Annotated in this window: 106 protein-coding genes, 4 tRNA genes and 5 pseudogenes (2 of these 115 only partly in view); 43 read left to right on the forward strand and 72 right to left on the reverse strand. The window is 62.5% G+C overall.

Annotated elements, in window-relative coordinates; all coding sequences use genetic code 11:
- Positions 1-16 (forward strand): annotated as a pseudogene (locus tag V1273_RS19615) (ABC transporter permease) (it extends 1,023 nt beyond the left edge of the window).
- Positions 17-109: 93 nt separating this feature from the next.
- On the opposite strand, the gene V1273_RS19620 reads toward V1273_RS19615, so the two are convergent.
- From V1273_RS19620 to V1273_RS19635, 4 genes are all read right to left on the reverse strand, one after another.
- Positions 110-505: a (R)-mandelonitrile lyase gene (locus tag V1273_RS19620; RefSeq protein ID WP_334368916.1), complete on the reverse strand. Its 396-nt coding sequence runs from the start codon at positions 503-505 to the stop codon at positions 110-112.
- 331 nt (positions 506-836) lie between these two features.
- Positions 837-1,457 carry an Isoquinoline 1-oxidoreductase subunit gene (locus tag V1273_RS19625; protein WP_334410601.1) on the reverse strand — a complete coding sequence of 207 codons (621 nt, stop codon included), beginning with the start codon at positions 1,455-1,457 and terminating at the stop codon, positions 837-839.
- A complete protein-coding gene (locus V1273_RS19630; protein WP_334410603.1) occupies positions 1,454-3,637 on the reverse strand; it encodes a xanthine dehydrogenase family protein molybdopterin-binding subunit in 2,184 nt (727 codons plus the stop codon). The genes V1273_RS19625 and V1273_RS19630 overlap by 4 nt, the downstream gene beginning before the upstream one ends.
- Positions 3,638-3,640: 3 nt before the next feature.
- Positions 3,641-4,102 (reverse strand): (2Fe-2S)-binding protein, encoded by a 462-nt coding sequence (locus V1273_RS19635; RefSeq protein ID WP_275186306.1) that lies wholly within the window; start codon positions 4,100-4,102, stop codon positions 3,641-3,643.
- Positions 4,103-4,362: 260 nt separating this feature from the next.
- On the opposite strand from V1273_RS19635, the gene V1273_RS19640 reads away from it, so the two are divergent.
- Complete coding sequence (locus V1273_RS19640; RefSeq protein WP_334410605.1) at positions 4,363-5,256, forward strand: LysR family transcriptional regulator; 894 nt, start codon at positions 4,363-4,365, stop codon at positions 5,254-5,256.
- 31 nt (positions 5,257-5,287) lie between these two features.
- On the opposite strand, the gene V1273_RS19645 is transcribed toward V1273_RS19640, so the two are convergent.
- The 25 genes and pseudogenes from V1273_RS19645 to V1273_RS19765 all read right to left on the reverse strand — a co-directional run bounded on the left by V1273_RS19645 (position 5,288) and on the right by V1273_RS19765 (position 28,965).
- Entirely contained in the window at positions 5,288-5,680 is a 393-nt protein-coding gene (locus V1273_RS19645; RefSeq protein ID WP_334410606.1) for a putative quinol monooxygenase, read from the reverse strand.
- A gap of 14 nt (positions 5,681-5,694) precedes the next feature.
- Positions 5,695-6,486: a carboxymuconolactone decarboxylase family protein gene (locus V1273_RS19650; RefSeq protein WP_334362973.1), complete on the reverse strand. Its 792-nt coding sequence runs from the start codon at positions 6,484-6,486 to the stop codon at positions 5,695-5,697.
- Positions 6,487-6,782: 296 nt separating this feature from the next.
- Positions 6,783-7,265 (reverse strand): hypothetical protein, encoded by a 483-nt coding sequence (locus tag V1273_RS19655; RefSeq protein WP_334410607.1) that lies wholly within the window; start codon positions 7,263-7,265, stop codon positions 6,783-6,785.
- A gap of 245 nt (positions 7,266-7,510) precedes the next feature.
- A complete protein-coding gene (gene mtnK / locus V1273_RS19660) occupies positions 7,511-8,821 on the reverse strand; it encodes an S-methyl-5-thioribose kinase (RefSeq protein WP_334362975.1) in 1,311 nt (436 codons plus the stop codon).
- Between the two features lie 126 nt (positions 8,822-8,947).
- Positions 8,948-9,223: a DUF1467 family protein gene (locus tag V1273_RS19665; protein ID WP_028345796.1), complete on the reverse strand. Its 276-nt coding sequence runs from the start codon at positions 9,221-9,223 to the stop codon at positions 8,948-8,950.
- A 6-nt stretch (positions 9,224-9,229) separates the two neighbouring features.
- Entirely contained in the window at positions 9,230-9,634 is a 405-nt protein-coding gene (mce, locus tag V1273_RS19670; RefSeq protein ID WP_334362976.1) for a methylmalonyl-CoA epimerase, read from the reverse strand.
- Between the two features lie 67 nt (positions 9,635-9,701).
- Entirely contained in the window at positions 9,702-11,372 is a 1,671-nt protein-coding gene (locus tag V1273_RS19675; RefSeq protein ID WP_334410608.1) for a ribonuclease J, read from the reverse strand.
- Positions 11,372-12,184, reverse strand: coding sequence for a biotin--[acetyl-CoA-carboxylase] ligase (locus tag V1273_RS19680; RefSeq protein WP_334410610.1), 813 nt, complete (start codon positions 12,182-12,184; stop codon positions 11,372-11,374). The genes V1273_RS19675 and V1273_RS19680 overlap by 1 nt, the downstream gene beginning before the upstream one ends.
- A gap of 61 nt (positions 12,185-12,245) precedes the next feature.
- Positions 12,246-13,682 (reverse strand): NADH-quinone oxidoreductase subunit NuoN, encoded by a 1,437-nt coding sequence (gene nuoN, locus V1273_RS19685; protein ID WP_334410611.1) that lies wholly within the window; start codon positions 13,680-13,682, stop codon positions 12,246-12,248.
- Positions 13,683-13,748: 66 nt separating this feature from the next.
- Complete coding sequence (locus V1273_RS19690; protein ID WP_334362981.1) at positions 13,749-15,260, reverse strand: NADH-quinone oxidoreductase subunit M; 1,512 nt, start codon at positions 15,258-15,260, stop codon at positions 13,749-13,751.
- Complete coding sequence (nuoL, locus tag V1273_RS19695) at positions 15,260-17,332, reverse strand: NADH-quinone oxidoreductase subunit L (RefSeq protein ID WP_334410612.1); 2,073 nt, start codon at positions 17,330-17,332, stop codon at positions 15,260-15,262. The genes V1273_RS19690 and nuoL overlap by 1 nt, the downstream gene beginning before the upstream one ends.
- Before the next feature lie 9 nt (positions 17,333-17,341).
- Complete coding sequence (gene nuoK, locus V1273_RS19700; protein WP_028345789.1) at positions 17,342-17,650, reverse strand: NADH-quinone oxidoreductase subunit NuoK; 309 nt, start codon at positions 17,648-17,650, stop codon at positions 17,342-17,344.
- Entirely contained in the window at positions 17,647-18,285 is a 639-nt protein-coding gene (locus tag V1273_RS19705; RefSeq protein WP_334362983.1) for an NADH-quinone oxidoreductase subunit J, read from the reverse strand. Before V1273_RS19705 ends, nuoK begins: the two co-directional genes overlap by 4 nt.
- 9 nt (positions 18,286-18,294) lie before the next feature.
- Positions 18,295-18,789 carry an NADH-quinone oxidoreductase subunit NuoI gene (gene nuoI, locus V1273_RS19710; protein WP_028345787.1) on the reverse strand — a complete coding sequence of 165 codons (495 nt, stop codon included), beginning with the start codon at positions 18,787-18,789 and terminating at the stop codon, positions 18,295-18,297.
- A gap of 7 nt (positions 18,790-18,796) precedes the next feature.
- Positions 18,797-19,867: an NADH-quinone oxidoreductase subunit NuoH gene (gene nuoH, locus V1273_RS19715; RefSeq protein WP_334362985.1), complete on the reverse strand. Its 1,071-nt coding sequence runs from the start codon at positions 19,865-19,867 to the stop codon at positions 18,797-18,799.
- Positions 19,868-19,877: 10 nt separating this feature from the next.
- Positions 19,878-21,956, reverse strand: a complete 2,079-nt coding sequence (gene nuoG, locus V1273_RS19720) for an NADH-quinone oxidoreductase subunit NuoG (RefSeq protein ID WP_334410613.1) — start codon at positions 21,954-21,956, stop codon at positions 19,878-19,880.
- A 7-nt stretch (positions 21,957-21,963) separates the two neighbouring features.
- On the reverse strand, positions 21,964-22,320 hold the full coding sequence (locus tag V1273_RS19725; protein ID WP_334410614.1) for a hypothetical protein: 357 nt from the start codon (positions 22,318-22,320) through the stop codon (positions 21,964-21,966).
- Positions 22,321-22,458: 138 nt separating this feature from the next.
- Entirely contained in the window at positions 22,459-23,784 is a 1,326-nt protein-coding gene (gene nuoF / locus V1273_RS19730) for an NADH-quinone oxidoreductase subunit NuoF (protein ID WP_334362988.1), read from the reverse strand.
- A gap of 118 nt (positions 23,785-23,902) precedes the next feature.
- Entirely contained in the window at positions 23,903-24,514 is a 612-nt protein-coding gene (gene nuoE / locus V1273_RS19735; protein WP_334410615.1) for an NADH-quinone oxidoreductase subunit NuoE, read from the reverse strand.
- An 11-nt stretch (positions 24,515-24,525) separates the two neighbouring features.
- Complete coding sequence (locus V1273_RS19740; protein WP_334410616.1) at positions 24,526-25,485, reverse strand: FkbM family methyltransferase; 960 nt, start codon at positions 25,483-25,485, stop codon at positions 24,526-24,528.
- The gene (locus V1273_RS19745) at positions 25,485-26,678 is read right to left on the reverse strand and encodes an NADH-quinone oxidoreductase subunit D (protein ID WP_334410618.1); all 1,194 of its coding nucleotides are present in this window, start codon (positions 26,676-26,678) and stop codon (positions 25,485-25,487) included. The genes V1273_RS19740 and V1273_RS19745 overlap by 1 nt, the downstream gene beginning before the upstream one ends.
- A gap of 2 nt (positions 26,679-26,680) precedes the next feature.
- On the reverse strand, positions 26,681-27,292 hold the full coding sequence (locus tag V1273_RS19750) for an NADH-quinone oxidoreductase subunit C (protein WP_334410619.1): 612 nt from the start codon (positions 27,290-27,292) through the stop codon (positions 26,681-26,683).
- A gap of 11 nt (positions 27,293-27,303) precedes the next feature.
- Positions 27,304-27,895 (reverse strand): annotated as a pseudogene (locus tag V1273_RS19755) (NuoB/complex I 20 kDa subunit family protein).
- Positions 27,886-28,251: an NADH-quinone oxidoreductase subunit A gene (locus V1273_RS19760; protein WP_028345777.1), complete on the reverse strand. Its 366-nt coding sequence runs from the start codon at positions 28,249-28,251 to the stop codon at positions 27,886-27,888. The pseudogene V1273_RS19755 and the gene V1273_RS19760 overlap by 10 nt, the downstream one beginning before the upstream one ends.
- A 198-nt stretch (positions 28,252-28,449) precedes the next feature.
- Positions 28,450-28,965, reverse strand: coding sequence for a MarR family winged helix-turn-helix transcriptional regulator (locus V1273_RS19765; protein ID WP_334410620.1), 516 nt, complete (start codon positions 28,963-28,965; stop codon positions 28,450-28,452).
- Positions 28,966-29,152: 187 nt separating this feature from the next.
- Between V1273_RS19765 and V1273_RS19770 the strand changes: the two genes are divergently transcribed.
- From V1273_RS19770 to V1273_RS19780, 3 genes and pseudogenes are all read left to right on the forward strand, one after another.
- Entirely contained in the window at positions 29,153-30,343 is a 1,191-nt protein-coding gene (locus tag V1273_RS19770) for an aromatic ring-hydroxylating dioxygenase subunit alpha (protein ID WP_334410621.1), read from the forward strand.
- Between the two features lie 38 nt (positions 30,344-30,381).
- Positions 30,382-31,673 (forward strand): annotated as a pseudogene (locus V1273_RS19775) (spinster family MFS transporter).
- A gap of 251 nt (positions 31,674-31,924) precedes the next feature.
- On the forward strand, positions 31,925-32,119 hold the full coding sequence (locus V1273_RS19780; protein ID WP_028345774.1) for a hypothetical protein: 195 nt from the start codon (positions 31,925-31,927) through the stop codon (positions 32,117-32,119).
- A 94-nt stretch (positions 32,120-32,213) separates the two neighbouring features.
- Here V1273_RS19780 and V1273_RS19785 read toward each other — a convergent pair.
- Positions 32,214-32,290 (reverse strand) — tRNA-Asp (locus V1273_RS19785).
- Positions 32,291-32,612: 322 nt separating this feature from the next.
- Here V1273_RS19785 and V1273_RS19790 point away from each other — a divergent pair.
- Both V1273_RS19790 and pepT read left to right on the forward strand, forming a co-directional pair.
- A complete protein-coding gene (locus V1273_RS19790) occupies positions 32,613-32,912 on the forward strand; it encodes an HU family DNA-binding protein (protein ID WP_334410622.1) in 300 nt (99 codons plus the stop codon).
- A gap of 108 nt (positions 32,913-33,020) precedes the next feature.
- The gene (gene pepT, locus V1273_RS19795) at positions 33,021-34,277 is read left to right on the forward strand and encodes a peptidase T (protein WP_334410623.1); all 1,257 of its coding nucleotides are present in this window, start codon (positions 33,021-33,023) and stop codon (positions 34,275-34,277) included.
- A 130-nt stretch (positions 34,278-34,407) separates the two neighbouring features.
- On the opposite strand, the gene V1273_RS19800 is transcribed toward pepT, so the two are convergent.
- A complete protein-coding gene (locus V1273_RS19800; RefSeq protein ID WP_334410624.1) occupies positions 34,408-35,268 on the reverse strand; it encodes a class I SAM-dependent methyltransferase in 861 nt (286 codons plus the stop codon).
- A gap of 861 nt (positions 35,269-36,129) precedes the next feature.
- Here V1273_RS19800 and V1273_RS19805 point away from each other — a divergent pair.
- Positions 36,130-36,783: a hypothetical protein gene (locus V1273_RS19805; RefSeq protein ID WP_334410625.1), complete on the forward strand. Its 654-nt coding sequence runs from the start codon at positions 36,130-36,132 to the stop codon at positions 36,781-36,783.
- 272 nt (positions 36,784-37,055) lie between these two features.
- On the opposite strand, the gene V1273_RS19810 is transcribed toward V1273_RS19805, so the two are convergent.
- The 7 genes from V1273_RS19810 to V1273_RS19840 all read right to left on the reverse strand — a co-directional run bounded on the left by V1273_RS19810 (position 37,056) and on the right by V1273_RS19840 (position 44,705).
- A tRNA-Val gene (locus V1273_RS19810) sits at positions 37,056-37,132 on the reverse strand.
- Between the two features lie 65 nt (positions 37,133-37,197).
- Positions 37,198-37,599 (reverse strand): GFA family protein, encoded by a 402-nt coding sequence (locus V1273_RS19815; protein ID WP_334410626.1) that lies wholly within the window; start codon positions 37,597-37,599, stop codon positions 37,198-37,200.
- Between the two features lie 124 nt (positions 37,600-37,723).
- Entirely contained in the window at positions 37,724-40,150 is a 2,427-nt protein-coding gene (gene lon, locus V1273_RS19820) for an endopeptidase La (RefSeq protein WP_334410627.1), read from the reverse strand.
- Positions 40,151-40,463: 313 nt separating this feature from the next.
- Positions 40,464-41,738: an ATP-dependent Clp protease ATP-binding subunit ClpX gene (gene clpX / locus V1273_RS19825; RefSeq protein ID WP_028345767.1), complete on the reverse strand. Its 1,275-nt coding sequence runs from the start codon at positions 41,736-41,738 to the stop codon at positions 40,464-40,466.
- 428 nt (positions 41,739-42,166) lie between these two features.
- A complete protein-coding gene (locus V1273_RS19830) occupies positions 42,167-42,802 on the reverse strand; it encodes an ATP-dependent Clp protease proteolytic subunit (RefSeq protein ID WP_057844270.1) in 636 nt (211 codons plus the stop codon).
- A 284-nt stretch (positions 42,803-43,086) separates the two neighbouring features.
- On the reverse strand, positions 43,087-44,451 hold the full coding sequence (gene tig / locus V1273_RS19835; RefSeq protein ID WP_334382046.1) for a trigger factor: 1,365 nt from the start codon (positions 44,449-44,451) through the stop codon (positions 43,087-43,089).
- A 169-nt stretch (positions 44,452-44,620) separates the two neighbouring features.
- Positions 44,621-44,705, reverse strand: a tRNA-Leu gene (locus V1273_RS19840).
- Between the two features lie 136 nt (positions 44,706-44,841).
- Between V1273_RS19840 and V1273_RS19845 the strand changes: the two genes are divergently transcribed.
- Together V1273_RS19845 and V1273_RS19850 are read left to right on the forward strand one after the other, a co-directional pair.
- Positions 44,842-46,170: a multicopper oxidase family protein gene (locus tag V1273_RS19845; protein WP_334410628.1), complete on the forward strand. Its 1,329-nt coding sequence runs from the start codon at positions 44,842-44,844 to the stop codon at positions 46,168-46,170.
- Between the two features lie 10 nt (positions 46,171-46,180).
- Positions 46,181-47,266 carry an enolase C-terminal domain-like protein gene (locus V1273_RS19850; protein WP_334410629.1) on the forward strand — a complete coding sequence of 362 codons (1,086 nt, stop codon included), beginning with the start codon at positions 46,181-46,183 and terminating at the stop codon, positions 47,264-47,266.
- Between the two features lie 84 nt (positions 47,267-47,350).
- Here the strand turns inward: V1273_RS19850 and V1273_RS19855 are convergent, their stop codons facing one another.
- On the reverse strand, positions 47,351-48,850 hold the full coding sequence (locus V1273_RS19855; protein ID WP_334382043.1) for an NAD(P)H-hydrate dehydratase: 1,500 nt from the start codon (positions 48,848-48,850) through the stop codon (positions 47,351-47,353).
- Positions 48,851-48,965: 115 nt separating this feature from the next.
- Positions 48,966-49,142 (reverse strand): hypothetical protein, encoded by a 177-nt coding sequence (locus tag V1273_RS19860; RefSeq protein ID WP_334363009.1) that lies wholly within the window; start codon positions 49,140-49,142, stop codon positions 48,966-48,968.
- 119 nt (positions 49,143-49,261) lie between these two features.
- Between V1273_RS19860 and V1273_RS19865 the strand changes: the two genes are divergently transcribed.
- The 4 genes from V1273_RS19865 (at position 49,262) to V1273_RS19880 (ending at position 52,932) form a co-directional block, all read left to right on the forward strand.
- The gene (locus V1273_RS19865; RefSeq protein ID WP_027537227.1) at positions 49,262-49,600 is read left to right on the forward strand and encodes a P-II family nitrogen regulator; all 339 of its coding nucleotides are present in this window, start codon (positions 49,262-49,264) and stop codon (positions 49,598-49,600) included.
- Between the two features lie 134 nt (positions 49,601-49,734).
- Positions 49,735-51,144: a type I glutamate--ammonia ligase gene (gene glnA, locus V1273_RS19870; RefSeq protein ID WP_028345760.1), complete on the forward strand. Its 1,410-nt coding sequence runs from the start codon at positions 49,735-49,737 to the stop codon at positions 51,142-51,144.
- Between the two features lie 254 nt (positions 51,145-51,398).
- Complete coding sequence (locus V1273_RS19875) at positions 51,399-51,932, forward strand: DUF992 domain-containing protein (protein ID WP_334363012.1); 534 nt, start codon at positions 51,399-51,401, stop codon at positions 51,930-51,932.
- Positions 51,933-52,155: 223 nt separating this feature from the next.
- Positions 52,156-52,932 carry a hypothetical protein gene (locus V1273_RS19880; protein ID WP_334363013.1) on the forward strand — a complete coding sequence of 259 codons (777 nt, stop codon included), beginning with the start codon at positions 52,156-52,158 and terminating at the stop codon, positions 52,930-52,932.
- Between the two features lie 215 nt (positions 52,933-53,147).
- Here the strand turns inward: V1273_RS19880 and V1273_RS19885 are convergent, their stop codons facing one another.
- Positions 53,148-54,371 (reverse strand): glycosyltransferase family 87 protein, encoded by a 1,224-nt coding sequence (locus tag V1273_RS19885; RefSeq protein WP_334363015.1) that lies wholly within the window; start codon positions 54,369-54,371, stop codon positions 53,148-53,150.
- Between the two features lie 920 nt (positions 54,372-55,291).
- On the opposite strand from V1273_RS19885, the gene V1273_RS19890 reads away from it, so the two are divergent.
- Entirely contained in the window at positions 55,292-56,269 is a 978-nt protein-coding gene (locus V1273_RS19890) for an IS110 family transposase (protein ID WP_334408422.1), read from the forward strand.
- Positions 56,270-56,483: 214 nt separating this feature from the next.
- Here V1273_RS19890 and V1273_RS19895 read toward each other — a convergent pair whose 3' ends face one another.
- The 3 genes from V1273_RS19895 to V1273_RS19905 all read right to left on the reverse strand — a co-directional run bounded on the left by V1273_RS19895 (position 56,484) and on the right by V1273_RS19905 (position 60,083).
- On the reverse strand, positions 56,484-58,376 hold the full coding sequence (locus tag V1273_RS19895; protein WP_334382042.1) for a hybrid sensor histidine kinase/response regulator: 1,893 nt from the start codon (positions 58,374-58,376) through the stop codon (positions 56,484-56,486).
- A gap of 117 nt (positions 58,377-58,493) precedes the next feature.
- Complete coding sequence (locus tag V1273_RS19900; RefSeq protein WP_334382041.1) at positions 58,494-59,264, reverse strand: gamma-glutamyl-gamma-aminobutyrate hydrolase family protein; 771 nt, start codon at positions 59,262-59,264, stop codon at positions 58,494-58,496.
- 123 nt (positions 59,265-59,387) lie between these two features.
- Positions 59,388-60,083: a hypothetical protein gene (locus tag V1273_RS19905; RefSeq protein WP_334382040.1), complete on the reverse strand. Its 696-nt coding sequence runs from the start codon at positions 60,081-60,083 to the stop codon at positions 59,388-59,390.
- Between the two features lie 146 nt (positions 60,084-60,229).
- Between V1273_RS19905 and V1273_RS19910 the strand changes: the two genes are divergently transcribed.
- The gene (locus tag V1273_RS19910) at positions 60,230-61,357 is read left to right on the forward strand and encodes an AI-2E family transporter (protein ID WP_334382039.1); all 1,128 of its coding nucleotides are present in this window, start codon (positions 60,230-60,232) and stop codon (positions 61,355-61,357) included.
- A gap of 5 nt (positions 61,358-61,362) precedes the next feature.
- On the opposite strand, the gene V1273_RS19915 is transcribed toward V1273_RS19910, so the two are convergent.
- On the reverse strand, positions 61,363-61,665 hold the full coding sequence (locus V1273_RS19915; RefSeq protein WP_057839131.1) for an antibiotic biosynthesis monooxygenase family protein: 303 nt from the start codon (positions 61,663-61,665) through the stop codon (positions 61,363-61,365).
- A 214-nt stretch (positions 61,666-61,879) separates the two neighbouring features.
- On the opposite strand from V1273_RS19915, the gene V1273_RS19920 reads away from it, so the two are divergent.
- Positions 61,880-64,033: a carboxypeptidase regulatory-like domain-containing protein gene (locus V1273_RS19920; RefSeq protein ID WP_334410631.1), complete on the forward strand. Its 2,154-nt coding sequence runs from the start codon at positions 61,880-61,882 to the stop codon at positions 64,031-64,033.
- 10 nt (positions 64,034-64,043) lie between these two features.
- Here V1273_RS19920 and V1273_RS19925 read toward each other — a convergent pair whose 3' ends face one another.
- The 7 genes from V1273_RS19925 to V1273_RS19955 form a co-directional block, all read right to left on the reverse strand.
- Complete coding sequence (locus V1273_RS19925) at positions 64,044-64,280, reverse strand: hypothetical protein (protein ID WP_334384222.1); 237 nt, start codon at positions 64,278-64,280, stop codon at positions 64,044-64,046.
- Positions 64,281-64,417: 137 nt separating this feature from the next.
- On the reverse strand, positions 64,418-65,389 hold the full coding sequence (locus V1273_RS19930) for a Bug family tripartite tricarboxylate transporter substrate binding protein (RefSeq protein WP_334410632.1): 972 nt from the start codon (positions 65,387-65,389) through the stop codon (positions 64,418-64,420).
- Between the two features lie 57 nt (positions 65,390-65,446).
- Positions 65,447-66,577 (reverse strand): iron-containing alcohol dehydrogenase, encoded by a 1,131-nt coding sequence (locus tag V1273_RS19935; protein ID WP_334410633.1) that lies wholly within the window; start codon positions 66,575-66,577, stop codon positions 65,447-65,449.
- Positions 66,578-66,596: 19 nt separating this feature from the next.
- Entirely contained in the window at positions 66,597-67,628 is a 1,032-nt protein-coding gene (gene pdxA / locus V1273_RS19940; RefSeq protein WP_334382035.1) for a 4-hydroxythreonine-4-phosphate dehydrogenase PdxA, read from the reverse strand.
- Positions 67,625-68,737 (reverse strand): four-carbon acid sugar kinase family protein, encoded by a 1,113-nt coding sequence (locus V1273_RS19945; protein ID WP_334412243.1) that lies wholly within the window; start codon positions 68,735-68,737, stop codon positions 67,625-67,627. Before V1273_RS19945 ends, pdxA begins: the two co-directional genes overlap by 4 nt.
- A gap of 2 nt (positions 68,738-68,739) precedes the next feature.
- The gene (locus tag V1273_RS19950; protein WP_334410634.1) at positions 68,740-70,203 is read right to left on the reverse strand and encodes an FAD-binding oxidoreductase; all 1,464 of its coding nucleotides are present in this window, start codon (positions 70,201-70,203) and stop codon (positions 68,740-68,742) included.
- 25 nt (positions 70,204-70,228) lie between these two features.
- Positions 70,229-71,152, reverse strand: coding sequence for a dihydrodipicolinate synthase family protein (locus V1273_RS19955; protein WP_334382033.1), 924 nt, complete (start codon positions 71,150-71,152; stop codon positions 70,229-70,231).
- A 128-nt stretch (positions 71,153-71,280) separates the two neighbouring features.
- Between V1273_RS19955 and V1273_RS19960 the strand changes: the two genes are divergently transcribed.
- Positions 71,281-72,102 carry an IclR family transcriptional regulator gene (locus V1273_RS19960; protein WP_334382032.1) on the forward strand — a complete coding sequence of 274 codons (822 nt, stop codon included), beginning with the start codon at positions 71,281-71,283 and terminating at the stop codon, positions 72,100-72,102.
- A 41-nt stretch (positions 72,103-72,143) separates the two neighbouring features.
- Here V1273_RS19960 and V1273_RS19965 read toward each other — a convergent pair whose 3' ends face one another.
- The 4 genes from V1273_RS19965 to V1273_RS19980 all read right to left on the reverse strand — a co-directional run bounded on the left by V1273_RS19965 (position 72,144) and on the right by V1273_RS19980 (position 75,121).
- Positions 72,144-73,358 (reverse strand): GGDEF domain-containing protein, encoded by a 1,215-nt coding sequence (locus V1273_RS19965; protein ID WP_334410635.1) that lies wholly within the window; start codon positions 73,356-73,358, stop codon positions 72,144-72,146.
- Between the two features lie 237 nt (positions 73,359-73,595).
- Positions 73,596-74,072 carry a 30S ribosomal protein S9 gene (gene rpsI / locus V1273_RS19970; RefSeq protein WP_028345743.1) on the reverse strand — a complete coding sequence of 159 codons (477 nt, stop codon included), beginning with the start codon at positions 74,070-74,072 and terminating at the stop codon, positions 73,596-73,598.
- 1 nt (position 74,073) lies between these two features.
- On the reverse strand, positions 74,074-74,538 hold the full coding sequence (gene rplM / locus V1273_RS19975; protein ID WP_028345742.1) for a 50S ribosomal protein L13: 465 nt from the start codon (positions 74,536-74,538) through the stop codon (positions 74,074-74,076).
- A 154-nt stretch (positions 74,539-74,692) separates the two neighbouring features.
- Positions 74,693-75,121 carry a PaaI family thioesterase gene (locus V1273_RS19980; protein WP_334410636.1) on the reverse strand — a complete coding sequence of 143 codons (429 nt, stop codon included), beginning with the start codon at positions 75,119-75,121 and terminating at the stop codon, positions 74,693-74,695.
- A gap of 87 nt (positions 75,122-75,208) precedes the next feature.
- Here V1273_RS19980 and V1273_RS19985 point away from each other — a divergent pair, with 87 nt between their 5' ends.
- From V1273_RS19985 to nadC, 8 genes are all read left to right on the forward strand, one after another.
- Positions 75,209-76,033, forward strand: coding sequence for an enoyl-CoA hydratase (locus V1273_RS19985; RefSeq protein WP_334363032.1), 825 nt, complete (start codon positions 75,209-75,211; stop codon positions 76,031-76,033).
- A 118-nt stretch (positions 76,034-76,151) separates the two neighbouring features.
- The gene (locus tag V1273_RS19990) at positions 76,152-76,736 is read left to right on the forward strand and encodes a CoA-binding protein (protein WP_334410637.1); all 585 of its coding nucleotides are present in this window, start codon (positions 76,152-76,154) and stop codon (positions 76,734-76,736) included.
- Between the two features lie 153 nt (positions 76,737-76,889).
- Positions 76,890-78,170 (forward strand): O-acetylhomoserine aminocarboxypropyltransferase, encoded by a 1,281-nt coding sequence (locus V1273_RS19995; RefSeq protein WP_057844256.1) that lies wholly within the window; start codon positions 76,890-76,892, stop codon positions 78,168-78,170.
- 234 nt (positions 78,171-78,404) lie between these two features.
- Positions 78,405-78,830, forward strand: coding sequence for a hypothetical protein (locus tag V1273_RS20000; RefSeq protein WP_334382027.1), 426 nt, complete (start codon positions 78,405-78,407; stop codon positions 78,828-78,830).
- Positions 78,831-78,874: 44 nt separating this feature from the next.
- Positions 78,875-79,819, forward strand: a complete 945-nt coding sequence (locus V1273_RS20005; RefSeq protein ID WP_442893753.1) for an NUDIX hydrolase — start codon at positions 78,875-78,877, stop codon at positions 79,817-79,819.
- Positions 79,820-79,873: 54 nt separating this feature from the next.
- The gene (nadA, locus tag V1273_RS20010; protein WP_334410638.1) at positions 79,874-80,860 is read left to right on the forward strand and encodes a quinolinate synthase NadA; all 987 of its coding nucleotides are present in this window, start codon (positions 79,874-79,876) and stop codon (positions 80,858-80,860) included.
- Entirely contained in the window at positions 80,857-82,410 is a 1,554-nt protein-coding gene (locus V1273_RS20015) for an L-aspartate oxidase (RefSeq protein WP_334410639.1), read from the forward strand. The genes nadA and V1273_RS20015 overlap by 4 nt, the downstream gene beginning before the upstream one ends.
- On the forward strand, positions 82,407-83,276 hold the full coding sequence (nadC, locus tag V1273_RS20020; RefSeq protein ID WP_334410640.1) for a carboxylating nicotinate-nucleotide diphosphorylase: 870 nt from the start codon (positions 82,407-82,409) through the stop codon (positions 83,274-83,276). Before V1273_RS20015 ends, nadC begins: the two co-directional genes overlap by 4 nt.
- Before the next feature lie 11 nt (positions 83,277-83,287).
- Here nadC and V1273_RS20025 read toward each other — a convergent pair.
- Positions 83,288-84,100, reverse strand: a pseudogene (locus V1273_RS20025) (FTR1 family iron permease); the annotation flags it as partial.
- 150 nt (positions 84,101-84,250) lie between these two features.
- Positions 84,251-85,342 carry a COX15/CtaA family protein gene (locus tag V1273_RS20030; RefSeq protein WP_334410641.1) on the reverse strand — a complete coding sequence of 364 codons (1,092 nt, stop codon included), beginning with the start codon at positions 85,340-85,342 and terminating at the stop codon, positions 84,251-84,253.
- A gap of 119 nt (positions 85,343-85,461) precedes the next feature.
- On the opposite strand from V1273_RS20030, the gene V1273_RS20035 reads away from it, so the two are divergent.
- Positions 85,462-85,674, forward strand: coding sequence for a DUF2842 domain-containing protein (locus V1273_RS20035; RefSeq protein WP_057844248.1), 213 nt, complete (start codon positions 85,462-85,464; stop codon positions 85,672-85,674).
- Between the two features lies 1 nt (position 85,675).
- Here V1273_RS20035 and V1273_RS20040 read toward each other — a convergent pair whose 3' ends face one another.
- Positions 85,676-86,728 carry a polysaccharide deacetylase family protein gene (locus V1273_RS20040; protein ID WP_334412244.1) on the reverse strand — a complete coding sequence of 351 codons (1,053 nt, stop codon included), beginning with the start codon at positions 86,726-86,728 and terminating at the stop codon, positions 85,676-85,678.
- A 131-nt stretch (positions 86,729-86,859) separates the two neighbouring features.
- Here V1273_RS20040 and V1273_RS20045 point away from each other — a divergent pair, with 131 nt between their 5' ends.
- On the forward strand, positions 86,860-88,050 hold the full coding sequence (locus tag V1273_RS20045) for a GNAT family N-acetyltransferase (protein WP_334410642.1): 1,191 nt from the start codon (positions 86,860-86,862) through the stop codon (positions 88,048-88,050).
- Positions 88,051-88,170: 120 nt separating this feature from the next.
- On the opposite strand, the gene V1273_RS20050 is transcribed toward V1273_RS20045, so the two are convergent.
- Entirely contained in the window at positions 88,171-90,465 is a 2,295-nt protein-coding gene (locus V1273_RS20050; protein WP_334410643.1) for a GumC family protein, read from the reverse strand.
- A gap of 284 nt (positions 90,466-90,749) precedes the next feature.
- Here V1273_RS20050 and V1273_RS20055 point away from each other — a divergent pair, with 284 nt between their 5' ends.
- The 3 genes from V1273_RS20055 (at position 90,750) to V1273_RS20065 (ending at position 94,895) form a co-directional block, all read left to right on the forward strand.
- On the forward strand, positions 90,750-91,883 hold the full coding sequence (locus V1273_RS20055) for a glycosyltransferase family 4 protein (protein WP_334410644.1): 1,134 nt from the start codon (positions 90,750-90,752) through the stop codon (positions 91,881-91,883).
- A 139-nt stretch (positions 91,884-92,022) separates the two neighbouring features.
- On the forward strand, positions 92,023-93,537 hold the full coding sequence (locus tag V1273_RS20060; protein ID WP_334412245.1) for an undecaprenyl-phosphate glucose phosphotransferase: 1,515 nt from the start codon (positions 92,023-92,025) through the stop codon (positions 93,535-93,537).
- 110 nt (positions 93,538-93,647) lie between these two features.
- On the forward strand, positions 93,648-94,895 hold the full coding sequence (locus tag V1273_RS20065) for an O-antigen ligase family protein (RefSeq protein ID WP_334363049.1): 1,248 nt from the start codon (positions 93,648-93,650) through the stop codon (positions 94,893-94,895).
- Between the two features lie 31 nt (positions 94,896-94,926).
- Here the strand turns inward: V1273_RS20065 and V1273_RS20070 are convergent, their stop codons facing one another.
- From V1273_RS20070 to V1273_RS20080, 3 genes are all read right to left on the reverse strand, one after another.
- Complete coding sequence (locus V1273_RS20070; protein WP_334410645.1) at positions 94,927-96,102, reverse strand: saccharopine dehydrogenase family protein; 1,176 nt, start codon at positions 96,100-96,102, stop codon at positions 94,927-94,929.
- A gap of 137 nt (positions 96,103-96,239) precedes the next feature.
- On the reverse strand, positions 96,240-97,022 hold the full coding sequence (locus V1273_RS20075; protein ID WP_334410646.1) for a DUF169 domain-containing protein: 783 nt from the start codon (positions 97,020-97,022) through the stop codon (positions 96,240-96,242).
- Between the two features lie 72 nt (positions 97,023-97,094).
- Positions 97,095-97,895, reverse strand: coding sequence for a YdcF family protein (locus V1273_RS20080; RefSeq protein WP_334363052.1), 801 nt, complete (start codon positions 97,893-97,895; stop codon positions 97,095-97,097).
- A 155-nt stretch (positions 97,896-98,050) separates the two neighbouring features.
- Here V1273_RS20080 and V1273_RS20085 point away from each other — a divergent pair, with 155 nt between their 5' ends.
- On the forward strand, positions 98,051-98,992 hold the full coding sequence (locus V1273_RS20085; protein ID WP_334410647.1) for an acetamidase/formamidase family protein: 942 nt from the start codon (positions 98,051-98,053) through the stop codon (positions 98,990-98,992).
- A gap of 19 nt (positions 98,993-99,011) precedes the next feature.
- On the opposite strand, the gene V1273_RS20090 is transcribed toward V1273_RS20085, so the two are convergent.
- On the reverse strand, positions 99,012-99,389 hold the full coding sequence (locus tag V1273_RS20090) for a GrlR family regulatory protein (RefSeq protein ID WP_334363055.1): 378 nt from the start codon (positions 99,387-99,389) through the stop codon (positions 99,012-99,014).
- Between the two features lie 260 nt (positions 99,390-99,649).
- Here V1273_RS20090 and V1273_RS20095 point away from each other — a divergent pair, with 260 nt between their 5' ends.
- Positions 99,650-99,850: a hypothetical protein gene (locus V1273_RS20095; protein ID WP_057845825.1), complete on the forward strand. Its 201-nt coding sequence runs from the start codon at positions 99,650-99,652 to the stop codon at positions 99,848-99,850.
- A gap of 43 nt (positions 99,851-99,893) precedes the next feature.
- Positions 99,894-100,364: a GcrA family cell cycle regulator gene (locus V1273_RS20100; RefSeq protein WP_334410648.1), complete on the forward strand. Its 471-nt coding sequence runs from the start codon at positions 99,894-99,896 to the stop codon at positions 100,362-100,364.
- Between the two features lie 74 nt (positions 100,365-100,438).
- On the opposite strand, the gene V1273_RS20105 is transcribed toward V1273_RS20100, so the two are convergent.
- The 4 genes from V1273_RS20105 to V1273_RS20120 all read right to left on the reverse strand — a co-directional run bounded on the left by V1273_RS20105 (position 100,439) and on the right by V1273_RS20120 (position 104,033).
- Positions 100,439-101,407: an SDR family oxidoreductase gene (locus V1273_RS20105; RefSeq protein ID WP_334382013.1), complete on the reverse strand. Its 969-nt coding sequence runs from the start codon at positions 101,405-101,407 to the stop codon at positions 100,439-100,441.
- Positions 101,408-101,558: 151 nt separating this feature from the next.
- Positions 101,559-102,464: a dihydrodipicolinate synthase family protein gene (locus V1273_RS20110; protein ID WP_334363059.1), complete on the reverse strand. Its 906-nt coding sequence runs from the start codon at positions 102,462-102,464 to the stop codon at positions 101,559-101,561.
- Between the two features lie 316 nt (positions 102,465-102,780).
- A complete protein-coding gene (locus V1273_RS20115; RefSeq protein WP_334382012.1) occupies positions 102,781-103,446 on the reverse strand; it encodes a hypothetical protein in 666 nt (221 codons plus the stop codon).
- A 17-nt stretch (positions 103,447-103,463) separates the two neighbouring features.
- The gene (locus V1273_RS20120) at positions 103,464-104,033 is read right to left on the reverse strand and encodes a hypothetical protein (RefSeq protein WP_334382011.1); all 570 of its coding nucleotides are present in this window, start codon (positions 104,031-104,033) and stop codon (positions 103,464-103,466) included.
- Between the two features lie 305 nt (positions 104,034-104,338).
- Between V1273_RS20120 and V1273_RS20125 the strand changes: the two genes are divergently transcribed.
- A complete protein-coding gene (locus tag V1273_RS20125) occupies positions 104,339-104,467 on the forward strand; it encodes a hypothetical protein (protein ID WP_334363062.1) in 129 nt (42 codons plus the stop codon).
- A gap of 31 nt (positions 104,468-104,498) precedes the next feature.
- Here V1273_RS20125 and V1273_RS20130 read toward each other — a convergent pair.
- Positions 104,499-104,576 (reverse strand) — tRNA-Pro (locus V1273_RS20130).
- A 212-nt stretch (positions 104,577-104,788) separates the two neighbouring features.
- Here V1273_RS20130 and V1273_RS20135 point away from each other — a divergent pair.
- The 3 genes from V1273_RS20135 to V1273_RS20145 all read left to right on the forward strand — a co-directional run bounded on the left by V1273_RS20135 (position 104,789) and on the right by V1273_RS20145 (position 107,475).
- Positions 104,789-105,130 (forward strand): hypothetical protein, encoded by a 342-nt coding sequence (locus V1273_RS20135; RefSeq protein WP_334410649.1) that lies wholly within the window; start codon positions 104,789-104,791, stop codon positions 105,128-105,130.
- A gap of 85 nt (positions 105,131-105,215) precedes the next feature.
- Positions 105,216-106,133 (forward strand): hypothetical protein, encoded by a 918-nt coding sequence (locus V1273_RS20140; protein WP_334410650.1) that lies wholly within the window; start codon positions 105,216-105,218, stop codon positions 106,131-106,133.
- Positions 106,134-106,506: 373 nt separating this feature from the next.
- Positions 106,507-107,475, forward strand: a complete 969-nt coding sequence (locus V1273_RS20145) for an ABC transporter substrate-binding protein (RefSeq protein ID WP_334410651.1) — start codon at positions 106,507-106,509, stop codon at positions 107,473-107,475.
- Between the two features lie 368 nt (positions 107,476-107,843).
- Here the strand turns inward: V1273_RS20145 and V1273_RS20150 are convergent, their stop codons facing one another.
- Together V1273_RS20150 and V1273_RS20155 are read right to left on the reverse strand one after the other, a co-directional pair.
- Entirely contained in the window at positions 107,844-108,950 is a 1,107-nt protein-coding gene (locus V1273_RS20150) for a hypothetical protein (RefSeq protein ID WP_334410652.1), read from the reverse strand.
- A gap of 86 nt (positions 108,951-109,036) precedes the next feature.
- Positions 109,037-109,375 (reverse strand): annotated as a pseudogene (locus V1273_RS20155) (SOS response-associated peptidase); the annotation flags it as partial.
- Positions 109,376-109,866: 491 nt separating this feature from the next.
- On the opposite strand from V1273_RS20155, the gene V1273_RS20160 reads away from it, so the two are divergent.
- Entirely contained in the window at positions 109,867-110,427 is a 561-nt protein-coding gene (locus tag V1273_RS20160) for a hypothetical protein (RefSeq protein ID WP_334410653.1), read from the forward strand.
- 269 nt (positions 110,428-110,696) lie between these two features.
- On the opposite strand, the gene V1273_RS20165 is transcribed toward V1273_RS20160, so the two are convergent.
- On the reverse strand, positions 110,697-111,068 hold the full coding sequence (locus V1273_RS20165; RefSeq protein WP_334410654.1) for a DUF4339 domain-containing protein: 372 nt from the start codon (positions 111,066-111,068) through the stop codon (positions 110,697-110,699).
- A 282-nt stretch (positions 111,069-111,350) separates the two neighbouring features.
- On the opposite strand from V1273_RS20165, the gene V1273_RS20170 reads away from it, so the two are divergent.
- From V1273_RS20170 to V1273_RS20185, 4 genes are all read left to right on the forward strand, one after another.
- Positions 111,351-111,869: a hypothetical protein gene (locus V1273_RS20170; protein ID WP_334410655.1), complete on the forward strand. Its 519-nt coding sequence runs from the start codon at positions 111,351-111,353 to the stop codon at positions 111,867-111,869.
- Between the two features lie 118 nt (positions 111,870-111,987).
- Complete coding sequence (locus V1273_RS20175; RefSeq protein WP_334410656.1) at positions 111,988-113,022, forward strand: hypothetical protein; 1,035 nt, start codon at positions 111,988-111,990, stop codon at positions 113,020-113,022.
- 200 nt (positions 113,023-113,222) lie between these two features.
- Positions 113,223-113,747 carry a hypothetical protein gene (locus V1273_RS20180; RefSeq protein WP_334410657.1) on the forward strand — a complete coding sequence of 175 codons (525 nt, stop codon included), beginning with the start codon at positions 113,223-113,225 and terminating at the stop codon, positions 113,745-113,747.
- A protein-coding gene (locus V1273_RS20185) for a phage portal protein (RefSeq protein ID WP_334410658.1) crosses the window boundary here: on the forward strand, positions 113,722-113,800 show its 5' end (the start). Its footprint extends 1,145 nt past the window's final position; 79 of the gene's 1,224 nt are visible here — the first part of the coding sequence; its start codon is at positions 113,722-113,724; the stop codon falls past the right edge of the window. Before V1273_RS20180 ends, V1273_RS20185 begins: the two co-directional genes overlap by 26 nt.

Here is a 113,800-nt window from a genome sequence, read left to right on the forward strand (position 1 = left end):
AAGGACGGCGGACTAAAGGATAGCCCGCTAACGTTAGCGCGATGCACGGTGACCCAGCTATCAGTTCGCAGCAGAGCCTTGATTGCGCGGCGCTCGCAGCCTGACGAGCTCATCTTCGGTATTGTTCGTCGGTGACGTGCTCCAGCCAGTCGACGTTCTTGCCATCCTGCAATTCGTTGACCGCGATATGAGTCATCGCCGTGGTCGGCGTCGCGCCGTGCCAATGCTTGAGGTTCGGCGCGATCCACACCACGTCGCCGGGCCGCACCTCCTCGACCGGGCCGTTCTCGCCCTGGACCCAGCCGACCCCCGCAGTGATGATGAGCGTCTGACCGAGCGGATGCGTGTGCCAGGCGGTGCGGGCTCCCGGCTCGAACGTGACGGTTCCCGCGCCGGCGCGCGCAGGATCTGGCGCCTGGAAAAGTGGATCGATCCGTACATTGCCCGTGAAGTACTTCGCCTCTCCCTTCCGGGATGGTTGCGAGCCGGATCGTGTGATCTGCATGGCTCCGGTCCTTCCTTGTGTGGCGGCAGCCATGGGCTGGACCGCGGCGACGCCGGTGAATGCCACGGCCGCAATGCCGCAGGTCGAGTCAAGCATGCCTCTGCGAGTGATCATCAGGCGTTCCGAATGGTTGCGAGGTCCGCTGTGGATGCCCCGCGGCGATGATGACAAACTAGGAAATGGCTCTGGCGCGACTAGCCGCTATGATCCGCAAGCACCTATAAGCTGGAACAATAAATGGCGCACGGGAGTTTCGACGACCGATGCGAAACGCGTTTGATCCAGCCAGACCCGCACATTCCTGGCGGCACACGGTGTTAACATCTCGGCCTCATGACGGCGGGCAATGCGCGCCAGTATCAGCCCAGGCCCGCAGCAAGGCGCCGAACGCGGCCTGCGTGCCCGGCGCTGGCTCGCGGCCCGGGCCGGGCGACCAGCCCCAGCCCACGAGCGAGTCCTCCGCCATGTGGTGAAGGAGCGCGGCCATGTCCTTGCCGCCGTTGCGGTTCGGATCCTTGATCTGCGCGCAGATCTCGCCGAGCGTGCGCCCCTCCCAAGCCATCGACGCCGGGGCGAGGTGCCACTGCGGATGGCCGGGCACGCGGGCGGCATCGAAATTCGCGGTGTGGTGGCAGGTGTTGCAGGTCATGCCGGGCACGCCGTGCCCGTCGGCCCCGCGCACTACGAGCGGCTGATGCGGCCGCATCGCGTCGCTCTGCAACGGCCGCTCGGTCGCCGGGTGGCAGTTCACACAACGCGGATGATGCAGCACCTTGCCGGCCTCTTCGAACAGCGCGATCGAACGCGCCTGTTGATCGGCGATGCTCTGGAAGCTCGAGACGGAGCGCAAGTCCTTCGCAGTCTGCTGGCGGGTAGTCTGCGCGGCCGCGGCCACGACGAGGACCGTCACGGCGGCCACGCCCGCCGCGAGGAAAGCCTGTGCGCGCATCATGCGACCGCCCTCACCAGTGGCAGGCGGCGCGGCCGCCCGAGGCCGAGCCGTGCCATTGCGTTCGCAACAGCGGGCCCGATCGGTGGCACGCCCGGCTCGCCGACGCCCGTCGGCTTCTCGGTCGAGTTCACGACGCGCACCTCGACCTGAGGCATCTCGTGGATGCGCAGCACGCGGTAAGTGTCGAAATTCGCCGGCACCGGCCGGCCCTCGTCGAGAGCCACCTCGCCGTATAGGGCCGCGCCGACACCGAAACCGATGCCCCCTTCCATCTGCGCGCGGATCACGTCCGGATTGACCGGCACGCCGCAATCGACGGCGCACCAGACCTTATGCACCCGCGGGCCATCGTCGCCGGCCGAAACCTCGGCGATCTGGGCGACGTAGCTGTCGAAGCTCTTCACTACCGCGACGCCGCGGGCGCGACCATTGACCGGGCCGGGCCCGGACCATTGCGCGAGCTCGGCCACGGCGCGCAGCACGCCAGCCTCGCGCGGCGCCTTGCCCATCATGGCGAGCCGGCCCGCCACCGGATCCTGCCCTGTCGCCTGCAGGAGTTCGTCGACGAAGCATTCGACCGCATATCCGGTGTGCGTATGGCCGACGGAGCGCCACCACAGGACCGGCACGCCGACATCCGTCGTGTGCAGATCGCAGCGGAAATCGGCGATATCGTAGGGAATTTCTTTCGCGCCCTCGACCGACGTGGCGTCGATGCCGCCCTTTGCCATCACGGCCTCGAAGGGCGAACCCTTCAAGATCGATTGGCTGACGACGGTGTCGGTCCAGGCGACGATCTTGCCATCACGGAGGCCGCCGCGCAGGCGGTGCACGATGAGCGGACGGTAATAGCCGCCGCGGATGTCGTCCTCGCGCGTCCAGACGAGCTTCACCGGCCGGCCAGGGCCGATCGCCTTCGCCACCTCGGCCAATTCCGCCGCCAGATGACTCGTCTGCTGCGCCCGGCGCCCGAAACTGCCGCCGGCGAGCATCGTTTCCAATTCCACCTGCTCCGGCTTGAGCCCAAGCACCTTGGCGATCGCCTGGTGATCGAGCGTTTGCAACTGGCTGCCGAAGCGGGCATGCGCGCGCTGTCCGTCCCAGCGCAGGAAGCCGTCGAGCGGCTCCATGGGGGCGTGCGCGAGATAGGGGAAAACGTATTCGGCTTCGATGATTCTCTCGGCGCGCGCGAGCGTCGTGATCGCGTCTCCGTGGGCGCCGGCAATGCGGCCAGGCCGGCGTGCCAGCGCGCGGTATTCCTCGATGAGCTGGTCGCTGCTGCGCTTCTCGGCGGCCGACTCGTCCCAACTGATGCGCAATTGTTCGCGCCCCTTGATCGCCGGCCAGGTGCCGTTGGCGTAGACGGCCACGCCGGTCGGCACCTGCTTGACGTCGACCACGCCCTGGACCGCGCGTGCCGCGCTCGCATCGAAGGACGCGACCCGGGCGCCGAACCGCGGCGGGTGCGCCACGACGACGGTAAGCATTCCGGGTTCGCGCATGTCGATCGTGAACTGCGCCGTTCCGTTGGATTTCGCGACACTGTCGAGCTTCTTGACCGAGCCGTCGTCGCGGCCGATCAACCGGAAGGCGGACGGGTCCTTGAGCGGCGGGTCGGCCGGGGCCGGCTGGCGTGCAGCTGCCTCGGCGAACTGCCCAAAGCGGCCCTCGCGACCGGACCCGCCATGGCGCAGCACGCCGCGCTCGACCGTGATCTCCCGCGCCGGCACGCCCCAGCTTTGCGCCGCGGCGGCGACCAGCATGGCGCGCGCAGTCGCGCCCGCCTTCCGCATCTGATCGTACGAATTGGCGATCGCGGTGGAGCCGCCCGTGCCCTGCACGCCGAAGGCCAAATTCTTGTAGAAGTCGGTGTTGGAGGGCGCATGCTCGGCCCGCACCTTCGACCAGTCGGCGTCGAGCTCCTCGGCGACAAGGGTTGCGAGACCGGTGAAGGGACCCTGGCCGAACTCGATATGCTTGATCAGTACGGTCACCGCATCGTCCGCGCCGATGCGAATGAAGGCGTTGGGCGCGAAATCAGTGCCGCCGGCGGCGCGACGGAAGGCGTGCGCCGCGCCCGATTGCGCGCGCGCCATCTCGGGCAGATAAAGGCCGATGACGAGGCCGGCGGCGCCCTTGAGCATCGCGCGGCGTGAAAGCGCAGCATCGTGGATCGTCATGGCTCAGCCCTCCAGCGCGCGGGCGGCGTCGTGGATCGCGGCGCGGATGCGGACGTAGGTGGCGCAGCGGCAGACGTTGCCGTTCATTGCGAGATCGATGTCGCGGTCGCTCGGTTTCTTGACCTGCTTGAGGAGCGCGACGGCGCTCATCACCTGGCCTGACTGGCAGTAGCCGCATTGCGGCACGTCGCGCGCGATCCAGGCCTGCTGTACCGCCTCGGCTTCCCGCCCGGAGACGCCCTCGATGGTGGTCACCTCGCGGGTGCCGAGCGCCGAGATCGGCAGGGTACAGGAGCGCATTGGCTTGCCATCCACGAACACGGTGCAGGCGCCGCATTGTGCGACACCGCAGCCGAACTTCGTGCCGGCCAGGCCGAGCGCATCACGCAGGACCCAGAGGAGCGGCGCGTCATTATCGACATCGACGCTCTGCATGGTACCGTTGACCTTGATCGCGAGCGCCATTGCTGCCTCCCGGTTTGCTGAGCACTGATTGATGCAGACGGCGGCCTATGCGCCGCCCCGCGGGCATCGAATAACTACTCCACCTCCTGACCGGTTCCCGGGCTCCGAACACGATTCATCGGTGAGCAGCATGTGCGATGTGATCGCAGCTTCGGGAAGCATCGCGTTGCCCGATGCCTCGGGCCACGATGACAATTAGGGCATGGCTCTGCCGCGACTAGTCCCTATAATCTGCAAGGACTTATTAGGTGGTGCAATAAATGCCGCGCGGCAGCTTCGACGACCTTCGCTACCTCATCGCCGTCGCCCGGGAGCAAAGCTTTACCAAGGCGGCTGGAAAGCTCGGCGTGTCGCAGTCGGCTCTCAGCCAGACGATCCGTCAAATTGAAGAGCGTCTTGGCGTGCGGCTTCTCACCCGCACGACCCGCAGTGTCTCGCTGACCGAAGCGGGTGAGCGGCTGGTGCGGGCGGTGGCACCCCGCTTCGAGGAGATTGAAGCCGAGCTCGAGGCCTTGAACGAGCTTCGGGAAAAGCCCGCTGGCACGGTGCGGATCACGGCCGGAGACCACGCAATCAAGTCGGTCCTCTGGCCGAAGCTGCAGAAATTCCTGCCGGATTACCCTGATATCAAGGTCGAAATCGTTATCGACTACGGCCTGACGGATATCGTTGCCGAGCGCCATGATGCCGGCGTGCGCTGGGGCGAGCAGATTGCGAAGGACATGATCGCGGTGCGGATCGGGCCCGACATCCGCTTCGCCGTTGTCGGCACAAAATCCTACTTTGCGAAACGAGCAGTCCCACGAACGCCGCAGGATCTGATCGATCACAACTGCATCAACCTGCGCCTGCCGACCTATGGCGGCACTTATGCCTGGGAGTTCGAGAAGGACGGGCGCGAGCTGAAAGTACGCGTCGAGGGCCAGCTCGTCTTCAATGGCATTTTTCAGGTGCTGGATGCCGCCGCTGCCGGGCTTGGACTAGGCTTCGTGCCGGAGGATATTGCGCAGCCTTACCTCGCGAAGGGTCGCCTGAAGCGCGTGCTTGAAGAGTGGTGCCCGCCTTGGTCGGGCTACCACCTCTATTATCCTCATCGCCGTCAATCTTCACCGGCCTTTGCCTTGCTGGTCGACGCGCTGCGCTACCGGGGATAACAGCGTTCAAGAGGAGGCGTACCGGTCGCCCTCACTTTGCCTTGGCGCCGAGCATAAGGGGGTCCGTCCGGACAAGTTTGAGTGACTTGACCATCTTCTCCGTCGTGGCCTTATATTTTTTGAAATGAGCGGATTCCAAGTGCGACTTGTACGCATCCGCATCCCTATAGATTTCAAAAACCCTGATGCTGGCGGGATTATCCTTTTCAGACATGGCGTATAAGACCAGAACTCCTGGCTCCAGGCGAATAGCAGCGTCGATTTGCTCCAGAACCGCAGCCTTGTAGCTTTCCAACTGAGCGGGATCGATTTCCAATTCTGCTAGCTGTACGTATTGGCCTTGCGTCTCCTGGGTAAGCGCGGGCCCGCACAGACATAACGTCAGCACCGCGGCCCTAAGAATTAGAGGCTGCTTAATGCTCATGTCGGCCTCCCAAATCAACGGGGACGCTTCTCGAAGACATCTTTCGCGACCGGCAGCGCCGAGAAGGCGTTGGGCCAACCTGCATAATAGGCGAGATGCATGATCGCTTCGGCGGCCTGCTCTTGCGTCAGGCCATTATCCATCGCCCGATTGAGATGGTATGGCACCTGCGCGACCTGGCCCGACGCGATCAGCGCGCTGACGGTCACGAGACTCCGGTCACGTGGTGCGAGGTCCGGGCGTAACCATAGATCGCGGAACAGGACATCGGTGGTATGTTGAACGAGTCCCGGAGAGGTGGCGCCGAACTGCTGCCCGACCCGTGCAACGCGGTCGGCCTCCGCGGCTTCGTTTAGCGGCAGGGACTGAGGCGACACGGGAGGGAGTTGATCAGGTCCGATTCCGCGCTGGGTAAAGACGTCCCTGGCGGGTCCTATCGCCGCAAAGGCGTTCGCCCAGCCTGAATAAAAGGCCAGATGGGTGATGATCTCGGAAAGCTCGCCTGGCTTGACGCCGTTCTCGAGCGCCTGATTGAAATAATAAGCCATCGGCAGGGTCAGCTCGCGGGCGATGAGCACGGCGACCGTGACAATGCTTCGATCGCGCTGGCTCAGACCAGGTCGTTTCCAGACCTCGCCGTAGAGGCGCTCTTGCGTGTACTTCTCAAGCGCCGGAGCAACCCGCCGCACGTCTTCCGGTGACAGCCTCCTGCCCGTGACATTGGGTTGCTGAGCTTGTGCGAATGACGATGCCATCAAGAACACCGATGCGATCGTGGTGCGGAGAAATTTCACCTCGAACTCCATTCATGGGTTTCTATCGCTCGCCTGTATTCCGCGTGGCGCAGGCTCGGCTGGGCGGAGCGATGAGAGCGAATTTCCCGATAGGTGCGGCGCACCACTGGCTCAACACGCAGGCTGTCAGACCCGACGCTGGTTCGTGTGCTTGTTATAGGCAGCGCCGAGCCATTCGATTAGGCGGCAGAATGCGCATGGAGCTATTAGAGCGGCTGATTAATCGTTTCGACGACATCAGCCGCCGGCCCCTGCAACGAGGCTAGCTAGGGCGCGCTAGCACCATCGGTACCTGGATGGCTCGGGCTTTACGCCCCGGCTTTAGTTTCGACCAGGGCTGGAGCTGCGATCTTGTCCTTCATTTCCTCGCAGATCTTGCGTACCTCCGCCGTCAACAACGAGCAGCTCTCAATTTGAAGGAAGACGCGTTTGGCTTCCGCGCGGTAGCGCGCCGCGGTTTCCTTCAGTTCTTCGGTCACTGCGAGCGCTTCGCGGGTCATTGCCTCGCACTGCCGGGCCTGCTCGATGAGCTCAACGCCCAGGGCCTCGATGTCCTTCGCGGCGGCTTCATATTCGCGGACAACAGCTTCCGCTGACAACTTGCCGATCTCCGTGGCACCGTCGCTGTGCTCCACATAATCCGGCATCCCCAACTCTGGAGCGCGTACGGAAGGCGGCGCGTAGTCGGTCGGCTGGGATTCGCGAACTGACGGCAGTTTGCGAAACTCTTCTTCGATCTCGCGCTCAAGATCGATCGTATCTAAAATCGGCGGTTTTGTTGAACGTGCCATGGCAGCGCCCCCTAATGAAAAGAAATCTCTCGAAATGCGGCCTAGACGGTTAGCTCTCCCGTTGAGGCGAGCAACCGAATTGCTTGGGTAAGCTTGTTATTTAACCTTGATGTCGGCGCTGGCGGTTAATTCTGGAACTATCGAAGCTAAGGTCAACCCGACGGAAAGAACCAGATACCGGACTCCCGGTATCTGCCTAACGCGGACGTTGCCACCAGCCCCTCCGTGCGCCGGCGGGACGGCTCTCACCTGGCGAAATCCGGCCACCAATCGCGCACGTCCCGGGCTGCCTTGGTCACGGCACCGATGGTCGGGAACGACGCCGTGTCCAACATCATCGCGCGCGCCAGTCGCAGGCTGCGCGCCTCGGAGATCGCCCGCCGCTTCGGGTCTTCGATCAATTCGAAATCGATGTTGTGCGCAAGCCCCAGAATGCGGCGAATGATTTTTGCCGCCGCGAATCCGATCGTGTCCTCAAACAGCCGCGTCATATAGGCCTGCCGCTCGGCCTCCAGCCGTGCGGCGCCGGCCTCGCCTTCGAACAGCGTCCGCGGATAGGCATCGCCTGCGGCTTGCGTTCGCCACAGCTCCAGGAACTTGCGAGCGAACTCCGTCCAGATACCCTCGACGGTCTCCAGCACCCACGCCTCGAAGGCGCGGCGCTCGACGGGCGAACGCTCGTGACCGGCGGACGCGAGATAGGCCATCAGCAGGTTGGCGATCACCGCGCCGATATCGAAGCCCATCGGACCATAGAACGCGAATTCGGGATCGATCACCTTGGTCTCACCTTCCGTCACCATGATCGATCCGGTGTGAAGGTCGCCGTGGATCAGGGCTTCCGGCGCGTTCAGGAATTTCAGTTTCAGCCGCGAGATCGCGACGTGGAGGTCGAGGTCTTCGCGAAAGGCCGCCGCGGTCGCATCGAGCCAAGGCTGCGTCCAGCGGTTCTGTTCGGCGACACGGTAGGGATCGGTGAAGATCAGGTCCTCGGTGATCTTGCAGAGCGCATGGTTGCCTGCGAACGCAACGATCCCCTCCTTCTTCTCGGCGGCTGATACCGCGAGGTCGGAGGACAGGAAGAGCGTCCGGGCCAGGAACGTCGTGACGTCCGCGACGAAGCGCGGATAGGTCGCGCCGGCCACCAGCCCCTTGCGCATGATGATGTGCGGCTCGAGCAGTTCCATGACGACAAGCGCGAGCGCCTCGTTGTGGTGCAGCACATCAGGCACCAGGCCGGGCGCCAGCCGCGTCTGATGCGTCAACGCCAGATATTCGTAGTGCGAGCGCGACAGCGGCAGCGGCCAGCTCTCGCCGACAAGCCGCACGTAAGGCAGCGCCTGCTTGACGGCGACGCCGCCCGCCGTTCCCTTGACGATGAAGACGAGATTGAGGTTGCCGTCGCCGACTTCGCTGATCAACCAGGAAGCCGGATCGCCGCCAAGACGTGCCGCGACCTCGGGAATTCCTGCGAGGTAATCCCGCAGATCGGCTTCATGCAGAATTCGATATTCGTCCTGCCGCGGATCGGCCAATAATCGACGCTGTGAACTCATCCCCTGCCCCCTTGTCGGTGCGGGAGGCGCGCTCACTCCCGTTCCAGGAAATTCGATCCGAAATCGGCCTTCTTAATCAGATGATAATCGCAAAAGACACGTCGGCGAACGGGCCAGATCGAACTGTCAGAACGGCAACCCCATCAGCTTCGACAGCCGTTCGATATTCAGATAGCCCTGGTGATACGCCCACATCCCGATGCCGAAAATCACGGCCGAAACAATCGTGGTCCACATCAGCTTCCAGCCCATCCGCGCCATGACCGGCGCGCCGGGATCGGTGCCGGGTGCGCCCTCGCCGTCCTCGTGCTGGCTGCGGACACCGAACGGCAGCGTCGTGAACAGCACGACCCACCACAGCACGAAGTAGATCGCAAGCGCGGTGGAGATGCTGTAAGCCATCAGTATTCAAGCCTGTTCGATTTCGACGAGCGCGCCGGAGAAATCCTTCGGGTGGAAAAACAGCACTGGCTTGCCGTGCGCGCCGATCTTCGGCTCGCCGTCGCCTAGCACGCGCGCGCCCTGCGCAATCAAGGTATCGCGCGCGGCGATGATGTCGGGCACGTCATAGCAGATGTGGTGGATGCCGCCGTCGGCATTGCGCTCGACGAATTTGGCGATCGGCGAGGCCTCGCCAAGCGGCTGGATGAACTCGATCTTGGTGTTGGGCAGCGTCACGAACACGGTGATGACGCCATGCTCCGGCAGCGGCACCGCGCCGGAAATTTCGGCGCCGAACGCGCTGCCGTAGATCTTGGCGGCTTTTTCCGCGTCCTTGACTGCGATCGCGACATGATTGAGCCGGCCCAGCATAATTACTCCACTCCCTGCCTCTAGCGCTCCCGGCGAGGACTAGTGTCCGCCCGAAAGGTCTTTTACCTCAAACCGTTAGAACGTGAACAAGGCAAATCGGCTTCTTACCCCAATTCTCGGCAATGACCGCGCGGACCGCGCGCCGCACCGATTCCGCCGTGGCGTCCGCGTCGCGGCGCCGCGCCCGCGGCAGGCCTTCAACGGTCGAGACCACCAGGTCGAACACGATCTCGTCGATCAGCTCGCCGGCGGTATTCTTCTCGGGGATGCCGACGAGATCAACCTCGGGATCTTCGGCCAGCTCACCCTGTTCGGTCATGGCGATCGCGACAAAGGCGCAACCGGCAAAGCCCATCCGGCGCCGTTCGACCACAGCGCGGGATTTGGAGTCCTCCAGGATCACGCCGTCCTTGTAGAGCCGCCCCGACGGCAATTCGTCGATGATGCCGGGCTCGCCGGGCCCGAGCTTGACCAGATCGCCATTGCGGCAGGTCATTACCTTCGGCACGCCCGCCGCGCGGGCGAGCTTCGCGTGCTCCGACAGATGCAGCGCCTCACCATGGACGGGAATCAGTATCTGCGGGCGCACCCATGAGATCATGTCGCGCAGCTCGTCGCGGCGCGGATGGCCGGAGACATGGACGAGATCGTTGCGGTCGGTGATGACTTCGATGCCCTGAACTATCAGCCCGTTGATGATGGAGCCGACCGCCTTCTCGTTGCCGGGAATAGTGCGCGAGGAAAAGATCACGCTGTCGCCCTTGTTCAGCGTCACCTGCGGGTGGTCGTTGTTGGCGATGCGGGCCAGCGCGGCGCGCGGCTCGCCCTGGCTGCCGGTGCAGAGCGCCAGCACCTTGTCCGGCGGGAAATGGCCGTAATAGTCGGCGCCGCGAAAATTCTGCACGCCATCGAGATAGCCGGTCTCGCGGGCGACCTGCACCACGCGCTCCATGGCGCGGCCGACCACGACCACCTCGCGGTCGGCGGCCTTGGCGGCGTCGGCCACCGCCTTCACCCGCGCGACGTTGGACGCAAAGGTGGTGACGGCGACCCGGCCCTTGGCCGCGCCGACCAGCTTCTTGATGGTGGCGGCGACCTCGGTTTCCGAGGGCGAGCGCCCGTCTCGCACCGCATTGGTGGAATCGCCGACCAGCGCCAGCACGCCCTCATCGCCAAGCTCGCGCAGGCGGCGTTCGTCGGTCGGCAGACCGATGATCGGGGTCGGATCGATCTTCCAGTCGCCGGTGTGGAGGACGGTGCCGACGGAAGTGTGGATTGCCAGCGCGTGCGATTCCGGAATCGAATGCGCGACCGGAATGAACTCAACGGTGAACGGCCCGATCTCGACGCGACCGCCCGACGGCACCACCGTCACCGGGATTTTCGGCGGGTTGCGCTCGGCGGCGCATTTGGCCTCGAACAGCGCAGCGCTGAACTTGGTCGCATAGACCTTGCATTGCAACTTCGGCCAGAGGTCTATAATGGCGCCGAAATGATCCTCATGGGCGTGCGTCAGCACCAGGCCCATCAGGTTGTTGCGCTCTTTCTCCAGGAAGCGGATATCGGGCATGATCAAGTCGATGCCCGGCAGATGCTCCTCGTCGCCGAAGGAGACGCCGAGATCGACCGCGAGCCAGGACCGCTGGTGGCGGTTGCCGAGCCCGTAGATCGACAGGTTCATGCCGATCTCGCCGACACCGCCAAGCGGCGCAAAGGTCAGTTCATCCGGCCGCGCCATCAGGCAGCTCCCACCGACGCCGCTGCGCCGAAATAGACTTCGCCAGCCGTGATGGCCGTGCGCTTACCCTCGGCGTTGCGAACGATCAGGCAGCCGCTCTCGTCGATGGTGTCGAACGTGCCTTCGACGGTCGCGGCTCCCGTGTTGATCGCGACCCGCTCGCCGAGACCGAAGGCACGCTCCAGCCAGGCTTTCCGAATGTCGGTAAAGCCGCGACCGTTGTCCCAGATGCCGCGGAATTCAACCCAGGCGTCCGACAGCGCCGTGAAAAGCTCCTCCGCGCCGACATGAACGCCGAGCGCGGCGAGCGAGGTCGCCGGCGTCGGCGTGCCTTCGGGCGCGGCAATGACGTTGGTGCCGATGCCGACCACCACGGCGAGACGGTTGCCCGCCACGGCTTCGGCCTCCAGCAGGATGCCGGCGAGCTTCTGCCGCTCCGCCAGCACGTCGTTCGGCCATTTCAAGGCGAACTTCAGGGGATCCGCGCCGGCCCGGCGCATATTGGCTTCGATGCTGAGTTTCTGCAGCGCGCGTTCCAGCGACAGCCCGGCGGCAAAGCCCAGCGTCGCCGCCACCGCCGGCGACACATCCATGACTTCCAGAATGCTGCTGGCGAGGTTGCCGCGCGGTGCGCTCCAGGCGCGCTGCCGGCGGCCGCGCCCCGCGGTCTGCTCCGTTGTCACGAACCACATCGGCCCAACTTCGCCGCTGCGGGCGCGCGCCATGGCTTCGGCGTTGGTCGAACCGATCTGGTCGAAAGCGGCGAGACGGTAGCCCGCCGATATAGCTTTGGGACCGAGCGAGAAAGTCATTTCCAGTTTCTGCGCATGACCTTCTCCGAAATCCGGGACCCGCCTTCTGGGATCATGCACGCTAGAACAGCGACTTCGCCGCCGCCGTGGCTACGCTGACCAGCGGCCCCGGATAGACGAAGAAGAAGATGTTGAAGATACCGGCAACCGCCAGCACCGTGCGCAATTCGATGCGCATCGGCTCGACCTCGCCGGCCGGCTCGTCGAAATACATCAGCTTGATGATGGTGAGATAGTAGAACGCGCCCACCACGCTGGTCAGCACGCCGATGACGGCGAGCGTGAACAGGCCCGCCTTGATCGCGGCCACGAACACGTACCATTTGGCGAAGAAGCCCGCGAGCGGCGGAATGCCGGCCAGCGAGAACAGCAGCATCGCAAAGAAGAACGCCAGCATCGGATTGGTGCGCGACAGCCCTGCGAAATCGCTGATCTGCTCGACCGCCTGCCCGTTGCGCTTCATGGTCAGGATGACGGCGAAGGAGCCGAGCGTCATCGCGACGTAGATTGCGATGTAGACCAGCACGCCCTGCGCGCCCTCCACGGTGCCGGACGCAAGCCCGACCAGCGCAAACCCCATATGACCAATCGACGAATAGGCCATCAGGCGCTTGATGTTCCTCTGCCCGATCGCGGCGAACGAGCCCAGCGCCATCGAGGCAATCGCGACGAACACGAGGATCTGCTGCCATTGCGGCACGATGCCCGGGAAGGCGGTCAGCGTCACGCGGGTGAACACCGCAAGCGCTGCGACCTTCGGCGCCGAAGCAAAGAACGCCGTGACCGGCGTCGGCGCCCCCTCATAGACGTCAGGCGTCCACATATGGAACGGCACCGCGGATACCTTGAAGCAGAGCCCGGCCAGCAGGAACACGAGGCCGAACACGATGCCGACGCTGCCGGTCTTCACCGCCGCCGCGATGCCCGCAAAATCGACCGTGCCGGTGAAACCGTAGATCAGCGAAGCGCCGTAGAGCAGCATGCCCGAGGACAGCGCGCCGAGCACGAAATACTTCAGCCCGGCCTCGGTGGACTTGGCGTTATCGCGGTTGCTTGCCGCGACCACGTAGAGCGCGAGCGACATCAGCTCGAGCCCGAGATAGAGCATGATCAGATCGGCGGCCGAGATCAGCACCATCATGCCGAGCGTGGAGAGCAGCACCAGGATCGAATATTCGAAAATGCGCCGCGACGGATCGGACAGAAATTCCGTCGACAGGATCAGCGTCACCGCCGAGCCGATGATCGCAAGGATCTTCAGGAAGCGGGCAAAGTCGTCGACGACGAAGCTGCCGCCGAAGGTCGTGAGCTTGCCGGCCGGCAGCATCAGCTCCAGCGCGCCGGTGACGACGAGCAGCACGACCGCGAGGCTGGTGACGATTTTCGTGGTCCCCTCGCTGCGGTACGCGCCGAGCATCAACAGCGCCATGGCGCCGACGGCGAGCACCAGCTCCGGCAATACCGGCAGCAACTGATAACCTGCACTCGAAAAGCTCATGACGTTCTTATCCTTGGCGCGTCTTCTTCATGCGAACCGGCTTCCACTTCGCCTGAAAACGCTACGTTATTGCGCGACCAGCGCGGCTGCCTTCACGGCAGTCACGGCGGCGTTGTAGTTGTTGACGAGTTGCTGGACCGAGGCCGCCGACATGTCGAGCACCGGCTTCGGATAGACACCGAACAGGATGGTCAGCGCCACCAGCGGGAACAGCGTCAGGCTTTCGCGGGGCGTCAGGTCCTTGATGCTGGCGAGCGACGGCTTGGTCAGCGCGCCGAACACGACCTTGCGATAGAGCCACAGCGCATAGCCCGCCGACAGGATGACGCCGAGGGTGGCAAAGGTTGCGGTCGGGATCGAGACCTTAAAGGTGCCGAGCAGCGTCATGAACTCGCCGACGAAGCCGCTCGTGCCGGGCAGTCCGACATTGGCCATGGTGAACACCATGAACACCAGTGCGTAGAGCGGCATCCGGTTGACGAGGCCTCCATAGGCCACGATCTCGCGGGTATGCATGCGGTCGTAGACGATGCCGACGCACAGGAACAGCGCGCCGGAGACGATGCCGTGCGACACCATCTGGAACACGCCGCCGGCGACGCCTTGCGTGGTCGCGGCGAAGATGCCCATGGTGACGAAGCCCATATGGGCCACCGACGAATAGGCGATCAGCTTCTTGATGTCTTCCTGCATCAACGCCACCAGCGAGGTGTAGACGATGGCGATCACCGACAGCGAGAAGATCAGCGGCGCAAAATCATGCGACGCCAGGGGGAACATCGGCAGCGAGAAGCGCAGGAAGCCGTAGCCGCCCATCTTCAACAGGATCGCGGCCAGGATCACCGAGCCTGCCGTCGGCGCCTCGACGTGCGCGTCGGGCAACCAGGTGTGCACCGGCCACATCGGCATCTTCACCGCAAACGAGGCAAAGAATGCCAGCCACGCCCAGGTCTGCAAGCTGCGCGGCACGGCGGTTTGCATCAGGGTCGGGATGTCGGTGGTGCCGGCATTCCAGTACAGCGCCATGATCGCGAGCAGCATCAGGACCGAGCCGAGCAGCGTGTAGAGGAAGAACTTGAACGACGCGTAGACCCGGCGCGGACCGCCCCAGACGCCGATGATCAGGAACATCGGGATCAGGCCGCCTTCGAAGAACAGATAGAACAGCACGAGGTCGAGCGCCGAAAAGGTGCCGACCATCAGCGTTTCCAGGAACAGGAACGCCATCATGTATTCGCGCACGCGATTGGTGACGGATTTCCAGCTCGCGATGATGCAGAGCGGCATCAGCGCCGTGGTCAGAATCACGAACGGCAGCGAGATGCCATCGACCCCCATGTGATAGCTAATGCCGCTGGCGAGCCAGTTCGCTTTTTCGACGAACTGGAAGTCCGCACTTGCGGCATCGAAGCGCCAGACCAGAATCAGCGACACCGCGAAGGTGACCAGCGTGGTCCACAGCGCGATCCAGCGCGCGTTGCGCCGCGCGGCTTCGTCGTCGCCACGGCTGAGATAGACTACCAGCGCGCCGAGCACCGGCAGGAAGGTGACGACGGAAAGAATCGGCCAGGTTGTCATTACTGGCCTCCCAAGCCGAACATGAACCAGGTGATCAGCCCCGCGACACCGATCAGCATCGCAAAAGCATAGTGATAGAGGTAGCCGGTCTGGATCTTCACCACATTGCGGGTGACGTCGAGCACGCGCGCCGAGACACCATCCGGGCCGAAGCCGTCGATGACGAAACCGTCGCCCTTCTTCCACAGGAAGCGGCCGAGCCGCTTCGCCGGGCGAACGAAGATGATTTCATAGAGCTCGTCGAAGTACCATTTGTTGAGCAGGAAGTGGTAGAGCATCTGGTGCTGACCGGCGAGTTCGACCGGCAGATACGGCCGCCGGATGTAGAACAGCCACGACACCAGGAAGCCCAGCACCATCATCACCGTCGGCAGGAAGGCGATGACCGGCGAAATGTGGTGCATCTCGTCGATGATGTGCGGGTGCATCTTGAGCGAATCGCGGAAGAACTCTTCCACGCCGTGGCCCGCAAACACTTCCTTGAACGGGAAGCCGGCCAGGATCGATCCGGCGGCGAGAAGGCCGATCGGGACCAGCATCCACAGCGGCGACTCGTGGGCGGCCTCGTAATGCTGCTGGTCGTGCGGCTCGCCGTGGAACGTCTTGAAGATCAGCCGCCACGAATAGAACGAGGTCAGGCCGGCCGCGACCACCGTCATCGCAAAGCCGTAGAACGCGAACGGATTATGCGCGACGTAGGCCGACTCGATGATCGCGTCCTTCGAGAAATAACCGGCGGTGAGCGGGAAGCCGGTCAGCGCCAGCGTGCCGATCACCATCACGCTGTAGGTGTAGGGGATCTTGTCCTTCAGCCCGCCCATGTTGCGGATGTCCTGCTCGTGATGCATCGCGTAGATCACCGAGCCTGACCCCAGGAACAGCAGCGCCTTGAAGAAGGCGTGCGTGAACAGATGGAACATGCCGACCGAATAGGCCCCCGCCCCCATCGCCACGAACATGTAGCCAAGCTGCGAGCAGGTCGAATAGGCGACGATGCGCTTGATGTCGTTCTGGACGAGGCCGACGGTTGCAGCGAAGAACGCGGTGGTGGCGCCGAAGAACATCACCACGGCCTGCGCGTTGGGCGCGAGTTCGAACAGCGGCGACAGCCGCGCCACCATGAACACGCCCGCCGTCACCATGGTCGCGGCGTGGATCAGCGCCGAGACCGGGGTCGGGCCTTCCATCGCGTCCGGCAGCCAGGTGTGCAGCAGGAACTGGGCTGACTTGCCCATCGCGCCCATGAACAGCAACAGGCAGATCAACGTCAGCGCATCGGCATGCCAGCCGAAGAAGTCGATGGTCTTGCCCGAGAGTCCCTGCGCGCCGGCAAAGATGGTCTCGAAATCGGTGGTATTGAGCAGCATGAAGACGGCGAAGATGCCGAGCGCAAAGCCGAAGTCGCCGACACGGTTGACCACGAAGGCCTTGATCGCCGCCGCATTCGCCGACGGTTTTTGGTACCAGAAGCCGATCAGGAGGTAGCTCGCCAGACCGACGCCCTCCCAGCCGAAGAAAAGCTGGACCAGGTTGTCCGCGGTCACCAGCATCAGCATCGCGAAGGTGAACAGCGAGAGATAGGCGAAGAAGCGCGGCCGGTGCGGATCCTCGTCCATGTAGCCGATGGAATAGAGGTGCACGAGCGAGGAGACGGTGTTGACCACCACCAGCATCACGGCGGTCAGCGTGTCGACGCGCAGCGCCCACGACACCTGCAGATCGCCGGAATTAATCCAGGGAAACAGCGCGATCCGGGCGTCATGGTGCATGAAGCCGACATCGACCAGCGTCACCCAGGAGAGCGCGGCGGACACGAACAGAAGTCCCGTCGTGATCAGTTCGGCCGCGCGCGAGCCCTGAGCTGGCGGCTCGGCGACGTGATGATCGCCGTGACCATGATCGTCATGGGCCTCCGCGGCGTGCGCGTGATCGCCAAGGCCTTGATCGCCATGGCCGTGGTCGTGATGCTTGACCTCATCGCCGCTCGGGTTGCGTGCATGCGCCCCGAAGATCGCGATCAGGCCGGCCAGAATGGCGCCCAGCAGCGGCAGAAAGACGATTGCCTGAACCATAGCCGCGCCCTAGCCCTTCATCAGATTGACGTCTTCAACCGCAATGGAACCGCGGTTGCGGAAATAGACCACCAGCACCGCAAGACCGATCGCGGCTTCAGCGGCTGCAACCGTCAGCACCAGGAGCGCGAACACCTGGCCTACGATGTCGCCGAGGAAGGTCGAGAACGCCACCAGGTTGATGTTGACGGCGAGCAGGATCAGCTCGATCGACATCAGGATGACGATGATGTTCTTGCGGTTCAAGAAGATGCCAAGGATCCCGATCGTGAACAGGGTGGCGGCGACCGCGAGATAGTGGCCCAGACCGATCGTCATTTCACCCACTCCGCCGCGTCCGAATCCTGCAGCCCCTGCCCCGACGCCACCTTGCGCACGGCCATCGCGAGCTCCGGCGTCCGCGCGTTCTGCACGTTGATGTCCTGCCGCTTGACCTTCGCCTTGTGGCGCAGCGTCAGCACGATGGCGCCGATCATCGCGACCAGAAGCACCATGCCGGCGATCTGGAAGTAATGGATGTACTTCGTATAGAGCACCAGCCCGAGCGCCTCGGTGTTGCTGACATTGGCCGGAATCGCAGCCGTAATCGATTTCGTCGTGCCGGGACTCATGACCCAGCCGCCGGCAACCAAAAGCAATTCGGCGAGGAAGATGCCGCCGATCACCAGACCGATCGGCAGATATTCGATGAAGCCCTCACGCAGCTCGGTGAAATCGACGTCGAGCATCATGATCACGAACAGGAACAGCACCGCGACCGCGCCGACATAGACCACGATCAGCATCATGCCGAGGAATTCGGCGCCCATCAGCACGAACAGGCCGGACGCATTGACGAAGGCCAGGATCAGATACAGCACCGAGTGCACGGGATTGCGCGAGACAATCACCATCACAGCCGAGGCCACGCAGACGCCGGCGAAGAGGTAGAAGAACAGTGCGGGAAGGATCATATCCTCACCTCACCGGTACGGCGCGTCGAGTTCGATGGCTTTCGCAATCTCGCGCTCCCAGCGGTCGCCATTGGCGAGCAGTTTCGCCTTGTCATAGTAGAGTTCCTCGCGGGTCTCGGTCGCGAATTCGAAATTCGGTCCCTCGACGATGGCATCGACCGGGCAGGCTTCCTGGCACAGGCCGCAATAGATGCATTTCACCATGTCGATGTCGTAGCGCACGGTGCGCCGGGTGCCGTCGTTGCGGCGCGGGCCCGCCTCGATCGTGATCGCCTGCGCTGGGCAGATCGCCTCGCACAGCTTGCAGGCGATACAGCGCTCTTCGCCGTTCGGATAGCGGCGCAGCGCATGTTCGCCGCGGAAGCGCGGCGAGATCGGGTTCTTCTCGAACGGATAGTTGATCGTCGGCTTCGGCTTGAAGAAATAGCGCATGGCGAGAAAGAACGCCGATACGAATTCGCTCAAGAGAAGCGCGCGAGCTGTTGCGTTGACGTTGACACTCATGATGGCCTCACTTCGGCGCAATGCCGGCGAACTGCAGCACCGCGGCCACAATCACCACCATCGCCAGCGACAGCGGCAAAAACACCTTCCAGCCGAGCCGCATCAGTTGATCGTAGCGGTAGCGCGGCACGATCGCCTTCGCCATAGCGAACAGGAAGAACATGAAGAACAGTTTCAGCGCAAACCAGACTACACCCGGGATCCAGGTGAACGGCGGCAGCGCCACCGGCGGCAGCCAGCCGCCGAGGAACATGATCGTCGCCAGCGCGCACATCGTGGTGATCGCGACATATTCGCCGAGCATGAACAACAGATACGGCGTCGAGCCGTATTCGACCATGAAGCCGGCCACCAGTTCGGACTCCGCTTCCACCAGATCGAACGGCGGACGGTTGGTCTCGGCCAGCGCCGAGACGTAGAACACCACGAACATCGGGAACAGCGGCCACACGTACCAGTTCAGGATGGTGAGCTGCGGCAGCCCGATCAGGCTGGCGAAGCCACGGGCATTCTGCGCTTCCACCACCGCCGAAAGGTTGAGCGAGCCGGCGCACAACAAAACCGTGATGATGACGAAGCCGATCGAGACCTCGTAGGAGACCATCTGCGCCGCGGAGCGAAGCGCCGCCAGGAACGGGTATTTCGAGTTCGACGACCAGCCGGCCATGATGATGCCGTAGATCGACAGCGACGAGATCGCGAAGATGTAGAGAACGCCGACGTTGATATTGGCGATCACCCAGCCGGCATCCATCGGAATGACGGCCCAGGCGGCCAGCGCCAGCACGCAGGACACCAGCGGTGCCAGCAGAAACACACCCTTGTTGGAGCCGGACGGGATGATCGGCTCCTTCAGCACGAACTTCAAAAGGTCCGCGAAGGATTGCAGCAAGCCCCAGGGACCTACTACGTTGGGGCCGCGGCGGATTTGCACCGCCGCCCAGATCTTGCGGTCGGCGAGCAGGATGTAGGCGATCGCGATCAGCAGCACGACGAGCAGCAGCAGGCTCTGCGCGACCATGATGATCAGCGGCCAGAGGAAGCCGGTCCAGAACGAGCTTGCGAAGAATTCAGCCATCAGATCACGCTCACTCCGCTGCCGTCAGCATTTTCCCGGACGCCAGCCGGGAACATTCCGCCATCACCGCCGAGGCCCGCGCGATGGGGTTGGTCAGATAGAAATCCTCGACCGAACTCTTGAACGGGGTCTTGTCGACCTTGCCGCCCTTCTTGCCTGCGAGCGCCTTGACGTCACCTGCCTTGCCGGGCTCGTTCTGGTCGATCCGCATCAGATGCGGGAAGGCCTTGAACAGCGTCTGGCGCAGCGCCTGCAGCGAGTCATAGGGCAGCTTCTTGCCGAGCACGTCCGACAACGCGCGGACGATCGCCCAGTCCTCGCGCGCCTCTCCGGGCGGAAACGCCGCGCGGCTGGCGATCTGCGCCCTGCCCTCGGTGTTGACGTAGAGGCCGGACTTTTCGGTATAGGCTGCGCCCGGCAGGATGACGTCGGCGCGGTGCGCGCCGCGGTCGCCATGGGTGCCGATATAGACCACGAACGTGCCGTCCGGCACCTTAACCTCATCCGCTCCCAACAGAAAGAGCACGTCGAGCGTGCCGAACGTCGTCATCTGCGCCAGGTTGAGGCCACCTGCGCCTGCCGCAAAGCCGATATCGAGCGCGCCCGCGCGCGAGGCGGTATCCTGCAAAACGGCAAAGCCGTTCCAGCCGTCCTTGAGCGCGCCCGTGCCTGCCGCGACCTTGGCCGCCAGCGAAAGCACCGCCGCCCCGTCATGGCGCGCCAGCGAACCGGCGCCGACCAGCACGATCGGGTTCTTGGCGCCCTTCAGCACCTCGACGAAGGAATGCTTGCCGCTGGCGAGTTCACCAAGCGTACCCGTGCCCGCGCCGAGATAGTCGTAGTCGTAGGTCAGATCGGCCTTGGCGCCGACGAGAGCGACCTTGAGCTGACCCGTGCGCCAGCGCTTGCGGATCCGCGCGTTGAGGACGGCAGCTTCCTTGCGCGGATTGGAGCCGATGATCAGGAGCGCGTCGGCCTGCTCGATGCCCACAATGGTCGGATTGAAGATGTAGGTTGCCCGTCCCGCCTTGGGGTCGAAGGCGTCGCCGCCCTGCACCGCCAGATTGCTGGAGCCGTATCGGCCCAACAGATCCTTGAACGCGAACATCTCCTCGACCGCAGCGAGGTCACCGGCGATGGCTCCCATCCGCTTGCCGTCGCTCATCCTGACCTTGGCAGCGACCGCCGCGAAGGCCTCCTGCCACGACGCGGCGCGAAGCTTGCCGTTCTCGCGGACGTAGGGCCGGTCGAGCCGCTGCGTACGCAGGCCGTCGACGACGTGACGGGTCTTGTCGGAAATCCATTCCTCGTTCACCGCCTCGTTGATGCGCGGCAGGATCCGCATCACCTCGCGGCCACGGGTATCGACGCGGATCGCGGAACCTACGCCATCCATGACGTCCACCGACTGCGTCTTGCCGAGCTCCCACGGACGCGCGGCGAAAGCATACGGCTTCGAGGTCAGCGCGCCCACGGGACAGATATCGACGAGGTTGCCCTGCAGCTCGGAAGTCAGCGCCTGCTCCAGATAGGTCGTGATCTCCATGTCCTCGCCGCGCCCGGTGGCACCCATTTCCGGCGTGCCGCAGACTTCGGCGGAGAAGCGGACACAGCGCGTGCACTGGATGCAGCGGTTCATCGAGGTCTTGACCAGCGCGCCCAGATATTTGTCCTCGACCGCGCGCTTGTTCTCGGCAAAGCGCGAGGTGTCGACGCCATAGCCCATCGCCTGGTCCTGCAGATCGCACTCACCACCCTGGTCGCAGATCGGGCAATCCAGCGGGTGGTTGATCAGCAAGAATTCCATCACGCCTTCGCGTGCCTTCCTGACCATCGGCGAACGCGTGGAAATCTCCGGCGGCTCGCCCTTGGGGCCGGGCCGGCAATCGCGCACGCCCCAGGCGCAGCTTGCGACCGGCTTCGGGCCGCCCTTTATCTCGACGAGGCACATTCGGCAATTGCCGGCGATCGACAGCCGCTCGTGGTAGCAGAAGCGCGGGATTTCGGCGCCCGCGGCCTCGCACGCCTGCAACAGGGTGTACTCCGCAGGCACATCGATCTCTTTGCCGTCGATGATGAGTTTGGTCATTGCTGTCTCAAGTCTTTCCCAGCTTGCAGTCTGGCGGTGTAACGCTGGCGGTCTTCAGCGCCGTCTTGATCCATTTCTGGGTCTCGGCGCCATAGGTGGCGAGATAGGCCGGCTGCGCCGCATTCTTCTCGCACAGGAACGGCAGATGCGGCTTCAGGTCGTAATCGCAGGACGCCAGCCACTCGCGCTTTCCGGAGAACGCGCCGATCGCTTCCTCGCAGGCATAGAGGAAGTACGTGATGAAGCTTTCATACTGAACCTGCTCATCGCCGCCGGCGGCCTTGATCTTCTCGTAGTCCGGCTGCGCAAATTTCGGATTCTTGAACGCCAGATCGGTGTAGCCCCAGATATGCCTGCCGCGCACTCGCGGCGCGGTTGTTGGTGCGGATTTCGTTGATCTGGAACAGGATCGCAACAAAGCCGAGCAGCGCCACGGCCGCCTGCGCCATTTGCGCCAGCGTCCCGTATCTCTGCCACCAGAAGCTCGGTTGCGACATCGGCATCACTCCGCCGCGACCAGATTCTCGGGATCGCGCACGCCGGCATCGTCGATGTCGGCCTTATGCGAATACTGGTCGATGCGCGCCTCGATCTCGTGGCGGAAATGCGCGATCAGGCCCTGGATCGGCCAGGCGGCAGCGTCGCCGAGCGCGCAAATGGTATGGCCTTCGACCTGTTTTGTAACCTCCAGCAGCATGTCGATCTCGCGCTTATGGGCGCGGCCCTCGGCCATCCGCGTCAAGACGCGCCACATCCAGCCTGTGCCTTCGCGGCATGGCGTGCACTGGCCGCAGCTCTCGTGCTTGTAGAAATAGGAGATGCGCGCGATCGCCCGGATCAGGTCCGTCGACTTGTCCATCACGATCACGGCCGCGGTGCCGAGGCCGGAGCGCAGCTTGCTTAGGCTGTCAAAATCCATCGGCGTGTCGATGATCTGCTCGGCCGGCACCATGCGCACCGACGAGCCGCCGGGGATCACGGCTTTCAGATTGTCCCAGCCGCCGCGAATGCCGCCGCAATGGCGCTCGATCAGCTCACGGAACGGAATCCCCATCTCCTCTTCGACGTTGCAGGGCCGCTCGACATGACCGGAGACGCAGAACAGCTTTGTGCCGACATTGTTGGGCCGGCCGATGGCCGCGAACCACGCCGCGCCGCGCCTGAGGATGTCGGGCGCAACCGCGATGGACTCGACGTTGTTGACGGTGGTCGGGCAGCCATAGAGACCGACATTGGCCGGGAATGGCGGCTTCAGCCGCGGCTGGCCCTTCTTGCCCTCCAGGCTTTCCAGCAGCGCCGTCTCTTCGCCGCAGATATAGGCGCCGGCGCCATGCGCGACATAGACGTCGAACGGCCAGCCATTGATGTTGTCCTTGCCGACCAGTTTTGCGTCATAGGCCTGGTCGATCGCGGCCTGCAGGCGCTCCCGCTCGCGGATGAACTCGCCGCGCACATAGATGTAGCAGGCATGCGCGCCCATCGCGTAGCTCGCCAGCAGGCAGCCCTCGACCAGGAGATGCGGGTCGTGCCGCATGATCTCGCGGTCCTTGCAGGTGCCGGGCTCGGATTCGTCGGCGTTGACTACGAGATAGCTCGGCCGGCCGTCGGTCGATTCCTTCGGCATGAACGACCATTTCAGGCCGGTCGGAAAGCCCGCGCCGCCGCGCCCCCGCAGGCCGGAGGCCTTCATCTCGTTGATGATCCAGTCGCGGCCCTTGTCGACGATCGCCTTGGTGCCGTCCCACGCGCCGCGGCGGCGCGCACCCTCCAGCCCCCAATCGTGGAGGCCATAAAGGTTCTTGAAGATGCGATCCTTGTCGTCGAGCATGACTTGAAGCTTCCTCAGATCAGCGATTGGACTGCGCGCAGGCGAGCCCCGGCACAGCGTGACTTCTCCATCACGCGGCCCCTCTCCGGCCGGTTTACGGACAATGTAGCGTCACGCCTCATGTAGGTTCCTTCAGCGTCGTCGGCCCGCCCACAGGCGCCGAGAACTGACGGTCGATCTGCGGTCCGGGCTTCGGCGGATTGCCCGAGGCAAAGCCGTCCAGCACCTTGCCGAAACTTTCCTTGGTCAGGTCCTCGTAGGTGTCCTTCCAGATCTGCACCATCGGCGCGTTCACGCAGGCGCCCAGGCACTCGACCTCTTCCCAACTGAAATTGCCGTCCTTCGACAGGTGGAAGGGCTCGTGATGGATGCGGCTTTGGCACACCTCGATCAGGTCGCCGGCGCCGCGCAAGCGGCACGGCGTGGTGCCGCACACCTGCACATGGGCCTTCTTGCCGACCGGCTGCAACTGGAACATAGTGTAGAAGGTCGCCACTTCCAGCACGCGGATGTAGGGCATGTCGAGCAGGTCGGCGACCACGCGGATCGCGGCTTCCGAGACCCACCCCTCATGCTGCTCCTGCGCGCGCCACAGGATCGCGATCACAGCGGAGGCCTGACGGCCCGGCGGATACTTTGCGATCTGCGCCTTGGCCCAGGCGAGATTCTCGTCCGTGAACGCAAAGCTCGCGGGCTGCACTTCTTTAGGGGCGAGGCGGCGGACGGACATCGTTCAGTCTCTCATTGCACGCGGCGCGCAGCTTTCGCATTGAGCGCATCAATCCGGGCGAGCCAGAAGGCGCTTGCGGTGCCGAACACGTTGTAGCCGACATGGGTTGAAACCTTGATCCGATCCAGAATCGAAAGGTCGGTCACGGTTTCAAGGCGATGGCTGCGCGGATCGTAGACGATCAGCTTCAGCGGGGTCTGTTCGAGGATATAGCGCGACACGGTGTGCTCGGGATCGTTGCCGTGCTCCTCGCACAGCAAGACGCTGTCGATCTGCATCAGCCGCGCGCCGCCCTTCATGGCCTCGATCTCGACGCCTTCGACGTCGAGCTTGATCAGGTATTTTCCATCCGCGGCGACCTTGCCGTCATCGAGCAGATTGTCGAGCGCGATGACCGGCACTTCCTCGCCGTCCGACTGGTCGCCGGCGATGCTGAACGCCTCATGCTTGGTGCCGGACAGGCGCGCGGTGCCGCGCGCGGCGCCGATCGCGCTTTTCATCACCTCGAAACGGTTGCCGTTGATTTTGGCGTTGTTGGCCAGCTTCGGGAAATTCTGCCCCGAGGGCTCGATCGCGATCGCCTTGTGCGAACCGAAGGGTTTGCTCGACACCAGGACCGACCAGTAGCCGTAATTGGCGCCGCAATCGAGCAGTGTGTAGTCGACGTCGGCGGAGTCCTTGAACAGCAGCTCCAGCTCGTCCTCGTAGCTATAGGTGCGGTTGAGCAGCTTGCTCCAGTAGCCGTCGCCATAGGGAAATTCGAAGATGGCGTCGGGATTGAGTTTGATCTGGATGCCGCGCTCGGGCAGCGTGGTGCGCAACAGATTGGCGCAGAGGTTGTAGCCGCGATGCGAAAAATTCGACGCCACCTTCGACCCTAGTGCCAGCGCTACAGCAGCCAAACGCTCCCATGCGTTCGCGCCCTCGAGCACGCCCGAAGCCCGGTCAAACTGGATGGGCGCCTGGGCCATCACCGATCGACCTCTCCGAACACGATGTCGAGGGAACCTAAAATGGCCGAGACGTCGGCGAGCAGATGACCGCGGCAGATGAAGTCCATCGCCTGCAGATGGGCAAAGCCCGGTGCGCGGATCTTGCACTTGTAAGGTTTGTTGGTGCCATCGGAGACCAGGTAGACGCCGAACTCGCCTTTCGGCGCCTCGACCGCGGCATAGACCTCGCCGGCGGGCACGTGCACGCCTTCGGTGTAGAGCTTGAAGTGATGGATCAGCGCTTCCATCGAACGCTTCATCTCGCCGCGCCGCGGTGGTGCGATCTTGTTGTCCTCGACGACGACAGGCCCCTGCCCGTCAGGCGAGTTCAGCTTCGCGATGCACTGCCTCATGATGCGGACCGACTGGCGCATCTCTTCCATGCGGATCAGGTAGCGATCGTAGCAGTCGCCGTTCTTGCCGATCGGAATGTCGAAATCCATCTCGGCGTAGCACTCGTAGGGCTGCGCCTTGCGCAGGTCCCAGGCCGCGCCGGAGCCGCGCACCATCACGCCCGAAAAGCCCCACTCCCAGGCCTGCTGCAGCGACACCACGCCGATATCGACGTTGCGCTGCTTGAAGATGCGGTTGCCGGTCAGCAGCGTGTCGAGGTCGGCGACGACCTGCAGGAACGGATCGCACCAAGCGTCGATATCATCGATCAGTTTCTGCGGCAGATCCTGGTGCACGCCACCGACGCGGAAATACGCCGCATGCATGCGGGAGCCGGAGGCGCGCTCGTAAAATTGCATCAGCTTTTCGCGCTCTTCAAAACCCCACAGCGGCGGGGTCAGCGCGCCGACGTCCATCGCCTGCGTGGTGACGTTGAGCAGATGCGACAGGATGCGGCCGATCTCGCAGTAGAGCACGCGGATCAGTTGGCCGCGGCGCGGCACCGTGATGCCGAGCAGCTTTTCCGCCGCGAGGCAGAAGGCGTGCTCCTGGTTCATCGGCGCGACGTAATCGAGCCGATCGAAATAGGGGATCGCCTGAAGGTAGGTCTTGTGCTCGATCAGCTTCTCGGTGCCGCGATGCAGCAAGCCGATATGCGGATCAACACGCTCGACAACCTCGCCGTCCAGCTCCAGCACAAGGCGCAGCACGCCGTGCGCGGCCGGATGTTGCGGCCCAAAATTGATCGTGAAGTTACGCAGGTTCTGCTGTTCGTTCATGGTCAGGCCTTCGGCTCAGCCTTCTCATCGCCCGGAAGCGGATAGTCCGCGCCTTCCCAAGGCGAGAGGAAATCGAATTTGCGGAATTCCTGGTTGAGGCGGACCGGCTCATAAAGCACCCGCTTCTCCTGGTCGTCGTAGCGGACCTCGACGAATCCGGTGAGCGGGAAATCCTTGCGCAGCGGATGGCCGTCGAAGCCGTAATCCGTCAGCAGCCGCCGCATGTCGGGGTGGCCGGTGAAGATCACGCCGTAGAGGTCGTAGGTTTCGCGCTCGAACCAGTCGGCGCCGGGAAACACGTCGATGATCGACGGTACCTGCGTGGTCTCGTCGGCTTCCGCTCGCAGGCGGATGCGCTCGTTCAACGTCGGCGACAGCAAATGATAGACCACATCGAAACGCTTCTCGCGGCTGGGATAGTCCACCGCGGTGACGTCGGTGAAGTTGACGAAGCGCAGCGCGGGATCATCGCGCAGGTACTTGACGACATCGACGATCTTGCTCGCCTCGACCGTGACGGTGAGCTGGTTGAACGCGACCGCATGGGCAGTGGCCGCGCCCGGAAGCGCGCTAACAATCGTCTGCCCAAGGGCGTCGAGCTTGCCGTCGTCCATTACCTAAAACCTTAGCGTTCGATGGTCCCGATGCGCCGGATCTTCTTCTGCAACAGCAATATGCCGTAGAGCAGCGCTTCCGCCGTGGGCGGGCATCCTGGCACGTAGATGTCGATCGGCACGATGCGGTCGCAGCCGCGTACCACCGAGTACGAATAATGATAGTAGCCGCCGCCATTGGCGCACGACCCCATCGAGATCACGTAGCGCGGCTCGGGCATCTGGTCGTAGACCTTGCGCAGCGCCGGCGCCATCTTGTTGGTCAGCGTACCCGCCACGATCATCACGTCGGATTGGCGCGGCGAGGCGCGCGGCGCAAAGCCGAAGCGCTCGACGTCGTAGCGCGGCATCGATACCTGCATCATCTCGACCGCGCAGCAGGCGAGGCCGAACGTCATCCACATCAACGAGCCGGTGCGCGCCCAGGTGATCAGATCGTCGGCGGCGGCAACGAAGAAACCCTTGTCGGAAAGCTCGTGATTGACCTCGAGGAAGAACGGGTCGTTGGGCCCCGACCGGCTTGCCGGTCGAGGGATCGAGAATGCCCTTCGGCGCCTGCGCGATATCAGGCGAAGAGCCTAAAGCTGTCGGGCTCAATCCCATTCGAGCGCGCCTTTCTTCCACTCATAAGCAAAACCGACCGTGAGGACGGCGAGGAACACCATCATGGACCAGAAGCCGGTGGCCCCTAACTTGCCGAACGCAACCGCCCACGGGAACAGGAACGCCACTTCGAGGTCGAAGATGATGAAGAGGATCGCCACCAGGTAGAAGCGAACGTCGAACTTCATGCGGGCGTCGTCGAATGCGTTGAATCCGCATTCATAAGCGGAGAGCTTTTCCGGGTCCGGCTGCTGGAACGCGACCAGGAACGGGGCGATCAGGAGTGCCAAACCGATCAGGCTCGCCACCCCGATAAACACGACAAGTGGCAGGTAATCTTGCAGGATGCCGTTCATCGGCGGTGCCTTTTCCTGCGGATTTGGCCGCAGATTCGTTGATTGGAATTATTCTTGGCTTAGCGCAGCGCAACAGAGGGCGCAAGACGAGCCGGTTTCACGTCTCCGTCCGTCCTTGATGCGCCGGCAGAACCCGAAAAAGTGTTGCGTTCCTGCCTCGCCGACCAACGCGGGCCAAGCCGCATGGTGCCCAAATTTTCACTTCAAATCCTTTTCGTCGGCGAGCATTTGGGCGGCCGTCTCGGTCAGGCGATCGATCTGGTCGAGCAGCACCGCCAGCTCTTCCTTGCCGAGCTGTTCCAGCAGGCGCCGGTTACGCTCCTGCGCCCCTGCCACAATTGTATCATGGGCAGCCAGCCCCGCCTTGGTCAGGCAAACCAGCGTCTCGCGGTTGTCGCGCGGGTTGACCGCCTTGGCGACCAGCTTGCGCGCGACCAGTTCCGCCAGCGCCCGGCTGATCTGGCCCTTGTCCATGCCGACCGCCTCCGCAAGCCGGATAACGCTCATCGGCGGCCGCCGCCCCAGCGAAGCCACCAGGCCGAACTCCACCGAGGACAAGCCCGCCAGCCGCTTATAGCGCAGGATCGCGCCGCGCTTGAGCAGATTGGCCAGCACCATCAGCCGCGACGACATCATCGCGGTGATCGGCGCCAATTCCGCGACATCGGCGGCCGCAGGCGATGCCGCGGTCTGCTTTTCCAGCTTCCGGCTCATTTGCAACCTCTGCCAACAAAGCGCGCCGGTGCCAATGACCATCGAGAACGATCATCAGATAAGCCCATCGAATGGGGTCATCGAACAGTTCTATCGAGATCGTTGACATTGTCATCGATCTGCATTTTACTTCCTAAAACAAATCGAATGACCGCGGCATCAAAGCCGCGGCGGGAGGAAAAACGGCATGACCATTACGCAGCGGGATCGCGATCTCGGGACTGGCTACGCCACGAAGCCGTCGACGACCCGGACCGAGTTGACCTCGGTCGGCCGCGGCACGCCGATGGGCGAATTGCTGCGGCGCTACTGGCACCCGATCGGGCTCGTGTCGGACGCCACCGATATCCCCAGAAAAGTGCGCGTGCTCGGCGAGGACCTAGTGCTGTTTCGCGACCGGCATGCCCGTGTCGGACTGCTGCACGCCCGCTGCTGCCATCGCGGCACCACGCTCTATTACGGCAAGGTCGAGGAAGACGGCATCCGCTGCTGCTATCACGGCTGGAAGTTCGACACCGAGGGCCATTGCCTCGAACAGCCCTGCGAGCCCGAGGGTGGCCTGTTCAAGGACAAGGTGCGGCAGCCCTGGTACCCGGTCGAGGAGCGCTACGGCCTGATCTTCGCCTATCTGGGCCCGACCGAAAAAAAGCCGGTGCTGCCGCGCTACGAATGCCTGGAGAACATGGACGATGGCGAGTTCGTCGAGGCGGACGATTCATCGATCGGCGGCGGCGGTCCGGCCATCATCCCCTGCAACTGGCTGCAGCATTTCGAGAACGTCGTCGATCCATACCATGTGCCGGTGCTGCACGGATCGTTCTCGGGCCCGCAATTCACTGACATGATGGCCTCGATGCCGCAGGTGAAGTTCGAGATGTCGCCGCGCGGCGTCACCGTGCGCTCGATCCGGCATCAGGACGACGGCAAGGTGTTTTATCGGGTGACCGAAGCCGCCCTCCCCACGCTGCGCGTCGTGCCCAATCCGCGGGTCGCGCAATTCGCCCGCGTCGAATCGATCGGCTGGACGCTGCCGATCGACGATACGTCCTTCCGCATCTACGTCGCAGGCCGGGTGAAGAATTCAGGCGATATCGGAAGGATGCGCTCGAAATTCAACGGAAAATTCTGGCAGGAGATGACCGAACAGGAGCACCAGCAATTCCCCGGCGACTACGAGGCGCAGGTCGGCCAGGGCAAGGTGACGCTGCATTCGGAAGAGCATTTCGGCCAGAGCGACCGCGGCATCCTGATGATCCGGCGGATGCTGAGCGATCAGCTCGCAGCGATCGCCGCCGGCCGCGATCCGATCGGCATCTCCTTCGATTCAACTGCGGTGCCGGTCGAATTCGAGGCGGGCAATTTCATTCGCGAGGCGTGAGCGGCAGGTTCAGCAAAAAAGAACATTCAGGGGGAAGCATGGTTGATGTCGCGCCGCAGGCGGCCGCTCAAGTGGAAGCCACCGCAAGGCCCTCGCTCCGGCGATATTACGTCCTCGCGCTGTTGACCGTCATCTATGCGCTGAACTTCCTCGACCGCACCATCTTCAACGTCCTGATCGAGCCGATCAAAAAGGAATTCGCGCTCAGCGACACCACGATGGGGCTGCTGGCGGGCTTCGGCTTCGTGCTGTTCTATTCGCTGCTCGGCATCCCGATCGCGCGCATCGCCGACCGCTTCAACCGTCGCAACATCGTTGCAATCGCGCTGGCGTTCTGGAGCGCGATGACGGTGTTTTGCGGCGTGGCGCAAAGCGTGGCCACTCTGGCGCTCGCGCGGATCGGTGTCGGCATCGGCGAATCCGGCGGCACGCCAGCCTCGCAGTCGATCATCGCCGATCTCTTCAGCAAGAACGAACGCCCGCGCGCGCTCGGCATCTATGCCATCGGCACCTATCTCGGCGTCTTTCTCGGCTATTTCATCGGCGGCTACGTCAGCCAGCACTACGGCTGGCGCATGGCGTTCTATACCGCCGGCCTGCCCGGCCTCGCGCTCGCTGCCGTGCTGTGGCTGACCATCTCCGAGCCAAAGCGCGGCGCGATGGCCGAAACATTCAAGCCGGAGCCAATCGGGCCGACGCTCGGCTTCCTCGCCTCGCAACGGACCTTTGTCATCGTGCTGATCGGGTTTTGCCTGACGAGCTACACCAATTACGCCACATCAGCCTGGATTCCGCCGTTCCTGGCACGTGTGCATCATCTCTCCAGCGCCGAGATCGGCACCTATGCCGGCACCTTCAAGGGCCTGAGCGGGATGGCGGGCACGCTGGTCGGCGGTCTGGTGGTGGCGCTGGTCAGCCGCCGAGACGACCGCTGGAAATTATGGGCGCCCGCGATCATGTCGGGGCTTGCGGGCCCGGTGTTTGCGCTGTGCATGCTGACGCCTGACTTCACCACCATGGTCGCGGCGCTGGCGCTGACCTCATTCTTGGTCGGCTTCCATCTCGGGCCGATCTTTGCGGTGGCGCAGACCGTCGCCAGGTCGAGCATGCGGCGCTGGCGTCGGCGATCGTGCTGTTGACCGCGACCTGCTTTGGCCAGGGCGTCGGCCCGCTCGCCGTCGGCATGCTCAACGACGCGCTCAAGAGCGATTTTGGCGCGGAGGCCGTGCGGTATTCGCTGCTGTCGGCCGCGGTCACGACCACCTTGGGCGCCCTGTTGTTCATCTGGGCGGCCGGATCGATTCGCGGCGATATCCAGCGGGCGAGCTGATCCGACCTGCTCGCCGCCGGCTCTTCCCTTTGTTTTTACTGCTGTTTCGAACCCGGCGCGACTCCGGTGTGAGCCGTGTTTGATCCTGCACGCAGGCTGTATGTGACCTGCATCACGGATGCATGGGCAAAAAGCCGGCCAAAAACCAGCCGAATGAAACCATTTTGCCGAAACCGCGAAACGATCCTGAAACAGACAGGGCGTACGTCTCTTCCCAACACGGGACGCCAAAGGCGTCCGGGAGGCATCACATGAACCACTCCTTTCACTCGGCGGATCGCAGTACCCACCTGAAGATCGTGGTTGTCGCATTGGTGGCCGGTATCGCGGTTGCGGCCTTCGGCATTTCGGCTCGGACCGGTTCTGAGTACAGCCAGACTGCCCAGGTCGTAAAAGCGGGCAAGCCGGTGGTCGTCACCAGCTCGAACACCTCGACGGTCCGTTAAACGATAGCGATATCGTTGGAATAAAAATGGCCGCCCTCGGGCGGCCTTTTTGTTTGCGGCAGTCTCGGAGATCAACGTCAAGCCATCGAGAAAATGGCGCGAGAGACGGGACTCGAACCCGCGGCCTCCGCCGTGACAGGGCGGCGCTCTAACCAACTGAGCTACTCCCGCGGATGCCGTAATCAGATCCTGACCCGCGCAGAACCGAGGGCATAAAGGCCCGCTCCCGCTTAGTCAAGGACGTTGCGAATCCCCGCGCCAGAAGGGCGTTTCTGCGATTGTGATGCAAATAACGGCCTGTTTTCAGGTAAAACAGCGCAGCCGGCGATTATCCGAATCGTTTAAGGCCTGCTACGTCTGGGTTTCTTGAAATCCTCCCCGCTCCGGTTGTACCGGAACCGCGGGTTTCAAGTCACCACGAACGCATTTTCCCAGCGCGGACCGGTGCCAACGAACGCGCTCAAAGCCATTCAACCAACGAGGAGGGCCAGACATGGCGAAGAAAGCGGCGGCTCCGGCCACCATCACACTAAAGCATCTGGCAGCGGCTCTCGCCGAGGAACACGATCTGTCGAAAAAAGCCGCCGAGGCGATCCTGACCGACATGGTCGGCAAGATCACAAAACACCTGAAAAAGGGCGAGCGGATCCGGATCGTTGGTCTCGGCATCCTCCAGGTCCGCAAGCGCGCCGCCCGCACCGGGCGCAACCCCGCCACTGGCCAGCCGATCCAGATCAAGGCCAGCAAGAAGGTCGCGTTCCGAGCGGCCAAGGAACTCAAGGAAGCGGTCTGACCAAGGCTCCCCTAGACCGATCGCACCCGAAGCGTCATTCCGGCGAGGACCCGGAATGGCGCTTTTCTGTTATAGAGCGCTTTCCTCGCTCAACTTTTCCGGATCGTCATGCTGGCCTCGCCCCTCGCGTTCACCCACGATGTCACCGAGCGCCTCCTGCGCTATGTCGTGATCGACACCCAGTCCGATCCGGCCTCGCCGACCTGCCCTTCCACCGAGAAGCAGACGAATTTGGGCCGCCTGCTGGCGTCAGAGCTGCAGGCGATGGGGGTCACCGACGCCCATCTCGATGAGCACGGCTATGTCTACGCGACAATCCCGGCCACTACCGAGAAGAAGGTCCCGGTGATCTGCTTCTGCTCGCATATGGACACTTCCCCGGATTGCACCGGGGCCAACGTCAAGCCGCAGATCGTGAAGAATTATCGCGGCGGCGACATCGTGCTGCCGGCTGATCCCACCCAGGTGATCCGCTTTGCCGACCATCCTGCCCTCGCCGGCCAGATCGGCCATGACATCATCACGACCGACGGCACCACGCTGCTCGGGGCCGACAACAAGGCCGGTCTCGCCGAGATCATGGATGCGGCACGGTTCCTGATCGAAAATCCGCAAATCAAGCACGGCACGGTCAAGATCCTGTTCACCCCGGATGAAGAGATCGGCCGCGGCGTCGACAAGGTCGACCTGAAAAAGCTCGGCGCCGACTTCGCCTATACCATGGACGGCGAAAGCGCCGGGCATATCGAGGACGAAACCTTTTCAGCCGACGGCGCCACCATCACCATCGAAGGCGTCTCGACCCATCCCGGTTTTGCCAAAGGCAAGATGGAGCACGCCATCAAGATCGCGGCGGCCATCATCGACTGCCTACCCAAGGATACCTGCTCGCCCGAGACGACTGAAGGCAAAGAAGGCTTTCTGCACCCGATCGGCATTTCGGGCGCGCTGGAGAAAGCCACCATCGGCTTCATCGTGCGCGATTTCACCGACGAGGGCCTGCAGCAAAAGGAGGCCCTGCTCGAAGACATCGTCAAAGACGTGATGAAGGACTATCCGCGCTCGACCTACCGGATGGAGGTCAAGCCGCAATACCGCAACATGAAACAGGTGATCGACCGCCACCCCGAGACGGTCGAGTACGCCATCGAGGCGATCAAGCGCGCCGGGCTGACACCGGTGCGAAGCTCGATCCGCGGCGGCACCGACGGCTCACGCCTGTCCTTCATGGGCCTGCCCTGCCCCAACATTTTTGCCGGCGAACACGCCTTCCATTCACGGCTGGAGTGGGTGAGCCGTCAAGATATGGAGAAGGCGGCGGAGACCATCGTGCATCTGGCGATGATCTGGGAAGAGCGGGCATAGCAGTTTTCGCGCGGCTCTATCCCCGTCATTGCGAGCAAAGCGAAGCAATCCATCGATCGGCAAATGCGGAAGGATGGATTGCTTCGTCGCTGTCGCTCCTCGCAATGACGGGGAAAGAGCTGCGCGGCTATTACGACGCCCTTGCGGTCACAATCCAGACCGACGCCGGCAGCAGCACCGCGTCGCCCTTCGCGAACGGCGTGAGCGCTTCGCGAATGGAAGCGGCGACGGCAGCGCGAGCTTCCTCCGGCTGGCCATCCAGCGCCCGGCTCACCGGTCCGATTTCCAGCGCACCCTGCACTGCGCCGTCGAGGCCGCGGCCGATCGCTGCATCCAGCAACAGCGGACACGCTTCCATTTCGACGCCGGCAAAGCCGGCCGCGTCCAGGATACGGCGCACGCGCGCCTCCGAGGCAAATGCAAACGGTCCCGGGTCCTCCGGCCCAAGCTGCGGCAGCTTTGGCACGTGCTTGTAGGCGGCCGCAAGCGGCGCCATGAAGAACGGATTTTCGCGCGGCTCGCGCCAGCACGCGAACGCCAGCCGCCCCGAAGGCTTCAGCGCCCTGCGCATGTTCGAGAAAGACAGCGCCGGATCGGCAAAGAACATCACGCCGAACCGCGAGGCCAGGACATCGAAGCTGGCAAGCTCGAACGGATAGACGGTGGCGTCGGCAAGGATGAAATCGATCGGCAGATCCTTTGGTGCAGCCTGCCGCGCCCGCTCCAGCATCGGGCCGGATACGTCGATGCCGAGCACATGGCCCGATGGCGCGACCTTCTGCGCAAACGCAATCGCGGTGGCACCACTGCCGCAACCGATATCGATGACGCGGTCGCCCGGATTCAGCCTGGCCCGGTCGATGACAAGGTCGGCGACCGGCTTGAGCAGCACGTCCTGCACCGCCTGCCGCTCCGCCCAGCGCTGGCCGGCCGGCCCATTCCAGTAGGCGACCTGGTCGGCGTTTTGTTCGTGGCTTTCCGGTGTGTCCATTTGCGCGCTCCTTTTTCAATTTCGAACGTCCGTCGCACCTGTGCCAAGCCGTTGCCGCATCATTGCCGTGATGCCGCTTAGTTTGTTCATGTACCCCGAAATTTACAGTCATAACTACACTTTCGTGCATTTCCTTCGGAACGATATCCCGCCTTTCGCGTGATCTATTGCCGCAAGGCAACTGACCGGCACTAGCACCTGGAGGGATCAAGATGAACGGGATGCGCAAATATGCGTTCGGCGCCGCAGCGGCGGCCGCTCTTTTTATAATTCCGATTTCGGCCTTTTCTCAATCCATTGAGATTGGACCGGGAGGCGTCCGAGTAGATCGAGGAGGTGGGCGCTGCGAGCAACTGAGGCTTGCCTGCGAAAACAAGGACGCGCTGGGAGAGCGGGGCGAAGGAAATTGCCGCAGATATCGGGAGGCCTGCGGGCGACCAGTTCGGAGAGATTTGTGCGCCGAACTAAGATATGCTTGCCTCAACAAAGATGAGTTGGGTGAACGCGGCGAAGGAAATTGCCGTCGGTATCGCGAGACTTGTAGAGGTTACTAATTCTTAGTCGCGGGGGGGTGCGACATTGCTCCGCGCCGCCCCGCGCTGCACCTGTTAGCGTTTAGATTGCTGGTCATGGCGTCCTCCATTACGCATCGTGATCGGAAGCTCGGCTCGATGTCGATCGGGTCCGTCGTCGCTCAGCGAGCCTCGGCGCTAGCCTGCGCCCTGGAGGCGCTAACGCCGAATTAATCTCATAGGCCTATTATTTCAGGCAGTTCTAGTTGGGTGTCGCGTAAAGGAGCCGTCGGGAGGGACGATCCAGCGACGGCTCCTTTTTCATTTCACTCGTTTGAGGTTAGTACACGTGACCACGGCATCGGAAACGCAGAGCCAAACCGAACAGCCCGAATCCACCGCACCGAGCAAGCAATCGAGCCGGAAATCGGTCTTGGCGCTAGCGGTGTTCGCTCTTGGAATAAACACTGCGGCGACCGTCTATACGCTGCCGCCGGATTTTACCCTGCCGGATATCAGCCGTTTGGCCGAACTGCTTCCACATCAGAAAGCTTCCGATCCGATAGCAGATCCGGCTGTTGCCGCATTGAAGGATATTCAGTCGGCTCAGCAGCAACACGTCGTCGCGCTGCAAGAGAACAATATCCTGTTGCAGAAAAACACAGCTCTTCTTCAGCAGGATTCAATTGCGCTTGCTTCTCTGAGACAGAGCGTCGTGGATGAGCAAGTCAGTGTGAAGAAAATATCTGCTCAGATAGCGGATGAACATGAAGACGTGAAGAAGATAGCTGCTCAGCTTTCCAAGCTTATGGCGAAGGTCGACTCGCTGCAAAATGCAATGAAGCCGGAAATTACTTCCTCCATTTCAGCAAGGCACGCTCAAAACCGGCTGTCCCGAGTAGTGCGCAAGAAGATGGCCCCGCAGCCCAAATATGAGGGACCTGTTTCGCTGGGAGGAGCGCCCCTAATTCTCCCGGCTACCACGACAACCCCACAAGGTTGAATGAGAAGAGCGTAAGGCCAGTCCGCCTTCGCTCTTCAGGCTGGGCGCGACAGCCTTCGCCCCTGCGGAGGAGCAAACGGTCGCGCCACTGCCGCGAAGCTGGCATGCCCAGCCGAAGCCCCGCAGGGTTTTTAAGTTCCGGAATGTTCTGCACCGGTCCGCCTACGCTCTTCGAGCTTCGGCGCGATAGCCTTCACCCCTGCGGAGGAGCAAACGTTGCGTCACTGCCGCGAAGGCTGGCATGCCGAGCCGAAGCCCGCAGGGGCGAAGGCTGGTAGGCGGCGAGAGATTCGAACTCCCGACCCTCTCGGTGTAAACGAGATGCTCTAACCAGCTGAGCTAGCCGCCCGTAAGCCGCCTGTTTAGCCTCTCGACCCCCTTTGGTGCAAGGTGGGATATCCGCGCTTCGTTTCACTAGTCGCCCGGCCGCCCGGGTAGCGCCCCAATCTCGTGGATCCACGGCGCGGCGGAGCGGCACCAGATTTGCCGCGCCGGCTTGAGCCGATCGCGCTGGCGGATGCTGCCCCAGCGGATGCCCCAATCATCTGGTCCGCCGTCTCCGCTGGTGAACAATGGCGAGCCGCATGCTTCGCAAAAGTGCTGAAAGCGCGTCCGGCCGTTGTCGCCCTTCTTCGGATAGACCTTCGCCGGCGCGCCGGTCATGCGGACCTGCTCGGCCGAACAGATCACCGTCACCCGGTACGGCGAGCCCGTCAGGTTTTGGCAATCGGTGCAGTGACAGATCGACACTCTTTCAGGGTCGATATCGGCCCGATAGGTCACCCGCCCGCAATGGCATTGCCCGTCGATTTCCATCCCTCATCAACTCCGTTCGCCGGGCCGAGGTTCAAGCCGAGATCCCATCCGCACCAAACAAAAACGGCGCCCGAAGGCGCCGTTTTATCATTTCAGTTCGATGATCAGTGGTGACTGATCGAGCTCAGTGGGCCGTCAGGCCACCGGCCGCTTCGTCCGAGGCGTCCTGCTTGACCGGCACCTTGGTGTCCTCTTCCCAGACGATCGGCACTGGGGCGCGGACCAGCGCCTTGCCGACGACGTCATCGAGCCGAGCAACCGGGACGATATCCATACCGCCCTTGATCGCATCGGAAATCTCCGTGAGATCCTTGGCGTTGTCCTCGGGGATCAGCACCGTCTTGATGCCGCCGCGGGCGGCCGCGAGCAGCTTCTCCTTCAGGCCACCGATCGGCAGCACGCGACCACGCAGCGTGATTTCGCCGGTCATCGCGACATCGTGCCGGACCGGAATGCCGGTCATGACCGAGATGATCGCAGTGGCCATCGCGACACCCGCCGACGGTCCGTCCTTCGGGGTTGCGCCCTCCGGCACGTGGACGTGGATGTCGCGCTTGTCGAACAGCGGCGGCTCGACGCCGTAGTTGATCGCCCGCGAGCGGACGTAGGACGCCGCCGCCGAGATCGACTCCTTCATCACGTCACGCAGGTTGCCCGTGACCGTCATCTTGCCCTTGCCGGGCATCATGACGCCTTCGATCGTCAAGAGCTCGCCGCCGACATCGGTCCAGGCCAGACCCGTAACGATACCGACCTGCGGCTCGCTCTCGATCTCGCCGAAGCGGTACTTCGGCACGCCGAGGAAGTCTTCGAGAGTCTTCTCGGTGACCTTGACCGACTTCTTCTTGGAGATCATCAGCTCCTTCACCGCCTTGCGGGCGAGTGTGGAGAGCTCACGCTCCAGGTTACGCACGCCCGCTTCTCGGGTGTAGCGGCGGATCATCAACAGCAGAGCATCGTCGTCGATCGACCATTCCTTGGAATCGAGGCCATGCTTGGAGATGGCGTTCGGGATCAGGTGCTTGCGCGCGATCTCGACCTTCTCGTTCTCGGTGTAGCCGGCGATCCGGATGATCTCCATGCGGTCCATCAGCGGCCCCGGAATATTGAGCGTATTCGCAGTCGTGATGAACATGACGTTCGACAGATCGTAATCGACCTCCAGATAGTGGTCGTTGAAGGTCGAGTTCTGCTCGGGGTCGAGGACCTCGAGCAGCGCCGACGACGGATCGCCGCGGAAATCGGCGCCCATCTTGTCGATCTCGTCCAACAGGAACAGCGGATTCGAGGTCTTGGCCTTGCGCATCGACTGGATGATCTTGCCGGGCATCGAGCCGATATAGGTGCGCCGGTGACCGCGGATTTCCGCTTCATCCCGCACGCCGCCGAGCGAGACGCGCACGAATTCGCGGCCCGTGGCTTTTGCGATCGACTTGCCGAGCGAAGTCTTGCCGACGCCGGGAGGCCCGACCAGACACAGGATCGGTCCGGTCAGCTTGTTGGCGCGCGACTGCACGGCGAGATACTCGACGATGCGGTCCTTGACCTTCTCGAGCCCGTAATGATCGGAGTCCAGCACGGCCTGGGCCTGCTCGAGATCCTTCTTGACCTTGGACTTCTTGTTCCACGGAATCGACAACAGCCAGTCGAGATAGTTGCGCACGACGGTGGCTTCCGCGGACATAGGCGACATCTGGCGCAGCTTCTTCAACTCGTGCTGCGCCTTCTCCCGCGCTTCCTTGGAAAGCTTGGTCTTGGCAATCTTCTCTTCCAGATCGGCCAGCTCGTCGCGACCTTCGTCGTCGCCGAGCTCCTTCTGGATCGCCTTCATCTGCTCGTTCAGGTAATACTCGCGCTGGGTCTTCTCCATCTGGCGCTTGACGCGCGAGCGGATGCGCTTCTCGACCTGCAGCACCGAGATTTCGCTCTCCATCAGGCCCAGCACCTTCTCCAGGCGCTGCGTGACGGACAACGTCTCCAGGATGCCCTGACGATCGGCGATCTTGACGGCGAGATGCTGCGCCACCTGATCGCTGAGCTTGGCGAAATCAGTGATCGCCTGAACCACGCCGACGACTTCGGCGGAGATCTTCTTGTTCAGCTTCACATAGCTTTCGAAGTCGGACACGACCGAGCGCGCCAGAGCTTCGGCTTCGACCGAGTTGGCGTCGGTATCGGCGAGCGCGATCGCGGTCGCCTCGTAATATTCGGCGCGGTCGGAATACTTTTGCACACGCGCGCGCTCAAGCCCTTCGACCAGCACCTTCACGGTGCCATCGGGAAGCTTCAGGAGTTGCAGCACGCTGGCGAGCGTACCGACTTCGTAGATGGAATCCGAGCTTGGATCGTCGTCGGACGCGTTCTTCTGCGTCGCGAGCAGGATCAGCGCGTCGTTCTTCATCACCTCTTCGAGGGCGCGGATCGATTTCTCGCGGCCGACGAACAGCGGCACGATCATGTGCGGAAATACGACGATGTCGCGGAGCGGCAGCACCGGATACGAATGGCTTTCGCCGAGAACGATGGTTGGCCGGGTTTTTGGAGTCGTCATGGCCTATTCCTTCTGTTTTGCCCCCTTGCACGCAGTCCGCATCGCTTGCGCAACCGCCACAAGGTGCTGGGAGTTCCGGGCCGGTCGGCCGCCTTCGCTGCCGCCTCTCACCGGATGATCTTTGCGACGAATCTCGAACGTGATTTCCGCCACCATGAGCATTAGGTGGCTATCGGGTATGGGAGAGTCAAGTCACGGAAAATGACCGCAAATTGCGGATCAGACGCGCGAAAAACGCTTACGCCACAGCGGCCGCCGAAACGCTCGGCAGCCGCGTTATTCAAAGGTATGGGTTCTGGCGGGCGCGACGGTATCAGGCGCTGGCGCTGCTCTCGACGGCCCGGTCCGAACGGTCCGCATAAATGTAGAGCGGACGGGCAGTTCCCTCGACAACTTCGCGCGAGATCACAACCTCTTCGACACCTTCCAGGCCCGGTAGATCGAACATCGTCTCGAGCAGGATGCTTTCGAGGATCGAGCGCAACCCACGCGCGCCGGTCTTGCGCTCGATCGCCTTGCGGGCGACCGCGCCAAGCGCCTCGTCGGCGAAGGTGAGTTCGATGTTCTCCATTTCGAACAGCCGCTGGTATTGCTTCACCAGCGCGTTCTTCGGATCGGTCAGGATCTTCTTCAGCGAGGTCTCGTCGAGATCCTCCAGCGTCGCGACCACCGGCAGGCGGCCGACGAATTCGGGGATCAGGCCGTACTTCAGCAAGTCTTCCGGCTCGACATGGCGGAAGATTTCGCCGGTGCGGCGGTCTTCGGGCGCCAGCACCTGGGCGGCGAAACCGATCGAGGTCGAACGACCGCGTGCGGAGATGATCTTCTCAAGGCCTGAGAACGCGCCGCCGCAGATGAACAGGATGTTGGTGGTGTCGACCTGCAGGAACTCCTGCTGCGGGTGCTTGCGGCCGCCCTGCGGAGGCACGGAGGCGACCGTGCCTTCCATGATCTTCAACAGCGCCTGCTGCACGCCCTCACCCGACACGTCGCGGGTGATCGACGGGTTGTCGGACTTGCGGCTGATCTTGTCGATTTCGTCGATATAGACGATGCCTCGCTGCGCGCGCTCGACATTGTAGTCGGCGGACTGCAACAGCTTCAGGATGATGTTCTCGACGTCCTCGCCGACGTAACCGGCTTCGGTCAGCGTCGTCGCGTCCGCCATGGTGAACGGCACGTCGAGAATGCGCGCCAGCGTCTGCGCCAGCAGCGTCTTGCCCGAACCGGTCGGACCGATCAGCAGGATGTTCGACTTCGCGAGTTCGACGTCGTTGTGCTTGGTCTGGTGATTGAGCCGCTTGTAGTGGTTATGAACGGCGACCGAGAGCACCTTCTTGGCATGGCTCTGGCCGATCACGTAGTCGTCCAGCACCTTGCAGATTTCCTTCGGCGTCGGGATGCCGTCGCGCGACTTCACCAGCGAGGACTTGTTCTCCTCACGGATGATATCCATGCAGAGTTCGACGCATTCGTCGCAGATGAATACGGTGGGACCCGCGATGAGTTTGCGGACTTCGTGCTGGCTCTTTCCACAGAACGAGCAATACAGCGTGTTCTTGGAGTCGCTCGTGCCAACCTTACTCATTCCTGTCTCCGTCCGCCGTTCGATCCGTTACCCGATCGACCCATTCCGGCACTGTCACCGGACCTGAAGGTAGATAGAGCAAATTCCGTACCAAAAAAGACCCTAACTCAATTACGCACCGTGCGAATCACGGCGTCTCGATTCCCCCGCGATCTTAACCCAATCCATACAGCCAACCATGCTGGCACCCGACTATCAAGAATTCGCTAATCGGGCTCGGAATTGCTACCCGTGACAATACCGTGATTTGCGGCGTTCGCACGGGGAGAAGTTGACGAAATCGACCGAGCGTTGCGGTATTGCCACGCCGCAAAACCGGCACGAAAGCGGAACTTTCGGCCTACGCGGGGGCATAGGCGCGGCTTTCGGCCACATTTGCCGATTCAACCAACCGTTAAGGTCAACGCGGGGTGTCGCGATCCGTATCCTTACGGGACCCTCACCGGCGTCACTTCTTCGGGGCGCTTGTCGATCACCTTGTCGACGATCCCAAAGTCGTGGGCCATATCGGCGGTCAGGAATTTGTCACGCTCCAGCGCGTCCTCGATCGCCTTGTAGGTCTGGCCGGTGTGCTTCACGTAGATCTCGTTGAGGCGCTTCTTGAGATTCAGGATCTCTTGCGCGTGCAGCATGATGTCGGTCGCCTGGCCCTGGAAGCCGCCGGACGGCTGATGCACCATGATGCGCGAATTGGGCAGCGAGAAGCGCATGTCCTTTTCACCAGCCGCGAGCAACAGCGAACCCATCGAGGCCGCCTGCCCGGTGCACAGCGTCGACACCGGCGGACGGATGAATTGCATGGTGTCGTAGATCGCAAGCCCCGATGTCACCACGCCGCCGGGCGAGTTGATGTACATCGAGATTTCCTTCTTCGGATTCTCCGCCTCGAGGAACAGAAGCTGCGCGACGACGAGCGTCGACATGCCGTCTTCGACCGGACCGGTCAGGAAGATGATGCGCTCCTTCAGAAGCCGCGAGAAAATGTCGTAGGCGCGTTCGCCGCGGTTGGTCTGCTCGACCACCATCGGAACGAGGTTCATGTAGGTTTCAACGGGATCGCGCATGAATCACCCAAGGGTTCGGATAGAGAATAAGCGGGAACGAACATCTATCGGCAAGGCAGGCATGACTGCCGCGCACGGACGAACGTCCCGTGATGCAGGACTTCAACTCAGCTCACAGATATGAGCCAATTTCCTGGCGACAAGGCCGGGCAATTGCGGAGCCGAATGAGAGAAGTTCAAACTGATTCGCGGCCGATCTCATAGCCACGGGTGCCGTCACCACGCCGCTATCGCCGTTCATCATTAATGCCGGCCTGACATTAATGCCGGCCTGACCAAATCGATCAGGCTGCACTCTTCTCGTCGGCCTCGTCGTCCTTGAACAGGTCCTCGCGCGAGACCTTCTTTTCGGTCACGCTGGCGAGTTCGAGGATGAAATCGACCACCTTGTCTTCATAAATCGGCGCACGAAGCTGGGCCAGCGCATTGGCATTGTTGCGATAGTAGTCCCAGACCTCCTTCTCGCGGCCGGGCATCGATCGCGCCCGCTCGATCACCGCGCGGCTGACTTCGTCATCGGTCACGGTGATCTTGTTCTTCTCGCCGATCTCCGACAGCACGAGGCCGAGCCGGACGCGGCGGTCGGCGATCTTCTTGTACTCTTCCTTGGCCGCCTCCTCGGTGGTGTTCTCGTCGGCAAAGGTCTTGCCGGAGGATTCCATCTCGGCCTTGATCGAGTTCCACATCAGGTTGAACTCTTCCTCGATCAGCGACGGCGGCGCCTCGAATTTGTGGCTGTCGTCGAGCCGGTCGAGCAGCGCGCGCTTGACGCGCTGGCGCGTGGCTCCGGCGAACTCGGCGACCAGCCGCTCGCGCGCGGCCTCCTTCAGCTTGTCGAGCGATTCCAGGCCGAGCGTTTTTGCAAACTCGTCGTTGATCTCAGTCTCACCCGGGGCTTCGATCAGGGTTGCCGTGGTCTCGAACTCGGCCGGCTGGCCGGCGAGCTTCTCGCTGGCGTAATTCTTCGGGAACGACACTTTCAGCGTGCGGGTTTCACCGGCCCCGATGCCGACGAGTTGTTCCTCAAAACCCGGAATGAACTGCCCGGTGCCGATCACGACCTGGATGCCCTCGCCGGTGCCGCCGTCGAACGGCACGCCGTCGATAGAACCCTTGAAGCTGATGGTGACGCGATCGCCGGTTTCGGCCTTGGCGCCCTCGGCCTTGGCCGCATAGGGACGGTTCTGGTCGGCGATGCGCTTGATCGCCTCGTCGACCTCGGCATCGGTCACTTCGACCACCGGCTTCTCCACCGAGAAGGTCTTGAAATCGGCGAGCTGGATCGTCGGCACCACCTCGATCGCCACCGTGTAGGTCAGGTCGCTCTTGCCGGCGAGCAGTTCCTCGACCTCTTTCTGCTCGGTCGGCAACGTGATCTTGGGCTCGGTCGCGAGGCGGAAACCGCGGTCGGTGAAGATCTGCGTGTTAGTGTCGCGGATGGTCTGGTCGATGGTCTCAGCCATCACCGAGCGGCCATACACCTTCTTCAGATGGCTCACCGGCACCTTGCCGGGGCGGAAGCCATTGAGCTTCACCTTGTCCTTGAGGTCGACCAGCTTGGCATCGGCCTTGGCATCGAGATCCGATGCGGGAACGCTGACCTTGAACTCGTGTTTCAATCCCTCGGCGAGGGTTTCGGTGACCTGCATGGTGTCAATCTTCTTCCGCTTGCGCCGGGCCAAACGGCCGCGGCAGTGTCTAATTTTGTTCGACGCGCAAGCCTTGCAGCCCTGCGCCGGTGGTTCGGCTGACCTTGGCTCCCCAAAGGGGGAGGCAAGCCCTCCAGTATTCGTCATGCAAACGCTTGGATAGAGCGCTTGGTGCGGGCGGAGGGACTCGAACCCCCACAACTTTCGTCACTGGAACCTAAATCCAGCGCGTCTACCAGTTCCGCCACGCCCGCGTGAAAAGCATCCATACCGGCCGCGATGCCGCGGGCGGCGCGCTTATAACATGAGCCTACACCTCCGCAGCAAAAAAATGGCCCTTTTTGACAGCCCCGGGGCAAGGCGTCACAGCTAGGACAGGCACATCAGAAAATGGTCCACATCGGTCCGATGGCAAGCCCCAAATCGACGCTAGATCGACGCAAGCTGCTGGCCGGGCTGGGCGCCGCCGCCCTCGCTCCGATATGGCCGGTTTCCGGCGCAGCCCAGGGACGTCCCCCGCTGACGTTACAGGCCACGCCGGAGACTCTCGCACTCCGGCCGGGCGGTACGGCCGCGCCGGTCTGGTCGCTGCAAGGACCCGACCTCACCTTCAAGCGCGGCGAGACGGCCGAGATCGCCTTTGCCAATGAGCTGCCGGTGCCGGTCGTCCTCAACTGGCGGGGTATGGACGGCGTTCCGGTTCACGCCCCCCTCACGGCGCGCGCAGCCCTCGCAAGCGGTGGCAAGGCCACCTTGCAGCTTCCCCTGCGCCACGCCGGGACCTTCCTCTGTGACTCCGGGCTGCTTGGCGATCGACAGGCACAACCAGCGCGGGCACGGCCGTTGATCGTTCGCGAAACCGAGCCGGTCGCCGTCGACCGCGACGAGGTGCTCCTGATCGAGGACTGGCAGGCAAGGCCCGATGGAACAGCGATCGCGCCGGGAATCGATCCGAAGGACACTGCACGCCTCCATACGATTAACGGCCGGACTTCGCTCGAACTCTCAGGTCGGACCAACGAACGGATCAGGCTCCGCATCATCAGCGGCTGCCAACGCTCTGTTATGGCTATCAAACTGGAAGGGCTCGAGGTCCGGGTCATGGCCATCGACAGCCAGCCCTCGGAGCCGTTTCCGGCCCGCAATGGCGCGCTGGTACTGGCGCCCGGCGGGCGGGTCGACGCCTTCATCGATTTGACTGCTTCGGCAGGCACGACCCATGCGATCCTGCTGCATGATGGCAAGGAAGCCCGCCCGATCGGCAAGCTTGTCGTCTCCGGCGAACCGCCGGTCCGCGCGGCCCCGCTGCCACCCGCCCCGCCGCTGCCCTCCAACGGCCTGCCCGAGCGGCTCGACCTCAAGGGGGCGATCCGGATCGATGTCGGGCTGGGCGAACCTTCCGGCGACTGGATGACGCCAGCCGATTTTGCCGTGAGTGCCCCGCCCGCCTTTCGCGCCAGGAAAGGCCGCACCGTGGTGCTGGCGCTCACCAACCGCGCCGCAGTCGCCACCGTTTTCCACCTCCACGGCCATCACTTCCGCCTGCTGGACCGGCTCGACGATGGCTGGAAGCCGTTCTGGCTGGATACGCTGGCGATCGATCCCGGCCAGACCCAACGCATCGCCTTTGCCGCCGAACATGCCGGCCGCTGGCTGATCGAATCCGTCGCGACCGACTGGGCGGCACCGCGGCTGGTGCGATGGTACGCAGTCGAATGAGGAGCAAGCCATGAGTAAACCAGTTCCCGCTATCCGCAACGTCAAGGCGCGAGCGCTCGTCGTGCCGCTCGCGCGCCCCGTGAAGAACGCCTTTGGCGTGATCGATGTGGGCCCGCTGGTCCTGATCGACGTCGAGACCGATCGAGGCGTTACCGGCCACTCCTACATTTTTGCCTACAGCAAGCTGACTCTGAAGCCACTGGTGCACCTGACTGAGGAGATCGGGCGCGAACTCACCGGCAGACCAGTTGCGCCCTACGATCTGATGGCGGCGATGGACGCAAAATTCCGCCTGCTCGGCTGGCAGGGCCTCGTCGGCATGGCGGTATCCGGCCTCGACATGGCCTACTGGGACGCACTCGGCCAGTTGGCCAATAAGCCGGTGGTTGAACTGCTCGGCGGTTCGCCAAAACCGATCCGGGCCTATGACAGCTATGGCGTGGTCGATCCGGTGGCGGACGAAAGAGCGCTGCGCCGCTCGCTCGAACAGGGATTTCGCGGCATCAAGATCAAGGGCGGCGACGGCGATGCCGCCAATGACGAGCGCGTCGTCAAGGGCGTGCGCGCCCTCATCGGCCCTGACATCTCGTTGATGATCGACTTCAACCAGTCGCTCGATCCCGCGGAAGCCGCGCGCCGTATCGCTCGCCTCGCGCCCTACGATCTGCACTGGATCGAAGAACCCGTGCCGCAGGAAAACCTCTCGGGACACGCAAAAGTGCGCGAGACTTCGGCCACGCCAATTCAGGCCGGCGAGAACTGGTGGTTCCCGCGCGGCTTTGCGGAAGCGATCGCGCTCGGTGCCAGCGATTTCATCATGCCTGATCTGATGAAGTGCGGCGGCGTCACCGGCTGGCTGCAGGTCGCCGCCCAGGCGCACGCCGCCAACATCCCGATGTCGAGCCATCTCTTCGCCGAAGCCAGCGCCCACATGCTGGCGGTGACGCCAACCGCGCACTGGCTCGAATTTTTGGATTTCGCCAGCGTCATCCTCGCCCATCCCGCCGAGATCGTCGATGGCACGGTCACCGCGCGTGGACCGGGGCTGGGGCTGGAGTGGAATGAGACGGCGGTGGCGAAGTATCTGACCGCGTAGGATGGGTAGAGCGATGCGAAACCCATCATCTAACCAAGCCGCGGGAATTGATGGGTATCGCTTTGCTCCACCCATCCTACGCAACTAATACTCAATGCCGAACTCGTCATAGAGCCGGCGGAATACTGCCGGCAGCACCTCCGGCAAATCCTCTGCAATAAGTCCCGGCCCTGCCTCGCCCGCGGCTTCGCCGTGCATCCAGACGCCGATGCAGGCAGCTTCATAGGCCGCCACGCCTTGCGCCAGCAGCCCCGCGATCATGCCGGCCAACACATCGCCGGCTCCCGCCGTCGCGAGCCAGGGCGGCGCGTTGGAGGCGATGCTGGCGCGCCCGTCGGGCGAAGCCACCACCGTGTCCGGTCCCTTCAGCAGCACCACCGCTCTGGAGCGCTGGGCGGCGTCGCGCACCCGCTCCAGCTTCGAACGGCCGGGGTGCTTGTTGCTGATATCGCTGAACAGGCGCGGAAACTCGCCCTCATGCGGGGTCAGCACGACCTGCGGATCCTCGCTCGCCCTGATCTGTTCAAACAGTCGCTCCGGCGCTTCGGCAAAACTCGTCAGCGCATCGGCGTCGAGCACGAGGCCGCGCTTGGTCGACAATGCGGTGTGCACGAGATCGCGCGTGCGTTCACTGATGCCGGCGCCCGGCCCGATCACGATGGAATTGAGCCGTCTGTCGCCCACAAGGTCGGCGAATTCGACGGCAGTATCGACCGGACGCACCATGACTGCCGTCAGAGCCGCGGCATTCACGGCGAGCGCATCGCGCGGCGAGGCCACCGTGACGAGGCCAGCCCCTGCCCGCAGCGCACCACGGGCCGCCAGCCGTGCCGCTCCTGTCGACGCCAGCTCCCCCGACAGCACGACGGCGTGGCCGCGGGCATATTTGTGGCCGTCGATAGAGGGCACCGGAAACGACTTTCGCCAGCTCTGCGGAACGTTCTCGAACGTCTGCGGCCGGATCTCCTCAAGCACATGCGCATCGATGCCGATCTCGGCGACGCGGACGCGGCCGCAATGCTTGCGCCCGGGCATCAACAGATGCGCCGGCTTGCGGCGGAAGAAGGTCACGGTTTCGGCGGCGTTGATTGCTGCACCCATCACCGCGCCCGTGGTGCCATTGATGCCGCTCGGCAGGTCGACGGCCAGCACCGGCGCACCGTTGGCGTTGATCGCCTCGATCATCTCGAGCGGATCGCCCTTGACCGGACGGTTGAGACCTGCGCCGAGCAGCGCGTCGATGATCAAGGCTGGCTTGCCGATCGCCTGTGGGTTGAACGGCAGCACCGGATATTTCCAGCCGCGCGCGGCGAGCGCGGCATCCCCCTGCAGGCTGTCGCGCTCGCACAACAGGATGACGGAAACCTCGCGCCCGCGTGCGGCGAGTTCGGCGGCCGCCACAAAGCCGTCGCCGCCATTGTTGCCGCGGCCGGCGACCACGACGATCGGCCCCTCCTCGACGAGATCCATCGCGACCTCCGCCACGGCCTGGCCGGCGCTCATCATCAACGCGAAGCCGGGCGTTCCGCCGGTGATCGTCAGCCGGTCGGCCCGCTCCATCTCGGTCGTGGTCAAGACTTCCATGCCGAATCCTCGATCCATCCGCCTTTTCTGAAGGCATATCCCCGTCGCGCCCGTGGCCCGCCTCGCCCCGCCTGCACACGAAATGATCGATTTGCCTATTTTGTAAGCTTCGCTATCATGCGAGCCGCCGGCGGACCTCTCTCACTTGCCTGTTAAAAGTCTGATAACGTTCCGAAATCAGCCGCATTAACAACTTGGCATAGACCCTGCTTTTGAGGAAGCCTGTTGGAAAGCCGAGCTCAGGATCGTCGCAGTCAGCGGCAATTATGAGCAGCTCCGGCTTTGCAATCATGAGCAGTTCCGGCTTTGCCGGATGCAAGGATCAAACCAGACGGCGCCAGGTAAGTTCACCAGGCTGCGACATCGAAACTATCTGCACGCTGCAATTTGGAAATGCCCGGGAGGCGCTCAGTGAAGAAGATTGAAGCCATCATCAAGCCATTCAAGCTCGACGAGGTGAAAGAGGCGCTTCAGGAAGTCGGACTGCAGGGTATCACCGTTACCGAGGCCAAGGGGTTCGGCCGGCAGAAGGGGCACGCCGAGCTCTATCGCGGTGCGGAATACATCGTGGATTTCCTGCCCAAGGTGAAAATCGAGATCGTGATTTCGGACGAGCTGGTCGAGAAGGCGATCGACGCGATCCGCCGCGCCGCCCAGACCGGGCGCATCGGCGACGGCAAGATCTTCGTCTCCAATATCGAGGAAGCGATCCGGATCAGAACCGGAGAATCCGGGCTGGACGCTATCTGAGCCGGGTGCTATCCGAAAACTTGCGACTGAAAAACAAGAAAAGGGCTGCTTCCGCGGCCTGATTTCGTTCGCGATGCCTCGATCGTCTGCGAATGTCGCGTTCTGGAAACCGTCCGTAGCCAAAAGGGGTATTCATGAAGACCGCTAAAGACGTCCTGAAGTCGATCAAGGACAACGACGTAAAATACGTCGATCTGCGCTTCACCGATCCGCGCGGCAAGTGGCAGCACGTGACCTTCGACGTCAGCATGATCGAAGAGGACACCTTTGCCGAAGGCCAGATGTTCGACGGCTCCTCGATCGCCGGCTGGAAGGCGATCAATGAATCCGACATGTGCCTGATGCCCGACCCGGTCACCGCGACGATCGACCCGTTCTTCGCCGAGACCACCATGGTCATCGTCTGCGACGTGCTCGAGCCGACCACCGGCGAGCCTTACAACCGCGATCCCCGCGGCATCGCCAAGAAGGCCGAGGCGATGGTGAAATCGTCTGGTGTCGGCGACACCGTGTTCTTCGGCCCCGAGGCCGAGTTCTTCGTGTTCGACGACGTGCGCTACCAGACCACCCCCTACAACACCGGCTTCAAGCTCGATTCCTCGGAACTGCCGATCAATTCGGACACCGAGTATGAGGGCGGCAATCTCGGCCACCGCATCCGCACCAAGGCCGGCTACTTCCCGGTCCCGCCGCAGGATTCGGTGCAGGACATGCGCTCGGAAATGCTCGGCGCGATGGCCAAGATGGGCGTCAAGGTCGAGAAGCATCACCACGAAGTCGCTTCCGCCCAGCACGAGCTCGGCATGAAGTTCGACACCATGACGCTGATGGCCGACCAGATGCAGATCTACAAATACTGCATCCACCAGGTCGCGCACATCTACGGCAAGACCGCCACCTTCATGCCGAAGCCGGTCTACGGCGACAACGGTTCGGGCATGCACTGCCACCAGTCGATCTGGAAGGACGGCAAGCCGGTGTTCGCCGGCAACAAATACGCCGACCTCTCGGAGACCTGCCTCCACTATATCGGCGGCATCATCAAGCATGCCAAGGCGATCAACGCCTTCACCAACCCGTCGACCAACTCCTACAAGCGCCTGGTCCCGGGCTATGAAGCCCCCGTGCTGCTCGCCTACTCCGCGCGCAACCGCTCGGCCTCCTGCCGCATCCCGTATACGGCAAACCCGAAGGCCAAGCGCGTCGAAGTCCGCTTCCCCGACCCGATGGCCAACCCCTATCTCGGCTTCGCCGCGATGCTGATGGCCGGCCTCGACGGCATCAAGAACAAGATCGATCCGGGTCCGGCGATGGACAAGGACCTCTACGATCTGCCGAAGGAAGAGCTGAAGCAGATCCCGACCGTGTGCGGCTCCTTGCGGGAGGCGCTGGAAAACCTCGACAAGGACCGCGCCTTCCTCAAGAACGGCGGCGTGTTCGACGATGACTTCATCGACAGCTTCATCGAGCTGAAGATGACCGAAGTCGAGCGCTTCGAGATGACCCCGCACCCGGTCGAGTTCGAGATGTATTATTCGCAGTGATGACGCGCGGCGCTCGCGCCGCCAGTATCACCGTCCGACAATGCAGAGGGCGCTCCCGAGGGGCGCCTTTTGTTTTTGCGAAGGAAAATCAGGCGCTTCGGCCGCCTCGTTCGTGTACTCATGCCGCCAACTGCTGCCGCGAATTCCGCTCATATGGCCGCAAGCGCTCTAAGGCCGCTATGGGGGCAGGAACCTCGCAATGTCGCCGCGCGTTGAGGGGGTCCATCAGAATGCGTCGAAGGAGGACGCGGCCCATGAACAAAGCAACCCTGAATAGAACAGCCTTGAATAGTCTCGCAACCACATGCGTCGCTCTGGCGCTCGCCCTTGCCATGGCTCCGCCGGCCACGGCTCAGGACACCGGGCGGACGAGGGTCGGCACGCTCACCTGTAACATAGCGCCCGGTGTCGGCCTCGTTGTCGGGGGGCAACGGCAACTGAGCTGTGTCTATGCGTCATCGAGAGGCAGGGGCCGCGAGGCTTATGAGGGCACCGTCAGCACGCTTGGCCTCGACATCGGCGCCACGACCGGCGGTCAGTTGGCCTGGGCGATTTTTGCACCGACCACGCTGCGCCGCGCGGCATTGGCGGGAACCTATACGGGTGCGACCGCCGGCGGCACGGTCGGTGCCGGAGCGAGCGCCAACGTCCTGGTTGGAGGCTCGGACCGCACGGTAATGATGCAGCCGCTATCGGTGCAGGGGCAGACAGGCGTGAATATTGCGGCAGGCGTATCCACAATGGAGCTGCGGCCGGCCGCTGCGCCCGCGCGCCGCGCGCCCCAGTGACGACATCGTCGCTGGTGAACTAGTCGGCGGCTTGCCGCCGGGATCATTGTTGCAAGATGCGAAAGGCGCCTGCATTCGGGCGCCTTTTGTTTTCATTTCCGGTCTTGCTCAACGCTAACCGGGCTTCCGCGTGATCTTGCGGTTCCCAAATCCCATTGAAATCAAGACTTCTCCCAAATCGTGGCGGTGATTGTCGCTTTTAGACCTCTCTGGCAGCGTACTGGTGGACAAGAATAACAAGAGGCGACATCAGCCAATGGCGACAAAAGACGGTTTCCCGCCGGATCGTTCTCCTCTCTTTCTGTCCGAACATACCGAAAAAATCGCGCAGCCGGATATAGGGAAGGCTTTGAACAGAGCGGCTATCTCGTCGCGAATCCTTAAGGCGAGTATTTGGGCTGTAACGGCGACAGCGATCGGTATCGCGATCCTATCAGTGGGAGATCCAGTCGCGCTCGTTGAGAACGTCACGGCTACGTGGGTCGAAAAACCGGCGCTCCAGTCTGACGTCGATTCGTCGGCGCCAGCAGTTCAATCAATCGCCGGCACTCAGGACTCGCCGCCGAAGACAAGCGATGTGTCGGCGCGCGACGAAATTGCAGCAGCTTCTGAACCTGCCGATCAGAATCAAACCGTGACCGGTCAACCGCCGGCCGAATCCTTGTTGAAGGAATTCGAAGCCTGGGCGGCCAGGGAAGATGCACGGGCACAGGAAGATACACGGGCACAGGTCGTGCCCGTACAGCTCGCGCAAGCTGCCCCAGTGCAGGTTGCGCAAGATGCCCCAGTTCAGGCCCAGCCAACGAAGAAACATCGACGGGCCCGGTCCGTGCACAATGCGCGAGCGGAGATCCGGTCCCAGCGACGTCCCCGAGCAAAGGTCCGGGAAGAGCAAAATGCACCGGTACAGATCGCGCCCGTGCCGGACCCCCGGGCACAGGAGCAGGCTGTGCAAAATGCCCAGACACCGTCGCTCCTGCAAAGCTTGGGTTTGCGTTAGACCAACGTCACCGCAATCGCGCTTCGCCACGACCTCCAATGCAGCAAGCGTAGCCCCGGGTGAGCGCAGCGACACCCGAGATTGCCGCCATCCCCGCATATCGTTGCGCCCATGCGGGCTACTTGCTAGTCGGCGGCTTGCCGCCGGGATCATTGTTGCAAGATACGAAAGGCGCCTGCATTCGGGCGCCTTTTGTTTTTGCGGTATGCCCGCCACTACGTTGCAACCCGCACCTCTGCTGATGACGCTCGCTCGGATGTATCATGGGCCAACCGCCACAGCAGACGAGCCGCGAACAGCGGCAGGATGATTAGCGCGCTGGGAATATGCGCAAAGCCCAATGGAAACATCAGAATGGGCAACATCCATAGCGCCAGCGAAAGGCATTGATCGACAAACGTTTCGTTTCCGCGCTGGCGCAAGAGCGCAACAATCCATCCGAACACGACCATGTCGTAGTTCATTATCCAAGGCAAAAACAGGAAAGTCGCGGTGACGAACAGCGCTTGTGAGAGCACCGGATCCCGCTTGCGCCAGACCGTCCAAACAACCGCGCCAAAAGCGCAGGCCGATACCACCGCTTGGACCACCCAGGCACAACTATCCGGCAGGCCGATAAGGCGAGCGTTGACAAAGGCTGAGGCAACGATCGGCCAGCCCTTGATACCGGCGACGTTCAGCAAGTAATGCTGTTGCGGTGTTACCTTCTGCCAATACTGTATCCAGATATCCGGCCCAAACCATATTGCAGTCGCGGCGACAAGCAACACCGTTGTAGCGACCGCTGAGCTAATGACGCGCCAGTGTCCGCCCAATAGCAACAATACCGGAAGCAGTAGCCCAAATTGCGGCTTGATAGTCAGGATACCGAACAGGATTCCGGCGATGATCGGTCGCCGATCGAGATTTGCCAGTCCGCCGATCAAAAGCGCAGCCGTCAAGAATCCATTTTGGCCCAAGAACACGTTCACGGTGACAGCAGGCGCGACCGCCAGAAATAACCAGTATTTTCGGTCGACGCCACTCGCGATCGCCGCCCACACATAGAGCGCGAGCCCGACTGCGCACCAAACTATGTAGGAAGGCAAAAAGCCCAGCAAACCAAAGGGCCAAATAAGGAGCACAATATGCGGAGGATACGACCAATACATTGGTGCCAAATCGGAGATACCGGTCGCCTTCACCAGTGCAGCCATGTAGACGTCGGAATCAAACCAGTCCGCAGGACCGCTCGAAAACACCGAGCGGCCGCCCATCCAAGTGTTAAGAAAATCCCGACCGACTGGAAAACCGCCCGGGTCGAGAATGAAAGTTGAAAACGACTGATCCGCCGCTAGTTTGAAGTCCAGTGCGACGATAAAGGCGAGGATAGCCGCAGCCGCCGCGGTGAATACCGCATAAACCTTCTCGGATACCGAAGCACGTGCTTGGTGGCCCAACGTTGTCATGCCCGACCAGTACAACGGTAAAGTAAAGGATCTATTCAAGGAAGTTAGCCAGCGACTAGCCATGATCGTCGCGCACGATCGCGTGGATGCCAATATTCGGCTGCTCGTCTTTCGACGGGCAAATCACTTCTGATTTTCAGAAATCGTGTCAAGTCCAGGAAACGAAAAGAATCAAAAATATTCCGCTTTCGTTCTCACCCAAATCACGCGCATAACTCCGTCCGTCTCACGGCGAGATGAGGGGCGGCTCGCGATCGTCACGAACGTGCGGTGAGATGCGATGGACGCGGAATGCGCAAGACGTAGGCGCAGGAAGCGTACGGCGAAGTCGTGTGGTTCGGGCGCCGCGGTGCTGGCGTTAAGTCGGCGGGAAGTGTCCCGCCGATGACGGAGGTAAAAGAGCCGTTCTCCGGGAAGAGCACGAAGTAAGCCGTAAAGCCATTGCGCAGGGAAGGCCGGGCTGCTCCCGCTGTACCTGTATGCTCGTGTGCGCTTTTGCTATGCGCAATGGCACACGAGACCGCGGGTGCAGCAAGCACCCGGTCTTCCCTGCGCCCTCTGTTTGGAGAGGGAGCAAACGAAGATGCAAACCTCGGGCGATCAGCGTCGCGAGATCGCGAACTCATACTCGGTTGTCGTTCACCCGCCAACGGGTCGCGCGAATGCGCGCCCGATGACAGGCTCCGGCGGGTGACCCAGTTCCCAGAGACGGCAGTGATTGAACCGATAAGCCGCGGCGTACTGGATTGCATGATGGCGTCGCCATCCTGTTGGATGGGGCGCCGGCGGCCCCTCGAGTACTGGTCAGGTCCTGCAAGACCGTGGGAATCTTAGGACCGCCGGCGTTACGGTCTGACACGCGCACGGTAGAGAGGGCCTGAGCCCGCATTGCAATCCGGCGTGCCGACCAGATGCATATTCTGTCGGAGAACAGCCACATGGACAAGATGGTGATCGGGGTGGACGTTGCCAAGGAGTGGATCGACATTGCGATCGCGGGTGACAGTCGGGTCAAGCGGATCGCGAACAGTGAGCGAGCGATTGACGCTTGGTTTATGCAGATCGGGGCCGGCTCGATCGGCCTGGTCGCGTTCGAGCCGACGGGCGGCTATGAGCGGCTTCTGCGACGGTGTCTCCGCCGCGCGAAGGTCGCCTTCAAGCAGGTGCACCCGAACGAAGTCGTCGCCTATCGCAGGCGGCGTGGCATCAAGGCCAAGACGGACCGCATCGACGCCAAATTGTTGGCCGACTTTGCCGCCGAGGAGCTCGCTCGCCGCGACATCGAGTCGGTTCCAGAGGCCGATGAGGTCTTACGTGAACTCGCATCGCGGCGCCGGCAGTTACAGGCTCTGCTGCATGCCGAGACCTGCCGCTGCGACGTGGCAGACAGCGCCATTGTGCGCAAGAGCCTGCGGGCGGTCATTGCCGCCCTTGAGCGTTCACTCGCTACGGTCGACAAGGCCATCGCCGAACGCATCGCAAGCTCCGCGCATGCCGAGACCAGCCGGCGGCTGCAAACCTTCTGCGGTGTCGGCCCCGCCATCGCGGAAACATTGATCGCGGACCTGCCGGAACTCGGACATCTGTCAGGCAAGAAAATCGCGGCCCTTTGCGGCCTTGCCCCGCACACGCGCGACAGCGGCAAGCAGCACGGGCATGCGTCCATTGGTCATGGCCGCTCCAGCGTGCGCAAAGTGCTCTTCAACGGCGCCCGCAGCGCGATCCAGCACAATCCGGTCATGAAGGCCTTCTACCGACATCTGGTCGATGACAATCATCGCCTGGGCAAGGTCGCGCTCACCGCCGTCATGCGCAAAATGCTGGTGACGCTCAACGCCATGATCCGTGACCGATCAGATTGGAGACACGCAGCCAGGCCTGCGGCATGAGCCTTCGATCATGGCAAGCCAACGCGGCAGCGAGCGCAGCCGGTCAAGGCCGGCATCGCCGCCGCGCAGCGGTCGCCTTGACCGGCGAGCACGATGCCGCACTCTCGCCCATGATCGACCTCTTGACGAACATCACGGTAGATCCCCGCCTTCGCGGGGATGACAGTCAAGTGTTGCGTCGCTATCTCCGCGTCATTGCGCGGAGAATCGCGCCCTACCCCTGCCTCGGCGGATTTTCCTTCAGGAAGCGATCTACGTCCTCCTGCACCGAATATGGCAGAGGGATCGGGTCGCCCATGTGGTCGATCGCGCGGTCGAGGCAGAGGCGCAGCATGCGCGCCAATTCAGCCTTGCGGTACGGCTTGGCGAGCAACAGCACGCCCTCGCCGAGACGCTCGCCCGAACCAAAGGCATCGAAGGTATGGCCGGACGTATAGAGCACTCGGAGCGGCCGGCGCAGCTTGGCGACCTCCTCCACAAGCTGCCGGCCGTTGATCGCGCCGGGCATGACGATGTCGGTGAACAGCAGATCGAATGCTGCACCGGAGTTGACCAGCTCAAGCGCCTGCGCCGCGCTGGCGGCGGCAATGACCGTGTAGCCGAGGCTTTCGAGCCGGCCGACGACGTGCGCCCGCACCACGTCGTCATCCTCCACGCAGAGGATGGTGTCCGTTCCGCCCCGCAGTTCGCCGTCCGCCTCCGGCGGTGCATCGCTCGCGCCAAGCGCGTCCGAGGGCTCGGTATCGGCCTTGGGGAGAAGGATGCGGAAGCAGGCACCCTTGCCCTCCTCGCTCTCGACCACGACGCTGCCGCCGGATTGCTTTGCAAATCCGAACACCATGCTCAGCCCAAGTCCCGTGCCCACGCCGAACTGCTTGGTCGAAAAGAACGGCTCGAAAATCCTGTCGCGTATCGCGGGCGGAATGCCGACGCCGGTATCGATCACCTCGATCACGACATAGGCGCCCGCGCCGAGCCCACCCATGTCGGCGTCATGCTCACCGCGCGTGAGATTTTCCGTCCTGAACAGCAGCCTGCCGCCATCGGGCATGGCGTCACGGGCGTTGATCGCGAGATTGACGAGGGCGGAGGAGAGCTGGCTCCCGTCGACCCAAGCCGGCCAGACCTGATCGCTCAATGCGGTTTCGATTTGAATCTGTCGTCCGAGCGTCGGCGCCAGCAGTTGCACCACTTCCTCGACCAGCGCGTTGACGTCGGTCTCGCGCGGGCGCAGCGGCTGTTTGCGGGCGAAGGCCAAGAGGTTGGCCGTAAGCTGGCATGCGCGATCGGCGGCATCGCCGATCATTCGGGCGATCGAGGCGAGCGCCGGATCATGCTTGACGCCGTCGGCCAGGATTTCGATCGTGCCCGTGATCACGGTCAGCACGTTGTTGAAGTCGTGGGCGATGCCGCCGGTCAGTTGTCCGACCGATTCCATCTTCTGCGCCTGGAACAACTGCTCCTCCGCGGCGCGCTTGGCCGTGATGTCCCTGACGAAGGCGTTGATGATGTAGCCTTCGCCGCGGCGCAGTGCTGTGAGCGATATTTCGGCGAAGAATTCGCGGCCGTCCTTGTGCAGCAACGGCGCTTCGTATCGCCCGCCAACGGGGCTGGCTGCCGCCTCGCTCAGGAAGCGATCGACCCATTGCCGATGCACCGCGCGCTGCGATTCCGGAAACACCAGTTCGTCCATGCTCCGGCCGACGGCCTCAGTGCGCGTCCATCCCATCAGGGCCTCGGCATGCGGGCTCCAGCCGAGGATGACGCAGCGCTCATCGGTCTGGACAAAGGCGTCGAGCGAGCCTTCGATAATGGCTTGCGCCATGTCGCTGTCGATCAGCGTCTGGTCAGCGCGTCCCTCCTCCGCTCCGTTGCGTCCATCCGCAAGGCCCGCGACATCGGAAAGCCTGTGCCAAAGCCTCGCCGCAGCAAGAATCGTAAGCAGGCCGGTGATTGCAGCGCTCGCCAGCGCGGCGCCGACGATGATCGCCAGCGGCCCCAGCGAGGGGGCGCGCGTCGCCAGGAAATAGGTTACTGCGCTCACGACGCAGGACGTCACGAGGACCAGCAAGATCATCGCCGGCGCGAGACGTCCAGGTTGCGTCATGGCGGCTTTACCAGTGTCGAGTTGATGGGTGACTTAGCCGACTTCCCGGAGCCGATCCCATCTTTTCGGCCCCGTAGGATTACGGATGAGGTCGCTCCGGGACGCGCGTCTGTCCGGTCACCTCGCCCGCTCGTGCGCCTTGAGCGCCGCCCCGAACGCCTCGAACAGCTTGCGATTGATCGGATTGCGCTGCGGGTCATATTCGGCGTGCCACTGGACACCGAGCGCAAAGCTCGGGGCGTCCGCGATCCGGATCGCTTCGATGGTGCCGTCCTCGGCAATGCCTTCGATGACGACGCGCCTCCCCGGTTCAAGGATGCCCTGCCCGTGCAGCGAATTCACCCGGATGGTTTCGCAGCCGAGCAGGCTTGCAAAGGTGCCGCCGGGCGTGAGATGGACGTCGTGGCGGTCGGCGAACACGACCGTCGGGTCGGGATGGATTTCGCCGTTCTCCAGGCGCGGCATGCGGTGGTTCATGCGGCCGGGAATCTCGCGGATTTCCGGATGCAGCGAGCCGCCGAAGGCGACGTTCATTTCCTGCAGGCCGCGGCAGATGCCGAAGATTGGCACGCCGCGGGCAACGCAGGCCTCCGTCAGCGCCAGCGCGAGGTCGTCGCGGTGGATGTCGTAGGGCTCGTGCCTCTCATGCGGCTCGGTCTTGAAGCGGGTCGGATGGACATTGGCCCGTGCGCCGGTCAGCACGATGCCATCGACGACGTCGAGCAGCGCGCCGATGTCGGTAATCTCGGGCGACCCGGCAAACATCAGCGGCAGCGCCCCCGCCACGTCGGTGACCGCGCGCAGATTGCGCTCTCCGACCATCTGGGTCTGAAAACGATTTTCGACGCGATAAGCGTTCCCGATCACACCGACCACGGGTCGTCTCATCGCCGATTTTCCGCTGTCATCGTCCTGTGCAAGGACCTTCTGGGTTGGGCCGCCATTGCAGACGATAATGCCCGCGAGCCGGCGGCGGATCAATATCCGGCAGCGGCCTGCGGGCCTGCCCTGCTATTTTCGCGTGAAAGCCTCGCGGGCGTCGATGCTGTCGGCCCCGGGCAAACCGGCCGCCCGGAGCGCCGCGGCAGCCGAATTGCCGGCATCACCCAGCCATGGCAATTTCGCCTGAATTCCACGCGTGACCGGCTCGCCCAGCGCGCCGCCGAAATCGACCGGCCAATATCCGTTCGGCACCACTTCAGCCGATATTCCCTGAAGGCGATAGCCCCTGCCGAGCACGGCCTCCGCATCGTCGGGTGCTACCCGCCGCGCGGTGCCGGGGTTGGCCGGATCGGTAAAGGTCACGAGCACCGGGATCAGCGCGTCCTTTACCGGCACGACGCCGGTCAACCGGCTCATCTCGTTAAACGAGACCCGCTGGCCGGCCGCCGCCGTATAGGCGCGCAGGGCCACGTAGTTCACGTCATCCAGCACGAGGTTGTTGTCGACATGCGCGAGCAGCGCGACAAGGTTCTTGCCCTGCCCGAGATCGACGAAAATGGCGTCGCCGACGGTGCGGGTCTGACCGCGGCGGGTGTAGCTCCGATCGGGATGAACGGCCACCACGCCGGATGCCGATCTGCGCCCAAGCGGCGTCTCGACATCGACCGACAGACGATATTTGTGGGCGGGACGGTTGATTCTGATCTGGTCGCCGATCACCAGCGCCGCCAACAGCGCAATCGGGCCGAACCATTTGAAATTCATCTCGTCCTCGCCGGCGCCATGTCGGATTCGTCTACCGCTTGGCATACCGGACGTGGCAGCGTCAAACCGGCGCGTGCGCTCCCGCTTGATCCCGGCGGCGTTTTTGGCGAAAGACTGCAGACGACATTCTGCGAAAAGGAATCAACGTGAAAGGTCCGGCTGACAATCGCCTTCAGGCCCGCAACGATCTGGCGTGGGCGATATCGGTCGGAGGCATCGGCGTCGTGCTGTTCGCCGCGCTGCTCGTGTTCACCTGGCACTTTGCCGCGACACTGTTTCTGATATTTACCGGCATGCTGCTTGGTGTCGCGCTCAACGCCATGAGCAATCTGCTTGGACGCGTGGTGCGGCTGCCGCATGCGCTGCGCCTGACGATGGTCTGCCTGGTAGTCGCGGGCATGCTGTCGGGCATCGTCTTCCTCGGCGGCACCACGATCGCCCAGCAGACGACGGCGTTGAGCAACACGCTCAAATCGCAGCTCGTCAACGTCAAGGGCTTCCTGGAGCGGAACGGCATCGACACCAGCTTTTTCGATTTCGGCACCCTGTCGTCGACGTCGGACGATGGCACGCCGGCGCCCGCCGCGACGCCGACGCCGCACACGCTTCCCAGCGCCGGCACGATTGCGGCCAGCGGCGGCGCCATCTTCAGCCAGAGCCTGAAACTGATTCTCGGCACCGCCAGCGCAGTCGGAAACTTCTTCATCGTGCTGTTTTTGGGGATTGCCTTCGCGACCCAGCCAAGCGTCTACCGCAACGGACTGCTGTTCGTGGCGCCCGTGAAGCATCGCGTGCGCGCGGTTGCGATCGTCGATCGGATCGGCGAGACGCTGGAGCGCTGGTTGATCGCGCAGATCATCACCATGGTGGCGGTGTTTTTGGTGACCTGGATCGGGCTATCGATCATCGGCATCCAGAGCTCGTTCATCCTGGGCATCCAGGCGGGGCTGCTCGCCTTCATCCCGACGGTCGGCGCGATCCTCGGCGGGCTGATCGTGGTGCTCGCAAGTCTCGCGTCGGGATGGGTCGCGGGGCTCTCCGCCTTCATCCTGTTCCTCGGCGTGCACGCGCTGGAAAGCTACGTGCTGACACCGATCATTCAGCGGCAGGCGCTGGACATTCCGCCTGCGACGCTGTTTGCGTTCCAGATCCTGCTCGGCGTCGTCTTCGGCATCTGGGGGCTGGCGCTCGCGCTGCCGCTGATGGCGATCGCCAAGGTGATGATCGATCATTTCAAGGCGGAAGCGGCGCCGGCCGCGATAGCGGCCGGCTGATGGCTTCAGTCCGCCGTGGTCAGCACCGTCTCGGTATGCTCGACCTCGGGCGGCGAAGCAAAGTACGGGCCGACCAGCGCGCGCCAGGCGGTGAAATCTTCCGAACCGCGAAAGTCAACGGTGTGGTTTTCCAGCGTCTCCCACTTCGCCACCAGCCGATATCGCTGCGGCTTCTCGATCGATTTGTGCAGTTCAAACCCCTTGCCGCCCTTGGCGCGCAGAAACAGCGGGCGCGCCTTGGCGACGGCCGCTTCGAAATCCTTCTCAGTGCCCGGTTTGACGTCGATTTGCGCGATTTCGGTGATCATTGGTTACGCCCTCTCGTGAGAATTGGCGTGTCTAACCCAGCCGCCTCAAAAGCAAAAGGCGGATGCATAGGTGTTGCTGCGATGCACGGTGGCTCTCAATGCCGCAAGCGTGAGGAAACCGCGCCAGTGACATGCTCCCGCCGCAACCCTGGTCTGGTGTAGGCTTGCACCAGCAACGAGCGACAACAAGCTCGTGGTCACGGGGAGAGAAACGATGAATCTCGGTCGGATCCTGTTCTCCTTCACCCTGGCTGCGGCGGCAAGTGGACTGAGCTTGATGGCGGCGCCATCGCATGCGCAGCAGCCAGCGGCAGTCGCCATCGACAATGACGATATCGGCGGCGTGGTGCGTGGACCGAACGGCCCGGAGGCCGGCGTCTGGGTCATCGCTGAGACCACCGAACTGCCGACGAAATTCGCCAAGATCGTCGTCACCGACGACCAGGGCCGCTACGTGATCCCGGACCTGCCGCCGAACGTCAACTACGCGATCTGGGTTCGCGGCTATGGCCTCGTGGATTCACCCAAGCTGCGCGCCAAGCCCGGCCAACAGGTCAATCTCACGGCGGTCCCGGCGCCGAACGAGACGGCGGCCGCTCATTATTACTCGGCAATCTACTGGTACACGATGATGAAGATCCCGCCGGCAAAAGATTTCGGCGGCTCCACCGAGATCCCGAAGGAGATCACGCAGGAGATCTGGCGCCAGCGGATGAACAATGTCGACTGTATCGGCTGTCATCAGCTCGGCCAGGAATCCACTCGCACGATCCCGGCCGCGTTCGGCGAATTCAAATCGGGCGAGGAAGCCTGGATGCGCCGCGTTGCCGCAGGGCAAACCGGCGAATGGATGGTGAACCGGCTCGCCGGGCAAATGGGCGGCGTGCCGTTCAAATATTTCGGCGACTGGACGGACCGGGTGGCCAAGGGCGAGCTGCCGAAAGAAAAACCGCCGCGGCCGGCCGGCATCGAGCGCAACGTCGTGATCTCGTCCTGGGAATGGGCGACCGAAAAGCACTTCGTCCACGACCTGATCTCCTCGGACCGGCGTTATCCGACCGTCAACGCCTACGGCCCGCTGTTCGGGGCGAACGAATATTCTTCCGACGACATGCCGATCCTCGATCCCAAAACGCACAAGGTGACGTTCTCGAAGATGCCGGTCGCCGATCCCAACGCGCCGGAATCGTTCGGCCCTCCCCTGCATGGCACGGCCCTCCTCAATCCGGTCAGCCCTTCGGCCTATTGGGGCGACGAGAAGATCTGGAGCCAGCGGACCAATAATCACAACAGCATGTTGGACAAGAAGGGCCGCCTGTGGCTGGCGGCGGCCGTGCGCGGCATCGAAAATCCGGCGTATTGCAAGAAGGGATCTGATCACCCGTCGGCCAAGGCGTTTCCGCTCGAACGCTCAGGCCGGCAAGTGTCGGTATTCGATCCCAAGACTCAGAAGTACAGCTTCGTCGATACCTGCTTCGGCACCCATCATCCGCAATTCGGCTACGACGCCGACGATACGCTGTGGCTCTCGGGGACCGGCCCGGTCGCCGGATGGGTGAACACCAGGCTATGGGACGAGACCGGCGATGCCGTCAAAGCGCAGGGATGGGCACCATTCGTGCTCGATACCAACGGCAACGGCAAGGTCGACGAATATACCGACCCGGGCAAGCCGGCGGAGGCCGGCAAGGATATGCGCATTGCGGGCTCCGGCCCCTACGCGGTGATGCCGCATCCGACCGACGGCTCGGTCTGGTACACCGTCAACGTGTTCGTCGGTCCACCCGGCTTCATGCGGTTCGATCCCAAGACCAAGCTCTCGGAATTTTACGCGATACCGAAGGAAGGCATCGGCATCCGCGGCGGCGATATCGACAAGAACGGCGTGCTCTGGGGCTCGGGCTCGAACGGCAGCCTGATCCGCTTCGATCGCAGCAAGTGCAAGGCGCCGCTGAACGGGCCGGGCGCGACCGGCAATCACTGCCCGGAAGGCTTCGCCTACTTCAAATATCCTGGCCCCGGCTTCGAAGGGTTCGAGAACTCCAGCGCCGAGGCGAGCTATTACACCTGGGTCGATCACCACAACACGGGCGGCCTCGGCGAGAACATCCCGATCTCCACCGCCAACCTCAACGACGGCTTCGTCGCCTTTAAGGACGGGCAGATGGTGATGTTGCGCATCCCCTATCCGCTCGGCTTTTTCGCCAAGGGCCTCGACGGCCGCATTGACGATCCAAACGCAGGCTGGAAAGGCCGTGGCCTCTGGAGTTCGAGCGGCGACCGCACACCCTGGTTGATGGAGGGCGGCAAGGGCTCAAAGCCGCGGGCGGTGCATATTCAGGTACGCCCCGACCCACTGGCGAAGTGAGGAATAGCGGCTAGCCGAACAGCAGCGCCGTGCCGGCGACCATCAGCGCAAAGCCGATGAACAGGATGGCAGGCCAGCGCATTCTGCGCTGAACGTAACGCCCCTGCGCACGGCGCTCGGTGATGAGCGCCATCTCGAATTCTTCCGAGGTCGAGAACATGCAACCAAACCCGCCGCGGGCGGAGGCTGCGGCCGCTTCGAGCGACATCAGGGCAGCCTGTGGGTTTCGTCTGCGGGGTGAATCCATACGCAGATGATATGGATGGAATGGTAAACGGGAGGTTACCGCACCAACTTCATCCGGAGACTCATTCAAAAGTGTTGAATAGCCTCCGGACGTATCGCCTTGTTCACGCGTAATGTTTCAGTCAGCGCTGAGAAGCGCTACTCCAGCTTGATGTTGGCGGCTTCGATGACCTTCTTCCATCGCGCCGTCTCCGATGCGATGTAGGCCGCAAACGGTTGAGCATCGAGCGCCACGGCGTCGGCGCCGAGTTCGGCCATCTTCTGCACCGTCTCCGGCTGCTGCATGAAGGCCCTAATCTCCGCCGACAGCTTTTCAACAATCGGCTTCGGCGTGGCGGCCGGGACAAAGAAGCCGTGCCAGGCGACCGCCTCGAAACCGGGTAGATGCTCGGCGACGGTGGGAAGATTCGGATCGAACGACGCGCGCTTGGGCGTTGCGGCCGCGATCAGCGCGAGCTTGCCGGTCTTCGCCTGCGGCAGGAGCAGCGGCACGTTGTCGAACGCGAGGTCGATCTGGCCGCTGAGGAGATCGGTCAGCATCGTGCTCGAGCCCTTGTAGGGCACATGCACCATCTTGGTCCCGGTCATCTGCTGGAACAACTCACCCGCCAGGTGCTGCGAAGTGCCGACACCCGCCGAACCGAACGAGACCTTGTCCGGATTGGCCTTCAGATAAGCGATCAGGTCCGGCAGGGTCCGCGCCTTGATCTTGTCGGGATTGACGACCAGCACGTTGGGCACGACGCTGATCTGGACGATCGGCTGCAGATCCTTATCGGGCTGATAGCTGAGCTTCGGACCATACAGCGACGGGTTGATCGCAAGCGCGGACGTGCTCGCCAGGCCCAAGGTCAGGCCGTCCGGCGCCGACCGCGCCAGCCGCGTCACGCCGACGATGCTGCCGGCACCACCGACATTTTCGACCACAAACGGCTTGCCCAGCTTCGCCTGCACGTGATTGGCGACCATGCGCGCGAAGATATCCGCCGTACCGCCGGCGGCGAAGGGAACGATCACCGTCACCTGCCTGGGAGGATATGCGTCCTCCGCTTTGGTGGGCGCTGCCGCCAGCAGCATCGCCGACGCAACAATAAGCCTCATCAATCTCATCGAAGTTTCCTCTGCTTCCTGCTTGTTATTGGTTGGTGCCGTGCGCCGCAGACCGGGCTAGAACGCCGTCTCGTACATCTTCAAAATCTCGTCACGGCTCAAATCGCGCGGGTTGTTGTCGAGCAGACGACGGATTGCATGCGCCTCGTCCGCCATGACGCTGAGATCGTCTTTGGGAACACCGAGCGCGGACAACCGCATCTCGATGCCAAGATCGGCGCAGAAACCATAAGCGGCGTCGAACGCAGCCGCTGGAACGTTACGTTCTGACAAGCCGAGCGCGTGCAGCACGGCGATCGTCTTCGTCGAGACTGCCGGCATATTGAACGCCAGCGTATGCGGGAAGATCACCGCGCAGGCGAGGCCATGCGCCACATGATGCCGCGTGCCGAGCGGATAGGCGACCGCGTGGCCTGCCGTCGTATTCACCGGGCCGAGGCAATAGCCGCCATAAAGCGAGGCCAGCGCAAGGCCGGCACGCGCTTCACGGTCGCTGCCATCGGCAACCGCACGCCGCAGATAGCGTCCGACCAGCCGCGCCCCCTCAATCGCGTAGAGGTCGATCGCAGGATGCGCCTTGCGGTTGGTGTAAGCCTCGACGCAATGCGCCAGCGCGTCGACGCCGGTTGTCGCGGTGACATCCTTCGGCACCGTCATCGTGAGGTCGGGATCGACGATCGCGATGTCAGCCAGCATGAAGCGACTCTGAACCGCAAGCTTGTTGCGGCTGGCCGGATCGGTCACCAGCGCGCGGGTGCCGGCTTCGCTGCCGGTCCCCGAGGTGGTCGGAATCTGCATCAGCGCTACACTGCGGGCTGTAACCTTCTCGGCGCCCACGATGTCGGCAAAGGCGGTATCACCAGTGCAGAGCACGGCGACCAGCTTGGCGAGATCCATCACGCTACCGCCGCCGAAACCGACGATGAGGTCGGGCGCGGCTTCACGCGCCATCGCCACCGCCTTTTCGAGGTTGGGCAGATCCGGCTCGGGCTTCACCTCGCCGAACAACTTGACGGCACCGGGCAATGCCAACTGATCGACGCGCCGCGCGTTGAAGGGATCCGAAATCACCAAGGGCCGCCGCGCGCCGATCCGCTTGGCGAAGTGAGCCGCAGCGGTGACTGTCCCACAGCCGAACTCGACGGCATTAGGACGAAGGATCTCGATCGCCGTGAAGGAATTGGTCATCTGGACGTTCATCTCATTGTTACGTTGACGACATGCCGGCGGCCAGGCGCTCGGCGTAGTCGATGGCCTCGATCAGGCTGTGCTCGTTGGCGATACCCTGGCCTGCGATGTCGAAGGCCGTGCCGTGATCGACGGAGGTGCGGATGATCGGAAGGCCTAGCGTGATGTTGACGCCGGAAAGCTCCTGCCAGCGACCGGTCGCGGGATCGACCTGGAAGCCGAGCAGTTTTACCGGAATGTGCCCCTGGTCGTGATACATCGCGACCGCCGCATCGAATTGGCCGGCGCGCAGCTTGACGAAGATGGTGTCGCCCGGCACCGGGCCGACGACGTCGAGTCCATCGGCAACCGCCCTGGCGATGGTCGGCGCCGAGACGTCGATATCCTGCCGTCCGAACAACCCGCCCTCACCGGCATGCGGATTGAGCGCTGCGATGGCGATCTTCGGATGCGCGATACCGAGCCGGAGCAGCGCGTCGTTGGTGAGATCAATCACCTGGCGAAGCCGCTCCGGGGTCAATCGCTTAGGCACGTCCTCCAGCGCCACATGTGTCGAGACGTGGCTGACGCGCATGTTGCCATGGGCGAGCAGCATCACAGAACCGCGCACGCCGGTGAGATGCGCCAGCATCTCGGTGTGTCCGGGATAGTGATAGCCTGCCTTGTTGAGCGCTTCCTTGTTCAGCGGCGCCGTGACGATAGCCGCGGTTCGGCCGGCCTGCGTCAGCCGCACGCCCTGCTCGACCGCTTTGAACGCAAAGCGGCCGCCATCGGCACTCAGCACGCCCGGATGGATCGGCGCGCCCTCAGCGTCGGCCTGCAGAAAGCTGAGATTGGGCCAATCGCCGTCTTCGGCGCTCACCTGCGGTATCGCGACGTCGGTACCGAGCGTGGCCTTTGCTCCCTCCAACGCAGCTCCGCTGCCGATGATTAGAAGGCGCAGATCGCCCCTCGCGATCCTGTCCTGCAATCCGATGCAAGCCTTGACGATAATTTCCGGCCCGATCCCGGCCGGATCGCCCATGGTAATCGCGAGATGGCGAGAGGTCATGTCGGTTTCCCTGTGCTGAGCAACTGATTGGCATGGAGCAGATCGCGCCATAGCTCCCTTGTACCAAACGCTCCGGATTTGGAGATCACGTCAACGCCAGCCCAACGGCCGCCCTGCAGGGTCGAGCGCGGCAGGCCCGGCACGAGGCGGCCTGCGACCCGCAACGCCTGCGCACCGAGAGCGATGCAAACCGCTTTCAAGGTCTCGCCGCCGGCCACGACCAGCGTGCCGGGAGGATCAAGCGCTGCAATCAATGCGGTCATTTCACGCGCGATCCGCCGGGCCGCCTCCGCGCGCGAAAGGCCCTCGGGAAGCGAGAACTTCACCAGCGCCACGCCGTCATCGGCAAGCTTGCGGTATACCCGCACCGCACCTCCGGCCTCGGCTTCGGCAAGGGTGACGGTGGCTTCTCCGCATGCCTCAAGCTGGGATGCGGTGACGATCTGATCGGAGCCAAACAATCCGAGCACCGGCTTCTTCAAGCGCCGAGATGCGCCAGCGTAGCTGCCGCGCGCCAACGCGCCGGCCAGTCCGCCGCTCCCGGACCATAGGACAGGCGCAGCAAGCTGGCGGCCCATTTCGACCACACGATCGAGATCCTGGTCACTCTCGGCATCGAAGACCTGAACGCCGCCATGCGACGGCGTCTCGAGCCGGCCTTGCCGGGCGTGGATGTTCTCCGCTTCGAGTTGCGCCAGCAGATTCGCGCCGACCGGATACCACTCGCCCTGCGACGTGCGGGCGAACTGCTGACCATCGCGGGTGCGGCGCCCCTGGTAGGCGAAAGCCGGTGCGACGACGCAGGAGGCCCAATAGCCGGTACGCAAGCAGGCGGCAAGCTCTGCAGCCCATGCTCCGCGCAACAGGCTGTCGACCTTCTTGTAGGCGATCGTGCCTTCACAAAGCAGCAGCGCCAGCCGTCCCACGATCTCGACGCTTTCCGCCCGTGCCAGCTCGCGGGTGCCGCTGTCGATCGCAAGGCTTGGCGAGTTGTTTGTCGAGAGCGCGTCCGGCCAAGTCACGTCGAACGGTCCGCATAGTCCGACGAACTCGGCTGCGGTATCGAGCGCACCGGTGAGGTCGTCGGCAAGAAGGCGGACGCTCGTCATCGTCATGCTGCTCCCGAATTGCCAGCCGTGCGGCGCTCGGCCGCGAAGATCTTGCCGGGATTCATCAGGCCGTTTGGGTCGAGCAGTTGCTTGATGCCGAGCATCAGGTCGATCTCGAGCGGGTCGGCCACGCGCGCGAGCCGGCCGCGATTGGTAATGCCGATGCCGTGCTCGGCGCTGATCGCGCCGCCCTGCGCCGCGGTTTCGTCGTCGACGATCTCGTTGATCTCTGTCACCAGCGCGGCCGTCGCGTGAGGATCGCGGCAGCGATCACGGTCGATCAGGGCGATCACGTGAATATTGCCGTCACCGATATGGCCATGCATCACCACACGCGCATGGGGAACGGCCGCCATGATCCTGGCTTCGACATTGGCGACGAACGCAGCCTGCCGCTCCAGCGGAACCACGCTGTCGTGCGAGACTACATATCCGCTCCGCTTGTTGCCTTCGGACACGCCGTGCCGCACCGCCCAAATCGCCTTCGCCTGGGCAAGGCTGGAGGCTAGCACGGCGTCCTCGGCCAGTCCCGCCTCCATCGCATCAGAAAGCACGGCGGCTAATGGCTCGTTGAGATCGATCCCGGCCAGCGTGTCGGTCAGTTCGACGATTAGGTACCACGGCGTGGTGAGTTCGAAGGGAATGGTGACATGGGGCACGGTCGCGGCGATCGCCTCGATCTGGCTGCGCGACATGATTTCCAGGCTGCCGAGCCGATCGCCGACGGCGCCGCGCAGCCGCTGCATGATCTGCAGGGCGTGGTCAACGCTCTGCAGTTTGAGCAGCGCCAAAGCCGAGCTGCGCGGCGGCGCGAATAGCTTCAGCACCGCCGCGGTGACGATGCCGAGTGTCCCCTCCGCGCCGATGAAGAGCTGCTTGAGCGCGTAGCCGGTGTTGTCCTTGCGCAGCGCGCGCAGGCCATTGAAAATGCGTCCGTCCGGCAGCACCACTTCCAGCCCGAGCACCAGGTCCCGCATCGGTCCATAACGCAGCACCGCCGTGCCGCCGGCATTGGTGGAAATATTGCCGCCGATCTGGCACGAGCCCTCGGCGCCGAGACTCAGCGGAAAGTAACGGTCCACAGCCATGGCCGCCGCCTGCACCTCGGCGAGGATACAGCCGGCCTCCACCGTAATCGTATTGGCGAGCGGGCTGACGTCACGCACGCGCCGCATGCGGTCGAGGCGGATCACGACATTGTATGCGCCATCATCCGGTGTGGCGGCGCCGCACATGCCGGTGTTGCCGCCTTGCGGGACGATCGAGAGCCGCTTGTCGGCACAATAGTGGACAACCGTCGCGACCTCGGCGGTCGAGCCGGGCTTGACGACTGCAACGGCACGGCCGCGGTAGCGTCCGCGCCAATCCACCACATAGGGCTCCTGATCAGGTGCGGAATCGATGACATAATTGTCGCCGACGATCGCCGCCAATCCAGCAAGCACATTTTGGAAGGATCCGGTCATCCGATCGTCTCGTCGCCCACTCGCGCTAGACGCTGGCGGCGGCAAACGCGCCGGCGTCGGCAAGCAACTCTTTCAACTGCGGAGCCGGCAGCGACTCCAGCGGCGGCCGCAGGCGTTGCCACCCGGCATGGCCGGTGTGCTGCGCAACCAATGCCTTCAGCGATGCCATCTGCGCAAAACGTGAGACGAGCTCGCGCGCCTTCACGATTCGCGCCTGCGCCACCGCAAGCCCGGCGTCATCGTCGCTATCGCGGAAGTGCCGATAGACATAGGCAAGATCGCGCGCGACGAGATTGGAGGTTGCGGTGATGCAGCCCGCGCCGCCCCTGCGCAGCAGCGGCAGGAGCAGCGGATCCGCGCCGGCCAGCACCGCAAAACCCGGAAAGCGCTCGACCATTGCGGTCATGTTGGCGAAGTCGCCGGAGGAATCCTTGATGCCGACAAAGGTCGTCGGATAGGCCGCGCGCAGCCGCCCAATCAGCGCATGCGAGATCGGCTGCATCGACATCTGGGGAATATGATAGAGCACGATCTTGAGCCGCGCATCGCCAAGCCGCTGCACGACTTCGCTGTAGGATGCATAGACACCGTCATCGGTGACGCCCTTGTAATAGAATGGCGGCAGCATCACCACCGTATCGACGCCGACCGAGAGCGCGTGGCGCGTCAGCACAATCGTATCGGTGAGCGCCGCGACTCCGGTTCCGGGCAGCAGCCGGTTCGGCGCGATGCCGTCCCGCACGACCGCCTCAAGCAGCGCGATGCGCTCGGCGACCGAGAAGGAGTTGGCTTCGCCGGTGGTGCCGAGCATCGCGATGCCATCGCAGCCCTCGCTCAGGAGATAGCGGCAATGCGCAACGAACCGTGCGTGGTCGGGTGCGAGTTCAGCGTCGAGCGGCGTCAGCGCCGCGCAGAACACGCCATGAGGATGCAGGGATGCTGTCGACAAAGATCCTCCGATCGCCCGAATCCCGTTGTTCGGAATGCGAACGTTTGTTATGTAACTTCTCCTAGAACTGGACCGCCGCCGCCGTCAAGGGGAGGCGACCGTCGTTCTTGCAAGCGGGCATTGACGAGATGGCCAAGACATCCAAGCGCGCGCCGACCACCGCGCCGAAAAATCCAAAGAACCACGTCGCATCCGTCGGCAAGGCCTTCGCTGTTCTGCAGAGTTTTTCGAGCGACGCCTTCGAGCTGACGCTCAGCGAGATTGCCGCGCGCGCCGATCTCGATCGCGGCACCGCGTTCCGTCTGATCCAGACGCTGAGGGAGCTTGGTTATCTCCATCCCGTTCCGCAGAGCCGTCGGTTCAGGCTCGGCGTCGCGTGTCTCGATCTCGGCTACACGGTGCTGTCAGGGGGAACGCTGCGCGCTTTGACCGAGCCGTTGCTGCGCGACCTCGTGCCATCAGTGAGCGATGCAGCGTCGCTCGGCGCGTTGGACGGGGGGGACGTGATCTATCTCGCGCGCGTCGGCACGGGCCTCGACCGGCACAAGATGGACCGTCGGCCCGGCACGCGAATTCCGGCTTACAGCGCCGCGCTCGGCCACGTCATGCTGGCGCATCTGCCGCGGGACGAGCAGATCCGCCGGCTGGAATTGCGGCCACGCATCAAATTGTCGGAAAAAACCCTGACGGATATCGATGCCCTGCTCGACCGGCTTGACCTGGTCAGGCAGCAGGGCCACGCGATCTCCGACGGCGAAAACGCTTACGGTCTTCGCACGCTGGCAGCGCCGATCTTCGACGCGCGAGGTTCGGTGACTGCCGGCTTGAGCGTCACGGTCGATGCGACGCGCATGGACATGACCGCCTTCCGCGACCAAGCCCTGCCCCAACTGATACGTGTCGCGGCGGTCGTGCAGGACCTCGCGATCAAATCCGGCCTATCGAACTAGTGCTTCAGCCCGCCTTGCGCAGCCGCGCGCACCATTCCGGGCTAGGTCGCCGGCACCTGGCGTTGCGAAGCTGCGCGCCCCGCGGTCTTGCGCCGCCACTTCTCGAGTGACAGCGGCAGCTCTTCCGCCGCCTCGACCCGGTTACGGCCGCCGCGCTTGGCCTGATAGAGCGCGGTATCGGCCGCCGCCAGCAATACTTCGAGCTCCGTGCCCGCCGGACCACCGGCGACGCCGATGCTGACGGTGGTGACGACCGGGCCTTCCTCGCAGACGATGTTGGATGCCTCGAACGCCTCGCGCACGCGCTCGGCCACGATTACGCCCTCTTCCAGCGGACACGCCAGCAACGCCGCGAACTCCTCGCCGCCGATGCGCCCCGACAGATCGCTGATGCGCAAATTGCTGGCCACGACAGTGGAGAACAATTTGAGGATCTCGTCGCCCGCGGGATGGCCGAAGCGGTCGTTGATGCTCTTGAAATGATCGATATCGAAAATCATCACCGTCACCGGCCGCCCTGCGGCGGCCTCGTGTTCGATCACGCGGTTGCAGGCTTCCGAAAAGCCGCGGCGGTTCAACATTCCGCTCAAGGGATCGACCGAGGCCGCGGTCTTGTGCACCGTCACGGCGCGGTCCGACACCAGCATGAAGATCACGAAGACGGTGCCGATCGCATACAAGATCAGTTCGACCGAGAATGCCGTCACCCAGATGCTGCTGGCAAAGGTCTCGTCATGCGGGCGCAACAGGCTGCCGAGCAAGATCGGCAGCGCCAGCACGCAACCATGCATCACGGGCACGACAATCGTCGGCCAGCGCTTGTGCATCGTCCTCCGCCGTTCGCTCCACAATTCGGAAGCCGTCAGCCCTGCATAGATCGCGACGATCGCCGCACCGACGACCAGCCGCATGGCGGGATTCAAGGACGGCAAAGCCAGCACCGTGCCGACCCAGGCGGTTGCGCCGAGGAAAAGCCCCGGCAGATTGGGCTTGCGGCCGTGGAATACGCGTGCGGCGTTCCAGACCATGCCGCAGGCCGCGAAACCAATCGCATGCAGCGTCAGCAATAGCGGCTCGCCGAGTTTGGCGCCGCCGATGGTCCAGATCGCCACCGACGATGCGCCAAGCAGGTAGGCCGTCCCCCACCACTTCAAGGCTGGAATGTTTTCCTGCTTGCCGAACAGCACCAGCATGGCCCCGAGCATGCCTGCGACCATCGTGGCAAATAAATAGAGCGTGGATGTATCGAACGACATGGGCTCACCCGAACGCGTGTGATGCTGCTTGTTCGGCGCACACTGAAAATGCAATTTCGCGCCATCGCATTAGGGGACACTAGGAGGGCCGTGTTCCAATTTCGTGAGTGCGGGTAAGCAAGTTTTCACGAAAATCCGTGGTAACCCATCACTAAATAGTAAGCAAAAAGGGCGCCGATCGGCGCCCTCTTTTCGTCCGGTGAATGCAGCAATCCGCTGCAAATTTTAGCGAAGCAATTAGCGCTTCGAGAACTGGAACGACTTGCGCGCTTTCGCCCGGCCGTACTTCTTGCGCTCCACGGTACGGGAGTCGCGGGTCAGGAAGCCGCCCTTCTTCAGCACGCCGCGGAGATCGGGCTCGAAGTTGGTCAGCGCCTTCGAGATGCCGTGACGCACGGCACCCGCCTGGCCCGACAGACCGCCGCCGGCGACCGTGCAGATGACATCGTACTGGCCGGCACGCGCGGCCGCGACCAGCGGCTGCTGGATCAGCATGCGCAGCACCGGACGGGCGAAGTAAATCTCGACTTCGCGGGTGTTGACTGTGATCTTGCCGGCGCCCGGCTTGATCCAGACGCGGGCGACCGCATCCTTGCGCTTGCCGGTGGCGTAGGCGCGGCCGTATTTGTCGACCTTCTTGACGTATTTCGGCGCTTCCGGAGCGGCCGTCTTCAACGACGCCAATTGGTCGAGCGACTGCATGGTATCCGACATCTTATGCGGCCCTCATGTTCTTGCGGTTCATCGAAGCGATATCAACCTTCTCGGGCTGCTGGGCTTCATGCGGATGTTCGGCGCCGGGGTAGACGCGCAGATTCCCCATCTGCACGCGTCCGAGCGGACCGCGCGGGATCATGCGCTCGATGGCCTTCTCGACCACGCGCTCGGGGAAACGACCCTCGAGGACCTGTTTCGCGGTGCGTTCCTTGATGCCGCCGATGAAGCCGGTGTGCTTGTAGTAGACCTTGTTGTCGCGCTTGCGACCGGTCAGCACCACATGCGCCGCGTTGATGATGATGACGTTGTCGCCGCAATCGACATGCGGGGTATAGGTGGGCAGATGTTTGCCGCGCAGGCGCATCGCGACGAGCGTGGCGAGACGGCCGACCACCAGACCTTTGGCGTCGATCAAGACCCACTTCTTCGTCACCTCGGCGGGCTTTGCCGAATAGGTTTTCATGTGAGGAAATCCGTGAAAATGGAAATCGGCGCCAGATGCGCCGAACTGGCGGGTTTCTAGAGAACGGCGCGTTGTCAGTCAACGCCAATGTTTGCAAATTACCGCAATAAAAACAACGGTTTAAAAATCTGGTGTAATATTACCTTTCAAAAGCCTATGTGTTTGGAATGGAATAGGTCGCCGTCACATGGGCGATCGGATCGGGCGACGAGCCTGACAGCAGGTTGACCTCGCCAACCGCCAGCCGCTTACCGAGTTTCAGCAGGCGCGCTGCGGCCAGCACGTCCTCTCCCGGCTGGCCCTTGCGCAGGAAATTGATGTTGAGATTGGTCGTTACCGCCAATCCCACCGGGCCGATCGCCGAGAGCAGCACCACATACATCGCGAAATCGGCCATCGCCATCAGGGTCGGCCCCGACACGGTGCCGCCGGGACGCAGCATGCGCTTGTCATAGCGCCGCCGCAGCAGGCAAGTCTCGCCGTCGGCGCTCTCGATGGTGATATCGCCATCGCTGAAGGCTTGCGGAAATTCCTCGCGGAGGAACTTCTCCAGCTCAGCCACGCTCATTTTCGCTGCCGCCATGCCACCTCTGCCCCTCGATTATGACTGCCTGTTACATTACGTTGTCATCAAAGCCAAAATGAAAATCTTGGAGTGGAAACCTCAGAGATGACCGCCCAAACTGCTCGCGCACCCACGCCGCAACCTCCGATCCTGCTGCAGGAAAATATCGGCAGCATCCGGGTGCTCACGCTCAACCGGCCGGCGGCGCGCAACAGCCTGTCGGAGGGGCTGATCGCCGAGCTGCACGGCGCGCTGAAGGAAGTCCACGACGACAACAGCGTGCGCGCCGTCGTCATCGCGGCCAACGGTCCGGCGTTCTCCGCGGGCCACGACATGAAGGAATTGACTGCGCGCCGTACCGATGCCGATCGCGGCCGCGCCTATTTCGCGCAGATCATGAACGCCTGCAGCGCGATGATGCAGGCTGTCGTGCACCTGCCGAAGCCCGTCGTCGCCGCCGTGCAGGGCATCGCGACCGCCGCTGGCTGCCAATTGGTGGCGAGCTGCGATCTCGCGGTCGCCTCCGAGGCGGCAGGCTTCGCGACCCCCGGCGTCGATATCGGCCTGTTCTGCTCGACCCCCATGGTGGCGCTGTCGCGCAACGTCCCGCGCAAGCAGGCGATGGAGATGCTGCTCACAGGTGAACCGATCTCGGCGACGACGGCGAAGAATATCGGCCTCATCAACCGCGTCGTTGCCGCCGGCACCGAGCGCGATGCGGCGATCGCGCTGGCGCAGAAAGTCGCGCTCAAATCCGCCTATACCGTCAAGCTCGGCAAGGAGGCTTTCTATCGTCAGGCCGAAATGAGCCTCGCTGAGGCCTATCGCTATGCGGCCGAAGTGATGACCGAGAACATGATGGCGCGCGACGCCGAGGAAGGCATCGGCGCCTTCATCGAGAAGCGTGAGCCGAAGTGGCAGGATAAATAGACGGCCCTTATCCTGAGGAGCCGCGAAGCGGCGTCTCGAAGGATAGAGGCCCGTCTGTGGCCTCATGGTTCGAGACGCGCGTTCCGCGCTCCTCACCATGAGGATCTGAGGAAATCAAATGAACCACGACGCCTACGACGACAATTATATCCGCGGCATCCTCAACTCCGTGAAATCGATCGCGATGGTCGGGGCCTCGCCGGTCAATGTGCGGCCGAGCTACTTCGCGTTCAAATATCTGGCGCAGCGTGGCTACGACATGATTCCGGTCAACCCCGGTCATGTCGGAAAGCAGCTACTCGACAAGCCTTTTGTCGCCTCGCTGTCAGATATCGGCCGTCCCGTCGACATGATCGACATCTTCCGCAGCTCCAGCCACATCATGCCTGTCGTCGACGAGGCCCTGACATTGTCGCCGTTGCCAAAAGTGATCTGGATGCAGCTCGGCGCGCGCGACGACGCGGCTGCCGCAAAAGCCGAGGCCGCCGGCATCAAGGTGGTGATGAACCGCTGCCCGAAGATCGAGTATGGTCGGCTGTCGTCGGAGATTTCATGGATGGGCGTCAATTCGCGCACGCTGAGCTCGAAGCGCGCGCCGATCCCGACGCAGGGCATGCGGCTGTCGCTGAACCGGATGAGCGTCGGCGGCGGGGCAACGGCAGCATCGGATCGCGCCGCAAAGAACAAAGGCGAGCCGACGTGAAGCAATGAGAAACAATTATTTCGAAGACGCGGCCTGACGAAGCAGACCCGTTTCCAATCCGCCGCATGTGAACGCTTCGCCTTGACGGCGGACGCGGCTGCGATCAGCATCGTCAACGCATTTCAAGCAAGCCAGAGAACAGGACGAAGAAGAATGACCGACCGTCTCCCGGGATTTTCGACCCTTGCCGTGCATGCCGGCGCGCAGCCCGATCCCACCACCGGCGCGCGGGTGACGCCGATCTATCAAACCACGTCCTTCGTATTCAATGATGCCGACCATGCCGCCTCGCTGTTCGGGCTGCAGGCGTTCGGCAACATCTATACCCGCATCGGCAATCCCACGACCGCCGTGCTGGAAGAGCGCATTGCGGCGCTGGAAGGCGGCACCGCAGCGCTTGCGGTTGCCTCGGGACACGCGGCGCAAGTCGTCGTGCTGCAGCAATTGCTGATGCCGGGCGACGAATTCATCGCCGCGCGAAAACTCTATGGCGGCTCGATCAACCAGTTCACGCATGCGTTCAAGAGCTTTGGCTGGAACGTGGCGTGGGCCGACCCCGACGATATTGGCAGTTTCGAGCGCGCGGTGACGCCGCGCACCAAGGCGATCTTCATAGAATCAATCGCCAACCCCGCCGGCAGCATCACCGACATCGAGGCGATCGCGGAGGTGGCCCGCAAGGCCGGCGTGCCGCTGATCGTCGACAACACGCTGGCAACGCCATATTTGATCCGCCCGATCGATCACGGCGCCGACATCGTCGTGCACTCGCTGACGAAATTCTTGGGCGGCCACGGCAATTCGCTCGGCGGCGTCATCGTCGATGCCGGCACCTTCGACTGGTCGAAGGACAACAAGTATCCGATGCTCAACGAGCCGCGGCCGGAATATCACGGCATCAGGATCCAGGAGACGTTTGGCAATTTCGCCTTCGCGATCGCCTGCCGCGTGTTGGGTCTGCGCGATCTCGGCCCCGCGCTGTCGCCGTTCAACGCCTTCATGATCCTGACCGGCATCGAGACGCTGCCGCTGCGCATGCAGAAGCATTGCGAGAATGCCAAGGCGGTCGCGGAATTTCTGGCCGGCCATCCCGCGGTGGCATCGGTGAACTATGCGGGCCTCGCCAGCGACAGGTACAACAAGCTCGCGCGCAAATACGCGCCGAAGGGCGCCGGTGCCGTATTCACCTTCAGCCTCAGGGGCGGCTACGACGCCGGCGTCAGCCTGGTGTCGAACCTGAAATTGTTCTCGCATCTGGCCAATGTCGGCGACACCCGCTCGCTGGTGATTCACCCGGCCTCGACCACGCACAGCCAGCTCGACGACGACGCCAAGGTGAGAAGCGGCGCGGGGCCTGATGTCGTGCGCCTGTCGATCGGCATCGAGGACAAGGAGGATCTGATCGCGGATCTGGAGCAGGCGCTGAGCGCGTGATACCGCCGTCATTGCGAGGAGCTCGCGACAAAATTGCAAAGCAATTTTGCGCTGAAGCGACAAAGCAATCCATTGTATCCCCGAGCGGAGAGATGGATTGCCTCGCTGCGCTCGCAATGACGGAGCGGGCAGTCGCCCGATCGTCTACCCCAACCCGCCGTAACAAGCCTCTCATTAAAGGTCATTCCGGCATAAAGTGGCGAGGACCCGCCCCCGAACGATTCGGAGCCAACCATGCTGCGCTGGACGATGTCATTGCTGATTGCGACGTTCGTGATCGGAACCGCTGTCGCCGCCGACGGCCCCGCCGCCACCAAGCGCGCCACGGTTCGTGCCGCCAGCAATTTGCCGCCGGGCCTACCCCGGGCGCATTACAATTACCGAACCACGGTCGCCCCCGCCGCACCGCTCTACGTGCGGCGCGGCCGCCAACTGGTGGTCGTCGCCGAAGACGAGCCCGAAGTGCTGATCAAGCCGGTGGGCGTGATGCCCTACGTGCCGCTGGTCAGGGGTACGCCATTGCTGCCCGGGTCGTCGACGCTGCCCGGATATTACGGAACGAGCCATTCCTACAGCTATGACGGCCCTTATTATGGCGGCTCCTATACACCCTACTGGGCTCGCCTGCCCTACGCCTGCGGCGTGTACGGATATTGCTAACGGCCCATCAGCGACGGAGACGGACAACAGAGGTGGCAGGGGCATTGAAGAAAGACAGGGCAACAGGTTCTGCCAACGCGGTCACGGCGGATCTGGTCGCCGTCCTCGTCGCCGTCACCGAGGGCGAGCCCAAGATCATGACCATCGCCAACGATGGCGCGCTGCCGAGCGGCCCATTCGAATTCGCGCACCGTTCGCTGCAGACGGGATTGCGGGCTTGGGTCGAGGCGCAGACCGGCCATCCGCTCGGCTATGTCGAGCAGCTCTACACGTTTGCCGATCGTGGGCGCGCAGGAGATGCCAAGTCACCGCATTCGATCTCGATCAGCTATCTGGGCCTGACTCGTGAAGACAAGGTCGGCCAGGGTTTTGAGGCGCACTGGTCCGGCTGGTACGAGTATTTTCCATGGGAGGATCGCCGGGCCGGCCTTCCCGCTTCACTGGCCAAGACATTGGCGTCGCGGCTGCGGGCGTGGGCGAAATCCGCTGAGACCACCGGCCTGCAGCGCCAACGCTGGCAGCGCGCCGCCATCACGTTTGGCCTCGACGATCGCGAATGGAACGAGGAGCTGGTGCTGCAGCGCTATGAGCTGCTCTATGAAGCCGGCTTGATCCCGGAAGCGGTGCGTGACGGCGCGGCCGCCACGACCGTCATCCCGGGTAAGCCAATGACCGGAGATCATCGCCGCATTCTTGCCACCGGGATCGCGCGCCTGCGCGCCAAGATCAAATACCGCCCCGTGGTGTTCGAACTGATGCCGGCGGAATTCACCCTGCTGCAACTGCAACGCAGCGTTGAGGCGCTTGCAGGCCGGCTGGTGCACAAACAGAATTTTCGGCGCCTGATCGAGCAGCAGCAACTCGTTGAGGAAACTGGCGCAATCGCCGCCGACACCGTCGGCCGCCCCGCCAAATTGTTCAGGTTCCGCCACGGCGTGCTGGCCGAGCGGGCGATCGCCGGAACCAAACTTCCCTTATCGCGCACTTGACTTCGATTATGCTCAGGATAAGTATAAGCCAAGATATACTCACGGAGAGTATAAATGGCCAACCTCAGCTCCTCAGCGCTCGCCCGCACCGCGCCGCTTTACGATCGGGTCAAACGGGTCATCCCGCCGCCTGAATGGGCCGTCTTTGCCGACGATGTCGACGCCATTCTGGCGCTCAAGCGCGAGCGCAACGCCGTCGTCCTGGCGCATAACTATCAGACACCTGAAATCTTCCACGGTGTCGCCGACATCGTCGGCGACAGCCTGCTGCTGGCGCGCGAAGCCACCAAGGTTAATGCCGACATCATCGTGCTGGCCGGCGTGCACTTCATGGCCGAGACGGCCAAGCTGTTGAATCCGGAAAAGACCGTGCTGATCCCCGACCTTGCGGCCGGCTGTTCGCTGGCGGATTCCATCACCGCGCAGGACGTCCGGTTGATGCGCCAGCGTTATCCCGGCGTTCCCGTCGTCACCTATGTCAACACCTCGGTCGCGGTGAAGGCGGAATCCGACATCTGCTGCACCTCCGGCAACGCGCTCAAGGTCGTGGAGTCGCTCGGCGTGGAGCGGGTGATCATGCTGCCGGATGAGTACCTCGCCCAGAACATCGCCACGCAGACGGACGTGAAGATCATCGCATGGAAGGGCCATTGCGAGGTGCACGAGCTGTTCACGGCGTCCGACGTCCGGCAACTGCGCGAAAATCATCCTGATGTGACCATCCTGGCGCATCCGGAGTGCCCGCCCGAAGTGGTGGCGGAAGCCGATTTCTCCGGCTCCACGGCCGCGATGTCGGATTACGTCGGCAAGCAGCGGCCGCCCCGCGTCGTGCTGCTGACGGAATGCTCGATGAGCGACAACGTTTCCGTGCTCCATCCCGACGTGGAGTTCATCCGGCCCTGCAATCTCTGTCCGCACATGAAGCGGATCACACTGAAGAACATCCGCCATGCGCTGGAAACCGGCCGGCATGAGGTAACGATCGATCCCGCGATCGCTGCGCCCGCCCGTCGCGCGGTCGAAAGGATGCTGGCGCTATGAGCACCGAGATTTCAGCGCTCAATCACCGTCCCGTCATCATCGGCGGCGGCGCCGCCGGATTGATGACGGCGCTTCAGATGGCGCCCGAGCCGGTCGTATTGCTGTCGAAGGCACCGCTCGGCGCGGAAGCCTCGAGCCTGTGGGCACAAGGCGGATTGGCCGCAGCGATGGGCGAGGATGACGACCCTGCCCTGCACCTGGCCGATACGCTGGCCGCTGGCGCGGGCCTGTGCGACGAGGCCATTGCGAGCCGGGTCGTTCAGGCCGCGCCTGCCGCAGTCGAACATCTCGCACGGCTTGGCGTTGCCTTCGATCGTACGCCCGATGGCGGCTGGCGGCTTGGCCTCGAAGCCGCCCACAGCCGCAACCGGATCGTGCACGCCACCGGCGACGGCACGGGTCGCGAGATCATGCGCGCGCTGATTGCAGCGGTACGCCGCTGTCCGTCGGTCACGCTGCTGGAGGGCGTCGAGGCGCGCAGCCTGATCGTCGAGGATAACGCCATCAGGGGCGTGCTCGCGGTGAACGCGCAGAGGCCGCTGGTGATCGATACCGGTCGTGTCGTGATCGCGACGGGCGGTATCGGTGGACTGTTCCTCGACAGCACTAATCCTGCCGGCTGCTACGGCCAGGGACTGGCGCTGGCGGCGCGCGCAGGCGCGCTGCTCGCCGATCTCGAGTTCATCCAGTTTCACCCGACCGCCTTCGACGGGCCGTCGCGCCCGATGCCGCTGGTGACCGAGGCCGTGCGCGGCGATGGCGCCATCCTGATCGACGATACCGGGCAGCGCTTCATGGCGGATCAGCCAGGTGCCGAGCTCGCGCCCCGCGACATCGTCGCGCGCGCGGTCTGGCGCCGTCGCGCGGAGGGGCATCGCGTTTTCCTCGACGCGCGCAAACATCCGGGAGCGGAATTTGCAGAACGCTATCCCGTCATCTCCGCCTTCTGCAAAATGGCCGGGATCGATCCCGCGGCCGATCCGATTCCGGTGAGGCCGGCGGTGCACTACCACATGGGCGGTATCGCCGTTGATGGCGAAGGCCGCAGCAGCGTGGACGGCCTCTGGGCCTACGGCGAGGTCGGCCGCACCGGGCTGCATGGCGCCAACCGGCTCGCCAGCAATTCGCTGATGGAAGCCATCGTCTGTGCGCAATGGGTTGCAGAGAGCGTCACCGGCGCGAGCCACGGCCCGCTGAAAGCGCGCGTGGCCAACGCACCTGCGCCCGCGTCCGATCCTTCGGCCATACGGCCGATCCTGTCGCAAGGCCTTGGCGTGCTCCGCGACCGGCACGGCATAGAGCGCGCGATCCGCAGCCTCCATCCGCTCGCCAACGGCAGAAGTGCGGCAGCCGATCCCGCGCTGGTGGGATTGATGATCGCGGTCGCCGCCTGGCGGCGCGAGGAAAGCCGCGGCGGGCATTTTCGCACCGACTTCCCCGATGTCCTGCCTTCGGCCGTATCCTCATCCATCTCGCTCGCGGACGCACTCGACGCCGCGCGCGACATCGTTGAAACCGGTTCGCTGTTTGCCGGGAGTGCCCAGCCTTGACACTAACCCCGCTTCTGCCTGTCGTGTACGAGCCGGCGGTTCGAACCGCCCTGCTGGAAGACTTGGGCCGCGCCGGCGATATCACCGCAGACGCGATCGTTCCGACGGACAAGCGCGCCTCGCTGGTGCTGCGCGCGCGCCAGCCCGGCGTCGTGGCCGGGCTCGACATCGCGTGCTGTGCATTTCAGCTCGTCAATCCTGCCATCCAACTCGAAGCGGAGCGCCCTGACGGCAGCGTGGTGGCGCCGGGAGATGTGATCGCCGCTATCGAGGGGCCGGCACGCGGACTATTGACCGGCGAACGGACGGCGCTGAATTTTCTCTGCCACCTCAGCGGCGTCGCGACCGCAACGGCCTCGCTGGTATCGGCCGCGCAAGGCACCAAGGCGCGCATCGTCTGTACCCGCAAGACGACGCCCGGGCTGCGCGCGCTGGAAAAATATGCGGTCCGCGCCGGCGGTGGCAGCAATCACCGCTTTGGGCTCGACGACGCCATTCTGATCAAGGACAACCATATCGCACTGGCCGGCGATATCAGGATCGCGATCGAACGCGCAAAGGCGCATGCCGGCCACCTCGTCAAGATCGAGGTCGAGGTGGATACGCTAGCCCAGCTTGAACAGGCGCTCGCGATCGGCGTCGATGCCGTCCTGCTCGACAACATGGCGGTCGAGGAGCTGCGGCAGGCGGTGGCGATGACCGGCGGTCGGGCGATCACCGAAGCCTCCGGCCGCATCACGGCCGAGACGGCCAAAGCGATCGCGGCAACTGGCGTCGATCTGATTTCCGCCGGCTGGCTGACTCACAGCTCCGCCGCGCTCGATATCGGCCTCGACTATCTCGGACTCAATCGGCAGGCAGCGTAGCTCTCGGCGGACTACTCAGCCGCACGCATTGCCTTGTCCTCGCGCATCAGGCGGTTGTTGCGCTGGACCACCGAATAGCTCGCCAGCGCAAACAGGACCACTAGGCCCTGGATCGACAGCGCTTCCATGGAAGGATTCAGGCCGATCGCGGTCAGAAACGCCGAGCCCTTCACCTCGGTGACCGTGATGATCGCCTGTTCCTGGAACTCCTGCACCGCCTCGCCGATGAACTTGATCGCCATCACGAACAGGAACGCCGAGGTGACGATGAACAGCGGCCGCAGCGGAAGCTTCCGCGCAATCAGGTTGATGAAATAGAACAGCACGGCGAGGCCCACCATCGCCACCGCAAGCCCGGCGAACAGGCCCGCGCTCCAGCCGCCCTCGGTCTTCGCCAGCGCATGGATGAACAGCACGGTTTCGGCACCCTCCCGGAACACCGCGAGGAAAGCCAGTGCGCCGACCGCCCACACCGTGTCCTGCGACAGTGCGCGGTCGGCTTTATGCGCGAGATAATCCTGCCAGCCGCGCGGGTCCTGCTTCACCATCAGCCAGCCGCTGACATAGAGCATCAGGGCGGCGGCGATGAGAATGATGACGCCCTCGAGGATATCGCTGTGGTCGCCGGAGTTCAGCACCGCAAACAGCCAGGCGGCGACGAAGCTGGCGCCGACCGCGGCGAGCGCGCCGCCGTACAGCGCCTGAATGCGGTGGGCGGCACCGGCCTTGGTCAGGTAGCCCGCGAGTGCCGCGATCACCAGCATGGCTTCGAGCCCCTCACGAAGCAGTATGATGGCGGCCTGGATGAAAGCTGACGACATGAAACTGAACCTTTGTTTTGGCTCGTTTTATCGTCCAAACGATTCAAGTAAAGCGGTCGCACGCCACCCAGATGCGTCAAGGCCGTCGCGCAGCAAGAAACCCCTGCAAATCGGGCACTTCCCGCAATGACAGCAGATTAGAATTGCTCAATTTCAGCCGGGCTGTCCGAGCGGCATCGCCAGCTTCTGCCTATCGTGCTCGGTACGCCGCGCAACCAGGCGCTCGGTCTGCAGAACCGCCAGCGTCAGGACCACGATGGCTGTGGCCTGATGCGCCAGCGCGAGATCGATCGGCACCTGATGCAGTAGCGTCAGAATGCCGAGCCCGGCCTGCAGCGCGATCGCCGTCACCAAAGACCAGGCGCCGCCGACCACGGCAACACCGGCCCGTGACCTCACGCTATCGACCGCATGAAAGACCGCCAGCGCCAGCAGCGCGTAGGCAGTCATGCGGTGTTCGAACTGCACAGTGAGCGTGTTGTCGAACAGATTGCGCCACCACGGCTCTTCGAAGAACAGCCGCGCCGCTGATGGAATGAAGGCGCCATCGATCTCGGGCCAGGTGTTGTACACCCGGCCTGCGCGCAGGCCCGCGACCAGCGCGCCGAAATAGAGCTGCAGGAAGGTCAATGCCAGCAAGGCCACGGCGGTTATCTTCAGTCGTGGCGCCGCCGCAGGTTGCGGACGCGCACGCATCCGCCGCAGCGTCCAGATGATCGACGCAAAAATGATCAGCGCCAGCACCAGATGCGTCGCCAGCCGATATTGAGATACCTCGGTCCGTTGGGACAGGCCGGAGGCGACCATCCACCAGCCGACCGCCCCCTGCAGCGCGCCGAGGCCGAAGATCAGCCACAACCGCTTCTTCAATTCGGCGCTGAACGCGCCACGCCACAGAAAGTACAGGAACGGCAGCAGGTAGACCGCGCCGATCACGCGTCCGAGCAGCCGATGGCTCCATTCCCACCAGAAGATGGTCTTGAACTCGGCAAGGCTCATGCCGGCGTTGAGTTCGCGGTATTGTGGAATGGCCTTGTAGCCCTCGAACGCCTGCGCCCATTGCGCCTTGTTGAGCGGCGGCAGCGTGCCGGTAACCGGCTTCCACTCCACGATCGACAATCCGGATTCCGTCAGGCGCGTAGCGCCGCCGACCAAGACCATGACCGCAATCAGCGCGGCAACCACGATCAGCCACCATCTGACGGCGCTGGCATGCGGGGCCTGCTGTGCGGAACTAGCGGTCATAAAAGCCCGTTTTGAAATCCGTCCTGGCTCGCCCCGAAGGCGCGCTTGATTGAATTGGCGCGCCCCTTATAGTCCGCCCCTTCCTGCGCGCAACCCGCCACGAGCCTGATATATCCGACATGACGATACGCACCCGCAAATTCTTTGGAACCCTCGCTTTGCTGGTGCTGGTCGTGGTGTGGTCGCTGTTGGGCATGACCATCGCCCAGACGCCGTGGCTGGCCAGTTCAGGCCTGCTGCAGGCGATCTTCTATGTCGTGGCAGGGCTTGGATGGGTGCTGCCGGCGATGCCGATCGTGAGCTGGATGTCGCGGCCCGATCGCGCCGCTTAGACTAGACCCAATTGTCCCGGGCCGGCCTGACCGCGGGAAACATCATCCCTGACAGCAATACCCGCATCGTGCGCAGCGAACCCTGCCGGCCGTCCCAAGCGATTCGGGGCAGTGCGTGCAGGTTGGTGAACCCCCTGGCCTCGACGACGGCTGGGATCGTCGATACCGCGCTGGCGAAATCTGCCTCCTGCGCCATCACGACATGCTCCGGGCGCCAGGATTGCCGGTCGCCGAACGGATAGGCGAAATGCCTGACGGGCTGGCGCAAGGCCGTCTCCGCAACCGCCTTGCCCATCGTCATTTCGCGCTGCGCGTCCGCCCCTTTCAGGTTGGACAGTGTGGAATAGTTCACCGTTGCGCTGCCGATCGTCACCAGCGGATCGGCGGCGAGCTTGGCCAGATCGTCCCAATCCATCGAGGCGGCGCGCGACAGCGCCGCGAGATCGACGGAGTAGCGCGTGCAGAGGTCGTGGATCGCGAACGAAAGATCCGGCGGCGCCAGCGTCCGCATCCAGTTCGCGAGAAATTCGAACGTGTCGTGCTTCTCGGACGTGCTGCCCGTTGCGAAACGCCGTTCCTTGCGGTCGATCACCAGGCTGATCCGATCCTCTCGCGCGATCATCTCTTCCAGCGCGAGCCACCAGGCTTCGCCGAGCCCATCCGGAAACGCGGTGGGCAGGTAGATGGTGAAGGGCGCGCCCTGCTTCGACAACACCGGATAGGCCTGCGTGATGACATCCTTACAGCCGCCGTCGAACGTCAGGCAGGCAAACCGGTTGGCCCTTGGCAGCGTGACCGCCCGCCGGCACACCTCGTCCATCGTGATCAGGTCGAAGTTCCAGCGCTTCAGCGCACGGATCGTCCGGTCGAGAAATTCTGGCGTGATTTCACGCCACCGATTGGGCTGAAACGGCCGGGAATCCCGCGGACGCACGCGCTCGAACCGCAAAATGACGCCGGCGCCACCGCGCTGCCGCTGCTTCAGCCTGAAATAGCCGCTGAAATAGGCGAGCTCCATCCCGGCCCGCCGCAAAATTCCGAAATCCGACGCCAAACGTACCGCCCTCACCATGCGGTCGCGCTGCCCCCGCCGCGCCCGCATCGTATTACCCTTTGTTGACATTTCCCTGCGAAGGTCGGCCAAAGCCGAAATTGTAAACAAATTCATATAACACGGGCTCTGCGATGACCATGGCTGCCTCGATTGAAGGCCGGACGGCGGATGCAGATGGGTGGTCGAAGGCGAGCCGTATCGCCGGCATCGACATCGTCCAGGACCTCGCCGCGGCCGAAGCCGTCTGGCGCAACCTGGAAGGTGGGCAAACCTTCTTCACGCCGTATCAGCGATTCGACTTCCTCAGCTCCTGGCAGCGGCAGGTCGGCGCGCGCGAAGGCCTCGTTCCCTTCATCGTGATTGCCCACGACGCGGAACGCCGTCCGCTGGCGCTGCTTCCGCTCGCACTCAGGCACGCTTATGGCGCGCGCTGCGCCAGTTTCATGGGCGGCAAGCATTCCACTTTCAACATGGCGCTGTTCGATCGCGATTTCGCCGCAAGCACAACGCGAGCCGATCTCGAAGGCCTGATATCGGCGATATCGCAGCGGTCCGAAGCCGACGTCCTCGCGCTGCACCAGCAACCGGTTCGGTGGCGCGATCTGCCCAATCCACTTGCCCTGCTGCCGCATCAGCCGTCCGCCAATGATTGCCCGCTATTGGTGATGGAGCCTGGCGCCGCGCCCGCGGCGCTTGTTAGCACCTCGTTCCGGCGTCGCCTCAAGGGCAAGGAACGCAAGCTCCAGTCCTTGCCCGGCTATCGCAGTCATATTGCGTCGTCAGAGGCCGACATCACCCGGCTGCTTGACTGGTTCTTCCGCGTCAAGCCGCTGCGGATGGCCGAGCAGAAGCTGCCGAATGTGTTCGCCGATCCCGGGATCGAGGAATTCGTCCGCAGCGCCTGCACCGCGCCGCTCGCCGGCGGCAGGCACGCCATCGACATCCACGCGCTGGAATGCGACGAGGAAGTGATCGCGATCTTTGCCGGCGTCGCCGACGGGCATCGGTTCTCGATGATGTTCAACACCTACACGATGTCGGCGAATTCAAAGTACAGCCCCGGCCTGATCCTGATGCGCGACATCATCGACCACTATGCCGCACAGGGTTACCGCGCGCTCGACCTCGGAATCGGATCGGACGACTACAAGCGGCTGTTCTGCAAGAGCGACGAGCCGATCTTCGACAGCTTCATCCCGCTCAGCCAGCGCGGCAAGCTTGCCGCCAGCGTCATGTCGGGCCTCAACCGCACCAAGCGGCTGGTGAAGCACAATCCGGCGCTGCTGGAGATGGCGCAAAAGTTGCGCAGCGCGTTTGGCTAGTCTAGGCAAACGCTCTCACCCGTCATTGCGAGCGCAGCGAAGCAATCCATTTCGCCGCTTGCGGAGGCATGGATTGCTTCGTCGCTGCGCTCCTCGCAATGACGTGGCTACATCACCCCCTCACGCCGCGACCACACGTGGACCCGGCTCGACGGCATCGGAAGGCTGACACGGTCCGCTCAGCATCGTCACCTCAAAGAAGCCGACCGCCTTGAGCTGATCGCACATCAGCGCGCGCGCGTCCTGCGCCATCGACGCTTCGGGCACCACGACCGCGCGCGCCTGCGACGTCAGGAGTTCGGCCGGCAGATCGGACGCGGTGCCGGCATCCAGCAGCACATGATCGTAGACCCGCAGCAACGCGTCGATCGCAAGCGTCAGCCGCGGTGACTGAAGCTGCGCACGGTCGAAGCTGGGGCGTCCCGCGCTCACGAGATGAACGCGCGACAGCCGGTCCTTGGTGATGATCTGCGCAAACGAGGCCTCGCCCTGCATCAGTTCGGCAAGCCCCGGCGCCACCGGATCGACCGACGCCGCCGTCATCGTCGGCGAGGACGCCACGAGATCGACGACCACGATCTTTGCCTGCTGCGCCATCAGCCGCGCCAGCGTCAGTGCGGTCTGTGTGATGCTCTCGCTCGATGCCGTGCCGAGCACGGTGACCTTGCGCGCCGCGGGGCCTGCGCCAACCAGATCATCAGCCAGTTGCTCGATCTCGCTGTCCCCTGCCGCAGCATCCATGTGAGGGGCGTCGGCATGCGGCTCATTCAACGTTGGCTCTGAAACGTGATCCGCTTCAGCGAGGTTCGCCACAGGAAGCTCGGGCGCGATCGCCGCCGCACGTACCGGTTCCGGCGCAGAAGCCAAGACGACTTCGGGCACGACTTCGGGTACGATTTCGGGTGCCATTTCACGCACAACGTCCGGCGGAGCAGCACCGGGCGTCCGCGGCGCGGTCATGCGTAGCAATTCACCGGTCGCGATCGCGCCCGAAGTGAGCAGCAGGGTCGCCAGTGTCGCGATCAAGATGATCGGCAGCTTCTTCGGATAGGCCGGGGTGTTGGAAACGGTGGCACGGGAGATGATGCGACCGTCGGCCGGCGCCGCCTCGATATTCTCGCGGGTGTTGGCCTCGCGGTACTTGGCGAGATAGGATTCCAAGAGGTCCCGCTGGGCCTTGGCCTCGCGCTCGAGCGCGCGGAGCTGCACGTCCTGGCCGTTGGTCGAAGAAGCCTGTTTTTTCAACTGATCGAGGCTCGCCGTCAGGCCTTCAACCCGGCCGCCGGCGATGCGGGCGTCGTTCTCCAGCGAGCGAGACACCTTGCCCGCCTCCTCGCGCAACTGCCGATCGAGATCGGCAAGCTGGGCCTTCAATTCCTTGATGCGGGGATGACCGCCGAGCAGCGTCGAGGATTGCTCGGCGAGCTGCGCACGCAGCGTCACGCGCTGCTCGGACAGCCGGCGCACCAGTTCGGAATTGAGCACCTCGGAAGCCTCGATCGGCTTGCCGCTCTGAAGCATCTCCTTGATCAGCCGCGCCTTGGATTCGGCGTCCGACTTCAGCGCGCGGGCGTTGTTCAACTGCGTGTTGATCTCGCCCATCTGCTGGTTGGACAGCGTGGTGTTGTTGGTGCCCACGAACAGGCTCGACTTGGAGCGAAAATCCTCGACCCGCGATTCGGCCTCGGCCACGCGCTTGCGCAAGTGTTCTATTTCGCCCGAGAGCCACTGGCTGGCGGACTTCGCTTGCTGCTGCCGCGCGTCCTGCTGCAGCACCAGGTAACCTTCCGCGATCGAGTTGGCGACACGCGCGGCGAGTTCGGGATCGCGCGACTGGAATTCAATGACAATGACCCGCGACTTGTCGACCGCATAGGCCGTGAAGCGCTCATAATAGGCTTCCAGCACGCGCTCTTCCGGCGTCAACGAAAACGGATCGCGCCCGATGCCGACCAGCGCCAGCAGCGACTTCAGCGGCGACAACCCCTGCAGCACCGGATCGAATTCCGGACGCTCGGCAAGCTTGTTCTTTTTGATGATCTCGCGGGCCAGATCGCGCGATTGCACCAACTGCACCTGGCTGGTGACGGCCTCGGCGTCGAGCGCACTGCGCTCCTCGTTGCGCTCGCCGTTCGGCCGCAGGAAAACGTTCTCGCGCCCGTCGACCAGGATGCGTGCTTCCGACTTGTAGCGCGGCGTGATCATGTTGACCGCGGCCAGCGACAGCACCAGCGCGAGCAATGTCGGAACGATGATCCAGCTCCGCCTGCGCATCAACGCCTGACCAAGCGCATGCAGATCGAGATCGCCGGAATCAGATGCGGCGACGGGCTTCGGCGCCGAAGCCACAGGCCCTGCCATTGCCTGCTGCACCACCGGCTTGTCCTTGCCTGCGCGCCAGAACGCCAAACGCATCGCACACTCCCGTGGACGCAACTATCGGTCCACTCGACAGGGTCGATTACACTTCATTATGGTTGCCGCTGGGTTAATTTGCCTTGTCTGCGCGCCCGAGCAGCACCTCGCGCGCGCAGTCATTTTTTGTTAACCATCAAAGCCCTTAATCGCGGCATACTTTTCCAGGATACCTGTAATGCGAGGCATGCTCGCCCCTATTCCATATCTGATGGCTGCGCTGACGCTTGCGGGCTGCCTGACCCCGACCGCGCAGGTTCCGGTCGCATCTGAAGGCGGTCTCGATGCCTGTCGTTGACGGTCGGCCGCTTCGTATCCTGCACGCGACGCGCGCGCCGGTCGGCGGCATCTTCCGCCATATCCTCGATCTCGCCAACGGCCAGGTCGACCGCGGCCATCACGTCGGCATCATCGCCGATAGCCTCACCGGCGGCGAACGCGCCGAGCAGGCGCTGGCGGAAATCGCCCCGCGCCTCAAGCTCGGCGTTCACCGCACCGCCATTCGCCGCGAGCCGCTGCCGTCCGACTTTCTGGTGTGGGCCCGGTTCCAGCGCATGATGCGCCAATTGAAGCCAGACGTGCTGCACGGTCACGGCGCCAAGGCCGGCACCTTCATGCGCCTAAAGACCGCTTCCCGCGACAGGATCAGGGTCTACACTCCGCACGGCGGCTCGCTGCACTATCCGCTGTCGACGCTGAAGGGCAACATCTATGCCCGTGTCGAACGCGCCCTGATGAACGATACCGACCTGTTCCTGTTTGAAAGCGCGTTTGCTCGCAACACCTACCAGCGCACCATCGGCACGCCGAAGGGACTGGTGCGATGCGTGTTCAATGGCGTCACCGCCAGTGAATTCGATCCCGTCGTCAAGGCGGAGGACGCCACCGACCTGATCTATGTCGGCGAGTTCCGGCACATCAAGGGCGCCGACCTTCTGATCGATGCGGTAGCGCGGCTGCGCGTCAACGGCCGTCCGGTGACGCTCACGCTCGCAGGCGACGGAGAGGAAAGCGAAGGCCTCAAAGCCCAGGTCGCGCGGCTAGGCCTCGGCGAGGCCGTGCGCTTTATCGGCCACGTCAAGGCGCGTTACGGCTTCTCCAAGGGCTCGCTGCTGGTGGTTCCCTCCCGCGGAGACTCGATGCCCTACGTCGTGATCGAGGCGGCGGCCGCCGGCATTCCGATGGTCGCCGCCAATGTCGGCGGCATCCCCGAAATTTTCGGCTCCCATGGCGATGCCTTGTTCGCGCCGAGCAACGCCACCGCCATGGCCGATGCCATCGAAGCCGCGCTGAAGGATCCGGCCGCGACGATGGAGCGGGCCAAATCGCTGCGCGAACGAATCTTCGAGCATTTTTCGCAGAAGGCGATGGTCGAGGGCGTTGTTGCCGGCTACCGCGAGGCGTTTGCCAATCGTTAACCGAAAATTACCAACGTAACTGTTTCTTCCGATTTGTCCCGTAAGTCCGTGGTGTGGGGAATTCCGCACCGGCGGGCACGTTGCTGTGTGCCCGCTCAAGAACGGACGTGGACCAGTGGAACCGATTAACGCACGCTCGATGCTCGATGCCGCGGCGAACGCCAGCGCCGATCATCCGCAGATCGAACGGCGCCGCAGGCTGTCTCCGGCGGCGCTCGCCGTCACCAATCAGAAAGTTGGCCGCGCCTATTCGCCAATCGTGATCGCAGGCGTGGTTCGCGTGATCGATTTCGCGATGTTGAGCGCGATCGGCACCGCGCTCTATTTTGGTTACGTCGTGCCTCTCGGAGGCCTTTCCTGGGAATTTCTCGCGGCGATTTTCGGCATGGCGGCAACGGCCGTGATCTGCTTCCAGGCGGCCGATATCTACCAGGTGCAGTTATTCCGTGGCCTTCTTCGCCAGATGACGCGGATGATTTCATCCTGGGCATTCGTGTTCCTGCTGTTCATCGGCGCATCCTTCATCGTGAAGCTCGGCAGCGAGATTTCGCGGCTGTGGCTTGCGGCGTTTTTCGTGAGCGGCCTCGCGGCGCTGGTCACGGAGCGTGTGTTCCTACGCTCGCTGGTGCGCCGCTGGGCCCGCCAGGGCCGGCTCGATCGCCGCACCATCATCGTGGGCGCGGACCAGAATGGCGAAGAACTCGTCCAAGCGCTCAAGACGCAGGACGATTCCGACATCCATGTGCTCGGCGTGTTCGACGACCGCAACGACGACCGCGCGATGGACACCTGCGCCGGCAGTCCCAAGCTCGGCAAGGTCGACGACATCGTCGAGTTTGCGCGCCGCACCCGCATCGACCTCGTGCTGTTCGCACTGCCGATTTCGGCCGAGACGCGCATTCTCGATATGTTGAAGAAGCTGTGGGTGCTTCCAGTCGATATCCGCCTTTCGGCCCATACCAACAAGCTGCGCTTCCGTCCCCGCTCCTATTCCTATCTCGGCAAGGTGCCTACCCTCGACGTGTTCGAGGCGCCGATCACCGACTGGGATCTGGTGATGAAGTGGCTGTTCGACCACGTCGTCGGCTTCGTGATCCTCGTGCTGGGGCTGCCGGTGATGGGGTTGGTCGCGCTTGCGGTGAAGCTCGATAGCCCGGGGCCGATACTGTTCCGCCAGAAGCGTTTCGGCTTCAACAATGAGCGCATCGATGTCTTCAAGTTCCGTTCGATGTACCACCATCAGGCCGATCCGACCGCCGCCAAGGTCGTGACCAAGAATGACCCGCGCGTCACCCGCGTCGGGCGCTTCATCCGCAAGACCAGCCTCGACGAACTGCCGCAGCTCTTTAACGTCGTGTTCAAGAGCAATTTGTCGCTGGTAGGGCCCCGCCCGCACGCCGTGCAAGGCAAGTTGCAAAGCCGCCTGTTCGACGAAGCCGTCGACGGCTATTTCGCGCGCCACCGCGTCAAGCCCGGCATCACCGGCTGGGCGCAGATCAACGGCTGGCGCGGCGAAGTCGACACCGACGAGAAGATCCAGAAGCGCGTCGAGTTCGACCTGTATTACATCGAGAACTGGTCGGTGCTGCTCGATCTCTACATCCTGCTCAAGACGCCGATCGCACTGATGACCAAGAGCGAGAACGCGTATTGAAGGATCGCCAGCCGTCATTGCGAGCCAACGGGCGGCGCTTTGCGCCGACCGTTGGCTCGCTGTGACGAAAGCAGCGGTTCGATTGTTCTGTTGAGTTGCGTGAGTATGTAATGTCGTATGCGGCGACAGCCGGGGGATCGCTCCCATCGATAACGGCCGCGCCCGGCGTGCTCGCGCTGCAGCGCGCGCTGGTTTGGCTGGTGGGTGCATCCATCGCCATCGTCTTCATCGAGCCGAGCCCCTATGAGCTGGCGACGCTTGCCGCCTCGGTGATCTTCTTCGCAACGGGCGCGCGGATGCGGCTGGTGTTCATGCCGCTGCTGTTGCTCTTGTTCCTGCTCAACCTCGGCTACAGCATCAGTGCGGTCGCCGTCATGGATCGGCCCAATGTGCCGAGCTGGATTGCGACCTCCTGGTATATGGCGATCACGGTCCTCTTCTTCGCGATGGTGATTTCCGAGGATACTGCGGCGCGGCTCGACATGCTCCGGCGCGGCCTCATCGTCGGCGCGATGATTGCGGCGCTCGCCGGCATCGCGGGTTACTTCAATCTCGTCCCCGGCGGGCGCGACCTGCTGACGCTGTATGACCGCGCCCGCGGCACCTTCAAGGACCCGAACGTGTTTGGCGCGTTCCTGGTCCTGCCGGCGCTGCTCGTGCTGCAAAGCGTGGTCACGGACAAATTCGGCAAGGCGTTCCGCAGCGCGATCGTGTTTGGCATCATATCGTTGGCCATTCTCCTGGCGTTCTCACGCGCTGCGTGGGGCATGCTTGTCATCACCTCGGGCTTCGTGCTGGCATTGATGGTGCTGACCAGCCGCTCGCAGTCGCAGCGCTCGCGCATCATCGTGATGGCGCTCGTTACCGTAGTGCTGGCGGCCGCCCTGGTTGCGGTGCTGCTGTCGTTCGATTCGATTGCGCAGCTATTCAAGGAGCGCGCCAGCCTGGACCAGAGCTACGACGAAGGCCGCTTCGGCCGGTTCGGCCGGCACATCCTCGGCGCAGAAATGGCGCTGGGTCTGCCATTCGGCATCGGACCGCTACAGTTCACCCGCTACTTCCCGGAAGACACCCACAATTCGTACCTGAACGCGTTCATGTCGGGCGGTTGGCTCTCCGGCGTCTGCTATCCGGCGCTGGTCTTCGTCACGGTTCTGACGGGCTTCCGGTATGTCTTCGTCCGCGTGCCCTGGCAGCCGGCCTATCTGGCAATCTTCGCAGCCTTCCTCGGCACGGTCGGCGAGAGCTTCATCATCGATACCGACCATTGGCGGCACTTCTGGATGATGCTGGGAACGATGTGGGGCATGTTCGTCGCCGCCGAACGCTGGAAGGCGGGTGCCGATCCGCGCTCATAGTGCCGACGACCCGTGCGACTACAATCCGAGGCTATTGCTCCACCGTGAACGTCAACCCAGCGTGATCAACCAATCGCTTGATCAGCTTGTGCTGCATCGCTGCACCCGGCGTCCAGATGCCGGCCGGGACATCGGGCGCGTCGCGCAGCAGGCAGATCGCGCATTCGGAGATCATCTTCGAGGTCGAACCGTAGGGATCGCGGTCGCCTTTCACGGATGCACGGACTTGGCCTCCATCAGGCGCGATCGCGACATAGAGCAAATCGTAAAGGCCATTTTCCCGCTCTTCCTTCGACGGCCCCTCGCCCGGCTTGCGTGCATTGGGGCCGGTCTTTTCGTTGTTCGCAGCCATCACAAGCTTCGCGTTCGCTTCTCCCTGATCGCCGGGACCGGTCAATACCATCTCGTCGTAGACGAACTCGCGGCCGTACGGGAATCCCATAAGCATGTTAGAGCGATGAACGTTGCGCGTGTTGATCAAGGCCATCATGAAAGGCGCGGCCCAGGATTGAAGATCTTCTTCGTAAACCGGCTTGTTACCGCGCGGCTGTCGCACGCCGCTGAATCCCGGTGTGAGCGCAAAGGGATCGTTCAGGATGGAGATGAGGCTGAGATCCTTGGCGACAGCATCGAACGTCGCCTTGGCGCTTGCGGCAGTACCGCCAGAGAGCGTGCCGCGCATATCGCGCACCCGACCTTTGACGCGAGAGGCGGGCACACCCAACACGCGCTTGGCCTCCGTCTGGACGAAGAACGCGCCAAGTTCAAACGGTAGCGAGTCGAAGCCGCATGAGAACATGACGCGCGCCCCGCTTGCTTTCGCCTGCGCCTCGTGCGCGTCGATCATTTGACGCATCCAGATCGGCTCGCCGCAATAGTCGAGATAATCGGTGCCAGTTGCAGCGCAGGTGGCGACTAGATCGCTTCCGTAAAGCTGATATGGACCGACACCCGCAATCACCGATTTCGTCTGCTCCACCATCGCCTTCACCGACGCAGGATCGGCCGCATCGGCCACGATCAGCGGCGTATCGGCAGCCGCACCGATCGCGTCACGGACGGCAGCGAGCTTGTCCTTGCTGCGACCGGCCATCGCCCATTTCAGGCTCCCGTCACCTTTGTAATGCTCGGCGAGATATTCGGCGACGAGTTGGCCGGTGAAACCGGTGGCGCCGTAGACGACGATGTCGAATTTCGAAGAGTTCATTCTGGATTCCCTGCTGGTCGATAATTATCGCCGTCATTGCGAGGAGCGAAGCGACGAAACAAATCCACTCTCGCCTTGCCGCACCATGGATTGCTTCGCTGCGCTCGCAATGACGGCTTCGGCTGCATTTCGCAAGCCTATTTCTTTCCGTAGGACACGCCCATCCCGGCGCGCACGTCGGCCTGAATGCCATAGGGCGCGATCGGATAGCGCAGGCCGTTCTTCGCGAGCTGCTTCATGCCTACGATGGCCTTGGCAAGATGCACCGGCTTGAGCGCGATCAGCATCTCCTCATCAGGCACGCCGCCGTAACGCCGTTCTGCAAAGCACGGCAGCGAGAGCGACGGCTCGCCAGTCTTCAGCGCCCTGCCCCAGGAATCCGCGCAGGCGGTCTCGCCGACCACGCCCCATTCGAATTTCTTGTATCCGGTATATTGCAGGCCGTTGATCAGAATGATCATCTGACCGGGCGTTGCGTAGACCAGACAAATATCCGGCGGATTGAGCCGCCCGCTGGTGAGCGGGCTCACTGCCATTGCTTCATACTGGCCGAAGGGCACAACGTCGAGCGCTTCCTGACGCTTGCGTGCGTCTTCGGCGGTGCCATGCCAGACGCCGACGTAGTTTTCCCCCGCGAGCCACTTCTCGTCCTGCGGAGCAAGCCCGATCACCGCACGGCATTGCGCGCCGACCAGATCGTCGCCGGTGATGCCGACGGTCCAGCCGAGCCGCGAAGCCATGCTGACGATCTGGTCGGTGGTATGCACCGCCGAGGGACGCCGGATTTTTGGAATTGCCGTCATCTGCTCGACGCTGGCAAACATCTTGATACCGATCACAGTCGTCTTTAGCCGTAGCAGGCTGTTCAGGTCGGCCACCATGCCGGCCAAATCGAGCGTTCCCGGCATCTGCTGTTGCATGGCGTCAACTCCCAAATCGGCGCGCTTAGCCGGCGCCTGTCCTTCGATTGTAGCCCGGCTGGCTGCCCGCTGCTACTTTGCCGGACCCGGCAACAACTCGTCGATCTTGCCGGTTGCGCGGTAAGCGATCAGGCCCATCCATTCGCGCACCGCCACGTCGGTCCGTCCCAGTCCATCGATCGCGATATTGGTGAAGTCAAATACGTCGTCACGTCCGCCGACCCGCCAGTCGACGGGATAAGGTTCGACCGCAAATCCCGCCTTCCGGAACAGGCCGATCGATCGCGGCATATGGAAGGCCGAGGTCACCAACAGCCAACGCTCGCCTTCCTTGGGCGCAAGCAGCGCCTTGGAGAATTCCGCATTCTCCTGCGTGTTGCGGGAACCCCGTTCCATGATCATCCGCGACTTGTCGATGCCGAGGCTTTCGAAAATGGCGCCAGCGAAATCGGCTTCCCTGGCGTCGTTCCAAATCAGATTCGCGCTGCCGCCGGAGAAAACAATGCGCGCCTTTGGGTAGCGGTGTGCCAGCGCGGCCGCCGCGATCAGGCGATCCGGCGAGCTGCGCACCACCGGCCTGCCGTGCGCAGTGGAAAGATCGGCTTCGATCGACGCGCCGAGCACGATGATGCCATCAGGCGCGCCGCGCGCCCCGTCCCATGGCGGAAAGCGCTGCTCCAGCGGATAGAGCAGCAGGTTCCCGAGCGGCGACAATCCGCAAATGACGAGCAGCAGAACGGCTGCGATCACCAGTTTGCGGCCGAGCGATGCAAAGCGGGTGAACATCAGGATGGCGCCGACGAAGCCTACGCCGATCAGCAGATTCGTCGGTAACAGCAGAAAGCCGAGTGTCTTGGAGAGGACAAAAAACAAGGCAAGCCTCACGGATAAGCAAACTCGTCATACGCGGGCTTGACCCGCGTATCCATCCTTCTTCGCAAAATGCCCATTTGGAAAATGATCGATTGCCGGATCAAGTCCGGCAATGACAAATTGAACATGACATTCCCGGCAAGAAAGCCTTTCGCATGCCCCATCATCACCTGCATTCCAGCCCCGAAACCTGCCACTGGGGCTTCTTCGAAGCCAAATTGAAGCCCGTCCTGACCATCGCCAGCGGCGACGAAGTCACCATCGACACCGTGACCGGCGGCCCGGACGTTGTGCCTGATCGCAGCAAGTTTCACGTACCTCCCGAGCTTGCCGACATTCACGCGCGAAGCGAGCGGATGCTGCCGGGCCACATTCTCACCGGCCCGGTCGCCGTGGAAGGGGCTGAGCCCGGCGACGTGCTGGAGGTCGAGATTCTCGACGTCCAGCTCCGGCAGGATTGGGGCTACAATCTGATCCGTCCGCTGGCGGGGACGCTACCCGACGATTTTCACGAAACGCGGATCCTGAACATTCCGCTCGACCGCGAGCGGATGGTGGGACGGATGCCGTGGGGGCTCGATCTGCCGCTCAAGCCGTTTTTCGGCGTGATGGGCGTGGCGCCGCCACCCGCCTGGGGCCGCATCACCTCGCTGATCCCGCGCGCGATGGGCGGCAATCTCGACAACAAGGAGCTGGGCGCCGGCGCCAAGCTGTATCTGCCGGTGTTCGTGCCGGGCGCGCTGTTCTCCTGCGGCGACGGCCACGGCGTGCAGGGCGATGGTGAAGTCTGCGTCACCGCGATCGAGACCGCGCTGCAGGGCCGCTTCCGTCTGACGCTGCGCAGGGGCCTGCGGCTCGCCTATCCCCGCGCGGAAACGCCTGACCATTACATGACAATGGCGATGGACCCCGATCTCGATCAATGCGTGGTGCGGGCGTTGCGCGACATGATCGTGCTGCTCGGCGAGAAGCGCAATCTGTCGCGCGAGGATGCCTACACGCTCTGCAGCCTCGCCGCCGATTTGCGCGTGACGCAAACCGTAAACGGCTCCAAGGGCATTCACTGCATGATCGCGAAGGCGGTCGTGCACGGCTGATCGGACGACCTGCGCCTCTTCAAAAAGGAGAGCGCAGCTTCAACCGCGCGTAGAACAATACGCTGGTCTTTCCGACCAACGCAGTCCCCTGCACTTGCGCGCCATCGGCGGCGTACGACCCGCTGAAGCCGCAAGTGACTTCGCGCCCGCCGAACAGCGGCAGCGCGCCAACCGATTTCGTGTGCTCGTTGGTGATCAGTTCACCGCGCCACTTGCCGCGATCTGCGGTGTAAGAGCCGGTGTAATAGAAATACGAGTCACCGCCGGCGATCTTGCCGTCGCGCAGCACAATCACGCCGTGCGCGCGGCCATGCCCGCCGTCCGTCATCTCGATATGAATGGTGTAGAGACCGTTCGTTACCGTCATTGCGCCCTTGCCGCCGTCCCAGGACATCATCGGCATTCCCTGCAGCACGAAGCAATGGGGAAATGGCCCGCACGGCTGGATCGTTTCGCCGCGCCTGTAACCGCCGTTAAGACTGCCGCGCGCTGCGCGTCACGGGCGCTTTGGTTAATCCACAAACCCGACTTCGACTTTTGATATGTTTTTTCAAATGGATAGAAAGCTATCCACAAGTCGTTTGACTCATGTGTGTAAAACTAAATAGAGTCGAAATAGTAACTTTTCAGTACAGCATTTAAAAGTTAGCGTTCTCCATGGCTACAGAAAAAGCCGAAACCGACCGCGTTCCCGTGACCTTGGCGCTCTCGACCATCGCTTATATGGAAAGATTGGTGAGACAGGGCACCCACGGCACAAGTGTTCCCGGCGTTGCAAGGACCCTGATCGAGGAAGGCATTCGGCTCGCCATCAAGGATGGGCTGCTTGCAATCCGCGACAACGGCAAGACGTCCTGACGGGAGCAACGCGGCGGTTTTCACAGAATGTGGAACCGAGAAAATGCTTACGAATATACCGACCTGGACCACCGATCGCGTCGAACTCCTGAAAAGCCATTTTGAAGCCGGCCTCACCTGCCGCGAGATCGCGGCCAGCATCGGCGTCAGCCGTAACGCCGTGATCGGCAAACTCTCGCGCCTGCAACTGACGCGCGGCCCCGCCCCCGCCGAACCGCGTCCGACCAAGGCTGCCAGGGAGCGTTCGCGGAAATCCATTCCCCGGTTGCAATATCAAATACTGCAGGCCGTTTACGAAAACGCGCAGCCGCTGCAAGAAGAGCCAATCGCCAGCAACCAGCGCTGCTCGCTGCTCGAACTCAGCAACGAGCGGTGCCGCTGGCCGATCAGCACGCCAGGCGCAGAGGATTTCTGCTTTTGCGGCAATACGCCGGTGGAAGGCATGCCCTATTGCTCGGGCCACACCCGCCTCGCCTACCGCCCGGGTTCGCGTCAGCGCGTCTCGCGCGCGTGAGCGGCATCAGTTGCCGTGAAAGCACGTCCAGAATGCAGAGCTTCGGTTCTGATTCCATCAGAACCGATCGTCCACTAACCGAGCCGCCAGCCGACCTCTTCCGTAAAGCTCTTGAAGAACTCCGGCGTGTAGGCCTTCTCCGGGGCCTGCCGTACCCGCTCGTCGAGCTTGTGCGCATCGTCGCCGACGAGAATCCGCCAGCGCTCGGCCTTGACGCCGTCGAGGATGATTTTTGCCGCAGCCGCCGCCGTGGTCGGCGCCTCCTCGCGGAAAGAGCGCGCGCGGTCGAGCGCGATCTTCTGGATATCGTCGTCCGACATCGGCGCGGTGTCGATGCCCATGCCCTTCAGGCGCTGCCGGGTCGCCAGGATCTCGTTCGGGCTGAGTTCATCGGATTCCGAGCCGCTCTGGATCTTGCGCGAATTGGCAACGATCGAGGTGCCGATATGCCCAGGCATCACGACAGAGCATTTGATGTGCGGGGCGTTGAGCCGCAGATCCGTCATCAACGCTTCGGTAAAGCCTTTCACTGCGAACTTGGCGGCGCTGTAGGCCGTGTGCGAGGCACCCAGGCCCACGGATGCCCAGAAGCCGTTGACACTCGATGTGTTGATGATGTGGGCCTCGTCGGCCTTCATCATAAGCGGCAGAAAAGTGCGAACACCGAGATAGACGCCGCCCCAGCAGATGTTGAAGGTGCGCTCCCATTGCTCGCGCGTGTTGGTGAACAGGCTGCCACCGCCGCCGATGCCGGCATTGTTGAACAACAGATGGATCTTGTCGGTCGCCTGCTGCTCGATCAGTTCGTCACGGAAGCGCTGCAGATGCGCCTCGATGGAAACGTCGGCGACATGGGTGGTGACGCGCAGGCCCCGCGGCAGCCTTTCCGCCTCGCACAGCCGCTTGGTCTCGGCCGTCGCTTCCGGCGAGACGTCGCACATCGCGACATTGCAGCCTTCGGCCACGAGCTGACGCGCGAGCTCGCGGCCCATGCCCGTGCCGCCCCCGGTGATCACGGCGAACTTTCCGGCAAAATCCTTCATTGAGACGCTTACCTCGGTTTTCAATTTTTGAGTTGGGGCCCTCATGGCATGGAGCCCGTGCGGAACGACAGTAACAGGTGGGAGCTGCCGGTAAAGCGGTCCGCGAGACGGGCGGCTCGATTGTCTTACAGGGCGTTTTCGCGCAGCGGAATTACTCTGCTGCCTCGCGCGAGCCGCCGAGCGCGCCCAAACCCTCCAGCGCCTTCCGGATCGCGGCCTGCTGCGCGGGCGATGCTTCCGGCATCGGCGCGCGGGAGAATGTCGTCGGCAGCCCCTGCAACGACTGCGCATAGCGCGTGCATGCCGGCAGATTGTCCGAGACGATCACGTTCCACAGCGTCAGCAGTTTCTTGTGCAGCTCTAGTGCGCGAGCGTGGTTGCCTGCCTTGACCACATTCCAGAGCTCGACGGAAGCATGCGGCGCGGCGCTCAGGATCGCCGCGATCGAACCATGCGCGCCGAGCGTATAGGACGGGTACATCAGCGCATCGACCGCGCTGTAGATCAGTTTGTCCGGCGCCATCATCATGAGGTCGGCAAACAGTTTCAGATCACCCGCACTCTGCTTGACGCCGACGATGAGCGGCACCTCGTTCATGATCCGCGTCAGCAGCGCTGGCGACAGATAGGACCAGGGCACGACGTTGTAGATGATGATCGGCATACCGGTTTCGTCGGCCATGCGGCGGAAATGGTCGACCATCGCCTGCTCGTCCGGCTTGAACAAATAATGCACCGGCGTCACCTGCAGCGCTGCAACATCCATGTCGCGCACGAGCTTGCCGCGCCGGATCGCATCACGGGTGGAATCGACGATGATGCCGGCGATCACGGGCGCGCGCCCTTTCGCGGCCTCCACCGTTGCCGCCACCAGATCACGATATTCCTCGTGATCTAGCGTATGCCCCTCCCCGGTCGAACCGCCGGCCGCCATGCCGTGGCTACCGGCCGCGATCAACCAGTCGACCTGGGGAGCAACGAGTTTGAAATCAATCTCGCCGTCCTTTCGGAACGGCGTCGTCATTGGCGGTATCACGCCGGTGGGGCGCATTTTCATGGCCTGCCCTCGCTGTTTCCATCCGGTACGTGCGGGCGTATCTCCCGCTTTCGCAAACCAAGCCTACCGAAGGTCGGAGCGGCGATCCAGTTGCGGAATCGACACGGCAGAGTAGCGGAAACGCCGCGTCTGCATTTGCGCGTGGTCTCGACCCGCGGGGACCACATGCCGCGTTCCCGGCGGTCGGCCGGCTGAGGCAAGCCTATCGAATGTCGAAGCAGCGTTTCCAACGTCAACGCTGACGGTCAGATCGGCGATAATGCATTGCGAGCCGATGCAGGGCGCACTTCACACATTTCGAGCTGATCGTCTCGGGTCAGTGCTTGCAGATGTCGCGGGTTGCTTGCTCGCCGCGCATGACCTGCATTATTTCGGCCGGGGCAAAACTGCCGAAATCGCCGCCCACAAGCGTACCGTAACGACGGTGGTTCTTGAGCATGAGCAATAAGCGATCGCTGACATTTTCGATGTCGCGTGCGTCGCTGGCTGATATCGCCGGCTTGCCCGCGGAAGCGCTGGTCTGCTTCGCGTAGGCAAAGAACTTTGTGGTGGCTTCTACTGCCGCTGCGCGGTTATCAGGATCGCAGAGTTCGCGATCATCCAGCGCGTAAATGCAGCTCGCCAATTGTCCCCATGTGTTGGCCAGATTGAGTGTCTGATTTTCGGACCAGCGGTCTGACTTGCCAAGCATAGAGGAAACGTTTGCCTGCATACTGCCGGCCTTCAGGACGAAGTACGCCGCGCTCGGCTCCATCTTGTTGGCGTCCGGACCGAGGTCCATCACTTTGAAGATACAGCTTCGCACCACCGGCGCGGTTTCCGGCCGCCCGATACGACTGGTGTCGGCGAACAACGAAACACTGGGCCCGACCGAGACGAAACTTGACATCGCACTCGTTACTTTCGGGCCCCAGATCCACCCGCCGACCACGAGGAAACCTCCGATGAAGGCCAGCATGAGGGTGAGAGCCTGACGGATCAATTTTCAAGCTCCCGCTGCTAAGCCCTGGGGCAGTTGTCGGTCGCGCCCTTGTAGCGATCGAGCATCGGCTTTATTGGCGCCGGGACGGTCCAGCCGAAATCCGCGGTGATCAGGCGGCCATTGCTGGCGTCCTGCATCAAGGCCGCGTTGATCGCGCGATTGCGTGGACTGTCCCAGAGATCTCTGACCGTCGACATTTCGGATTCGCCATATCGCTTGGCGGTATTCATCATCTCATCGAATTTCGCAAAATAGCGACCGATGTAATCGACGATGTAGGCGCGATTGTCCCGCTCGCAGACCGCGTTCGGGTGCGTGACGAGATAGCAGTTCAGCGCCGCCGTCATCTCTTTCGCGCTGGTGAGGTCTCGCCAATCGACGCGATGCTTGTCGGTCGAAAGCTTCGGGAGCTGCCCGTCCCTTTCGAGATGTTCAAGCGCGGGGTAACACGCCTCGCGTATTTTGGCCGCTTTCCACTCGCCCATGCGTTCGCCGCCCGGCAGGTAATCCCCGGAATGGCCCAGGACGAAGTAGTTGATCAGGTTCACACCTAGAAATATGCCGCCTAGAACAAAGGCTGCACGCATCAAGAAATTCATGGCCTCACGCACCTGCAGAGGTTGCAATCGGCTCTATATAGCGGCGTCCGGATGTGCCGGGAAGGTTGGCATCAGTTCGATCTGCCGGTTGGGTTAAGCCGGACTTACTACCTGCCGGCATGCCCCAAGATGCCGCGCGTCTCCGGCCCGTTGGGGATGCGCAGGTATCGAGCTTGGTTGGGTCATGAGAGCCGTGGGGGACTATTTCGCGGTCAGCGTCGCTTGAACCTTGAGCGCGCGGCAGCGACCTACATACCGGAGGCAGTATCAATAAAAACGAACAGGAGGCCGCCATGACCCAGTGGCGCGATACCATGGTTGATCGACCGGAAACGAATGGTGCGGCCTATTTGACGGGCTGGACAGTCAGCGGAATAGCTGTGTTGGGGACCATTGTTGCCGTCTGGGTTCTCGGCATCTAGCAGCGATCACAATCGCCACCCGTGAAAGAATTGGTCGGAGCGAAAGGATTTGAACCTTCGACCCCTAGTCTCCCAGACTAGTGCGCTAACCGGGCTGCGCCACGCTCCGATGCCGTAACGGCTTTGATGGAATAGGGAAATTCTGCCCCACGCGCAAGCCGGGTTTCGGCCGTTTGTGAACATAAAGGACACGAAAAGCACGCTCGGGACCGAAAAGTCCCGGAAAAGTCCCGGACTAGGTTCGCGGCCTGTTCTGGATCGGGCTTACGTGACCTATGATTGTTCCATTGGGAAGGGCGAACGACCGGGAGGGGCAATCCGATGTACAAGGCCATTTTGGTGGCAGCACTGGTGGCGGTGAGCACCGCAGCGAGCCATGCCGTGTTTTTCACGTATTCAGAATGGGCCAGAATGCCCGATAACTTGCGGGCCGTGTACATTTCCGGGTTGTACGACGCCCTCATATCGTTCGTTGACAACGATTCGGGCGAGAAAGTCGCGTTGCACTACCAGACGTGCATTTCGCGCGCGAAGATGCAGAACGCTCAATTGGCCGAAAACACCCTGGCTTATGCGAAGTCTCGTCCCAATGTTCAATCAAGTGGAGTCGGTGGTGCGTTGATCGGCTATCTCATTGAGCTTTGCGGCAAGCCGCCACAGTAAACAGCCACTTGGAGCCGTCCCAACGGGACAACGATAACTGGCCAAGGGGATTCCTTCCCCGGCCCCAAGGGAGCAGTGTGGGAGGATGCGTGATTTAGAGCCGGTCTCGTTTATGAAGGCCGTGACGGAAATGCGGCACTTCATCGTTACTATCGAGCGCATCCCGAACCAATCGGCCCGCGTCGGTGAGGACGACAGAGCCAAAATTCTCTCACCGCTTATCAACGAACTGATAGGCGCGCTAACGAAGGTTGAAGCCCGCTCCGCTTTAGCGAGCGCCGCCAGACTCAGACTTAACATCGAGAACGGGAATTCCGGCCTGACTTACGAGGCCGTCAGAAACACCTTGTTAGATATCGAAAGCCGTTTCGCCGATCACCTAAGCGATATCAAGCTGTTTGTCCTTAATTGGCAGGAGGCTTCCCTATTCGGGCCAGCCGACAACGTTCTAGGCAATCAGCGCCCCATCGAAGGGTTTTCTCGCGCATATCCGAACGCTGCGTTTGAGATCGAGGAAGCCGCAAAGTGTATCGCGCTAGAGAGATATACGGCATGCGTTTTTCATTGCATGAGGGCACTAGAGCACGGCATCAAGGCGCTGTGCGCGCTACTTGGTGTTCCAGACGTAACAAAGCCAGCCGAGAAGAATTGGGGCGCAATTCTCAAAGCGATTAAAGAGAGGATTGACGAGAAATGGCCCGCGAAGACTCGCCTGCCAAATACGCGAGGCGCAAAGATTGAAGCGCTCTACGCTACCTTGGACGCGATTAAGAATCCTTGGCGTAACGCTACCATGCACGTCGAAAGTATATACGCCCCGCATGAGGCCCTGCACATCGCGAGGTGTACGGGTGTGTTCTTGATAGAACTGATGAAGCACTGCGACGAACACGGCATAGTCACGGAAGAGTCGCCCGCTCAAGCTTCGGTTGGCGAAGCGATAGTCGAAACCAACACTGTTGCTGAACCGTCCACTCCCTTGCAGCCAGCCACAGAAAAATGAAAAGCATCCTGCCGTTCCAACCACCCTTCCAACCGCTTCCAACGCCTTCCAACGATGGGTTCGCTCTCTCCCCCTTATACCCCCGGGCCGTTGGAAGGAACGGCCCCGGTCGGAAGACCGGGCCGTCCTGTCCAACGGCTAATGAGAAAGAAAGCCGAGCCGCGTGGGCGTGTACTCACAAATTTCGGGATTGTCCGCTTCCTGAGGTAGGGCAGACATCGCCCTGACCGGCCGGGAACATCTTCAAATGACCCGTAGCCGTTCTGCGCCACGCGCCGCATTTGTGACGCAGCATTTGCACATGCAGTGAGTGCGACGACCATCGAGACGTGATACTCTGCGCTCGTCGTCCTCAAACTGCGTTGAGGGTCGAATGAAGCGGCGGGAGTTCATCGCGGGCACTACGGCGCTGCTCGTTTCGCCACGCCATTCGCGGGCCCAAGGGACGCCTCGCCGAATCGGTTTCTTGGCCTCTTTCTTAGATCAGCCAGGTCGCGAGGCATGGCGCAGTGGCCTGCGCGATCACGGTTGGATCGAAGGCAAGAACCTGATCATTGACTACCGATTCTTCGAGGTCCAGCCCGAGCGCGCACCGGCGCTCGCGGCTGAACTCGTCGCCCTCAAGCCCGATCTTGTAATTGCCGTCGGGCCACGAGAAGCCGCAGCCCTGAAATCGGCAACTGCAACTATTCCTATTGTATTCGTGGTCGTGTTCGATCCCGTGGGGCTCGGCCTCGTCCAAAGTCTCTCCCGCCCAGGCGGCAACATCACGGGTCTTGCGACCTACGTGCCAGGAGATTGGGTCGCAAAACGAATAGAAATCCTCCGGGAACTGGTCCCTGGCGCCCCGAAAATTGCGATCTTGGTCAATCCGGGCAACCCAATACACAGGCTGATATTAGCCGAGGAGGTACCCAGCACAGCTAGGAAGCTAGGCGTGGCTCTGCCGATAGTTGAGTCGACGACGGCCGAGGAACTCGACATCGCCTTTGCCTCGGCCGCTTCCCAGCGCGCCGATGCAATCATTGTGTTTGCCGATCCTCTGACCATGCGCCAGGCCCCGCGAGTTGTCGCGCTCGCGGCAGAACATCATCTGCCCGCGATTTATCTCTTCCGACAATTCGCCGATGGCGGATTGGTCGTCTACGGCCCCGATATATTCGATCTGCTACGCCGTGCAGGCGGCTACGTCGATAAGATCCTCAAAGGCGCCAAGCCTTCCGATCTGCCGGTAGAGCAGCCGACCAAGTTCGATCTGGTGATCAACATGAAGACTGCCAAAGCGCTCGGCCTCACCGTGCCGACCTCGTTACTCCTTCGCGCTGATGAGGTGATCGAATAGAGATGCTGTTTGCTGCGGCGCATGAGTCCAGAGTTGGCCCTTAGTGGACATGCCTTCATCCTCGCCCGATCTCCGATTTTCGGGTCTAACCGGATATCACCTTCCTGCGCAGGCTATTCATGAATACACGCCTAGCAAGAATACACGCCTAGCAAGCCCGCCTATGCGCCCGCGCACTGGCGGCACACACACCGCCGCTGCACGGCCTGCACCTCTCTACGGCCCCCGCTGCGGCTCATAGCGGGCTATCCGGCGCGGACCTTGCCAAAGCTCTACGGGCGCGTCGGTGGCCAGATTGCGGGCGCGCGCCTTGGCTTCATTTTCGTCGCAATGAAACTCAGTGACCGTGATGACGTGGCCTTCGCGAGTCAGAACTGCATGTAACTTCCGGCAATCGACTTCGAATAGGAGTCGAACAGCCTGCCGCAGTCCATCTCGCGCTCAATGATGACATGCTCATTAAGGTGGAGGGGGGGCGGTCGGGGAATCTTTATTCCGAAGGCGTCGGGCTCGTCGTCAAATTCATCGTCGGTATCAACCTCAGGAAATATGTCTTTCAAGAAATTGCTTACCTCCGACGCATCGGCCGCAGACATGTAGAGGGCCGTGCCAAAAATAGGCACCGTCTTCTTAGGTGTCGCGTGGCGGTCGAATAGCAACGTCATATTTTGCGAATGGTAAGCAAAGCCCAAGAACACGATGCAGTCCGCCTCACGGATGGCCTCGTGAATACTGAACAGAGTCGACTCCTCTTCAACCTGTTCAGTATAGGTTTTGATTTGCTTGGACAATTCATCGTAACTGAGCCCGCCGTGCGGGGGGCCGCCAAAAGGCACGCGCTCCAAAGGTCCTACCCATCCGTAAGGGTGGATGATTTTGGCATTTCCTACGATCTGACGCGCTCTTTCCCTCGTGATCCCGTACTGCAAATGCAGAGCGTGCATCAGGAAGTGTTCTAGGCATCGATCATAGTTGAAATTGATAAAAGTAACGTCGTCGAGTACGTGCTCAACGTCGGGCGCTTTCCTTCCCGGCCCGAGTACGCGCATGAGCTTGGTCAGCCACGACGTATGAACCTTCATGAGGTCGAGCGTATTGTAGATATTCGAGGGGTCAACGAAGAGGTGACTGGCCTTCTCGGCGAGCAGAATGGAGCGGATGATAGCCGCCTTCCCAACCTCGACCACTTCGGGAGAACCTTCGTGAATATTCAGGAAGTCGTCGATGGAATTTGCAAAGAAAATGCCTTTGTGGATTAGATCGAAGGCGTCTAGATAGCTTTGGGCGTTTCCCTTGCCTCTCTCAAAAAATGTACGCGTAAATTCCTCGTCGAAAGTCCCTCGCTCAACGTATCCATGAGAGAGGGTCACTTTTGTCAAATTGTGAATGTCGAGCGCGAGCTTCGTGCCGACCGGCATGTTAACGTCGGCACCGGCTCCCGCTCCCATGATAAATAGTGTCTTGCGGTTGAACATCCGCCGAAGATATCACGATTCGGGAACCAGAGCGCCATAGCAGACGGCAGTTCTATTTTGCGGTATCCCATACGCACACGGTCCGACTAGGCCACCATCTTGTCTTCCTTGTCCGGCCCGCGCATCACTATCTTTAGCTCATCATCTGCCAAGGGGCGCTGCAACGCCTTCGCTTCATCCCACGAAGCGCGCATCCACACGTCCCATTCTTCTTGAGTTGTCAGGATCACCGGCATGGCCTTCGGGTGTATCGGTGCAACAACTGCGTTTGGCGCGATCGTTAGAAATCCATAGACCTGATGCGGGCCAGGTATTGGCTTGGACTTCGTACCACGATCCCCGTTGAACGTTGTCCAGATGCCCGGCGAGGTTGTATGGCGGATGTTAGTAACGGGTGGCCCGCCTTTTCGCGGTGGTGGGGGCATTACCGCCTTTGAAATTGCTCACTAGGGCCAAGAAATTGCTCACCAGGCCCAAGTCGATCTCGGATAACGAAAATCTGTCTCGCTTCTTTTGCGATATGTAGCCGCATAGCAGCTCAGTCAAACTGCGATTAAATGATTAATTGCCTTAATTGCGCAATTGAGTTTTTAGGTTTAACATTGATCCTTTAATATGGGAGGTTCAGCAATGGCAGACCCGACAGAAGAGGACGAAGATCGACGGAAGTTCTTGAAAATCTGCGGAAGATTCGCTGCGGTGACGCCTCCAGCCCTCACTATGTTGCTCTCAACGTCATTGACATCGGACGCGATTGCCAACTCTGGTATACCGAAGGAAACAGTCCCAACTGTACCAAAATGATCGCTATCACTGATGTGACCAGGGCCGCCTCATGGGCGGCCTTGTGCTTTAGGCTAGCCTCAAACAGTTGGCGGATGGATGGGCCAAGAACCGTCGAACGTTCGATCAAATATTGAAGCACGAGCTGTCGAGCTACGGCTCAGCGATGCGGAGCGCGCTGATAGACCAGGTCAACAAAACGAATGCTGCGATTGCCTCAAGCGATCCATCGGCGGTTTTGGAGATGCGCTTTGGCTTGATAAACCGATACAGCCAGCTTGCTGGCATGTTCGAGCGCAATGGAATCCCTAAGCATGACGCCTTCAAGGAGGTGTCAAAGTTCCTGGACTGGCCAGAAAATCAGCATCAGCCAGCGCACAGAATCTTCGCTTATCTGATCGCTGCTCTGGGGTGGCGCGTTTCGTCAGGACAAAGTCCAAAAATGAGCGCTGGCATTCTTAACGACTTCACGGCCATAGCGACCTACGCGCCATACGTCGATGCGATGTTCGTTGATAGGCAATGCGCGTCACTCTTAAAGCAGGGCAGGCTTCGTTCCGAACTGAGCTATAGGGCGCGTATCTTCTCGATGAGTAACAAGGGGGAGTTCCTACAGTACTTGGAGGACCTTTGCGACGCCGCGCCAAACGAAGTGCGAGCGTTGGCGCACGATTTGTACGGCGTGGAGCCGTGACTCGTTCGGCGCGATGCCACGACAATGAGGACAACACATTTAGCGACCGACCCAGCACGATCCGCCAAGTCTGCTCGTCGTGCGTCGAAAAGCCGCCTTCGCACCCCCCTTCGCACTACTTCGCACCCCTTCGCACCCATGTGCTTCACCCCCCGGCCGGTGCGAAGCCCGGCCCCGGTGCGAAGGCACCGGGCCAGTTCTTATCTCGGCTAGAACGAAAGATCACGGAAGCCAGCCAAGGGGCGGATTCGGCGGGTGATAAACCATGCCTATCGGCGCGCGTCACGTCGCGCTTGCTTCGCCTTCCGCCGCTGCATTGAATTCCAAATCATCACCTTCCGCCCGACCTGACTTCCGATGCCAATCGAAATGAAAGGAATTGGATACCACCACCATTTCACACGCCATATCGGCATTTCATCTACCGGCCGCGGCGGTGGTTTTAACGTTTGCGCCTTGAACTCGGACACGTCACCGGCTCTTGCCCAATCTGCAAAGCCGTCCCGCCAAACCAACACGCGTTCTGGCTCGGGAAACTTGGTGAGGGCCATTCTCACTTGCTCAAGTGTAAGCGGCCCGACTCGCCCATCGTAAGCCGCGTAATACCAACCGCCTGATGGGTCTTCCTGTTCAAATTGCATGGGCAGTGCCTCAAGCCGACGTTCGTTCAAACGTGGCCCATGGTGGCACTGCCGATTGCAGGCTTCAAGACAATAGGAAGGCCGCCCATGCGGTCCGCGCGATGGCGGTGGAATTGCGCTGCCTTAGCGCGCCCTACGGCACGCCCTGCGGCTCGTAGCGCTATCCGGCGCGACCAACATAGTGTGGATAAGTCATGCTGATTGTCTTCCGTGCGGCCATTGAATCCGTTCTCCGGCTTCATGTCCCTGCTAATCGGATTTTCGCACCCGGAGGACCGCCGCATGCCGCTCGGCAAATACGTAATAATGGAAGCCGTCGAAACGAGCGGCAAGGTCGCGCCCTTCGTTGAATATTTGCGGGGAGGCAAACCACTAGATAACGTCATCCGGCACTGGCTCATTGACGCGCTGACCGGCGGTACCAAGAACGGCTTCCGACTAGTGCCCCGACGTAAGCGCGGCGGGAGAACGATTTCAGCCGACAAGTTCGAAAGGATCAGGGACGCGCACGAATATTATGAAGGTTTGAGAACACGCAATATCGATTCCAAACTGGCCGAGCGTTGCCGAAATGCGCTGAATGGCAAAATGCAAATCGTGCGCGGAACCAAAGCCGCCCGCTATGGCGAGCGGCGGATCAAACCCGCTCAATACGTCATTGAGACTCGTAAACGCGTGTTCAGGCTAGACAATGGTAAGCCGCCCACGAAGTACGTCGCGCTTGCGCTCACCAGCAAAAAATTCGGCATCCCGCAAGATACCTTAAGAAAGCAATTTCGCCAGTTGAGGGGTAGCCCATAGTTCTGGCCACTGGATCAGCCGATTGACTGGCCAATTCTCCGTTTTGTTTCCGGGGTAGGTTCTGCCGTGTTGGGAACGGCATCCGTTGCCAGCACGGGCATCAAACGAAAGAGAACCAATGAACGATTTTACCGACGACGCCAGTGAGGCGCACGACAACGACAACGCGCAGCATGAGCGGGAAGACGAACGCACCCCCAAGTGGACGTTCGTATCAGCAAAGACGGCAGTTCAGCGACGGCATGGCAACACAATCGATGATTATGCCACGGTTACGCCGACGGCTGTGAGCGAAGAGACCATGGGACTGGACTCACCGGATGCCCCAACGCGGGTGGAAGAGTCCGGCCGCAAGGTTGTGCGGCTTGTGAATGACACGACAGCAAAGCAGCAAGTGAAGAACAGGTTGGCAGAAGCACGCGGCACGTTCGATATGTCCGCATTGAAAGAACCGAAGGCAAAGCCGAAGCTTGTTCCGGCAAATGATAACGTCAAGCCTGCCGAAGCTTGGCACTTGATGGGAGAAATCAGGCGCATCAAGGATTTGACTGAACGAACCCGGCGAATGGATACCGCGCTTTATCTCCGGGAATTGATGGATTTGGCGGAAACCGATGCGCTCAGTGTGTCTGTGCATCGGGGCGGCCAGTCGCCAAGCGCAGATTACGACATGGAGCGTTCAGCATCCGGCAAGGTGGTTTATCACCACGGACAAACGCTTGATCGCAAGAAGCGCACGTACAGCGAAAAGGGCGGCGAGTCCGATGCAATGCGCCATGACGGGCCGGTTCGCACCAGTAAGCAGTCGGGACCGATCAGCGTGGGGTTTGACGTGACTCGCGATGATCCCTTTGTACAGCGCCAGCTTGATGCGCAGACGGAACTTGAAGATATCGAAGCGGTCGTTGGCCCGCTTTGGGACCCTTTGATGGATTCTGTGCGCAACATAGGCTTCACTGAGATAGCGAAGAAATTGGGCTATTGGCAGTCGGTGGTTGGTTCGTTCGCTGTCATGCGAGCGCTAGACGTTGCGGCCGAACATATCGAGGCACATCGGGCTGCCGCTGATTTCCGAGAATTCGTGAAAACCAACAATAAGCCGGTGGCGGCGCGGCGTTACCAACGCGCCCTTGGTGAAAAACTGGCGGCGTAGGGGCTGTTTCGCTCTGAATCGATGGCTTACAAGCCGCGACCCTTGCCACGCACTGATCATAAGAGGGCAAGTCAGGCGGTCTAAACGGGCCACCTTGGCTTGGCTTGTAAGCCACAACGCTTCCCACGGCTTGTAATTGAGACACTGACTCCGTCCGGGCAATAGCGCCCGGGCGCATCCCTTATTGCATTCATGGAACCATGAGACGACACATTACGCAGTCGGTTGCATTGCGCACCGGAATTCCCATCGACGACGTAGATGCCGCCGCGCGCAGCTTGAGCCAAACTGGCACTTGGACTGACGACCCCAAGCGCGCCCTAACGTTTTTGCTGTTGGCGCTATTTGCCAATGCCGAACCGCGTTCGGCCGCCAGCGTGGCCAAGCATTACTGGCAACTTGAATCAGACTCAGGAAAACCGCTCGGCCAGATGATTGAAGATATCCTGCAATCATTTCAGGAACAGCAACGTACCGATTTCAGCGCCATTGCCTATCGCGCCGCGTTCGAAATCTTTGACTCGACTACACCGGCAGCCGTGCTGCGCATCCCATGCACCGACCGGGCCACAGAGATTGTCTATCGCGATGAACAGGCGTGGAATGACCGCACTGTACGGCGCAGCAACTTCATCAGCGGCAAGCAACTGTTTGACATTGCCGCCGATATCACGCTCAACCGATGGAACGGGGAAGACCTTGGGCTTTACACTAAATCCGCTTAGTTGGTTTGAGCGGAAGAGTACCAACTACAACCTATCTGATCCCCGCCTGATTG

This window comes from Bradyrhizobium sp. AZCC 1721, assembly GCF_036924715.1.
In the GTDB taxonomy this organism is placed as follows: domain Bacteria; phylum Pseudomonadota; class Alphaproteobacteria; order Rhizobiales; family Xanthobacteraceae; genus Bradyrhizobium.

Bases quoted from the DNA above. Each gene is read 5' to 3' on its own strand.
- V1273_RS19620 (WP_334368916.1), bottom strand. From the start codon at position 505: ATGCAGATCACACGATCCGGCTCGCAACCATCCCGGAAGGGAGAGGCG.
- V1273_RS19625 (WP_334410601.1), bottom strand. From the start codon at position 1,457: ATGATGCGCGCACAGGCTTTCCTCGCGGCGGGCGTGGCCGCCGTGACG.
- V1273_RS19630 (WP_334410603.1), bottom strand. From the start codon at position 3,637: ATGACGATCCACGATGCTGCGCTTTCACGCCGCGCGATGCTCAAGGGC.
- V1273_RS19635 (WP_275186306.1), bottom strand. From the start codon at position 4,102: ATGGCGCTCGCGATCAAGGTCAACGGTACCATGCAGAGCGTCGATGTC.
- V1273_RS19640 (WP_334410605.1), top strand. From the start codon at position 4,363: ATGCCGCGCGGCAGCTTCGACGACCTTCGCTACCTCATCGCCGTCGCC.
- V1273_RS19645 (WP_334410606.1), bottom strand. From the start codon at position 5,680: ATGAGCATTAAGCAGCCTCTAATTCTTAGGGCCGCGGTGCTGACGTTA.
- V1273_RS19650 (WP_334362973.1), bottom strand. From the start codon at position 6,486: ATGGAGTTCGAGGTGAAATTTCTCCGCACCACGATCGCATCGGTGTTC.
- V1273_RS19655 (WP_334410607.1), bottom strand. From the start codon at position 7,265: ATGGCACGTTCAACAAAACCGCCGATTTTAGATACGATCGATCTTGAG.
- mtnK (WP_334362975.1), bottom strand. From the start codon at position 8,821: ATGAGTTCACAGCGTCGATTATTGGCCGATCCGCGGCAGGACGAATAT.
- V1273_RS19665 (WP_028345796.1), bottom strand. From the start codon at position 9,223: ATGGCTTACAGCATCTCCACCGCGCTTGCGATCTACTTCGTGCTGTGG.
- mce (WP_334362976.1), bottom strand. From the start codon at position 9,634: ATGCTGGGCCGGCTCAATCATGTCGCGATCGCAGTCAAGGACGCGGAA.
- V1273_RS19675 (WP_334410608.1), bottom strand. From the start codon at position 11,372: ATGGCGCGGCCGGATGAACTGACCTTTGCGCCGCTTGGCGGTGTCGGC.
- V1273_RS19680 (WP_334410610.1), bottom strand. From the start codon at position 12,184: ATGACTTTCTCGCTCGGTCCCAAAGCTATATCGGCGGGCTACCGTCTC.
- nuoN (WP_334410611.1), bottom strand. From the start codon at position 13,682: ATGAGCTTTTCGAGTGCAGGTTATCAGTTGCTGCCGGTATTGCCGGAG.
- V1273_RS19690 (WP_334362981.1), bottom strand. From the start codon at position 15,260: ATGACAACCTGGCCGATTCTTTCCGTCGTCACCTTCCTGCCGGTGCTC.
- nuoL (WP_334410612.1), bottom strand. From the start codon at position 17,332: ATGGTTCAGGCAATCGTCTTTCTGCCGCTGCTGGGCGCCATTCTGGCC.
- nuoK (WP_028345789.1), bottom strand. From the start codon at position 17,650: ATGACGATCGGTCTGGGCCACTATCTCGCGGTCGCCGCCACCCTGTTC.
- V1273_RS19705 (WP_334362983.1), bottom strand. From the start codon at position 18,285: ATGATCCTTCCCGCACTGTTCTTCTACCTCTTCGCCGGCGTCTGCGTG.
- nuoI (WP_028345787.1), bottom strand. From the start codon at position 18,789: ATGAGTGTCAACGTCAACGCAACAGCTCGCGCGCTTCTCTTGAGCGAA.
- nuoH (WP_334362985.1), bottom strand. From the start codon at position 19,867: ATGGCTGAATTCTTCGCAAGCTCGTTCTGGACCGGCTTCCTCTGGCCG.
- nuoG (WP_334410613.1), bottom strand. From the start codon at position 21,956: ATGACCAAACTCATCATCGACGGCAAAGAGATCGATGTGCCTGCGGAG.
- nuoF (WP_334362988.1), bottom strand. From the start codon at position 23,784: ATGCTCGACGACAAGGATCGCATCTTCAAGAACCTTTATGGCCTCCAC.
- nuoE (WP_334410615.1), bottom strand. From the start codon at position 24,514: ATGTCCGTCCGCCGCCTCGCCCCTAAAGAAGTGCAGCCCGCGAGCTTT.
- V1273_RS19740 (WP_334410616.1), bottom strand. From the start codon at position 25,485: ATGGCCCAGGCGCCCATCCAGTTTGACCGGGCTTCGGGCGTGCTCGAG.
- V1273_RS19745 (WP_334410618.1), bottom strand. From the start codon at position 26,678: ATGAACGAACAGCAGAACCTGCGTAACTTCACGATCAATTTTGGGCCG.
- V1273_RS19750 (WP_334410619.1), bottom strand. From the start codon at position 27,292: ATGGACGACGGCAAGCTCGACGCCCTTGGGCAGACGATTGTTAGCGCG.
- V1273_RS19760 (WP_028345777.1), bottom strand. From the start codon at position 28,251: ATGAACGGCATCCTGCAAGATTACCTGCCACTTGTCGTGTTTATCGGG.
- V1273_RS19765 (WP_334410620.1), bottom strand. From the start codon at position 28,965: ATGAGCCGGAAGCTGGAAAAGCAGACCGCGGCATCGCCTGCGGCCGCC.
- V1273_RS19770 (WP_334410621.1), top strand. From the start codon at position 29,153: ATGACCATTACGCAGCGGGATCGCGATCTCGGGACTGGCTACGCCACG.
- V1273_RS19780 (WP_028345774.1), top strand. From the start codon at position 31,925: ATGAACCACTCCTTTCACTCGGCGGATCGCAGTACCCACCTGAAGATC.
- V1273_RS19790 (WP_334410622.1), top strand. From the start codon at position 32,613: ATGGCGAAGAAAGCGGCGGCTCCGGCCACCATCACACTAAAGCATCTG.
- pepT (WP_334410623.1), top strand. From the start codon at position 33,021: ATGCTGGCCTCGCCCCTCGCGTTCACCCACGATGTCACCGAGCGCCTC.
- V1273_RS19800 (WP_334410624.1), bottom strand. From the start codon at position 35,268: ATGGACACACCGGAAAGCCACGAACAAAACGCCGACCAGGTCGCCTAC.
- V1273_RS19815 (WP_334410626.1), bottom strand. From the start codon at position 37,599: ATGGAAATCGACGGGCAATGCCATTGCGGGCGGGTGACCTATCGGGCC.
- lon (WP_334410627.1), bottom strand. From the start codon at position 40,150: ATGACGACTCCAAAAACCCGGCCAACCATCGTTCTCGGCGAAAGCCAT.
- clpX (WP_028345767.1), bottom strand. From the start codon at position 41,738: ATGAGTAAGGTTGGCACGAGCGACTCCAAGAACACGCTGTATTGCTCG.
- V1273_RS19830 (WP_057844270.1), bottom strand. From the start codon at position 42,802: ATGCGCGATCCCGTTGAAACCTACATGAACCTCGTTCCGATGGTGGTC.
- tig (WP_334382046.1), bottom strand. From the start codon at position 44,451: ATGCAGGTCACCGAAACCCTCGCCGAGGGATTGAAACACGAGTTCAAG.
- V1273_RS19845 (WP_334410628.1), top strand. From the start codon at position 44,842: ATGGTCCACATCGGTCCGATGGCAAGCCCCAAATCGACGCTAGATCGA.
- V1273_RS19850 (WP_334410629.1), top strand. From the start codon at position 46,181: ATGAGTAAACCAGTTCCCGCTATCCGCAACGTCAAGGCGCGAGCGCTC.
- V1273_RS19855 (WP_334382043.1), bottom strand. From the start codon at position 48,850: ATGGAAGTCTTGACCACGACCGAGATGGAGCGGGCCGACCGGCTGACG.
- V1273_RS19860 (WP_334363009.1), bottom strand. From the start codon at position 49,142: ATGATTGCAAAGCCGGAGCTGCTCATAATTGCCGCTGACTGCGACGAT.
- glnA (WP_028345760.1), top strand. From the start codon at position 49,735: ATGAAGACCGCTAAAGACGTCCTGAAGTCGATCAAGGACAACGACGTA.
- V1273_RS19875 (WP_334363012.1), top strand. From the start codon at position 51,399: ATGAACAAAGCAACCCTGAATAGAACAGCCTTGAATAGTCTCGCAACC.
- V1273_RS19890 (WP_334408422.1), top strand. From the start codon at position 55,292: ATGCATATTCTGTCGGAGAACAGCCACATGGACAAGATGGTGATCGGG.
- V1273_RS19895 (WP_334382042.1), bottom strand. From the start codon at position 58,376: ATGACGCAACCTGGACGTCTCGCGCCGGCGATGATCTTGCTGGTCCTC.
- V1273_RS19900 (WP_334382041.1), bottom strand. From the start codon at position 59,264: ATGAGACGACCCGTGGTCGGTGTGATCGGGAACGCTTATCGCGTCGAA.
- V1273_RS19905 (WP_334382040.1), bottom strand. From the start codon at position 60,083: ATGAATTTCAAATGGTTCGGCCCGATTGCGCTGTTGGCGGCGCTGGTG.
- V1273_RS19915 (WP_057839131.1), bottom strand. From the start codon at position 61,665: ATGATCACCGAAATCGCGCAAATCGACGTCAAACCGGGCACTGAGAAG.
- V1273_RS19920 (WP_334410631.1), top strand. From the start codon at position 61,880: ATGAATCTCGGTCGGATCCTGTTCTCCTTCACCCTGGCTGCGGCGGCA.
- V1273_RS19925 (WP_334384222.1), bottom strand. From the start codon at position 64,280: ATGGATTCACCCCGCAGACGAAACCCACAGGCTGCCCTGATGTCGCTC.
- V1273_RS19930 (WP_334410632.1), bottom strand. From the start codon at position 65,389: ATGAGATTGATGAGGCTTATTGTTGCGTCGGCGATGCTGCTGGCGGCA.
- V1273_RS19935 (WP_334410633.1), bottom strand. From the start codon at position 66,577: ATGACCAATTCCTTCACGGCGATCGAGATCCTTCGTCCTAATGCCGTC.
- pdxA (WP_334382035.1), bottom strand. From the start codon at position 67,628: ATGACCTCTCGCCATCTCGCGATTACCATGGGCGATCCGGCCGGGATC.
- V1273_RS19945 (WP_334412243.1), bottom strand. From the start codon at position 68,737: ATGACGAGCGTCCGCCTTCTTGCCGACGACCTCACCGGTGCGCTCGAT.
- V1273_RS19950 (WP_334410634.1), bottom strand. From the start codon at position 70,203: ATGACCGGATCCTTCCAAAATGTGCTTGCTGGATTGGCGGCGATCGTC.
- V1273_RS19960 (WP_334382032.1), top strand. From the start codon at position 71,281: ATGGCCAAGACATCCAAGCGCGCGCCGACCACCGCGCCGAAAAATCCA.
- V1273_RS19965 (WP_334410635.1), bottom strand. From the start codon at position 73,358: ATGTCGTTCGATACATCCACGCTCTATTTATTTGCCACGATGGTCGCA.
- rpsI (WP_028345743.1), bottom strand. From the start codon at position 74,072: ATGTCGGATACCATGCAGTCGCTCGACCAATTGGCGTCGTTGAAGACG.
- rplM (WP_028345742.1), bottom strand. From the start codon at position 74,538: ATGAAAACCTATTCGGCAAAGCCCGCCGAGGTGACGAAGAAGTGGGTC.
- V1273_RS19980 (WP_334410636.1), bottom strand. From the start codon at position 75,121: ATGGCGGCAGCGAAAATGAGCGTGGCTGAGCTGGAGAAGTTCCTCCGC.
- V1273_RS19985 (WP_334363032.1), top strand. From the start codon at position 75,209: ATGACCGCCCAAACTGCTCGCGCACCCACGCCGCAACCTCCGATCCTG.
- V1273_RS19990 (WP_334410637.1), top strand. From the start codon at position 76,152: ATGAACCACGACGCCTACGACGACAATTATATCCGCGGCATCCTCAAC.
- V1273_RS19995 (WP_057844256.1), top strand. From the start codon at position 76,890: ATGACCGACCGTCTCCCGGGATTTTCGACCCTTGCCGTGCATGCCGGC.
- V1273_RS20000 (WP_334382027.1), top strand. From the start codon at position 78,405: ATGCTGCGCTGGACGATGTCATTGCTGATTGCGACGTTCGTGATCGGA.
- nadA (WP_334410638.1), top strand. From the start codon at position 79,874: ATGGCCAACCTCAGCTCCTCAGCGCTCGCCCGCACCGCGCCGCTTTAC.
- V1273_RS20015 (WP_334410639.1), top strand. From the start codon at position 80,857: ATGAGCACCGAGATTTCAGCGCTCAATCACCGTCCCGTCATCATCGGC.
- V1273_RS20030 (WP_334410641.1), bottom strand. From the start codon at position 85,342: ATGACCGCTAGTTCCGCACAGCAGGCCCCGCATGCCAGCGCCGTCAGA.
- V1273_RS20035 (WP_057844248.1), top strand. From the start codon at position 85,462: ATGACGATACGCACCCGCAAATTCTTTGGAACCCTCGCTTTGCTGGTG.
- V1273_RS20045 (WP_334410642.1), top strand. From the start codon at position 86,860: ATGACCATGGCTGCCTCGATTGAAGGCCGGACGGCGGATGCAGATGGG.
- V1273_RS20050 (WP_334410643.1), bottom strand. From the start codon at position 90,465: ATGCGTTTGGCGTTCTGGCGCGCAGGCAAGGACAAGCCGGTGGTGCAG.
- V1273_RS20055 (WP_334410644.1), top strand. From the start codon at position 90,750: ATGCCTGTCGTTGACGGTCGGCCGCTTCGTATCCTGCACGCGACGCGC.
- V1273_RS20060 (WP_334412245.1), top strand. From the start codon at position 92,023: ATGCTCGATGCCGCGGCGAACGCCAGCGCCGATCATCCGCAGATCGAA.
- V1273_RS20065 (WP_334363049.1), top strand. From the start codon at position 93,648: ATGTCGTATGCGGCGACAGCCGGGGGATCGCTCCCATCGATAACGGCC.
- V1273_RS20070 (WP_334410645.1), bottom strand. From the start codon at position 96,102: ATGAACTCTTCGAAATTCGACATCGTCGTCTACGGCGCCACCGGTTTC.
- V1273_RS20075 (WP_334410646.1), bottom strand. From the start codon at position 97,022: ATGCAACAGCAGATGCCGGGAACGCTCGATTTGGCCGGCATGGTGGCC.
- V1273_RS20085 (WP_334410647.1), top strand. From the start codon at position 98,051: ATGCCCCATCATCACCTGCATTCCAGCCCCGAAACCTGCCACTGGGGC.
- V1273_RS20090 (WP_334363055.1), bottom strand. From the start codon at position 99,389: ATGATGTCCTGGGACGGCGGCAAGGGCGCAATGACGGTAACGAACGGT.
- V1273_RS20095 (WP_057845825.1), top strand. From the start codon at position 99,650: ATGGCTACAGAAAAAGCCGAAACCGACCGCGTTCCCGTGACCTTGGCG.
- V1273_RS20100 (WP_334410648.1), top strand. From the start codon at position 99,894: ATGCTTACGAATATACCGACCTGGACCACCGATCGCGTCGAACTCCTG.
- V1273_RS20105 (WP_334382013.1), bottom strand. From the start codon at position 101,407: ATGAAGGATTTTGCCGGAAAGTTCGCCGTGATCACCGGGGGCGGCACG.
- V1273_RS20110 (WP_334363059.1), bottom strand. From the start codon at position 102,464: ATGAAAATGCGCCCCACCGGCGTGATACCGCCAATGACGACGCCGTTC.
- V1273_RS20120 (WP_334382011.1), bottom strand. From the start codon at position 104,033: ATGCGTGCAGCCTTTGTTCTAGGCGGCATATTTCTAGGTGTGAACCTG.
- V1273_RS20125 (WP_334363062.1), top strand. From the start codon at position 104,339: ATGACCCAGTGGCGCGATACCATGGTTGATCGACCGGAAACGAATGGT.
- V1273_RS20135 (WP_334410649.1), top strand. From the start codon at position 104,789: ATGTACAAGGCCATTTTGGTGGCAGCACTGGTGGCGGTGAGCACCGCA.
- V1273_RS20140 (WP_334410650.1), top strand. From the start codon at position 105,216: ATGCGTGATTTAGAGCCGGTCTCGTTTATGAAGGCCGTGACGGAAATG.
- V1273_RS20145 (WP_334410651.1), top strand. From the start codon at position 106,507: ATGAAGCGGCGGGAGTTCATCGCGGGCACTACGGCGCTGCTCGTTTCG.
- V1273_RS20150 (WP_334410652.1), bottom strand. From the start codon at position 108,950: ATGTTCAACCGCAAGACACTATTTATCATGGGAGCGGGAGCCGGTGCC.
- V1273_RS20165 (WP_334410654.1), bottom strand. From the start codon at position 111,068: ATGCAATTTGAACAGGAAGACCCATCAGGCGGTTGGTATTACGCGGCT.
- V1273_RS20170 (WP_334410655.1), top strand. From the start codon at position 111,351: ATGCCGCTCGGCAAATACGTAATAATGGAAGCCGTCGAAACGAGCGGC.
- V1273_RS20175 (WP_334410656.1), top strand. From the start codon at position 111,988: ATGAACGATTTTACCGACGACGCCAGTGAGGCGCACGACAACGACAAC.
- V1273_RS20180 (WP_334410657.1), top strand. From the start codon at position 113,223: ATGAGACGACACATTACGCAGTCGGTTGCATTGCGCACCGGAATTCCC.